This is a genomic window from Streptomyces albus subsp. albus (genome assembly GCF_000725885.1).
GTDB classification, from domain to species: domain Bacteria; phylum Actinomycetota; class Actinomycetes; order Streptomycetales; family Streptomycetaceae; genus Streptomyces; species Streptomyces albus.
The window spans coordinates 1-115,343 of record NZ_JODR01000010.1; the positions used below are offsets into that span (position 1 = coordinate 1).

General features: G+C 73.1%; 89 protein-coding genes and 2 pseudogenes (1 of these 91 running past the window's edge). 50 read left to right on the forward strand and 41 right to left on the reverse strand.

From position 1 onward, the window contains the following. The 4 genes from IO40_RS0112700 to IO40_RS0112715 all read right to left on the reverse strand — a co-directional run. Positions 1–2,882, reverse strand: a 2,882-nt coding sequence (locus tag IO40_RS0112700) for a type I polyketide synthase (protein ID WP_157846439.1), incomplete at its 3' end; no start/stop codon positions are given. Continuing rightward, entirely contained in the window at positions 2,879–15,166 is a 12,288-nt protein-coding gene (locus tag IO40_RS38245) for a type I polyketide synthase (protein WP_051894404.1), read from the reverse strand. The genes IO40_RS0112700 and IO40_RS38245, both read right to left, overlap by 4 nt. Before the next feature lie 18 nt (positions 15,167–15,184). Beyond that, entirely contained in the window at positions 15,185–15,436 is a 252-nt protein-coding gene (locus IO40_RS0112710) for a DUF5988 family protein (RefSeq protein WP_016467334.1), read from the reverse strand. Between the two features lie 127 nt (positions 15,437–15,563). Continuing rightward, positions 15,564–16,955: an NDP-hexose 2,3-dehydratase family protein gene (locus IO40_RS0112715; RefSeq protein ID WP_016467335.1), complete on the reverse strand. Its 1,392-nt coding sequence runs from the start codon at positions 16,953–16,955 to the stop codon at positions 15,564–15,566. A gap of 270 nt (positions 16,956–17,225) precedes the next feature. Here IO40_RS0112715 and IO40_RS0112720 point away from each other — a divergent pair, with 270 nt between their 5' ends. The 8 genes from IO40_RS0112720 to IO40_RS0112755 all read left to right on the forward strand — a co-directional run bounded on the left by IO40_RS0112720 (position 17,226) and on the right by IO40_RS0112755 (position 25,567). Further along, on the forward strand, positions 17,226–17,975 hold the full coding sequence (locus IO40_RS0112720; RefSeq protein WP_031175439.1) for a thioesterase II family protein: 750 nt from the start codon (positions 17,226–17,228) through the stop codon (positions 17,973–17,975). A gap of 14 nt (positions 17,976–17,989) precedes the next feature. Next, on the forward strand, positions 17,990–19,237 hold the full coding sequence (locus IO40_RS0112725; protein ID WP_016467337.1) for a macrolide family glycosyltransferase: 1,248 nt from the start codon (positions 17,990–17,992) through the stop codon (positions 19,235–19,237). Beyond that, on the forward strand, positions 19,234–20,253 hold the full coding sequence (locus tag IO40_RS0112730) for a daunorubicin resistance protein DrrA family ABC transporter ATP-binding protein (RefSeq protein ID WP_031175440.1): 1,020 nt from the start codon (positions 19,234–19,236) through the stop codon (positions 20,251–20,253). Before IO40_RS0112725 ends, IO40_RS0112730 begins: the two co-directional genes overlap by 4 nt. Continuing rightward, complete coding sequence (locus tag IO40_RS0112735; protein ID WP_016467339.1) at positions 20,250–21,056, forward strand: ABC transporter permease; 807 nt, start codon at positions 20,250–20,252, stop codon at positions 21,054–21,056. The genes IO40_RS0112730 and IO40_RS0112735 overlap by 4 nt, the downstream gene beginning before the upstream one ends. 39 nt (positions 21,057–21,095) lie before the next feature. Beyond that, on the forward strand, positions 21,096–22,358 hold the full coding sequence (locus IO40_RS0112740) for an aminotransferase class I/II-fold pyridoxal phosphate-dependent enzyme (protein ID WP_106963586.1): 1,263 nt from the start codon (positions 21,096–21,098) through the stop codon (positions 22,356–22,358). A gap of 61 nt (positions 22,359–22,419) precedes the next feature. Next, positions 22,420–22,863: a sugar 3,4-ketoisomerase gene (locus tag IO40_RS0112745; RefSeq protein ID WP_016467341.1), complete on the forward strand. Its 444-nt coding sequence runs from the start codon at positions 22,420–22,422 to the stop codon at positions 22,861–22,863. Continuing rightward, complete coding sequence (locus IO40_RS0112750; protein ID WP_016467342.1) at positions 22,860–23,987, forward strand: DegT/DnrJ/EryC1/StrS family aminotransferase; 1,128 nt, start codon at positions 22,860–22,862, stop codon at positions 23,985–23,987. The genes IO40_RS0112745 and IO40_RS0112750 overlap by 4 nt, the downstream gene beginning before the upstream one ends. A 248-nt stretch (positions 23,988–24,235) precedes the next feature. Further along, positions 24,236–25,567, forward strand: coding sequence for an MFS transporter (locus IO40_RS0112755; RefSeq protein ID WP_016467343.1), 1,332 nt, complete (start codon positions 24,236–24,238; stop codon positions 25,565–25,567). A gap of 326 nt (positions 25,568–25,893) precedes the next feature. Here the strand turns inward: IO40_RS0112755 and IO40_RS0112760 are convergent, their stop codons facing one another. Together IO40_RS0112760 and IO40_RS0112765 are read right to left on the reverse strand one after the other, a co-directional pair. Continuing rightward, on the reverse strand, positions 25,894–26,580 hold the full coding sequence (locus tag IO40_RS0112760) for a phosphatase PAP2 family protein (protein WP_016467344.1): 687 nt from the start codon (positions 26,578–26,580) through the stop codon (positions 25,894–25,896). Positions 26,581–26,810: 230 nt separating this feature from the next. Next, the gene (locus IO40_RS0112765; protein WP_016467345.1) at positions 26,811–27,545 is read right to left on the reverse strand and encodes a FadR/GntR family transcriptional regulator; all 735 of its coding nucleotides are present in this window, start codon (positions 27,543–27,545) and stop codon (positions 26,811–26,813) included. Between the two features lie 309 nt (positions 27,546–27,854). Here IO40_RS0112765 and IO40_RS0112770 point away from each other — a divergent pair, with 309 nt between their 5' ends. Both IO40_RS0112770 and nhaC read left to right on the forward strand, forming a co-directional pair. Then, positions 27,855–29,009, forward strand: a complete 1,155-nt coding sequence (locus IO40_RS0112770; RefSeq protein ID WP_016467346.1) for a trans-sulfuration enzyme family protein — start codon at positions 27,855–27,857, stop codon at positions 29,007–29,009. 42 nt (positions 29,010–29,051) lie between these two features. Next, positions 29,052–30,527, forward strand: a complete 1,476-nt coding sequence (gene nhaC, locus IO40_RS0112775; protein ID WP_016467347.1) for a Na+/H+ antiporter NhaC — start codon at positions 29,052–29,054, stop codon at positions 30,525–30,527. 337 nt (positions 30,528–30,864) lie between these two features. Here nhaC and IO40_RS0112780 read toward each other — a convergent pair whose 3' ends face one another. Beyond that, complete coding sequence (locus IO40_RS0112780; RefSeq protein WP_157846440.1) at positions 30,865–33,012, reverse strand: serine/threonine-protein kinase; 2,148 nt, start codon at positions 33,010–33,012, stop codon at positions 30,865–30,867. A 228-nt stretch (positions 33,013–33,240) separates the two neighbouring features. Further along, a complete protein-coding gene (locus IO40_RS0112785; protein ID WP_016467349.1) occupies positions 33,241–33,717 on the reverse strand; it encodes a hypothetical protein in 477 nt (158 codons plus the stop codon). A 403-nt stretch (positions 33,718–34,120) separates the two neighbouring features. Here IO40_RS0112785 and dhaK point away from each other — a divergent pair, with 403 nt between their 5' ends. The 3 genes from dhaK (at position 34,121) to dhaM (ending at position 36,456) form a co-directional block, all read left to right on the forward strand. After that, entirely contained in the window at positions 34,121–35,107 is a 987-nt protein-coding gene (gene dhaK / locus IO40_RS0112790; RefSeq protein WP_174500693.1) for a dihydroxyacetone kinase subunit DhaK, read from the forward strand. A 306-nt stretch (positions 35,108–35,413) separates the two neighbouring features. Further along, positions 35,414–36,037 carry a dihydroxyacetone kinase subunit DhaL gene (dhaL, locus tag IO40_RS0112800; RefSeq protein ID WP_031175442.1) on the forward strand — a complete coding sequence of 208 codons (624 nt, stop codon included), beginning with the start codon at positions 35,414–35,416 and terminating at the stop codon, positions 36,035–36,037. Positions 36,038–36,039: 2 nt separating this feature from the next. Continuing rightward, entirely contained in the window at positions 36,040–36,456 is a 417-nt protein-coding gene (dhaM, locus tag IO40_RS0112805) for a dihydroxyacetone kinase phosphoryl donor subunit DhaM (protein ID WP_016467352.1), read from the forward strand. Between the two features lie 494 nt (positions 36,457–36,950). Here dhaM and IO40_RS35830 read toward each other — a convergent pair whose 3' ends face one another. Further along, entirely contained in the window at positions 36,951–37,343 is a 393-nt protein-coding gene (locus IO40_RS35830) for a helix-turn-helix domain-containing protein (protein ID WP_158706065.1), read from the reverse strand. A gap of 553 nt (positions 37,344–37,896) precedes the next feature. Between IO40_RS35830 and IO40_RS0112815 the strand changes: the two genes are divergently transcribed. Next, on the forward strand, positions 37,897–39,117 hold the full coding sequence (locus IO40_RS0112815) for a cytochrome P450 (protein WP_016467354.1): 1,221 nt from the start codon (positions 37,897–37,899) through the stop codon (positions 39,115–39,117). Between the two features lie 271 nt (positions 39,118–39,388). After that, complete coding sequence (locus IO40_RS0112820; protein ID WP_016467355.1) at positions 39,389–40,897, forward strand: M28 family peptidase; 1,509 nt, start codon at positions 39,389–39,391, stop codon at positions 40,895–40,897. Positions 40,898–41,061: 164 nt separating this feature from the next. Here the strand turns inward: IO40_RS0112820 and IO40_RS0112825 are convergent, their stop codons facing one another. Further along, positions 41,062–41,562, reverse strand: a complete 501-nt coding sequence (locus IO40_RS0112825; RefSeq protein ID WP_030408725.1) for an NUDIX hydrolase — start codon at positions 41,560–41,562, stop codon at positions 41,062–41,064. 336 nt (positions 41,563–41,898) lie between these two features. On the opposite strand from IO40_RS0112825, the gene IO40_RS0112830 reads away from it, so the two are divergent. Continuing rightward, the gene (locus tag IO40_RS0112830; RefSeq protein WP_041968798.1) at positions 41,899–43,092 is read left to right on the forward strand and encodes a sensor histidine kinase; all 1,194 of its coding nucleotides are present in this window, start codon (positions 41,899–41,901) and stop codon (positions 43,090–43,092) included. Next, a pseudogene (locus IO40_RS0112835) lies at positions 43,080–43,725 on the forward strand (LuxR C-terminal-related transcriptional regulator). The gene IO40_RS0112830 and the pseudogene IO40_RS0112835 overlap by 13 nt, the downstream one beginning before the upstream one ends. Before the next feature lie 225 nt (positions 43,726–43,950). Here IO40_RS0112835 and IO40_RS0112840 read toward each other — a convergent pair. Both IO40_RS0112840 and IO40_RS0112845 read right to left on the reverse strand, forming a co-directional pair. Continuing rightward, the gene (locus IO40_RS0112840; RefSeq protein WP_016467360.1) at positions 43,951–44,562 is read right to left on the reverse strand and encodes a hypothetical protein; all 612 of its coding nucleotides are present in this window, start codon (positions 44,560–44,562) and stop codon (positions 43,951–43,953) included. 170 nt (positions 44,563–44,732) lie between these two features. Further along, positions 44,733–45,533, reverse strand: coding sequence for a glutamate racemase (locus IO40_RS0112845; RefSeq protein ID WP_030408728.1), 801 nt, complete (start codon positions 45,531–45,533; stop codon positions 44,733–44,735). 85 nt (positions 45,534–45,618) lie between these two features. Between IO40_RS0112845 and IO40_RS0112850 the strand changes: the two genes are divergently transcribed. Continuing rightward, on the forward strand, positions 45,619–46,770 hold the full coding sequence (locus IO40_RS0112850; protein WP_016467362.1) for a glycosyltransferase: 1,152 nt from the start codon (positions 45,619–45,621) through the stop codon (positions 46,768–46,770). A gap of 37 nt (positions 46,771–46,807) precedes the next feature. On the opposite strand, the gene IO40_RS0112855 is transcribed toward IO40_RS0112850, so the two are convergent. Then, entirely contained in the window at positions 46,808–48,190 is a 1,383-nt protein-coding gene (locus tag IO40_RS0112855) for a TerD family protein (protein WP_031175443.1), read from the reverse strand. Between the two features lie 418 nt (positions 48,191–48,608). Between IO40_RS0112855 and IO40_RS0112860 the strand changes: the two genes are divergently transcribed. Continuing rightward, positions 48,609–49,286: a DUF6643 family protein gene (locus IO40_RS0112860; RefSeq protein WP_031175444.1), complete on the forward strand. Its 678-nt coding sequence runs from the start codon at positions 48,609–48,611 to the stop codon at positions 49,284–49,286. A 92-nt stretch (positions 49,287–49,378) separates the two neighbouring features. On the opposite strand, the gene IO40_RS0112865 is transcribed toward IO40_RS0112860, so the two are convergent. The 3 genes from IO40_RS0112865 to IO40_RS0112875 all read right to left on the reverse strand — a co-directional run bounded on the left by IO40_RS0112865 (position 49,379) and on the right by IO40_RS0112875 (position 52,744). Further along, positions 49,379–49,780, reverse strand: a complete 402-nt coding sequence (locus IO40_RS0112865; RefSeq protein ID WP_016467365.1) for a DUF779 domain-containing protein — start codon at positions 49,778–49,780, stop codon at positions 49,379–49,381. Then, positions 49,780–51,303: an acetaldehyde dehydrogenase ExaC gene (exaC, locus tag IO40_RS0112870; protein WP_016467366.1), complete on the reverse strand. Its 1,524-nt coding sequence runs from the start codon at positions 51,301–51,303 to the stop codon at positions 49,780–49,782. The genes IO40_RS0112865 and exaC overlap by 1 nt, the downstream gene beginning before the upstream one ends. Before the next feature lie 157 nt (positions 51,304–51,460). Continuing rightward, the gene (locus tag IO40_RS0112875; protein ID WP_033229703.1) at positions 51,461–52,744 is read right to left on the reverse strand and encodes a GAF domain-containing protein; all 1,284 of its coding nucleotides are present in this window, start codon (positions 52,742–52,744) and stop codon (positions 51,461–51,463) included. A gap of 92 nt (positions 52,745–52,836) precedes the next feature. On the opposite strand from IO40_RS0112875, the gene IO40_RS0112880 reads away from it, so the two are divergent. Further along, on the forward strand, positions 52,837–55,224 hold the full coding sequence (locus tag IO40_RS0112880) for a phosphoketolase family protein (protein WP_031175445.1): 2,388 nt from the start codon (positions 52,837–52,839) through the stop codon (positions 55,222–55,224). Between the two features lie 90 nt (positions 55,225–55,314). On the opposite strand, the gene IO40_RS0112885 is transcribed toward IO40_RS0112880, so the two are convergent. Then, a complete protein-coding gene (locus IO40_RS0112885) occupies positions 55,315–56,703 on the reverse strand; it encodes a family 2B encapsulin nanocompartment shell protein (RefSeq protein WP_031175446.1) in 1,389 nt (462 codons plus the stop codon). A 72-nt stretch (positions 56,704–56,775) separates the two neighbouring features. Continuing rightward, complete coding sequence (locus IO40_RS0112890; RefSeq protein WP_031026722.1) at positions 56,776–58,206, reverse strand: family 2B encapsulin nanocompartment shell protein; 1,431 nt, start codon at positions 58,204–58,206, stop codon at positions 56,776–56,778. 567 nt (positions 58,207–58,773) lie between these two features. On the opposite strand from IO40_RS0112890, the gene IO40_RS0112895 reads away from it, so the two are divergent. Both IO40_RS0112895 and IO40_RS0112900 read left to right on the forward strand, forming a co-directional pair. After that, the gene (locus IO40_RS0112895) at positions 58,774–59,379 is read left to right on the forward strand and encodes an Rv1733c family protein (RefSeq protein ID WP_016467371.1); all 606 of its coding nucleotides are present in this window, start codon (positions 58,774–58,776) and stop codon (positions 59,377–59,379) included. Positions 59,380–59,537: 158 nt separating this feature from the next. Beyond that, the gene (locus IO40_RS0112900) at positions 59,538–62,003 is read left to right on the forward strand and encodes a right-handed parallel beta-helix repeat-containing protein (RefSeq protein ID WP_030408736.1); all 2,466 of its coding nucleotides are present in this window, start codon (positions 59,538–59,540) and stop codon (positions 62,001–62,003) included. On the opposite strand, the gene IO40_RS0112905 is transcribed toward IO40_RS0112900, so the two are convergent. After that, positions 61,970–64,489, reverse strand: a complete 2,520-nt coding sequence (locus tag IO40_RS0112905; RefSeq protein WP_031175447.1) for a membrane protein — start codon at positions 64,487–64,489, stop codon at positions 61,970–61,972. The two genes, IO40_RS0112900 and IO40_RS0112905, sit on opposite strands and share 34 nt — an antisense overlap. Before the next feature lie 217 nt (positions 64,490–64,706). Here IO40_RS0112905 and IO40_RS0112910 point away from each other — a divergent pair, with 217 nt between their 5' ends. Then, a complete protein-coding gene (locus tag IO40_RS0112910; RefSeq protein ID WP_016467374.1) occupies positions 64,707–65,567 on the forward strand; it encodes a DeoR/GlpR family DNA-binding transcription regulator in 861 nt (286 codons plus the stop codon). Positions 65,568–65,734: 167 nt separating this feature from the next. Next, complete coding sequence (locus tag IO40_RS0112915) at positions 65,735–66,208, forward strand: SRPBCC family protein (protein ID WP_016467375.1); 474 nt, start codon at positions 65,735–65,737, stop codon at positions 66,206–66,208. Positions 66,209–66,227: 19 nt separating this feature from the next. On the opposite strand, the gene IO40_RS0112920 is transcribed toward IO40_RS0112915, so the two are convergent. Next, a complete protein-coding gene (locus IO40_RS0112920) occupies positions 66,228–67,370 on the reverse strand; it encodes a PLP-dependent cysteine synthase family protein (RefSeq protein ID WP_016467376.1) in 1,143 nt (380 codons plus the stop codon). A 136-nt stretch (positions 67,371–67,506) separates the two neighbouring features. On the opposite strand from IO40_RS0112920, the gene IO40_RS0112925 reads away from it, so the two are divergent. Then, entirely contained in the window at positions 67,507–67,818 is a 312-nt protein-coding gene (locus IO40_RS0112925; protein WP_016467377.1) for a hypothetical protein, read from the forward strand. A 134-nt stretch (positions 67,819–67,952) separates the two neighbouring features. Further along, entirely contained in the window at positions 67,953–68,618 is a 666-nt protein-coding gene (locus IO40_RS0112930) for an ATP-binding protein (RefSeq protein ID WP_016467378.1), read from the forward strand. 92 nt (positions 68,619–68,710) lie between these two features. Here the strand turns inward: IO40_RS0112930 and IO40_RS0112935 are convergent, their stop codons facing one another. After that, entirely contained in the window at positions 68,711–69,229 is a 519-nt protein-coding gene (locus IO40_RS0112935) for a GNAT family N-acetyltransferase (RefSeq protein ID WP_016467379.1), read from the reverse strand. 5 nt (positions 69,230–69,234) lie between these two features. After that, complete coding sequence (locus tag IO40_RS0112940) at positions 69,235–70,470, reverse strand: ROK family protein (RefSeq protein WP_016467380.1); 1,236 nt, start codon at positions 70,468–70,470, stop codon at positions 69,235–69,237. A gap of 17 nt (positions 70,471–70,487) precedes the next feature. On the opposite strand from IO40_RS0112940, the gene IO40_RS0112945 reads away from it, so the two are divergent. Both IO40_RS0112945 and IO40_RS0112950 read left to right on the forward strand, forming a co-directional pair. Then, a complete protein-coding gene (locus IO40_RS0112945; RefSeq protein WP_031175448.1) occupies positions 70,488–71,813 on the forward strand; it encodes an MFS transporter in 1,326 nt (441 codons plus the stop codon). A 462-nt stretch (positions 71,814–72,275) separates the two neighbouring features. After that, positions 72,276–73,193 carry an alpha/beta fold hydrolase gene (locus IO40_RS0112950; protein WP_016467382.1) on the forward strand — a complete coding sequence of 306 codons (918 nt, stop codon included), beginning with the start codon at positions 72,276–72,278 and terminating at the stop codon, positions 73,191–73,193. A gap of 12 nt (positions 73,194–73,205) precedes the next feature. On the opposite strand, the gene IO40_RS0112955 is transcribed toward IO40_RS0112950, so the two are convergent. Then, positions 73,206–73,985 carry a TetR/AcrR family transcriptional regulator gene (locus IO40_RS0112955; RefSeq protein WP_016467383.1) on the reverse strand — a complete coding sequence of 260 codons (780 nt, stop codon included), beginning with the start codon at positions 73,983–73,985 and terminating at the stop codon, positions 73,206–73,208. A 375-nt stretch (positions 73,986–74,360) separates the two neighbouring features. On the opposite strand from IO40_RS0112955, the gene IO40_RS0112960 reads away from it, so the two are divergent. After that, the gene (locus IO40_RS0112960; protein WP_016467384.1) at positions 74,361–74,825 is read left to right on the forward strand and encodes a nitroreductase family deazaflavin-dependent oxidoreductase; all 465 of its coding nucleotides are present in this window, start codon (positions 74,361–74,363) and stop codon (positions 74,823–74,825) included. Between the two features lie 335 nt (positions 74,826–75,160). On the opposite strand, the gene IO40_RS0112965 is transcribed toward IO40_RS0112960, so the two are convergent. Next, a complete protein-coding gene (locus IO40_RS0112965) occupies positions 75,161–76,630 on the reverse strand; it encodes a geranylgeranyl reductase family protein (RefSeq protein ID WP_031175449.1) in 1,470 nt (489 codons plus the stop codon). Positions 76,631–76,757: 127 nt separating this feature from the next. Here IO40_RS0112965 and IO40_RS0112970 point away from each other — a divergent pair, with 127 nt between their 5' ends. Next, positions 76,758–78,281, forward strand: a complete 1,524-nt coding sequence (locus IO40_RS0112970) for a dipeptidase (RefSeq protein ID WP_016467386.1) — start codon at positions 76,758–76,760, stop codon at positions 78,279–78,281. Positions 78,282–78,577: 296 nt separating this feature from the next. Here IO40_RS0112970 and IO40_RS0112975 read toward each other — a convergent pair whose 3' ends face one another. Together IO40_RS0112975 and IO40_RS0112980 are read right to left on the reverse strand one after the other, a co-directional pair. Further along, positions 78,578–79,615, reverse strand: coding sequence for an NUDIX hydrolase (locus IO40_RS0112975; RefSeq protein WP_016467387.1), 1,038 nt, complete (start codon positions 79,613–79,615; stop codon positions 78,578–78,580). Between the two features lie 225 nt (positions 79,616–79,840). Continuing rightward, on the reverse strand, positions 79,841–80,410 hold the full coding sequence (locus tag IO40_RS0112980; protein ID WP_030408742.1) for a TIGR03086 family metal-binding protein: 570 nt from the start codon (positions 80,408–80,410) through the stop codon (positions 79,841–79,843). 486 nt (positions 80,411–80,896) lie between these two features. Here IO40_RS0112980 and IO40_RS35290 point away from each other — a divergent pair, with 486 nt between their 5' ends. Together IO40_RS35290 and IO40_RS0112990 are read left to right on the forward strand one after the other, a co-directional pair. Beyond that, positions 80,897–81,835: a helix-turn-helix domain-containing protein gene (locus IO40_RS35290; protein ID WP_164440277.1), complete on the forward strand. Its 939-nt coding sequence runs from the start codon at positions 80,897–80,899 to the stop codon at positions 81,833–81,835. 212 nt (positions 81,836–82,047) lie between these two features. After that, positions 82,048–82,374 carry a DUF8129 domain-containing protein gene (locus IO40_RS0112990; protein ID WP_016467390.1) on the forward strand — a complete coding sequence of 109 codons (327 nt, stop codon included), beginning with the start codon at positions 82,048–82,050 and terminating at the stop codon, positions 82,372–82,374. Positions 82,375–82,564: 190 nt separating this feature from the next. On the opposite strand, the gene IO40_RS0112995 is transcribed toward IO40_RS0112990, so the two are convergent. Next, positions 82,565–83,509: an ROK family protein gene (locus IO40_RS0112995; protein ID WP_016467391.1), complete on the reverse strand. Its 945-nt coding sequence runs from the start codon at positions 83,507–83,509 to the stop codon at positions 82,565–82,567. A 337-nt stretch (positions 83,510–83,846) separates the two neighbouring features. On the opposite strand from IO40_RS0112995, the gene IO40_RS0113000 reads away from it, so the two are divergent. Continuing rightward, positions 83,847–84,851: a LacI family DNA-binding transcriptional regulator gene (locus IO40_RS0113000; protein WP_041968803.1), complete on the forward strand. Its 1,005-nt coding sequence runs from the start codon at positions 83,847–83,849 to the stop codon at positions 84,849–84,851. A 270-nt stretch (positions 84,852–85,121) separates the two neighbouring features. On the opposite strand, the gene IO40_RS0113005 is transcribed toward IO40_RS0113000, so the two are convergent. After that, a complete protein-coding gene (locus tag IO40_RS0113005; protein WP_016467393.1) occupies positions 85,122–85,976 on the reverse strand; it encodes an MBL fold metallo-hydrolase in 855 nt (284 codons plus the stop codon). Positions 85,977–86,422: 446 nt separating this feature from the next. Here IO40_RS0113005 and IO40_RS0113010 point away from each other — a divergent pair, with 446 nt between their 5' ends. The 12 genes from IO40_RS0113010 to IO40_RS0113065 all read left to right on the forward strand — a co-directional run bounded on the left by IO40_RS0113010 (position 86,423) and on the right by IO40_RS0113065 (position 98,325). Beyond that, positions 86,423–87,454, forward strand: a complete 1,032-nt coding sequence (locus IO40_RS0113010; RefSeq protein WP_016467394.1) for a 2,5-dihydroxypyridine 5,6-dioxygenase NicX family protein — start codon at positions 86,423–86,425, stop codon at positions 87,452–87,454. A 71-nt stretch (positions 87,455–87,525) separates the two neighbouring features. Further along, positions 87,526–88,809 carry an FAD-dependent monooxygenase gene (locus IO40_RS0113015; RefSeq protein WP_016467395.1) on the forward strand — a complete coding sequence of 428 codons (1,284 nt, stop codon included), beginning with the start codon at positions 87,526–87,528 and terminating at the stop codon, positions 88,807–88,809. 19 nt (positions 88,810–88,828) lie between these two features. After that, positions 88,829–90,247 (forward strand): MFS transporter, encoded by a 1,419-nt coding sequence (locus IO40_RS0113020; RefSeq protein WP_016467396.1) that lies wholly within the window; start codon positions 88,829–88,831, stop codon positions 90,245–90,247. A gap of 64 nt (positions 90,248–90,311) precedes the next feature. Continuing rightward, positions 90,312–91,178, forward strand: a complete 867-nt coding sequence (locus IO40_RS0113025) for an FAD binding domain-containing protein (RefSeq protein WP_016467397.1) — start codon at positions 90,312–90,314, stop codon at positions 91,176–91,178. Next, complete coding sequence (locus IO40_RS0113030) at positions 91,175–93,535, forward strand: xanthine dehydrogenase family protein molybdopterin-binding subunit (RefSeq protein ID WP_016467398.1); 2,361 nt, start codon at positions 91,175–91,177, stop codon at positions 93,533–93,535. The genes IO40_RS0113025 and IO40_RS0113030 overlap by 4 nt, the downstream gene beginning before the upstream one ends. Next, positions 93,532–94,074: a (2Fe-2S)-binding protein gene (locus tag IO40_RS0113035; RefSeq protein ID WP_031175450.1), complete on the forward strand. Its 543-nt coding sequence runs from the start codon at positions 93,532–93,534 to the stop codon at positions 94,072–94,074. Before IO40_RS0113030 ends, IO40_RS0113035 begins: the two co-directional genes overlap by 4 nt. Beyond that, positions 94,065–94,808, forward strand: coding sequence for an SRPBCC family protein (locus IO40_RS0113040; protein ID WP_031175451.1), 744 nt, complete (start codon positions 94,065–94,067; stop codon positions 94,806–94,808). Before IO40_RS0113035 ends, IO40_RS0113040 begins: the two co-directional genes overlap by 10 nt. Next, on the forward strand, positions 94,805–95,545 hold the full coding sequence (locus IO40_RS0113045; protein ID WP_016467401.1) for an isochorismatase family protein: 741 nt from the start codon (positions 94,805–94,807) through the stop codon (positions 95,543–95,545). The genes IO40_RS0113040 and IO40_RS0113045 overlap by 4 nt, the downstream gene beginning before the upstream one ends. After that, positions 95,512–96,387 (forward strand): alpha/beta fold hydrolase, encoded by an 876-nt coding sequence (locus tag IO40_RS0113050; RefSeq protein WP_016467402.1) that lies wholly within the window; start codon positions 95,512–95,514, stop codon positions 96,385–96,387. Before IO40_RS0113045 ends, IO40_RS0113050 begins: the two co-directional genes overlap by 34 nt. A 61-nt stretch (positions 96,388–96,448) precedes the next feature. After that, positions 96,449–96,943, forward strand: coding sequence for a MarR family winged helix-turn-helix transcriptional regulator (locus IO40_RS0113055; RefSeq protein WP_016467403.1), 495 nt, complete (start codon positions 96,449–96,451; stop codon positions 96,941–96,943). Between the two features lie 49 nt (positions 96,944–96,992). After that, positions 96,993–97,748, forward strand: coding sequence for a maleate cis-trans isomerase family protein (locus tag IO40_RS0113060; RefSeq protein WP_016467404.1), 756 nt, complete (start codon positions 96,993–96,995; stop codon positions 97,746–97,748). Positions 97,749–97,797: 49 nt separating this feature from the next. Next, positions 97,798–98,325, forward strand: coding sequence for a DinB family protein (locus tag IO40_RS0113065; protein ID WP_016467405.1), 528 nt, complete (start codon positions 97,798–97,800; stop codon positions 98,323–98,325). Positions 98,326–98,411: 86 nt separating this feature from the next. Here IO40_RS0113065 and IO40_RS0113070 read toward each other — a convergent pair whose 3' ends face one another. Both IO40_RS0113070 and IO40_RS0113075 read right to left on the reverse strand, forming a co-directional pair. After that, on the reverse strand, positions 98,412–99,689 hold the full coding sequence (locus IO40_RS0113070; RefSeq protein ID WP_016467406.1) for a DUF6986 family protein: 1,278 nt from the start codon (positions 99,687–99,689) through the stop codon (positions 98,412–98,414). 254 nt (positions 99,690–99,943) lie between these two features. Then, positions 99,944–100,195 (reverse strand): hypothetical protein, encoded by a 252-nt coding sequence (locus IO40_RS0113075; RefSeq protein WP_016467407.1) that lies wholly within the window; start codon positions 100,193–100,195, stop codon positions 99,944–99,946. A 503-nt stretch (positions 100,196–100,698) separates the two neighbouring features. Between IO40_RS0113075 and IO40_RS0113080 the strand changes: the two genes are divergently transcribed. Beyond that, positions 100,699–101,142: a subtilase-type protease inhibitor gene (locus tag IO40_RS0113080; RefSeq protein WP_016467408.1), complete on the forward strand. Its 444-nt coding sequence runs from the start codon at positions 100,699–100,701 to the stop codon at positions 101,140–101,142. Between the two features lie 76 nt (positions 101,143–101,218). On the opposite strand, the gene IO40_RS0113085 is transcribed toward IO40_RS0113080, so the two are convergent. From IO40_RS0113085 to IO40_RS0113095, 3 genes are all read right to left on the reverse strand, one after another. After that, positions 101,219–102,181: an electron transfer flavoprotein subunit alpha/FixB family protein gene (locus IO40_RS0113085; protein WP_016467409.1), complete on the reverse strand. Its 963-nt coding sequence runs from the start codon at positions 102,179–102,181 to the stop codon at positions 101,219–101,221. 52 nt (positions 102,182–102,233) lie between these two features. After that, on the reverse strand, positions 102,234–103,019 hold the full coding sequence (locus tag IO40_RS0113090) for an electron transfer flavoprotein subunit beta/FixA family protein (protein WP_016467410.1): 786 nt from the start codon (positions 103,017–103,019) through the stop codon (positions 102,234–102,236). A 241-nt stretch (positions 103,020–103,260) separates the two neighbouring features. Then, positions 103,261–103,626, reverse strand: a complete 366-nt coding sequence (locus IO40_RS0113095; protein WP_031175452.1) for a TlpA family protein disulfide reductase — start codon at positions 103,624–103,626, stop codon at positions 103,261–103,263. 171 nt (positions 103,627–103,797) lie between these two features. Between IO40_RS0113095 and IO40_RS0113100 the strand changes: the two genes are divergently transcribed. Further along, a complete protein-coding gene (locus IO40_RS0113100) occupies positions 103,798–104,517 on the forward strand; it encodes a lysophospholipid acyltransferase family protein (protein ID WP_016467412.1) in 720 nt (239 codons plus the stop codon). A 112-nt stretch (positions 104,518–104,629) separates the two neighbouring features. On the opposite strand, the gene IO40_RS0113105 is transcribed toward IO40_RS0113100, so the two are convergent. From IO40_RS0113105 to IO40_RS0113130, 6 genes and pseudogenes are all read right to left on the reverse strand, one after another. After that, entirely contained in the window at positions 104,630–105,058 is a 429-nt protein-coding gene (locus tag IO40_RS0113105) for a MarR family winged helix-turn-helix transcriptional regulator (protein WP_016467413.1), read from the reverse strand. Positions 105,059–105,087: 29 nt separating this feature from the next. Then, entirely contained in the window at positions 105,088–106,932 is a 1,845-nt protein-coding gene (asnB, locus tag IO40_RS0113110; protein ID WP_016467414.1) for an asparagine synthase (glutamine-hydrolyzing), read from the reverse strand. 215 nt (positions 106,933–107,147) lie between these two features. Next, positions 107,148–107,730, reverse strand: a pseudogene (locus IO40_RS33525) (transglutaminase-like domain-containing protein). A 72-nt stretch (positions 107,731–107,802) separates the two neighbouring features. Further along, a complete protein-coding gene (locus tag IO40_RS0113120) occupies positions 107,803–108,912 on the reverse strand; it encodes a threonine aldolase family protein (protein ID WP_016467415.1) in 1,110 nt (369 codons plus the stop codon). Beyond that, positions 108,891–109,673 (reverse strand): SDR family NAD(P)-dependent oxidoreductase, encoded by a 783-nt coding sequence (locus tag IO40_RS0113125; protein ID WP_030408754.1) that lies wholly within the window; start codon positions 109,671–109,673, stop codon positions 108,891–108,893. Before IO40_RS0113125 ends, IO40_RS0113120 begins: the two co-directional genes overlap by 22 nt. Before the next feature lie 53 nt (positions 109,674–109,726). Then, positions 109,727–111,124, reverse strand: a complete 1,398-nt coding sequence (locus IO40_RS0113130) for a DUF6421 family protein (protein ID WP_016467417.1) — start codon at positions 111,122–111,124, stop codon at positions 109,727–109,729. 246 nt (positions 111,125–111,370) lie between these two features. On the opposite strand from IO40_RS0113130, the gene IO40_RS0113135 reads away from it, so the two are divergent. Further along, positions 111,371–112,054: a glycerophosphodiester phosphodiesterase gene (locus IO40_RS0113135; protein ID WP_016467418.1), complete on the forward strand. Its 684-nt coding sequence runs from the start codon at positions 111,371–111,373 to the stop codon at positions 112,052–112,054. A 24-nt stretch (positions 112,055–112,078) separates the two neighbouring features. Here IO40_RS0113135 and IO40_RS0113140 read toward each other — a convergent pair whose 3' ends face one another. Continuing rightward, on the reverse strand, positions 112,079–112,630 hold the full coding sequence (locus tag IO40_RS0113140) for a GNAT family N-acetyltransferase (protein WP_016467419.1): 552 nt from the start codon (positions 112,628–112,630) through the stop codon (positions 112,079–112,081). 110 nt (positions 112,631–112,740) lie between these two features. After that, positions 112,741–113,868 carry a PP2C family protein-serine/threonine phosphatase gene (locus tag IO40_RS0113145; RefSeq protein WP_016467420.1) on the reverse strand — a complete coding sequence of 376 codons (1,128 nt, stop codon included), beginning with the start codon at positions 113,866–113,868 and terminating at the stop codon, positions 112,741–112,743. Positions 113,869–114,072: 204 nt separating this feature from the next. On the opposite strand from IO40_RS0113145, the gene IO40_RS0113150 reads away from it, so the two are divergent. Then, a complete protein-coding gene (locus IO40_RS0113150; RefSeq protein ID WP_016467421.1) occupies positions 114,073–114,465 on the forward strand; it encodes a VOC family protein in 393 nt (130 codons plus the stop codon). A 120-nt stretch (positions 114,466–114,585) separates the two neighbouring features. Then, a protein-coding gene (locus IO40_RS0113155; RefSeq protein ID WP_031175454.1) for a glycosyltransferase family 2 protein crosses the window boundary here: on the forward strand, positions 114,586–115,343 show its start. 1,174 nt of this gene lie beyond the right edge of the window; 758 of the gene's 1,932 nt are visible here — the first part of the coding sequence; its start codon is at positions 114,586–114,588; the stop codon falls past the right edge of the window.

A 115,343-nucleotide genomic window follows, 5' to 3' on the forward strand; every position in this document is an offset into this window, starting at 1 on the left:
AGCGGCGCGTCCTCGGCGAGGCCCAGCTCACCGGCGAAAGCACTCGTGTCACCGCCACGCACGGCGGACCAGAACTCGGCATCGACCGGGTCCTGACCGACCTCGCTGTCAACGGCCTCGTCCGCCAGCCAGTAGCGCCGGCGCTGGAAGGCGTACGTGGGCAGATCGACGGGGTGTGCGCCGGTTCGGGCGTAGAAGCCGTGCCAGTCGACCTCGACACCGTCCGTCCACAGCCGGGCCAGGGCCGTGACGGCGGTCGTGGCTTCGGGGCGTTTGCGGTGCAGGACGGGTACGGCGAGCGCGTCGTCGGTGGTCTCGCCGATCGCGCCGATCAGGCTCGCGTCCGGACCCAGTTCCACGAAACGGGTGACGCCGAGGGAGGTGAGGTGCGTGACGGCGTCCGCGAAGCGCACGGTGCCGCGGGCCTGGTCAGCCCAGTAGGCCCCGGTGAACTCCGTCACCGGCTCGCCCGAGAGGGTGGACACGACCGGTATCCACGGCCGGGCGTATTCCAGTTCGTCCGCCACCTCGCGGAATGCGTCCAGCATCGGGTCCATCAGCGCCGAGTGGAAGGCATGGCTGACCTGGAGCCACCGGCCCTTGCGCTCCGGCAACCGCGCGGCCACCGCCTCCACAGCCGCCCGCTCACCCGACAGCACCACCTGACCCGGCGCATTCACCGCCGCCACCGACACACCCTCCACCAACAGCGGAGCGACCTCCTCCACAGTGGCCCGCACCGCCCACATCGCCCCACCCCCGGGCAACGCCTGCATCAACCCCGCACGCGCCGCCACCAACCGACAGGCATCCACCAGCGACAACACACCCGACACATGCGCAGCCGCCAACTCACCCACCGAGTGACCGACGAGGTAATCAGGCCTGACACCCCACGACTCCACCAGCCGGAACAACGCCACCTCAACCGCGAACAACGCAGGCTGCGCCCAACCCGTCCGACCCAACACCTCCCCGTCCGCGAACATCACCTCCCGCAACGGACGGTCCAACAACCCGTCGAAGCCCGCACACACCTCATCCAACGCAGCCGCGAACACCGGGAAGGCCGCAGCCAACTCCCGGCCCATACCGAGCCGCTGACCACCCTGACCGGAAAAGACGAACGCGGTCAGTCCGTCACCGGCCACTCCGGACACCACGTCCGACGCCGACCGGCCGGCTGCGAGGACGCCCAGGCCCTGACGCAGCTCGTCCGCGTCCGTGCCGAGCACCACAGCCCGGTGCTCCAGGGCGGCGCGCGTCGTCGCCAGTGACAGGGCCACGTTCGTCGCGTCCAGGCCGTCGACCGCAGTGGCCAGCCGCCGCGCCTGTGCCGGCAGGGCTTCCCGGGACCGAGCCGAGACGACCCAGGGCAGCACCGGCAGTTGGACCGTGCCCACGACGGCAGCCGCCCTGGACGCGCCCTCTTCGGAGATTTCGCCGGCCGGCTCCTGCGGGGTCATCGCCCGCGGGGTCGGCTCCTGCGGGGCCTCTTCGACGATGACGTGTGCGTTCGTGCCGCTGGCGCCGAAGGCGGAGACGCCCGCGCGGCGCGGGCGGTCCTCGGCGCCCGGCCACTCGTGGGCCTCGGTCAGCAGCTCGACCGCGCCCGCCGACCAGTCCACGTGCGACGACGGCGTCTTCGCGTGCAGTGTCCTGGGCAGCAGCCCGTGCCGCATGGCCAGCACCATCTTGATCACGCCCGCGACACCCGCCGCCGCCTGCGTGTGTCCGATGTTCGACTTCACCGACGCCAGTCGCAGCGGCCGGTCGTCGGCGCGGCCCTGCCCGTAGGTCGCGAGCAGCGCCTGCGCCTCGATGGGGTCGCCGAGCGCGGTGCCGGTGCCGTGCGCCTCCACCGCGTCCACGTCGGCCGTCGAGAGGTCGGCGTCGGCCAGCGCCTGCCGGATGACGCGCTGCTGCGACGGACCGTTGGGGGCCGTCAGGCCGTTGCTCGCACCGTCCTGGTTCACGGCGCTGCCGCGGAGCACCGCCAGGACCTGGTGTCCGTTGCGGCGCGCGTCGGACAGCCGCTCCAGGAGCAGGACGCCGACGCCCTCGCCCCAGCCGGTGCCGTCCGCGTCGTCGGAGAACGCCTTGACGCGGCCGTCCACGGCGAGACCGGACTGACGGCTGAACGCGATGAAGTTGCGCGGCGTGCTCATCACCGTCGCGCCGCCCACGAGCGCGAGCGAGCACTCCTCGTCGCGCAGCGCCCGCATCGCCAGGTGCAGGGCCACCAGGGAGGACGAGCACATGGTGTCGACGGTGACGGCGGGGCCCTCCAGGCCGAAGGTGTAGGCGATCCGCCCGGACAGCACGGCCCCGGAGCCACCGGTCAGCAGGTGTCCCTCGACGCCCTCGGGCGCCGTGCGCACCTGTGTCCCGTACCCCTGGTCACTGGCGCCGACGAAGACACCCGCCCGCTCGCCGCGCAGGCTCTCCGGGTCGATACCGGCCCGCTCGAAGACCTCCCAGGAGGTCTCCAGCAGCAGTCGTTGCTGCGGGTCCATCGCCAGCGCCTCGCGCGGCGAGACGCTGAAGAGTCCGGCGTCGAACTCGGTGGCGCCGTCCAGGAACGCGCCGTACCTGGTGTAGCTCGTGCCGGGGTGCGCGGGATCGGGATGGTGCAGCCGGGCCAGGTCCCAGCCGCGGTCGTCGGGCATCTCGCCGACGAGGTCGGCACCGGCCGAGATCAGGTCCCAGAACTGCTCCGGAGTCTCCACACCGCCCGGGAAGCGGCAGCTCATGGAGACGATAGCGACCGGCTCCCGCCGCCTGTCCTCCAGCTCCCGGACCTTCTTGCGGGTGGTCCGCAGCTCGGCTGTGAGCCGGTTCAGGTACTCCCGCAGCCGCTGTTCGGTCGCGCCACCGCTCATCCGATACCCAACTCCCGGTCGATCAGGTCGAAGATCTCGTCGTTCGAAGCCGCCGTCAGGTCGTCCTGCGGGTCGGCTGTGTCTTCCGCCGCCGGTTCGAGGCGGCGCAGCAGGGCGCGCAGCCGGTCGGCGAGGCCGAGGCGGGTGCGCTCCTCGTCCGGCAGGGCCGCCAGCCGGGCCTCCAGCCGGTCCAGGTCGGCGGACACGTCGTTCCCGCCGTCGGCCGTCCCGCCGCTCAGGTGGCGGACGAGCGCGGCCGGGGTGGGGTGGTCGAAGACCAGGGTCGCGGGCAGTCTGCGTCCGGTCGCGGCGGCCAGCCGGTTGCGGAACTCCAGCGCTGTCAGCGAGTCGAAGCCCAGTTCCTTGAAGGGCCGGCGCGGGCGGATCTCGTCCGGTCCGCCGGCCTTGAGCACGGCGGCGGCCTCCCGCCGGACGATGTCCGTCAGCGCGGTCTCGCGCTCCTCGGCGGACAGGCCGGCGAGCCGGTCCGCGGTGGCCGCGGCCTGCTCCGGGGCGGGCGCGTGGTCACCGTCCGTACCGGGCGCCGACTGAGGGGCGAGGGCCGCGACCAGCCGGCGGTCGCGGTCCGTCGTGTACAGCGGCACCCAGCGGGCGAGGTCGAAGGAGGCGAGGGCGACAGTGGTGTCGCCGTTGCCGACCGCCAGTGCCAGGGCCCGTACCGCCCGCTCCGGCCGCATCAGCCGCACGCCGCGCCGGGTGAGCAGGTCGGCGACGTCGCCGTCCACCATGCCGGCGTCCCAGGCGCCCCAGGCGACGGACGTGGCGACCGCGCCGCGTGCGCGGCGCTCGGCCGCGAAGGCGTCCAGGTAGGCGTTGGCGGCGGCGTACCCGGCCTTGCCGGCGTCCCCCCATGTGCCGGCTCCGGAGGAGAACAGTACGAACGCGTCCAGGTCCGCGTGCCGGGTCAGGGCGTCCAGGTTGCGGGCGCCCTCGACCTTGGCCCGGAGCACGCCGGCGAGGTCGGCGGTGGACAGCTCGCCGACCGGGGCGGCCGGCTGGGTGACCCCGGCGGCGTGTACGACGGCGCTCAGCGGCGCGGTGTCGTCTGCCGTCGCGAGCAGGGCGGCGAGCTGGTCCCGGTCGGCGACGTCGCAGGCGGCGACGGTCACCCGGGCGGCGCCGAGTGCGGTCAGTTCGGTTCGCAGTTCGTCCGCGCCCGGCGCGTCGGGGCCCCGGCGGCTGGTCAGGATCAGGTGTGCGGCACCGTTGCGGGCCGCCCAGCGGGCGACGTGGCTGCCGAGTCCCCCGGTGCCGCCGGTGATCAGGACGGTGCCGCGCGGTCGCCACGGCTCGGCCTCCGGCGCCGGGGCCGGGACGAGCCGCCGGGCGAGGGAGGTGCCGGCGCGTACGGCCACCTCGTGTTCGCCGGTGGTGCCGGACAGGCTCTCGGCGAGCCGTGCCACATCGTCCTCGGTCAGCTCGTCCGGCAGGTCCACCAGGCCGCAGACCCGGCCCGGCTCGTCGAGCCCGAGCACCACGCCGAGGCCCCACACCTGCGCCTGTGCGGGGTGCCGGACGGGGTCGTCCGCGGTGGTGCCGACCGCGCCGCTCGTCGCCGTCCACAGCGGGACGTGCGGGGCGCGGGCGGCCAGTTCGTGTACGCACGTGACGGTGTCCGCGAGGCCGACGGTGACCACCGGATCGTCGTCGCAGGGCCGCTCGTCCAGGGCGGCCAGCGACAGGATGCCGGCGATGCCCTCCGGCAGCGGGGCGCAGCCCCGGGCCAGTTCGCGTGCGGTGACGGGGTGCACCGTGGCGCCGTGCCGGGCGAGGCCCTTGAGCACCGCCCGGACGAGATCCGGCCGCACCGGTTCGTTCGGGGTCAGCACGATCCAGTCACCGGCCAGGGGCGGGGTGCCGGTGCCGGGCACCGGGGTCCAGTCGATGCGGTAGCGCCAGCCGTCGATGAGGGCCGCCTCCTTGCGGGCGGTCGCCTCGGCGGGCGCTTCGAGCCAGTGCCGGCGGCGGCGGAACGGATACGTGGGCAGCTCCACCAGGCGGTCGGGGCCGCCCGGGACGGCGGGGCCGAAGTCGACGGGGACACCACGCACCCACGCCTCGGCGAGGGAGAGCATGAATCGGTCGGCGCCGCCGTCGTCGCGGCGCAGCGAGCCGACGGCGAAGGCGTCGTCGCGGTCCGCCAGGGTGTCCTCGACGGCGGCGAGCAGCACCGGGTGGGGGCTGCTCTCGACGAAGCATCCGTAGCCCTGTTCGGCCAGCGTCCGCACTGCTTCGGCGAAGCGCACGGGCCGGCGCAGGTTGGCGCGCCAGTAGGCGGCGTCGAGCGCCGGGGTGTCGATCCACTCGCCGGTGACGGTGGAGAGGAACGGCACCTCGGGGCTGCGCGGCCGGACGGGGGCGAGCAGCCCGGCCAGTTCGTCGAGGATCTTTTCGACGTGCACGGAGTGCGAGGCGTAGTCCACGGGGATCATCCGCATCCGTACGCCCCGCTGCCTGCAGGTCCGGCTCACTGCCTCCAGTGCGGCGCGGTCGCCGGAGAGCACGACTGTGCCGGGCCCGTTGACCGCGGCGACGGACACCTGGTCCGCGTGGTCGGACAGCAGATCGCCCGCCTGGTGCTCGGGGAGCGCGACGATGGCCATGGCACCGTGCCCGGTGACCGCGGTCAGTGCGCGGCTGCGCAGGCACACCACTCGTGCGGCGTCCTCCAGCGACAGCGCCCCGGCCACACATGCCGCGGCGATCTCGCCCTGCGAGTGCCCCACCACGGCGTCAGGTTCCACCCCGTAGGACCGCCACAGCGCGGCCAGCGACACCATCACCGCGAACGAAGCGGGCTGCACCACATCCACCCGCTCCAGCGACGGAGCATCCGCATCACCCCGCAACACCGCGAGCAGCGACCAGTCCACGAACGCGGACAACGCCGCCTCACATTCACGCATGCGTTCCGCGAACACCGGCGAAGCCTCCATCAGCTCCACCGCCATACCGGCCCACTGCGCGCCCTGGCCCGGGAAGACGAACACCGTCCGCCCCACCGGACCCGCGACGCCCGACACGACATTCCCGGCAGGCTCACCCGCAACCAACGCCGACAGACCGGACTCGTACCCGCCGACAACCACCGCACGGTGTTCGAACCGTGCCCGCGTGGTGGCCAGCGACCAGGCCACGTCCGCCGGATCGGCCTGCCCGGCCAACGGGGCCAGGGCAGCCGCCTGTTCGCGCAGCGCCTCCGGATCGTGGGCCGACAGGATCCAGGGCACGACGGGCCGGGCGCCGGCCGGGCTCTCCTCGGTGCCGGACGTTTCCGGCCGGTGGGGGTGCCCGTCCCCCTCCCCTTCTTCAGGCAGTGGAGGAGCCTGTTCTTCAGGCAGTGGAGGAGCCTGTTCGAGGATGACGTGCGCGTTGGTGCCGCTGATGCCGAACGCGGAGACACCGGCCCGTCGTGGCCGGCCGTTCTCCGGCCACGGCTGTGACTCGGCCAGCAGCCGGACGGCGCCCGACTCCCAGTCGACGCGCGAGGTGGGCTCGGTCGCGTGCAGGGTGGCCGGGAGGAGGCCGTGCCGCAGCGCCTGCACCATCTTGATCACGCCCACCACGCCGGCCGCCGACTGGGTGTGCCCCAGGTTGGACTTGGCCGAGCCCAGCCACAGCGGCCGGTCCGCAGGCCGGCCGGTGCCGTATGTCGCGATGAGCGCCTGGGCCTCGATCGGGTCGCCCAGGCGGGTGCCGGTGCCGTGTGCCTCGACGGCGTCCACCTCGTCCGGGCCGAGGCCGGCCCGGTTGAGCGCCTGGCGGATCACACGCTGCTGGGCCGGGCCGTTCGGCGCGGTCAGGCCGTTGGACGCACCGTCCTGGTTGACCGCGCTGCCCCGCACCACCGCCAGCACCCGGTGTCCGGCGCGCCGGGCCGCGGACAGGGGCTCCACCAGCAGCACGCCGACGCCTTCCGCCATGCCGAAGCCGTCCGCGTCCTCGGCGAACGACCGGCAACGGCCGTCGGCGGACAGTGCGCGCTGCCGGCTGAAGCTGATCAGCGGCGTGGGTGTCGACATCACCGCGACCCCGGCGACCAGCGCGAGCCGGCACTCCCCGGCCGCCAGTGCCTGAGCGGCCATGTGCAGGGCCACCAGCGAGGAGGAGCAGGCCGTGTCGATGCTGACGGCCGGGCCGGTGAAGCCGAACTGGTAGGCGAGCCGCCCGGAGACCACGCTCGGCGCCCCGCCCGTGACGTGGTAGCCCTCCAACTCGCCCGGCATGCCGTGCGGCAGGCCGTAGTCCGGTGGCAGCACCCCGGCGAACACGCCCGTGTCGCTGCCCTTGAGGTCGGCCGGCACGATGCCCGCGTGCTCGAACGCCGCCCAGGACGTCTGGAGCAGCAGCCGCTGCTGCGGGTCCATGGCCAGCGCCTCGCGGGCGGAGATGCCGAAGAACTCGTGGTCGAAGTCCGCGGCTCCGTCGAGGAACCCGCCGGCCCGCGCGTAGCTGGTGCCGTGCCGGTCGGGGTCGGGGTCGTACAGCGCCTCGACGTCCCAGCCCCGGTCCCCGGGCAGCGGGCCGACGACATCGCCGCCGTCCACGAGGAGCCGCCACAGCGCGTCCGGTCCGTCGATGCCGCCGGGCAGCCGGCAGGCCATGCCGACGATGGCGAGCGGTTCGTCGCACGCCGCACCGGCCGGCGGCGGCGCGGCCTCCACGGGCTGCCTGCCCCGCACCTGGTGCAGCAGGTGTTCGGCGAGCAGGGCGGGGCTCGGGTGGTCGAAGACGAGTGTGGTGGGCAGCTGTGTGCCGGTGGCCGTGGCGAGCCGGTTGCGCAGTTCGACGGCGGTCAGCGAATCGAAGCCCAGGTCCCTGAAGGCGCGGTCGGCTGCGAGGGCTTGCGGTTCACCATGGCCGAGCACCTTCGCGGTGTGTTCCCGCACCAGGTCCAGGGCCAGGTCCCGCCGTGCGTCATCGGGAAGTTCGGCGAGCCGGGCGTGGAACGCGGAGGCGGGCAGGTCGGCCGCCTCGGGTCCGGCCGCGTCCTTCGGCGCGGTGACGAGGCCGCTCAGCAGCGGGCTCGGCCGGGCGGAGGTGAAGACGGGGCCGAACCTGTCCCAGTCGACATCCGCGACGGCGACGGCCGTCTCGTCGTGGTCGAGGACGAGCTGGAGCGCCTCCAGTGCCTGCTCCGGGTCGAGGACGGGCAGCCCGGTGGCGGCCAGGGAGGCGAAGCGGCTCTCCTCGATCATGCCGCCGCCGCCCCACGGGCCCCACGCGACGGAGGTGGCGGTGCCGCCGCGCGAGCGACGGGCCTCGGCCAGCGCGTCCAGGTAGGCGTTCGCGGCACCGTACGTGCCGTGCTCCGCGACGCCCCAGGTGCCCGAGACCGACGAGAACAGCACGAAGGCGTCCAGCGGGGTGTCCGCGAGGAGTTCGTCGAGGTGACGGGCGCCCTCGACCTTGGCCGCCAGCAGGGCCGGCAGGTCCTCCGGGCGTACGTCCTTCAGCGCGGCCAGCTCGCAGGCACCGGCGGCGTGGAAGACGGCGGTGAGCGGCCGGTGGTCCTGGCCGGTCCGGGCCAGCACGGCGGCCAGCGCCGTACGGTCGGTGACGTCGCAGGCCACCGCGGTCACCTCGCAGCCGCTGCCGCTCAGTTCGTCCGCGAGCGCGGCAGTCGCGGCACTGCCCCCGCCGCTGCGGCTGAGCAGGACGACGTGGTCGGCCCCGCCGTCGGCCAGCCGGCGGGCGAGGCGGCGGCCCAGCGCGCCGGTGCCGCCGGTCACGAGGACGGTGCCGTGCGGCCGGTACGGGCGAGGTCCGGTCGCGGGGCGCCGCGCCGGCACCAGCCTGCGGGCGAACAGCCCGGCCGGCCGGATCGCGGCCTGGTCCTCGTCCTGCCGGCCGGCCAGCAGCGCGGCGAGCCGGTCGCCGGACCTGGCGTCCCAGCGGGCGGGCAGGTCCACCAGGCCGCCCCAGGCCCGGGGCTGTTCGACGGCCACGGCCCGTCCCGCGCCCCAGAGGGCCGCCAGTGCCGCGTCGGGGGCCGGGTCCGAGGGGCCGACGGCCACCGCGCCGCGAGTGGCGCACCACAACGGCGCGTCGACACCGGCCCGGTCGAGGGCGTCCAGCAGAGCGGCCAGTCCGGCCACCCGGGCGGCGGGTTCCTTGCTGCCGGACAGGGCCAGGAGGGAGAGCACCCCGGTCACCTGCTGCCCGTCCACGGCCCGGGTGATCGCCTCGGGCCCGGGCAGCTCGCCCGGCAGCAGGCAGAGCACAGCTCGGGCGCCGGCGCCGCGCAGCGCTTCGACCACCTCGCGGTGACCGGCCGCACCGGCCGCGTCGGTGGCCGCGGCCACGTCCTCGTCCCGTGCCACGACCAGCCACCTGCCGGTCAGTTCGGCGGCCGGAGTGTCCGGCACCGGATGCCAGGCGATGTCGTAGCGCCAGGCCGCGGCGGAGTGCTCGTCCGCCGCAGGCCCGGCCGGTGCCGTGGCGGGCGGCGTCCACCAGTACCGCTGCCGCTCGAACGGGTAGGTGGGCAGCTCGACGCGGCGGACGTCGCGTCCCGCGAACACCTGCTCCCAGTCCGGCTCCACGCCGTGCACCTGCGCCTGTGCCAGTGACTCGCGGAACCGGCTGAGGCCCCCGTCGCCGCGGCGCAGGGAGCCGATCGCCACGCCGTCGGCGGCCCCCGCGCTCTCCAGCGTCTGCTGGACGGCGATGGTCAGCGTCGGGTGCGGACTGGCCTCCAGGAAGATCCGGTGCCCGGACCCGGCCAGATCGCGGACGGTCTCCTCGAACCGCACCGTGCCGCGCAGATTGCGGTACCAGTAGTCGCCCGTCAGCTCGGTGCCCTCCAGCACGGTCCCGGTGAGGGTGGAGTGGAACGGCACCTGGGCGCGGCGCGGCTCGATCGGCGCCAGCAGCTGCGCGAGATCCGCCTCGATGGCCTCGACCTGCGCGGAGTGGGAGGCGTAGTCGACGGGGACGGCGCGGCCGTCGATGCCCGACCCGGCACATTCGGCGAGGAGTTCGGCAACCGCGTCGGTCTCGCCGGAGACCACCACGGACCGCGGCCCGTTCGTGGCGGCGACGGAGACCCGGCCCTCGTACCGCGCCACGATCTCGCCGACCCGCTCCACGGACTGGAAGACGGACGCCATCGTGCCGCGCCCGGCCAGCGCCAGCAGCGCCCGGCTGCGCAGCGCCACGACCCGCGCGCCGTCCCGCAGACTGAGCGCGCCCGCCACGCAGGCCGCCGCGATCTCGCCCTGGGAGTGCCCGACCACCGCGGCCGGACGGACGCCCTGGGACTGCCACAGCTCCGCGAGACAGACCATGGTCGCCCACAGCGCGGGCTGCACCACGTCGACCCGGTCGAGCGAGGGTGCACCGTCGGCGCCCCTGAGCACATCGATGAGGGAGAAGTCCACGAACTCCGCCAGCGCCCGGTCGCACTCGGCGGCCCGTGCGGCGAAGACGGGCGAGGAGTCGAGCAGGCCCGCTGCCATGCCGGGCCACTGACCGCCCTGCCCGGGGAAGACGAACACCACCCGGTCGTCCCCGGCGGGCCTGCCGCGCACCAGCCCGGCGGGCTCGCCGCCCGCGGCGAACGCCGCCAGCCCCTCGTCCAGCGCCGCCGGCCCGTCGGCGAGCAGCACGGCGCGCTCCGCGAACCTGGCGCGGCTGGTGGCCAGCGTGTGGGCGATGTCGGCGGTGCGCCCCGCCGGCCCGGCGCGCAGCGCACCGCGGAGCCGACGCGCCTGCTCGCGCAGCGCCTGGGGCGTCCGCGCGGACAGGACGAACGGCAGGGCGGCGCAGCCGTCGGCGGCACCGGGAAGGGCTTGGGTCCGTGCGTCGCCGGCCTGCTCCGCCGATCCGGTCGGCTGCGTCAATGGGCGGCCGGTGGGCCCGTGCTGGAGGGCGGGCTCGGCCTGCGCGGTCGGCACGGTGAGCCCGGCTGGCTCGCTCGGCTCGGCCAGGTGGGTGGGTCCGGCCTGCCCGGTCGGATCGCTCGCCCCGGCCGGTTCGGCCGATGCGAGGGGCGGCTCCGCGAGGATGACGTGGGCGTTGGTGCCGCTGATCCCGAAGGACGACACACCGGCTCGGCGCCGCCGGTCCCCGGCGGCCCACGGCACGGGCTCGTTCAGCAGTCTGACCTCGCCGGACGACCAGTCGATGTGCGAGGACGGGGTCTCGGCGTGCAGGGTCCGCGGCAGCAGTCCGTGCCGCATCGCGAGCACCATCTTCATCACACCGCCCAGCCCGGCGGCGGCCTGGGCATGCCCGATGTTGGACTTCAGCGAGCCCAGCCAGAGCGGTCGCTCCGGCGACCGGCCACGGCCGTAGACGTCGATCAGCGCCTGCGCCTCGATCGGGTCGCCGAGCACCGTGCCGGTGCCGTGCGCCTCGACCGCGTCCACGTCGTCCGGCCGCAGTCCGGCGCTCGTCAGGGCCTGCTGGATCACCCGCCGCTGGGAGGGTCCGTGCGGAGCGGTCAGGCCGTTCGACGCGCCGTCCTGGTTCACCGCGGTTCCCTCCACCACGGCCAGGATGCGGTGGCCGTGGCGGCGTGCGTCGGACAGCCGTTCCAGGACGAGGGTGCCCACGCCCTCCGCCCAGCCGGTGCCGTCCGCGTCGTCCGAGAACGCCTTGCACCGCCCGTCCGGCGCGAGCCCGCACTGTCTGCTGAATTCGACGAAGATGCCCGGCGTCGACATCACGGTCGCCGCCCCGGCCAGCGCCAGCGAGCACTCGCCGGCACGCAGCGACCGCACCGCCAGATGCAGCGCCACCAGGGACGCCGAGCAGGCCGTGTCCACGGTCATCGCGGGACCTTCCAGGCCCAGCACATAACTGATCCGGCCGGACGCGGTGGAGGCGGTGGTACCGGTCAGCGCGTAGCCCTCCAGGCCGTCCGACGCCTCGTGCAGCCGCGGCCCGTACTCCTGGTGCATCGCGCCGACGAACACGCCGGTGCCGGTGCCGCCCAGCCGGGAGGGGTCGATCCCGGCCCGCTCCAGCGCCTCCCAGGACGTCTCCAGCAGCAGCCGCTGCTGCGGGTCCATCGCCAGCGCCTCACGCGGACTGATGCCGAAGAAGTCCGCGTCGAAGTCGCCCGCGTCGTGGAGGAATCCGCCCTCCCGCACCGCGGAGCCACCGGGCGCGTCCGGGTCGGCCAGCAGCCGCCGCAGGTCCCAGCCCCGGTCCACGGGGAAGGGCGAGACGGCGTCCGTGCCGGACCGCACCAGCTCCCACAGGTCCTCGGGCGAGCGGACCCCGCCGGGAAAGCGGCAGCCCATGCCGACGATCGCGATCGGCTCGTCGTACGACGGCCGGCCGACAGGCGCCTTCGCGTCGGGCCCGGTCGCACCGCCGATCCGAGCCTGCACATGCTCGACCAGCCGTTCGGGCGTGGGGTGGTCGTACAGCACGGTGGTCGACAGGTCGACCCCCAGCGCCTCGCAGATCCGGTTGCGCAGCCGCAGCGAGGACTGCGAGTCGAATCCGGCGTCCTTGAACTGCGTACGGGCGGGGATCGTCGTGGCATCGGTGTGGCCGAGCACCGCGGCGGCGTGCGCCCGCACCAACTCCAGCAGGACCCGCCGCCGCTCGGCCTCGTCACGGGCCTCCGCCAGCCGCGCCGCCGCCACGCCGACCTCGCCCTCGACGGGCTCCGGCGCAACGGTGTCGAACCAGTGGCGCCGGCGTTGGAAGGGGTAGGTGGGCAGGTCGACGGTGCGGGGGCGGGCCCCCTGGAAGGTGGCCGTCCAGTCGACGTCGACGCCGCGTACCCACAACTCGGCCGCGCTCGCCAGGAACCGGTCCAGCCCACCGTCGTCACGGCGCAGCGAACCGGTGACGATGCCCGGCTCCGTTCCGGCCGCCTCCACGATCTCCTGGACGGCGGTCGTCGTCACCGGATGGGAGGAGACCTCCACGAACGTGCCGAAGCCCTCCGCGGCCAGCTTCTCCACCGCCTCGGCGAACCGCACCCGGGAGCGCAGATTCGTGAACCAATAACCGCCATCCATCTGTGAACCGTCGGTGAACTCCCCCGTCACCGTGGACAGCACCGGCACCCGACCCGCACGCGGCCTGACGCCCTCCAAAGCAGCAGCCAGATCGTCCTTCAACGCATCCATGGCCGGGGAGTGGGAGGCATAGTCCACCGCGATCCGGCGAGCCCGTTTCCCCGAGCGTTCGCACTCGGCCACCACCTCGCCGACCGCGTCCGCCTCACCGGAGACCACCACCTGCGAGGCGCTGTTGACCGCAGCCACCCACACCCGACCAGGCCACCCCGCCAGCAACTCCTCGACCCGCTCCACCGGAGCGGCGACCGACGCCATGCCTCCCGAGCCGGACAACCGGGCAATCGCCCGGCTGCGCAGGCACACCACCCGTGCGGCGTCCTCCAGCGACAGCGCCCCGGCCACACACGCCGCAGCGATCTCACCCTGCGAATGCCCCACCACAGCAGCCGGCTCCACCCCGTAGGACCGCCACAGCGCTGCCAGCGACACCATCACCGCGAACGAAGCGGGCTGCACCACATCCACCCGCTCCAACGACGGCGCACCCGCATCACCCCGCAACACCCCCAGCAGCGACCAGTCCACAAACGCGGACAACGCCACCTCATGCGCGCCCTGACCAGGAAAGACGAACACCGTTCGCCCCACCGGCCCAGCCACCCCCGACACCACACCACCAGCAGGCTCACCCGCAGCCAACGCCGACAGACCCGACCCATACCCGCCAAGCACCACCGCACGGTGCTCGAACCGCGCCCGCGTCGTCACCAACGACCAGCCCACATCGCCCGGATCAGCCGCATCCACCGAACTCAGCAGCCCCGTCGCCTGACCACGCAAACCCGCGCCACTCCGCGCCGACAGCACCCACGGCACCACCGACGGCTCGATCGACGACACGGCCGACGGCTCGACCGACGACACAACGTCGTCGCCCCCGACCGGCGCGGGCTCCTCGGGTGCCTCCTCCACGACCACGTGCGCGTTCGTACCGCCCATGCCGAAAGCGCTGACGCCCGCGATGCGGGGGCGGTCCCCGACGGGCCACTCGACCGGGTCGGCGGCGACGCGGAGGTTCAGTTCGGTGAGCGGGATCTCGGGGTTCGGCCGCTCGAAGTGGAGGCTGGCGGGTATCCGTCCGTGGTGCAGGGCCAGAACTGTTTTGAGCAGACCGACGCCTCCGGCGGCGGCCTCCAGGTGCCCGACGTTGGTCTTGGCGGAGCCCACCAGCAGCGGGTCCGCGGTGTCGCGGGCGCTGCCCAGCACGGTGCCGAGTGCGGCGGCCTCGACGGGGTCGCCCACCGGGGTGCCGGTGCCGTGCAGTTCGACGTACTGCACGGCGTCCGGGCGGACTCCGGCCGACGCGTAGGCCTGCCGGAGCACTTGGGCCTGGGCCCGGCTGCTGGGAGTGGTCAGGTTCTCGGCGGCGCCGTCGTTGTTGACGGCGCCGCCACGCAGCACACCGTAGATGCGGTCGCCGGCTGCGAGGGCGTCCGGCAGCGGTCGCAGGACGAGGGCGACGCCGCCCTCGCCGCGTACGAAGCCGTTGGCCCGGTGGTCGAAGGTGTGGCTGCGGCCGTCCGGGGACAGGCCGCCGAACTCCTCGGCGACGAGACCGGTCTCGGCGGCGAGGTTGAGGTTCACGCCCCCGGCGAGGGCGAGGCTGCTCTCGCCGCGGCGCAGGCTCTCCATGGCGGTGTGCACCGCGACAAGGGAGGATGCCTGGCCGGCGTCGATGACCAGGCTCGGCCCGCCCAGTCCGAGGAAGTGCGAGACCCGGTTGGCGATGACGCCGCGGCTCACGCCGGGCATGGCGTGGTGGTTGACCGCGCTGCGCCCCGCGCGGCCGAGCAGCAGGGCGTAGTCGTCGCGCATGGCGCCGATGAACACCCCTGTCGCGCTGCCGCGGATGCGGTCGGCGGCGATCCTGGCGTCCTCGAAGGCCTCCCAGGCGAGTTCGAGCATCAGCCGCTGCTGGGGGTCGAGCACGGCGGCTTCCCGGGGGGTGATCCCGAAGAACTCCGCGTCGAACCGGTCGGCTCCGTCGATGAATCCGCCCCAGTGCCCGCCGGCCGTCTCGCGCCCGGCGGGGACCCGGCCGACCGCGCACTCCCCGTCGCAAAGCAGCCGCCAGAAGGCGGCCGGATCGGCCGCGCCGGGCAGTCGGCAGGAGAGCCCGACGATCGCCACCGGCTGGTGGCCGGTGGCGGTTGCCGGGCGGACGGCGGGCGCGGGGTCCCCGGTGCGGGCGGTGCCCGGTGAGCGTGAGGTGTCCATGTGGCGTACTGCTCCCGGCTACTCAGCGATCTTGGTGGAGCCCGTCCAGCGGAAGACCCGCGGTTCCCGGCCGGTGCTCGTGCCCGAGGTGTCGGACGTGTCGGAGGGCTCGAAGTGCTGGTATCCGCCCAGGTGTTCGATCTTGATCTTCTGCTGCGCCCTGGCCGCCTCGATGCGCATCCTCCGTCCGGATTCCGGGAAGTCGGCCGGGCCGCCCACCAGCATCACGTCCACCATGCGCTCGTCGGCCTTCCGGTCATGTCCGCTCATGGCATGTCCTCCCTTTCAGGCGTGGGGTTCTGATCCGGTCGTTCGTGGGTTTCCGGGGCCCTGGGGGCCGCGGGGCACGGCTGTCATGCGGGTGCCGTCGGCGGGGCCCGGCGCCGCACCTCGCGACTTACGCGTCGGAGGTGTCCACGCAGGCGCGCAGGCAGGCGATGAGGGTGCGGGCCTGCACATTGAGGTAGTGACGGTGCTGGAGCAGGGAGGTGATCTGGGGCAGGGTGATCCAGCGGCAGCCGGGCAGTTCCGCGGCAGGGTGGCCGTCGTCCACCTCGATGATCATGTAGCGGCTGCGGGAGTGGTAGAACCGGCCGCCCTCCTCCGACATCTCGGTGTCGAACAGCACCCGGTCCCGCCGGCGGCGCTCTTCGATGTCGCTGAGTTGCCGTCGTACGGGCCCCGGCAGGTCGGCGTGGTTCTCGGGGGTGCCCTGCACGGTGGGGGCGAGCTCGATGGCGTCGAGGTAGCCGGGCTCGATGCGGGTGCGCAGGAGTGCGTGCAGCACTCCGTCGAACCGCGCCACCAGCAGGGCGACCACGCCCACGCCGTGCGGTTCGATCAACGGCTGGGTCCAGCCGGCCACCTCGCGGCTGTTGGCGACGACATCGACCGCGGTGACGCTGAAGAAGATGCCGCGCTCGTGGGAGACCGACCAGTCCGTCTGCCGCCATCCGGGCAGGTTCCGCAGGCCCACGACGGTGGTCTCCACGTCGTGCGCCGCCTGGTTGGCGGTGATCCAGCTGACGATCTCGGTGCTGGTGTGCAGCCCCCTGTCCTCGCTGCCGAGGCCGGGGAGGCAGGAGAGCACCGTGCGGGCGTCCATGTTCACCCGGTGGTCGATGCGCAGCTGCTCGTACACCTGGCCGAGGGTCAGCCAGCAGAAGTCCTCACCGGCCTCGACCTCGGGGCCCACCTCGACGATCACGTTGCGGTTGCGCTTGCGGTAGAACCAGGCGCCGTGCTCGGACTGCAGCACGTCGGCGATCACCCGGCGCGGGTCGGGCTGCGCGAAGTGCTCCACGTAGGGGACGTGCCGGCCGCGGTGGACCCCGGTGTAGTTGCTCTTGGTGGCCTGCACGGTGGGTGACAGCTGCACCCCGTTCGGATTGCCCGGTTCCGCCTTCGCCTGCATCAGCAGATGCAGCACGCCGTCGATCTCGCGCACCGCGATGCCGAGCAGGCCGATCTCCGGCTGCATGATGATGGGCTGGCACCACTGCCGTACGGGGCCGTCGTCGACCTGGACCCGGAGGCCCGCCACCGAGAAGAACCGTCCGCTGTCGTGCCCGAGGTTTCCGGTGTCCTCGGCGAAGGACCAGTTCCGCAGCTTCGAGAACGGGATGCGGGTGACCTCGTGGAGCTGGGCGGCGCGCCGTTCGGCGAGCCACTTCTCGAACTGTTCGGGGGTCGTGGCCACTCCGCCGGTGGCCCGCGCCGACTCCTCGAGCCGCGCGCGCACCGCCGTGTCCTCGGCGCGCAACACCCCGGTCCCGGTGGTCAGCGACATGGTGTCTCCCCTCAGTGGCATCGTGCCCAGGTCACCACGGCTCGGCGTGCCGGCCTAGGCGGCCAGGGGCTTACTAGGTGTTCACTCAGATCCCGCCGCCGGGGCTCCCCGCGCGGACGGTCCGCGAATTTCCCTAGACTTCCGCCGCCGGGGAGGGGGCTTGCCCCGGCGCTCACACATGCTGGCCGTGCTTGCGACGCACTGCGTATCCCCGGGGGTGGCCCGGGACCCCTGCCGGACACGGAGGCCCGAGTGGCCAGAGAGGCCAGCATGAACGAAACCGATTTGTGGATTCGGCGCTACTTTCCGAGCGCGGAGGCCGAGGTCCAGCTGATCTGCCTGCCGCACGCGGGAGGCTCGGCTTCCTACTACCGTCCGGTGGCTCAGGCGCTGAGCCCCCGCATCGAGGTGCTCGCCGTGCAGTACCCGGGCCGTCAGGACCGGCGTCACGAGCCGGTGATCGACGACCTGGGCACGTTGGCGGCTCGGGTGTCCGAGATCCTGGCACCGGCCCTGGACCGCCCCTTCGCGTTCTTCGGGCACAGCATGGGCGCGACCCTGGCCTACGAGGTGGCCCGGCGGCTGGAGCAGCGGGGCAGGTACGCGGAACGGCTGTTCGTCTCCGCCCGGCGGGCGCCCTCCCGGGTGCGGGACGAGCGGGTGCATCTGCGGGACGACCACGGGCTGATCGCCGACGTGCGTGCCCTCAGCGGCACGAACCAGCAGGTGTTCGGCAACGAGGAGATGCTGCGCATGGTGCTGCCGGCCCTCCGGGGCGACTACCGCGCCGCCGAGACGTACCGTCACGCCCCCGGGCCCCGGCTGCGCTGTCCGGTCACCGCGCTGGTCGGCGACAGCGATCCCAAGGCGAGCCAGGAGGAGGTCGCGGACTGGGGCACGCACACCGCGGGCGATTTCGAGCTGAGGACGTATCCCGGCGGCCACTTCTATCTTCTCGACCACACCGCGGACGTCCTGTCGCTGATCGAAGAGCGGCTGAGCGAGCCGGCCCTGCGGTGAAGCCAGGAGGACGTATGACGACGAAACACGTCGCGGTCTTCGTGTTCCCGGGGTACGGACACGTCAATCCGACGCTGGAGATCAGCCGCTGTCTCATCGCGCTCGGCCACCGGGTCAGCTACGTGCTCGACGAGAAGCTGGCCGCCCCGGTGACGGCTCTCGGCGCCGAGGTGGTCCCCTACAGCTCACGGCGCGGCCGGCTCGGTGCCGGCGCCGTGACCGGCGAGGACATCGGAGCCCTGGGTCTGGGCTTCCTGCGCGAGTCGATGGAGGTGATCCTGCCGCTGGCCCTGGAGTCCTTCGACGACGACGTCCCGGACCTGATCCTGTACGACCTGGAGAGCTTCTTCACCGCGCGTACGGCGGCGCAGCGCTGGGGCCGCCCCACCGTGCAGCTCTTCCCGTACGTCGCCACCAACGAGCACTATTCGCTGGCCCTCGAGGTCTTCGACGAGGCGAGCGAGAGCATGCACAAGTGCGTCGAGCTGGTGACGGAGCACCTGGCCCGCGAGGGCAAGGGCCAGGACGCCGTGTGGTCGCTGATGGCCGGTATCGACGACCGCAATCTGGTCCTGCTGCCGAGGGAGTTCCAGCCGCGGGGCGAGACGTTCGACAGCCGGTTCGCCTTCACCGGGCACAGTCTGCCCGCCGACCGCCCCGGGACCGGCTCGTGGGACCGGCCCGCGGGGGACGGGCCGGTGGCGCTGGTCACGCTGGGCACCGAGGTGAACGACCGTCCGGAGTTCTTCAGGACCTGTGCCGAGGGGTTCGCCGACAGCGACTGGCATCTGGTGATGACGACCGGCCCGGGCAATCTGCCGGCCTGCCGGCAGGCGGTCGCGGAAGCGGGGGCGGCAGCGCGTCCCGCCGGGATCGAGCTGCACGAGTGGCTGGCGTACAACACCGTACTGCCGCATGTGTCGGCCGTGGTCTGCAACTCCGGCATCAGCACCATGCTGGAAGCGCTCTCGTTCGGCAAGCCGCTGGTGGTCATCACCTACACGCCGGAGGACCGGGTCAACGGCAGACGCACGGCCGAACTCGGCCTGGGTGTGGAGCTGCCGGGCGAAGAGGTCACCGCCGGGCGGCTGCGCGAAGCCGTCGAGACCGTCACGCACTCTCCCGACATCCGCCGAGGGGTCGCTCGCATGCGCATGAACATGATGGCGGCGGGCGGCCCCGCCCGTGCCGCGCAGCTCGTCGAGGGCTGGCTGAGCGAACCGGCCACGGCACCCGAGCCCGAAAGAGCGGCGGTCCGATGACCTACACGATCGAGACCCGGGGACTGGTCAAACGGTTCGGCGAGGTCACGGCGCTGGACGGGCTCGCCCTGACCGCGCGGCAGGGCACCGTGCTCGGTGTGCTCGGCCCCAACGGCGCGGGCAAGACGACGGCGGTGCGCATTCTGGCCTCGCTGCTGCGGCCCGACGAGGGCTCGGCGCGGGTCTGCGGCTGGGACGTGGCGCGCCACCCGCACGAGGTCCGCCGGCTGATCGGCCTCACGGGACAGTACGCGTCCGTCGACCAGGACCTGACAGGGCAGCAGAACATCGTCCTGGTGGCCCGGCTGCTGGGCTTCTCCCGGTCCGCCGCACGGCGCCGGGCGGCGGAGCTGCTGGGGCGGTTCGGGCTCACCGACGCCGCGGGCCGCAAGGCGAGGACGTACTCGGGTGGTATGCGCCGCCGTCTCGACCTGGCGGTATGCCTCGTCGGCGACCCCTCGGTGCTCTACCTCGACGAGCCGACCACCGGTCTCGACCCGGAGAGCCGCTCCCAGCTGTGGGACATCGTGCGCGGTCTGGTCACGGGCGGCACGACGGTCCTGCTGACCACCCAGTACATGGACGAGGCAGACCAGCTCTCCGACGACATCGTGGTGATCGACGCGGGCAAGAGCATCGCGACCGGTACCCCCGAGGAGCTGAAGGCGAAGACGGACCGGCAGACGCTGGAGATCCAGCCGGCCGACCCGGCCCAGTTGGAGACCGCCGGAAAACTGGTCGCCGAGCTGAGCGGGACCCGGCCCCATGTGGCGGGCACCCAGCTGCGTCTCCACGTCAACGATTTGGCGCTGCCGGGGGCTGTGCTGCGCCGGCTGGACGAGGCCGGCATCGAGGTGATGGAACTCGCCCTGCGCAAGCCGAGCCTCAACGAGGTGTTCCTGTCGCTGACCGGCCACCAGAACAGGCACGAGGACCCGGCCACCGCAACCACCGAGGCGGCCGGGCCCGCCGAGACGGCCGAGCCCGCCGAGGCGGCAGAACGGAGCAGAACATGAGCGCGAGCGCGACAGCACCCGTCCGGCACAGGCTGGGCCTCGTGACGACCGCCCGGCACTGCTTCTCCCTGACGGGCCGCAACCTGCTGCATCTGAAAGCGAACCCCGGAGAGATCGTCGGTTTCGTCTTCGTCCAGCCCCTCCTGGTCATCGCACTGCTGGTGTACGTGTTCGGCGGTGCGATCTCCGGGGACACCGCGACGTACCTCCAGTACGCCCTGCCGGGTCTGATCGTGCAGAACTCGGTGATGTCGGTGCTCACCACCGGCGCCGGAATCAACCAGGACATGTCCAACGGTGTCTTCGACCGGCTGCGCAGTCTGCCGATCGCCCGCATCGCACCCCTGATCGGCCACATGCTCGGCCATATGACCCGGGTGACGGCCGGGCTCCTCATGCTGCTGGTGGCGGGCCTGCTGCAAGGCTTCGAGATACGCACCGGGTTGCTGTCCGCGCTGTCCGCGCTGCTGCTGGCTCTGGTGTTCGGCATAGGCCTGGCCTGGGTGTCGATAGCGATCGGCGTGAGCGCCCGGTCCGCCACCACGGTGCACATGTTCAGCGGCGTGCTGTCGCTGCCGCTCACGTTCGTCAGCAATGTGTTCGTCGAGACGGACACCATGCCCGGCTGGCTGCAGGCCTGGGCCAAGATCAACCCGATCTCGCACGAGGCGACCGCACTGCGCGCGCTGATGTCGGGCGGTCCCCTCGGCACCTCGGTGTGGTGGACGCTCGGCTGGGCCGCGACGCTCACGGCCGTCTTCGCCCCGCTGGCCCTCCGCGCCTACCGGCAACGAGTCGTCTGAGGGGCCTGGCGGGAGGTGAAGAGCTGCGAGGGAGACGTGGTGACAAAACGCGGCACCGAAGACCTGGCGCTGTTCGGCGGTCCGCCGGCGTTCCTGCGCAACCGCCGGGTCGGCCGGCCGAACCAGGGCGACCGCGAACGATTCTGGGAACGGATGAACCGCGCCCTGGACAACGAGTGGCTGTCCAACATGGGGCCCCTGCACGACGAGTTCGAGGAGCGGGTGGCGCAGCTCGCGGGCGTACGGCACTGCGTCTCCCTCTGCAACGCCACCGTGGGGCTGCAACTGCTGGTCGCCGACCTGGTCCCCGGCGCGGAACCGGGCGACGAGGTGATCGTCCCGGCGCTCACCTTCCCCGCCACGGCGCACGCCGTGCGCTGGCTGGGCCTGCGGCCGGTGGTCTGCGACGTCGACCCGGTGACCGGGCTGATCGACCCCGACCAGGTGGAGGCGCGGATCGGCCCGCGGGTCCGGGCGATCCTCGGCGTCCATCTGTGGGGGCAGCCCTGCGACGTACGGCGGCTGGAGAAGATCGCCGAGAGCCACGGGCTGCGGCTGTACTTCGATGCGGCACCGGCGCTGGGCTGCACCCACGAATCCACCCCCATCGGAGGCTTCGGCGACGCGGAGGTGTTCAGCTTCCACGCGACGAAGGTCGTCAACAGCTTCGAGGGCGGCGCGATCGTGACCGACGACGACGCGCTGGCCGAACGGGCGCGGAAGGCGAGGAACTTCGGTATCGGGGCCGGCGGCCGGGTCGAACAGCTCGGCACCAACGGCAAGCTGAACGAGGCGTGCGCCGCGATGGGCCTCACCTCGCTGGACGCGCTCGCGGACACCGTCGCCCACAACCGGGCCAACTACGAGGCGTACCTGTCCGCACTCGACGGCATCCCCGGGGTACGGGCGGTCAGATACGACCCGCGGCACCGCAACAACCACCACTACATGATGGTCACCGTCGACGAGCGGGCAGCGGGGCTGCACCGGGACGCGCTGCTCGATCTGCTGCGCGCGGAGAACATCTTGGCCCAGCCCTACTTCTCCCAGGCCATCCACCGCATGTGGCAGTACGGCGAGGAGTCGGCCGCGTCGGTGCCGGGCGGCTTCCCGCACGCCGAGACGCTGTGCGAGCAGCTGCTCGCCCTGCCCACGGGGCCCGGGGTCAGCACCGCCGACATCGAGGTGATCAGCGAGGTGGTACGGGCCGCCGTCGCTCACGGGCCCGAGGTGACCGCGCGCCGCGCCGGCCTCGCCGGCACCACGGGCGACGCCCACCCCGCCGGTGCCGCCGGGGAGTAGGGGCACGACGCGGCACGGCTCGTGCCCAGGACACGACGGACGAGAGCGAGGAATGGCCGCAATGGCAGCGAGCACCACCGGTACGCCCGTCGGCAGGGTCAAGCCCAGCCGGCTCATCCAGCTTGAGCAGCACAGGAACGAGCACGGCTGCATATCGGTCGTCGAGTCCGAATGGGCCGCCGGATTCCCGATCCAGCGTGTCTACTTCCTGCACGACCTGGCCCCCGGCACGTCCCGGGGCGGCCACGCGCACCGCGCTTTGGAACAGCTCTTCGTCGCCGCCCACGGCGGCTTCACCATCCGGATCGACGACGGCTTCCGGCAGGCCGAGTACCGGCTGGACGATCCGTCCACCGGGCTGTACGTCGGCCCGATGGTGTGGCGGGACCTCAGCGACTTCACACCGGACGCCGTCTGTCTGGTGCTGGCCTCGCAGCACTACCAGGAGGCGGACTACTACCGCGACCACGCGCACTTCCTGCGAGACTGCCGGAGGCCGGAATGACCGAGGTCCCCTTCTTCGATCTGCGGGACATGCACGCGGCCACGGGAGTCCAGGCGGAGATCGACGCCGCCGTGCTGCGGGTCTCCCGCTCCGGCCGCTACCTCCTGGGGCCGGAACTGGAGGCGTTCGAGGCGGCCTTCGCGGCGTACTGCGACAACACGTACTGCGTGGCCACCGGCAGCGGCTTCGCCGCTCTGGAGCTGGGCCTGCGAGCCATGGGGATCGGCCCCGGCGACGAGGTGATCGTGCCCGCGCACACCTTCGTCGCCTGCTGGCTCGCCGTCTCCGCGACGGGTGCGCGGCCGGTTCCCGTGGAGCCCGCCGAAGGCTCCTTCCTGCTCGATCCCGAACTGCTGGAGGCGGCCGTCACCTCGCGCACCCGCGCGGTGATGCCGGTGCACCTGTACGGTCATCCGGCCGACCTGGACCCGATCGCCGAGGTGGCCGAACGGCACGGTCTCGCGGTCCTGGAGGACGCGGCACAGGCGCACGGCGCCGCCTACCGGGGGCGCCGGGTGGGCTCCGGGCACGCCGTGGCGTTCAGCTTCTACCCGGGCAAGAACCTGGGCGCGCTGGGCGACGGCGGCGCCCTCGTCACCGACGACCCCGGACTCGCCGACCGGCTGCGCCTGCTGCGCAACTACGGCTCCCGGCGGAAGTACGAGCACGAGCGGCGCGGCACCAACTCCCGCCTGCCCGAGATCCAGTCCGCCGTCCTTGCCGTGAAGCTGCCCCATCTGGACGGCTGGAACGACCGTCGCCGCGCCGTCGCACAGCGCTACACCGAGGCGTTCGCCCCACTGCCCGGCCTCACCGTCCCCGAGGTGGCCCCCTGGGCGACACCCGTCTGGCACCAGTACGTGCTGCGCACCCCGCACCGCGAGGCACTGCGCGAGCGGCTGGCCGAGGCGGGCGTGGGCACCCTGATCCACTATCCCGTGGCCTGCCACCGGACCCCCGCCTACGCGGCGGACCGTCTCACGCCGAGCACCGGCCTGCCCAGGACCGAACGGCTGGCCGACGAGGTACTGAGCCTCCCCATCGGCCCGCACCTGACCGACGCGGCGGTCGAACTGGTCATATCCGCGGTCCGCACCGCCGCACTGCACCTCCACGACGGGTGACAACCAGCACAATTGCCGCCGCTGGGCCTGCGCATGAAGGCAGCCGCCCTGCACCGTCGACGGGAGTCAGGCAGATCCGCCGTGGAGTTGGCGCGGGTACGCCGGATCCCTCCGAGCGCCGGTCGGCCGGGGCCTGCGGGAGCGGGGCTGTCCGCATGCCGGGACGGTCCCGGTGTCAGGAATGGCGCTGCGGGGACGCCGGGTTACCCCGTGCGCAGAGCAAGCGTGCGGGGAGAGGAAACGCATCGATGACGCAGTCGACGGAGCAGTCGCGGAAGGCGGCCGGAGGGCCAAAGCCGGGGCGGCCGGGCCCGGAGGGGGAACGGCCCAGGCGGACGGGCCGGCAGTTGCTGGCGGCCTCCGTCGGCAACGGCGTCGAGTGGTACGACTGGTTCGCGTACTCGTTCCTCGCCACCTACATCGCGGACGAGATCTTCCCCAAGGGGACAGGGAATTCGCTGGTCCCGCTGCTGTCCACCTTCGCCGTCTTCGCGGTCGGCTTCTTCATGCGCCCGGTGGGCGGGCTGCTGCTGGGGGCGGTCGCCGACCGGGCCGGACGGCGGGCCGCGCTGACACTGACCATTCTGCTCATGGGCGGCAGCAGCCTGCTGGTCGCACTCACTCCGACCTATGCGCTCGCCGGGGTGTTCGGCCCGGTGGTGCTGGTGGTCGCACGGCTCGTGCAGGGGCTGTCCGTGGGCGGGGAGTTCGCCGCCTCCACGACCTTCCTGGTGGAATCGGCGGGCCCCGGCCGGCGCGGGCTGTTCTCCAGCTTCCAGTACGTGTCCACGACGGCGGGCCAGCTGGTCGCCTCCGGGGTCGCCGCCACGTTCGTCTCCACGCTGGACGACGGGCAGATGCACCAGTGGGGCTGGCGGGCTCCGTTCGTTATCGGGGCGCTGCTGAGCCTGGCCGGTTTCTGGGTACGGCGCGGAGCGGAGGAGACCCGCAGCGAGAAACACACCGACGGGCCGCGTCCCGGGCTGTTCGACGCGCTGCGCAGCCACCCGCGCGAGTCCCTGCTCATCGTCGGGATCACGGCGGGCGGGACGATCGCCTACTACGTGTGGACCTCGTACCTGCCGACCTACGCGCAGGTCAACGCCGGTTTCGACAAGGGCGACGCGCTCGTGGTCGGCACGATCTCGCTGGTGTTCTTCATGCTGCTCCAGCCGCTGGGCGGGATGCTGTCCGACCGGGTGGGCCGCAAACCGCTGCTGCTGGGCTTCGCGGTCGGGTTCGCCGTGCTGTGCGTGCCGCTGCTGCGCGCGGTCAGCGACTCGTTCGTCTCGCTCTTGCTGGTGCAGTGCGCCGGCATGGTGCTGCTCACCGGCTACACGGCGATCGCGGCGGCGGTGAACGCCGAGATCTTCCCGGCCCGCGTCCGCGCCGCGGGCATCGGCTTCCCGTACTCGCTGGCCGTGGCCCTCTTCGGCGGGACCGCGCCCTACGTCGGCACGCTCTTCGAGGAACTGAGGATGCCGGACGCCTTCCCCTGGTACGTGGCCGTGCTGTGCCTGCTGTCCGCCCTGGTCTACCTGCGGCTGCCGGAGCGCGCCAAGGAGGAGCTGGAGCGGTGAGCGTCGGGCGGAGGGCCCATCGGCGGGCCGTCCGGGCCTGACCGGCGTGAAGGGGCTGGCGTGGAGGGGCCGGCGTGGAGGGGATCCGCCTGTCGCCGCGTGACCCGTGACGTGTGCGCACAGCGTCGTGCACCGGTGCCGACCCGGTCATCCGTACCCGGCGTACGTCACCGGCGCCCCGGCGCACCCCCCGCCTGCCGCGCCGGTCACAGCGGGAGCACGGCCGGTGACAGCGGGAGCACGGCCGGTGACAGCCGCAGTCATCAGCGCGACCGGACGGCGCTGCGGCGGTCAGTGGGCCCGGGGGTGCGGCGGACGGGCGGGCGTCACGTGCCGGTGCGGGTGCGGGAAGCTCCGGTGCGGGTGCGGCGGTGCCGGCCGGGCCGCTGGAGCGCGTCCAGGCGGGTGCGGACGGGCGGCAGGCTCAGCAGCCCGGCGGTCATCAGGCCGGCGCTGGCGGCGGCGAGCGCCCCGGCGATGACGTCGGGCAGGTAGTGCACGCCCAGATAGATGCGGGCGAAGCCGGTACCCGCCGCGAAGACCGCCCCCAAGACCAGGACGAGCGGTCGCCATCGGCGCCCGGCCAGGAAGAACGCGGTCATGGCCACAGCGGTGGCGATGGCGGTGTGGCCGCTGGGGAAGCTGTGGGGATTGTCCGGGGGAATCAGCCACAGCCGCTTCGGGGGCCGGTGCTCGTGAATGCTGAGCTTGGCGGCGAAGGTGACGGCCATGGCCCCGCCGAGCAGGAGCAGTGTGCGCACGGCCTGCTGATAGCGGCGTACCAGCCACAGCAGGACGGGGATCAGCAGGGCCAGGGCCACACCGACCGTCGAGGAGGCTGCTGCCGTCGCCGCCTTGGCCAGAACGGTCAGGCCACCGTTGCGGATACCTGCCACGTCCTCGTTCAGCGCCACGTCCGCCCGGGTGACCTGCGGGGTCTTGGCGGCGAGCCCGACAGCGGCCAGCACTGCCATCAGCAGCAGGGACCCCAAGATTTTCCGGTAGCCAGACACGCTCCGTCCTTCCACCAGCCGCGGAGAGTTCACCACGCGGCAATGACGGCACACGATATCGACTACCGGACCGGATGCGTTCTCCGGCCCTGGGGGTGCCGGCGGGCAGCGGTGGACTCAGCTCCCCACCGAGCCCGGGACCGGCCCGTACGGGCCCCGAACCCCGGGCCGACGCGCCGCCCTCGGCCGGTCCCCGCGTGCTCCCTCACCCGGCGGGCGGGCAGCGTCCCCTACGCGTCCCCGTCCGTCTCGGGGCGGCTCTCGATCTCCTGCAACGTGATGTGCAGGTGGTGCTCCATCGCCGCGACCGCTTGCGCCGGATCACCGGTCAACACGGCGTCGAGCAATTCCTCGTGCTCCGTTGCGGAGTGGGCGGGATCGGCCCCGGTCGCCAGGTACCGCCGGTGGCTCTCCTCCCGGCTTTCGGCGAGTGAGCGCTCCAGGGCGTCCAGGATCTGCGACAGGCTGGTGTTGCCCGCGGCGGCCACCAGCGCCTGGTGGAAGGCGACGTCCGTGCGTATTCGGGTGGGCATGTCGAGCGGGTCGGCGCGCTGCTCGGCGATCGCCTCGCGGGCTCGGGCGATGTGCGGCCGGGTCTGCGGTTCCTCCGGGCCCGCGATGCGCTGCGCGGCGAGCCGGGCTGCGTGCACCTCGAGCGCCTTGCGGATCTCGGTGAACTCCATGAGGGCACGCTTGTCACGCAGGACCGCGAACGCGACGAACTTCTCCACCGGCAAGGCGTTCGGTGAGGCGACGACGGCCGGCTTGCCCTGGCGCCGCTGCACCAGGCCGCGCGCCTCAAGGGTCTTCATCGCCTCCCTGAGCACCACCCGGCTCACCCCGAACCGTGCCGCGAGCTCACCCTCGGGAGGAAGTTGACTCCCCGGCTCGACGTCCGGGCCCACGCACAGTTCCTCGATGAACTCCGCGACCTGTGTGGTCAGCGACCGTGGCTGGGCGCGCATCGCACTGCGTCCTGCCGGCTGCCGTGCGGACTCCCCCTCCGCCGTGTCCCTCAATGCGCTCGCCCCTCGATCGAATTCGGCCTGCGCATCTGATCCTACTGAGCAGCGGCCTGCCGAGCCGCCGGCCCTGCCGGGCGGCCTGCGCGGCCCGGTGCGGTGCCGGACCGGTACCGGTCGTATGCGCTCGGCCGCACACGTTCGCCGGAAAGTGTTGACCACGTAGCAGCTTATATTACAAGCTACGTCCGTTCGGCGGCTCACTCGACGACCCGCCGACGTCCGCACGCAAGGCCGCGACGAGGGGCGCAAGTGAACAGCACCGACCAGCAGATATGTATGAGCGCCTGGGACGGCCCGGGCGCCGGACCCGGTGCCGTGGCGCCGCCCGTCTACCAGACGAGCCTTTTCGCCAAGCCGTCCTTCGAGGAGTTCGTACGGCAGCAGGCCGCCGAACACGAGAACTTCGTCTACAGCCGGGGCACCAACCCGACGGTCGCCTTCCTGGAGGAGCGTCTCGCGCTGCTCGAGGGCGGCGAGGCCGCGAAGTGCTTCGCCTCCGGCATGGGTGCCATCGGCGCGGTCCTCGCCGGGCTGCTGCGCGGCGGCGACCACGTGCTCTTCGTCAACACCGTCTACGGCCCGACGATCGAGCTCGCGCAGCACCTGGAGCGCTTCGGGGTCGAGCACACCGTCCTCGCCGACCCCACCACCGGCATCGAGGAGCACATCCGCCACAACACGGCACTCATCTATGTCGAGAGCCCGGGCACCATGCTGATGAAGGTCGTGGACGTACCGGCGCTGACCGCGGTCGCCCGGCGTCACGGCATCCGCACGGTGATGGACAACACCTGGTCCACACCGCTCTTCCAGAAGCCTCTCGCGGCGGGCGTGGACCTCGTCGTCCATTCCCTGACCAAGTACATCGGCGGGCACAGCGATGTCATCGGCGGCGCGGTGATCGGCTCCCGGGACACGATCCGCGAGCTCTTCTACCAGGGCCACCAGCTGTTCGGCGCCGTCATGTCCGCCATGGAGGCGTCCCTCGTACTGCGCGGGCTGCGGACCCTCCCGGTGCGCATGGAGCAGCACCAGCGCAACGCGCTCACCGTCATCGACCATCTGCGCGCGCATCCCGAGGTCACCGCCGTCCACCACCCGTACGCCGACCACGGCCCGGACGAGGTTGTGATCACCTCCCAGTTCAGCGGCTTCTCCGGGCTCCTCAGCTTCGAGCTGCGGGAGGGCACCTTCGCGCGGGTGTCCCGGTTCATCGACGCCCTGCGCCTCTTCCGGATCGGCCCGAGCTGGGGCGGCTACGAGAGCCTCGTGACCTCGCCCATGCGCTCCACCGACGACCCCGCCCGGGGGCTCGGCGGCCTGATCCGGCTCTCCGTGGGGCTGGAGGGCGCGCAGAGCCAGATCGAGGACCTCGACCGGGCTTTCGCGTCACTCGCCCGCTGAGGGCTGTCCCACGCCACCACTGCTCTTGCCCGAGAGGAAACAATGGAGTTTCAGCAGGACACGGCGTCCGCCGAGCAGGCCGAGAAACGTGTACGCCCCCAGCCGCGGCTCGCCGTGGCGCTCATCCCGGTGGTCATCACCCTGGCGGTCTTCGTCGTCGGTATCGGGATCCTGGAGTTCCCCGCGGAGCTGATGCTCATCTTCGCGGCCATCGTCTTCACCGTCTTCGCCGCTCTCCACGGCGTCGGCCTCGACCAGGTCCTCACCGACATGGGCGAGAAGATCAAGCGAGCCCTGCCGGGCATCCTCATCCTGCTGAGCATCGGGATGCTGATCGGCACGTGGATGATCGCGGGCACCGTCCCGCTCATGGTCAACTACGGGCTCGACCTGATCAACCCGTCGTACCTCTACGTCCTGTCCTTCGTCGTCACCGCCATCGTCGCCACGTTCACAGGCACGTCCTGGGGCGCGGCCGGCACGATCGGCGTCGCACTGATCAGCGTCGCCGCCACGATGGACATCTCACTGGCGATCACCGCCGGTGCCGTGGTCTCGGGCGCGTACTTCGGCGACAAGCTCTCGCCGCTCTCCGACACCACGAACATCAGCTCCCTGGCGGCCGGCGCCAACATCTACGAGCACATCCGCCACATGCTCTACACGGCGGTGCCGTCCTCTCTGGTCGCGATCGCGGTCTTCCTGCTCGCCGGACTGTCGATCGACGCGGGATCGGTCGACCTCGACGTCATCGACCGCACCGTCGCCGAGCTGCACGACCATTTCGTCCTCAACCCCGTGCTGCTCCTGCCGCCCGCGGTGGTCCTCATCGGCTCGGTCATGCGCAAGCCGCCGCTGATCGTGCTCTTCCTGTCCTCGATGACCGCCGTCGTACTCGCCGTGCTCGTCCAGGGCTTCAGCATCGCCGACACATTCGACGCCGCCGTCTCCGGCTTCACCACCGAGATGCTGCCCGGCCATGTCTCCGCGCCGGTCACCGAACTGCTCAACCGCGGCGGCCTGACCTCGATGTACAGCTCGGCGTTCTTCGTCTTCTGCGCGTTCTTCTTCGCCGCGGCGCTGGAGAACTCCGGTGTACTCCGCCTTCTGCTGAGCAAGCTGATCGACAAGCTGCGCTCCACCGGCAGCCTGGTGACGGCCACGCTGCTCTCCGGCTTCACCGTCATCAACGGCACCTCGAACGCCCTTGTCACCTTCTTCCTCATCAACGATCTCTACGGCGAGGCGTACAAGAAGCGGAACCTGCACCCGACCAACCTCTCGCGGAGCATGGAGGATTCGGTCACCATCACCGAGGTGCTGATGCCCTGGACCGTCTCCGGCGCCTTCTTCGCGACGACGCTGGGCGTGGCCAACTTCGACTTCCTGCCGTGGGCCGTCTTCTGCTGGAGCGGCATCGTCTTCTCCGCACTGCTGGCCTGGCTCTCGCCCCTCACCCGCGACTTCGGCATCCGCCGGCTCACGCCGCAGGCCGAAAGGGAGCCGGCGAAAGCCTGACAGACACCAAGTTCGTGCCCCAATGGCCGACTTGGCGGCTCGACACCATTGAAAGCATCACCACCGGCCGCAGCGGGGCATCTTGTCCCGCACCCCATCGGGAGCGCGCCCGTCAGCACGGCAGGAGGCCCAGGGGCGAGCGATTGTCAGCCCTCATCGACGATGTGAACCCCGAGCTACCCGAAGAGCACCGAAGGCCCGCTTCCCCCGGCCCAGATCCGGGGGAAGCGGGCCGCTTCTCGTACATCGGCACCTCCGGCCTGGCAAAGTCCGCCCTCCAAGGCGAAGAGGAAGCCGCGCCCGCCGTTCGTCGGCGGCAGAGCGGGCTACTCGGGTCTCAGAGCCGGCTGGCGCGCAGCTTGCGGTCGCCGGAGTAGAGCACGCCGTTCTTCAGGGCCGCCGGTGCGGTCTTCCATTCCGCCACCCGGCCGTACCGGCGCGGTGCGCACTTCCAACGGCAGGCACCGGTACGGGCGTCGAGGGTGTAGAGGTGGCCCCCGCGCCCCTGCAAATGGAGCGCGCCTCGCTCGACGCCCAGCGGTTGCAAGCTACCCTCCGCACCGCTCTCGTCCACACCCACCGAGCCGGGGATCCTCCGCTGCCAGACCTCATCGCCGGTGTCAGCCGTGAAGGAGTGCACACGGTCGTGTCCGCTCCAGTGGACCAGGCCACCGGCGACCAGCGGCCGGGCAGGCGGCGACCATGTGCCGCGCTTCTGCGGGAAGGACGCGCTCCAGACCTTCTTGCCGGTGCCGGAGTCCCGGGCTTCCACCGCGAATTCGGCTTTGCCGCTGTCCCGGCCGTCGCCGCCCAGGTGCATGAGCCCACCGTTCACCACGAGCGTGTCCACCGAGGCCATATCGGTCTTGGCCTCCCAGAGGGTCGAGCCGTCCTTGCCGCGCAGGGCGGTCACTCTGTCGTCGAGGCTGTAGTAGAGCCTTCCCCCTGCGGCGACCAGGTTGCCGGCCGACCGCTCCTCGCTCCACAGTTTGCGGCCCGTACGGGCATCCCGCGCGTGCAGAACGGAATAGTCCGTCGCCTCGTCACTCACGTCGATCGCGTCGTACACGCGCCCGTCGGCAATCGTGAGGGAGGAGACCGACGACTTGTACTCGGTCTCCCACCGGGTTCGGCCGCTTCGCGTGTCCAGGGCGTACAGGCGATGGTTGTCGCCGGCGAAGTAGACGATGCCGTCGACGACGAAGGGTCCCGCCGTGACCTTGTTTCCCGTCTGCCGGAACTTCCACAGTTCCGTCCCGGTGCCGGCCTTGACCGCGTACAAGGTGCCGTTGCCGTCCGTGGTGTAGATCCGTCCGTCCGCGTAGACGGGCGTGGCCGTGACGTCCTTGTCCGGATGGAACGACCAGACAGGTGACAGTGCGGGCCCGTGAGGGCCGGGTGACGCGGACTTTGCCGGGCCGTCGGAGCCGTGGGAGTCGTCGGGGAACGGCAGAAACAGTACCGAGAGCAGGATCGCCAGAGCTGCGGCACCTGCTACGCCCAGTACGACGCCTCTGCTTCGGCGGGAGGGGGTCGGCGGCCGGGGGCGCGGCCCGTCGGCCCGGTCGGCTCGATCGGCCCGCTCGGGGCGGTCGGGCGCGGTCGGCTGTCGGGTTTCGGGCGGCGCCTGTGTCGCCGCGCCTTCCCGGCCGATGGCCGCCGAAACGGCCGGGGGCAGCCACTCGATCTCGGTCAGCGGACCGCGGTCCGCACCTTCGGCCATGTGACCCAGCTCGGCGATCAGTTGGGAGGCCGTGGGCCGCCGGGAGGGGTCCTTGTCCAGGCATCGCGCCACCACCCGGGCCAAGTCGCCCGGCAGCGCCGACAGATCCGGCTCCTCATGGGCCACCCGGTAGTTCACGGCGTGCGCGGAACCCTGCCCGTACGGCCCCGAGCCGGTCGCGGTCCAGGCCAGAACGGCGCCGAGCGCGAAGATGTCACTGGCTGCGGTGGTGGGATCGCCCACCAGCTGTTCGGGGGAGATGAAGCCGGGGGTGCCGATGAGCATCCCGGTCTGCGTGAGCTGGGTGTCGTCGGCCGCCAGCGAGATCCCGAAGTCGATCACCCGCGGGCCGTCCGCGGCCAGCAGCACATTCGACGGCTTCAGGTCCCGATGGACCAGACCTGCGTGGTGGATCCCCTCCAGCGCCTCCGCCAGCGCGGCCCCCAACGTGCGCACAGCCCGCTCGGACCAGGCCCCGTGCTCCGCGACCGCCGTGCTCAACGGCACCCCGGGCACGTACGCGGTGGCCAGCCACGGGGGATCGCCCTCCGGGTCGGCGTCCACCACCGCCGCGGTGAAGAACCCGGTCACACGACGCGCCGCCGCCACCTCACGCACGAAGCGGCGCCGCAGTCCGGGGTCGTGGCCCAGCTCCGCCCGCACCACCTTCACCGCGACCAGCCGGCCGCTCGCGGACCGTCCCAGGTACACCTGGCCCATCCCGCCCCGCCCCAGCCGCCCGACGAGCCGGTACTGTCCCACCTGCTCCGGGTCCTCTGCCGCCAGCGGCGTGCACGACGGTGCCACAGCGCCCTCTCCCCCCGACGTGCCCGGCCGGCGCCTCGGTACGCCGTCGCCGAGCTCCCTCCGCAGCGGCGGCCCGCGCACAGGGCGGTGCGCGATGCTCCAACTGGCGCAGATCCTAACGCGGTTGTCCGACCACGGGACCCCGATGCCGCCGAGCGGACCCGTGAAAGACCTCCGGGTTCGCTATCCCATGACCGCGCGAGCCGCGTCCAGGAACGCCAGCCGGTTGTCCTCCAGGTAGTCCCGCACGCTCTCGCCGTCGGGCAGGCCCTCCCACACCGTCCTGTTGAGGTCGAGGAAGTGCGCGTGTGCGGCATCGTGCACGGAGAGCGGGAACTGGATCCGGATGAGCCGGTCCGCGACCCAGAACCTGGCCATGACCTCCCGGGTCGTGAGGTACCAGGCATCGGTGTCGTCCCACTCCGACGGCCGGGTGTAGGCGCAGCGTTCGGCCTCTGCCGACACCTCGATGAACCGTTCCAACAGCGCCAGCCGTTCCCCGCGCCGTGTCTCCGACAAGGCGATCTGCTGCCGTTGGCGTTCAGCGCGTTCTGCCGAGAGTTGAGTCCTGTGCTGGACGAGGTAGGACAACGAGCCGCCCAGGACAACGCCGCCCAGCGATATGAGGGACACCCAGACCTGACCTGACATGGCGGTCATCGTGCCATGCGACCGATCTTCGAATCGGCCGGATTGTGGTTGACGTGATCACGGCCGCCGGCGACGACAACAGTTCTCGCCCAAGCCCTCCACCTCGCCCGCCCACCGCATCGGCGTCCTGTTCGCCATGCTCCGCGACGGAACCTTCGGCAGGCCCATGACGCACGGCTCGGAGCCCCCGCGAGAGACTGCCAGGGGCGCCGGCTCACCAGTGCGCCCCGCCGATGGCACCCCGTCGGGAAAGTCAGCAAGAGGTCGGCGTCAGCACCGTCGGGCGCTGTCGCGCAGCGCCGTGCAACACCGCGGTCCACTTGCCGTCTCATGCTCCAATTTCCGGCCTGACCTGCGGATACTCGGGTCAGCCGGATAGCTGTTACTCTCGCCAGGAGGTACTCAGATGAAGATGCTCATCAACGTCCCCGAGACCGTGGTCCCCGACGCCTTGCGGGGAATCGCGGCGGCGCATCCGGAGCTGACGGTGGACGTCGACAAGCAGGTGGTGGTCCGGCGGGACGCGCCGGTGGCCGGGAAGGTCGCTCTCGTGTCGGGCGGCGGATCGGGGCATGAGCCGCTGCACAGTGGTTTCGTCGGGCCCGGGATGCTGGACGCGGCTTGCGCCGGTCCCGTATTCACCTCGCCTGTTCCGGATCAGATGGTGGCCGCCGCGGCGGCCGTGGACAGCGGCGAGGGCGTGCTGTTCGTCGTCAAGAACTACACCGGGGACGTCCTCAACTTCGACATGGCCGCCGAGCTGGCCGAGGACGAGGGAATCCGGATCGCCAAGGTGCTGGTGGAGGACGACGTCGCGGTCACCGACAGCACCCACACGGCGGGCCGCCGGGGCACCGGGGCGACACTGTTCGTGGAGAAGATCGCCGGCGCGCTCGCCGACGAGGGGGCACCGCTGGAGCGGGTGGAGGCCGTGGCCCGCCGGGTGGCGGACAGCTGCCGGAGCTTCGGCGTCGCACTGAGCCCGTGCAGCACACCGGCGACTGGCGGACCTATGTTCGACCTTCCGTCGGGTGAGCTGGAGCTGGGGGTGGGCATCCACGGCGAGCCGGGCCGCGAGCGGCGGTCGATGATGACGTCCCGGGAGATCGCGGACTTCGCCGTGGACGCCGTGCTGGCCGAGCTGGAGCCGGAGGAGCCGGTGCTGGCCCTGGTCAACGGGATGGGCGGGACGCCGCTGCTGGAGCTGTACGGCTTCTGTGCGGAGGTGCACCGGGTCCTGGGCGAGCGGCGGATCCCGGTCGCCCGTACCCTCGTCGGCAACTACGTGACCTCGCTCGACATGGCCGGCGCCTCCGTGACGCTGTGCCGGGCCGACGAGGAGCTGCTGCGGCTGTGGGACGCCCCCGTGCGTACCCCCGGGCTGCGGTGGGGCGCCTGACGCGACGTACCGTCCCGGCGGTACGGCGCCGCCGGGACGCCACGTGGCACCCCGCGCGGGGCGGTGCGGTCCGCTCCGGTGCCGCGGTCCCGTGCCGGCGACGGCGCGGCGGCGGCACCGGTGGCGGTCCGGGCCGGGCCCGCGCGGGTACACCGGCATCTACTCGGACCAGTACGAGCGGCGCCCGTACCGGGGCAACGGCAAGGAGCAAGGGTGAGCGGCAAGGTGACGAACGACAGCGGGGCGGGCGCAGGCGGCGAGGGCGACGGGGGCCGGGAGCTGGACGCCGCCTTCTTCGCACGCTGGATGACCGAGGCGGCCGACGCGATCGGGCGCGAGGCCGACCGGCTGACGAAGCTGGACTCGGCGATCGGCGACGCCGACCACGGCGGCAACATGCGCCGGGGTTTCGACGCGGTGCGCCAGGAACTGGCCGAGGACGTGCCGGCCACACCCGGCGCGGTGCTGATGTCCTCCGGCCGGAAGCTGGTCTCCACCGTCGGCGGCGCCTCCGGCCCGCTCTACGGCACGCTGCTGCGCCGTACGGGCAAGGCGCTGGGTGACGCCGAGCGGGTGAGTGGCGCCGAACTGGCGTCCGCCCTGCGTACGGGTATCGAGGCGGTGGCGCAGCTGAGCGGGGCCGCCGCCGGGGACAAGACGATGCTGGACGCGCTGCTGCCCGCCGTCGACGCGCTGGAGGACAGCGGCGGTACGAACTTCGCGAAGGCCCGTGCGGCGGCGGAGCGCGGAGCGGAGGAGACGACCCCTCTCCAGGCGCGCAAGGGCCGGGCCAGCTATCTGGGCGAGCGCAGCGTCGGCCATCAGGACCCGGGTGCCACCTCCGCCGCGCTGCTCGTGGCCGCGCTGGCCGCCGCCCACGGGGACAGCGCCGGCGAAGACGCCGGCTTTGGTGCGGACGAGGGAGAGTGACCATGACGCAGCAGCAGGACAGCCGACGGGTGGGGATCGTCCTCGTCTCCCACAGCCGGCAGGTCGCCGACGGGGTCGCGGCGATGGCCGCCGGGCTCGCCGGGGTGGCCGACGCACCGGTGGCCGGCGCGGGCGGACTCCCCGACGGCAGCCTCGGCACCAGCGAGGAGCGGATCACCGAGGCCGCGCGCCGCGTCGACTCGGGGGCCGGGGTGGCGCTCCTCGCGGACCTGGGCAGCGCGGTCCTGACGGTCAAGACTCTCCTCGCGGAGGGTGACGTCCTGCCCGAGCCCACCCGTCTGGTGGACGCCCCCCTCGTGGAGGGCGCGGTGGCCGCCGTGGTCACCTCCGTGGGCGGGGGCGATCTGGACGCGGTCGCCGCGGCGGCCGAGGAGGCGTACACCTACCGGAAGGTATGACCCCGGCGGGGACCCTGGTGGGGCCCGTGACTGGTACCGGCCCCCTGGCAGGGGCGCGTCCTGCGGCAAGGGCACGTCCTCTGGCAGGGGCCGACCGTTGGCAAGGAGCGCGCCGGCCGTTGGCGGGGCCAGTAGGGAAACCCCGGCCGCCCTCCACCGGCGTCGGCCCCTGACGCACCGCCACTCATGATGTGGGAGCCCTGATAGCGACGCCAGGCACGGCCGTGGCGCCCCGGCACGGCATCACCGGCGCTCGGCCGGCACGCCCCTTCCTGTCCTCCGAAAAGGGATACGCCGGCTGCGCGGGCCCGTCCCACGCCGCGGAGCAGCAGCCCTGACCTTGCGGAGGGATACGCCGGCGGTGCGGGCCCGTCCCGGTGCGCACCGTACACAGTGCCGGGGTCGGCACCGGACGCGGCCGACTGCATCAGGTGCCCGGCGGGTGCCACCGCCGGGCACCCGGCGCCGCTCCCCTACTGGACGGGGCGCACCGTTCACGGTGCCGGTGACGCCGTGACCCGCGCCCCGGCGGGCGGGACCGGCGGTGCCGGGGGCCGGCGGGCAACTGCGGGCGCGGGAACCCGCGCCGCTCGCGGGGGCGTTCCGCGCGGCGAGGCGGAGGGCGGCAGGGGCGGCGCCGGCTTCCCGCTCACCGTCGCCGGGGCTGTCAGGGTGTAGCGGCCGTACCCCGTACGGCCTACCAGCCCGTGTTCCTCGGCCTGTGCCAGCAGCTTGTTGGCCTGGGAGGGGCTGAGCCCGGCGCGGCCGGCGATCACGCCGAGGCGGTGGGCGCCGGGCTGCTCCCGTTCGAGGGCCGCCAGTGCGGCCAGTAACGCGAACCCTCTCGCCGCACTCACGAGGCCCGCCCCGTCCTGCGCTCCGTCCATCTCGCCATAGGTCCACACCTTTAACGTCGAATGGTTCCGAGCGTCTTGCCCACCGGTTCTGCCCGATTCTCGCCCAGGCATTCTCCATTCCGGGCACTCCAGGGGCACCTCTTAGCGGAATATGACGCTCACTTTTCCGCCCGTGGAAAAGTGAGCATTTCCGGGCCGCTGCCCTCTTGCGCGGGCGGCATCCCCTGTCGGAGGGTGACCACGGCCGACCCCCCGGGTGCCAGCAAGCCCAACAGGGAAGGCAGCGAGTGCTTTTTCCTTGGCATTCCATGACGCGGCTTGCCCGTCGCCATGGATTTTCAGGGGTACTCCTGTCCGTCCCGGTGCCCGGCTGCATCCGGAATTCCCCGGCCCCGGGCTCGTCCCGGCTGGAAAGCCCGCTGTGGGCGTCACGTCCACGGCGGCCTGTGGAGCCCACCGAAAGGAGAACGCCATGCGTTACGTCCACTGATGCATTCACGTCGTCGCGGCCACGCGCTCCGGCGCGTGGCCGCGAACGCGATCTTCCCCCCTCTTCTCCCCACCCCACCGAGAAAGGCCGACCATGACGGGAGCGGCGGCGCAGCCGCGACGGGACCCCTTCTACGATCCCCTGGCCCCCGAGGTCATCGCCGCCCCGCACGTCGCCTACCGGCGGCTGCGCGAGCACCAGCGGGTCTACTGGCACGAACAGCTCGACTCCTGGGTCCTCACCGGATACGCCGAGTGCCGCGAGGTCCTCGGGGACACCTCCTCCTTCGGTTCCGACTTCCGCCGGGTGGGCGAGGACATCCCCGACGCCCAGCTGAGCGTCCAGACGCTGGACCCGCCCGCGCACGGCGCGATCAGGCATCTGCTGGTCTCGGCGCTGCACGCCAGGTCCCACACCGAGGTGACCGGCACGGCGGCCCGGCTCGCCGCCACCCGGATGGCGGGGCTGCGCAACGCCGGGCGTCCGGTGGATCTGGTCGGGGAGTTCGCCCGTCCGCTCGCCCTCCGGACGATGTGCGACTTCCTGGGCGTCACGGCGCCGGACGGTCCCTGGTTCGAGGAGATGTCCAACGCGATCGTCCGCAGCATGGACGCCGGGCTGGATCCCTCGCGGGCCGCGCCCGGGAACAAGGCGCGGGCCGAGCTGAGCAGGATGGTGGCCGAGTGGCTGGAGACGGCCGGCCCCGGCGGCTTCCTCGGAGCCACCCGTTCCGCCCGTGAGCGCAACCCCGGCGTCCCGATGGCGGTGCTGGCCAATTCGCTGCGGGCCGTCCTGCACGCCGGCTACGAGTCGGTGAGCCGGTTGCTGGGCAACGCCCTGGCCCGGCTGGTGGCCGAGCCTGGACTGCCCGCGCGGGCCGCCGCCGAGGAGCGGCTGGACGCGCTGGTGGACGAACTGCTGCGGCTGGAGGGCCCGGTGCAGGCGGACGCCCGCGTGTGCGTGGCCGAGCGGGAGCTGGCAGGCCGGCGGATCCGGCGCGGCGAGGTGCTGGTGCTCATGCTGGGTGCCGCGGACCGGGACCCGGAGGTCTTCCCGGAGCCGGACTCCATCGACCTGACCCGCCGCAGGGGCGTCCATCTGGCCTTCGGCCGGGGAGCCCACGCCTGTCTGGGCAAGGGACTGGCCACCATGCAACTGCGGGCGGTGCTGGAGCAGTTGATCGAGGCGGAGTTGGAGTTCGCCCCTGCGGGGCCCGCCGAGTACGAGCGGACGGCGACGCTGCGCGGGCTGCGGACGCTGCCCGTCCTCGTCCGGCGCCCGGGCTCCGACGCCACCGCACCGTCCGGCACCTGACCCGCGACGCCCGCCGCCCGGGGGCTCCTCCCGGGGGCCCGCCCGAGGAACCTGCCGCGGGCGGGCCCGGCCGGGAGGCACCTCCCGCGTGGCGGCGCCACCGTGCGACGCTCCCCGTCACCGGAGCGGTGGCTCTCACGGGCCCGGCCGGCGAACGGCCGGCCGACGGGCAGGCGGGCTGTCCGTCCCGCGCCGTCGTGCGCTTGCTTCGCGTCGCCCTCACCACCCGGCAGCCGACGATCCGGCCGCCGCTGTTCGAAAGGGAAACTCCGTGCGCCGCTCCTCCAGACCCTTCGCCGGCCGCGCATTGCGGCTCGTCGCGGTCACCACGTTGACGCTCACCTGTCTTGCCGCGCAGCAGGCGACCGCCGCCCCGCCGTCCGCCGGCGGCGAAGGCGCCACCGCGGCCACCGGCCGGAGCGCGGGCGCCGTCACAGCCGACGAGCTGGCCCAGCAGGTCCGGGGCCGTGACGTGCTGCCCCATCTGGAGGCGTTCCAGCGGATCGCGGACGCCAGCGGGGGTGACCGGGGCTACAACCGGCCGGGGTTCACACGCTCGGTGCGGTATGTGACGGCCCAGCTCACGAAGGCCGGCTACCAGGTGCGGCAGCAGAAGGTGCCGTACACCGACTTCGACGTCACCGAGGAGAAGCTGACGGCCCGGTCGGGTGACGGGCAGGAGCGGGACGTGCCGATCCTGATGACCCGCTTCACGCCCTCGACGGACGCCGACGGCATCGAGGCACCGCTGGTGGCGCTGCCCGACGGCAGAAACGGCTGCTCCGACGCGGACTACGAGGGGGTGGCCGCACGCGGTGCGGTCGTCGTCCTGGGCCGCAACGCCTGCGGGTTCGGCCTCCAGCAGCAGGTGGCGGCACGGGCGGGGGCGCGGGCCGTGGTGATGTACTACCCGACCCCGTCGCCGGACAACAACTACCGTCTGATGGGCATCCCGCGGGAGAACTTCGTCATCCCGATGGGCATGGTCTCCCAGACGGACGGGGAGCGGCTGGCCCGGCAGGCGGCGTCCGGCGACGCGGCCCGGGTGCGGCTGACGCTGCGGGCCCAGGACGTGCGGCGCACGACGGTCAACCTCATCGCCGAGACGCGCGGCGGCGATCCGGACGACGTGGTGGTGATGGGCGGTCACCTCGACAGCGTGCCGGAGTCCCCCGGGATCAACGACAACGCCTCGACGGCCGGCACCGTCCTCCGGACCGCGCTGGCGATGGCGCCGCACCAGGACCAACTGCGCAACAAGGTGCGGTTCATGTGGTGGGGTGCCGAGGAACTGATCGACGTGGGCTCGTACTACTACGTCGAGAACCTCTCCCCCGCGGAGCGCGGGCGCATCGCCGCGGTGATCAACGGTGAGCTGCTGGCTCCCTCCAACCACGCGCGGTTCGTGTGGGATCCGGGCACGGGCGGCAGCCACGAGCTGGCCGAGATGTTCGCCGGCTACTTCGACCGGAAGGGTCTGCCGTACGAGCGGCAGGATCCGGGGGCGATCGGTTCGGACCATCTGCCGTTCCAGGAGGCGGGGATCCCGGCCGGCGGCATCGACGGCGGGAACCTCAAGGTGAAGTCGGCGGAGCAGCAGGCCCGTTACGGCGGTACCGCCGGGCAGATGTTCGATCCGTGTTATCACCAGAAGTGCGACCGCCTGGAGGCGATCGACCGTACGGTTCTCGACCAGAACGCTCCGGCGCTGGCCTGGGTGGTGGCGCGGCTGGCCACGGATGACGAGGCGGTGCGGACCGTCCGACAGGCAGGGCGCTGACGGAAGGTCCCGGGCACCGCACACCGGGCGGTCTCCCGGGGCTTCCCGTACACCGGTTTCCCCTGCACGCGGCACACTCGGCATCCGGCATCCGGTATCCGGCATCCGGCGTTCGGCGTTCGGCGTTCGGCGGGCATCCGGGGGCTCCTGGGTGTCCGCCGGGCTCAGCTGTGGGCGTGCGCGGAGGAGAGGAACCAGGCGGGCCCCTCCTCGGCCGCCGCCTGCTCGATGCGCAGGAGCGCGAACGGTTTCATCTCCGGCAGCGCGTCCGTCCGGAACCAGCCCACCTCCAGGGATTCGTCGTCGTTGACACGGGCCCGGCCCGCGGACTCGGCGGTGGCCCGGCAACGGAAGGTGATGTCCATGAATTGGCACACATCGCCGTTCGGGTAGGTGACGGGCTTCTCCACGCCGTGCACCAGCGCCACCCGCTCGGGCACGCACCGCACATTGGTCTCCTCGAACACTTCGCGCACCGCGCAGTCCGCGGGCTGCTCGCCCGGCTCGGGGATGCCGCCGATCACCGACCACAGGCCGGTGTCGGCGCGCCGTCCGAGCAGTACCCGGCCCTCGTCGTCGAAGACGACCGCGCTGACGCCGGGCAGATACAGCAGTTGGTGTCCCGCGGACAGCCGCAGGTCACGAATGAATTCGGGAGTTGCCATGCCCCGACGATACGTCGCGGCCCCGCGGTCCGCGCGGCTGCGGCGCAGCACCCACAGGGCGGTCGCGGCGGCCAGGACGCCCAGGCCGGTCAGCGCGCTCAGCAGGAGCTGCGTCCCGCCGTCGGGAACCACCAGGCTCAGGAGGACGTTGGCGACGAGGCCGACGGCGAGCACGGTCCACAGCAGTGATGTCACGGGGTTCCTCCGCTACGGGTCGGACGGTCTGCGGCCCACCCTGCCCGTCCGCCGGGGCCGTGCCCACGGTGTCCGCTCCCCCGCCGAAGGTGTAGCCCGCTACACCGCGCACCGGGCGGTCCGCCCCGTACGCTGATCGCCATGCGCGGGGGCGAGGGACGTCGGGTGCTGCGGGACGCGGGTCGTGCCTCGGTACATCTGCTGGTGGGGGCCGGGCTCGCCGTGGTCTGCTACGTGATGATCCGTCTGGTGCTGCTCGCCGCCGCGGCCACCCTGTCCGTGATCGGCGCGGGCATGCTGCCGGAGACCGTGCGGCTGCTGCGCGGGCTGGCCGGACTCGAGCGGCGCCGGACCGCCGCCCGGCTCGGCTCCCCCGTCCCCGAGAGGTATCTTCCGCTGGACCGCGGCTCGCTGCTGGAGCGGATCCGTGCCGCGGGCAGCGACCCGGGTACCTACCGGGACGTCCGCTGGCTCGTGGCCCACCTGCTGTACGGGCTGTTGTTCCTGTACGCCGCGATGGTGCTGTGGCCGCTGGGGCTGCTGGTGGACGGTGTCGGTTGCGGACTGGCCGGGCGCCGCCCCGTGCTGCTGCCGCGCATCGGGGACCTGGCGACGCTCCAGGCACGGCTGTCCCGCACCCTGCTGCTGCCCTCACCCAGCGCCCGGCTCGCGGAGCGGATCGACGAACTGGCCGCCACCCGGGCCGGCGCCGTCGCCGCGCACGGTGCCGAACTGCGCCGTATCGAACGGGACCTGCACGACGGAGCCCAGGCACATCTGGTGGCGCTCTCCATGCGGCGGGGGCTGGCCCGCCGCGCCTACGACCACGACCCGGCGTCCGGCCGCGCCCTGCTGGACGCCGCCCAGGACCAGGCCGAGGAGGCACTGGCACAGCTGCGGCACGTGGTGCGGGGCATCCATCCGCCGGTGCTGACCGACCGCGGACTGGTGGGCGCGGTACGGGCGTTGGCCGCCGGGAGCGGGCTGGAGGTGTCGGTCACCGTGCACGGTACGGCCGGCGGCCCGGGGGATAGTGCCGACGGCGCCCGGCCCCCCGCGGCGGTCGAGGCAGCCGCGTACTTCGCCGTCGCCGAGGGCCTCACCAACGCCGCCAGGCACAGCGGCGCCCGGCGGGCGTCCGTGGCACTAGAGCGCGCGGACGGGCTGTTGCTGGTCCGGATACGGGACGAGGGACGCGGCGGCGCCGACGAGAACGAGGGCACGGGTCTGCTGGGCATCCGCCGCAGAGTGGCGGCGCTGGACGGCACCGTGCGGCTGACCAGCCCCGTGGGAGGGCCGACCGTGGTGGAAGTGGAGCTGCCGTGCGTGTGGTGATCGCGGAGGACAACGCCCTGCTGCGGGAGGGGCTGGTGCTGCTGCTGGGCTCGGCCGGGCACGAGGTGGGCGGGTGTCGCCACGACGGGGCCCGAGGTGTTGCCGCTGCTGGTGGAGCAACGGCCGGACGTGGCCGTCCTCGACGTACGGCTGCCGCCCGACTTCCGCGACGAGGGCCTGCGGGCCGCGCTCGACGCCCGCCGCCTGCTGCCCCGGCTGCCGGTGCTGGTGCTGTCGCAGTATGTGGAGGAGACGTACGCGACGGAGCTGCTGGGCGGCGGGGCGCACGGGGTGGGCTATCTCCTCAAGGACCGGGTCGGGCGGGTGGAGGAGTTCCTGGAGGCACTGGAGCGGGTCGCCGCCGGGGGCACGGCGCTGGATCCCGAGGTCGTCACCGAGCTGATGTCGCGGGGCCGAGGCGGCGGGCCGCTGGCGGCGCTGACGCCCCGCGAGGAGGAGGTGCTGCGGCTGATGGCGGAGGGCCATGACAACGCGACCATCGCCAAGGTCCTGGTCATCACGGAGCGTTCGGTGCACAAGCACATCGGAAACGTCTTCGCGAAGCTGGGGCTGCCGCCCGCCGACAGCGGCCACCGCAGGGTCCTGGCGGTGCTGGCCTACCTCGGCCGCTGACCGCCCCGGCCCCCGCGCGGAGACCGGCCGCGCCCGGCCCGTAGCGGCGGGTCCGGCACACCGGCCGGGGCATGCGCGGACGATCCCGGGGGCCGGCCCTGGGGGCTGGCCCGGCCGGCGCCCGCGGCGGCCGGCGAGCCCGCTGTGGCGGGAGGGAGCGGCCCGGTGTCCCGGTGGGGCTCCACCATGCGGGCCGCGGGGCGGCGCCTGGCCGGGGGCGCTCGTTCAGGTGCGGAGGGCCGCGAGGCGGGTGCGGATGTGGTGGACGGCGGTCTCGGCGTCGTCCACGGTGACGGTGAAGACCCGGCCGTCGCCCAGGCGGAGGACGAGGCCCTCGCCCCGGCGGATGATCACCGCGGTGCCCTTCTCGGGCCGCGAGCGGTAGCCCCATCCGCCCCAGTGGCAGGGGGTGAGGCGGGGCGCGTGGTCGGCGGCGACCACGTCCCGCAGATGGATGCGGCGGCGGGGCACACCGGCGTGGCCGCAGCGCACCTCCAGGGCCTCGTCCTCGACGCGGACCTCGACGTGGACGAAGGCCAGGGTGCCGCAGAGGATGAGCAGTCCGGTGGCGACGCAGCCGACGACGGACATGACCAGCGGCACGAGCCCCGACGACCAGCCGGGGTCCACCGCCAGTTCGATGCCGAGGGCCAGGCAGCCCGCGCCCAGGGCGGCGAGCGCCCACTGGAGCCGGCTGGTGGCCCGCCCGGTCCACACCGCCGCTCTCGCCGAGGCGACGGCGAGGGAGGTGGCGGGGGCGACGGTCTGTTCGCTGTGGTGGCGAGGTCCGGCGCCGCCCTCGGGGGGCAGCGCGCCCTCGCGGGGCTGGTCCCTCATGTTCGGCAGCGTACTCCCGACAACGGGCGCGGGCAGCCCGAAGCGGCGACGCGGTCGTGACTCTCCGATCGTTCCCTCCGCCGCCCGGACACGCAGCGTCACCGGCGCAGACGAGCCGCAGGCGGCGGCGCGGGCGGAGACGCAGGCCGAGGGGCGGAAAGAAGCGCAGGTCAGCCGCGTACGGCGCCGGCGGAGGCGAGGAGGCGGCCCTCGGCGTAGGTGAGGGCGGCCTCGGGGAGGGCGGCGGGCCTGCCGCTGTGCAGCACGGTGAGTCCGCCGGTGGGTGCGGCGCCGGCGTCCGGGCCGCTGCCGGCGCGGCGCAGCGCCTGGGCGCAGACGGCGACGGCGGAGCCCTGGAGGGCGGGGCCGACGGCGCCGGAGGCGCCCAGGGCCTCACGGATGCGCTCCCCGACGAGTTCGTAGTGGGTGCAGCCCAGGACGACGGTCTCCACGTCGTCCGGGGTGCGTTCGGCCGCGGCGTGGACCGCGGTGGTGATGAGCTGTTCGTCCCCGCTCTCGATCGCTTCGGCGAGGCCGTGGCAGGGCACGCCGGTCACGTCGGTGCCGGCTGCGTACTCCTCGATGAGCCGCTGCTGGTAGGGGCTGCCGGTGGTGGCCGGGGTGGCCCAGACGGCGACCCGGCCGCCGGTGCCGGCGGCTGCGGCGGCGGCCGGTTTGACGGCCGGTACGGTACCGATCACCGGGAGTGCGGGCTCCAGTTCGGCGCGGAGGGTGGGCAGCGCGTGCACGGACGCGGTGTTGCAGGCCACGATCAGCGCGTCCGGTTCGTACGCGGCGGCGGCGCGGGCGCACAGCAGGGCGCGCTCGGTGATCCCGTCCGCGTCGCGCGGCCCCCAGGGCATGCCGTCCGGGTCGAGGGAGAGCACCAGGTCGGCGTCGGGGCGTGCGCGGCGTACCGCCGCAGCCGCGGCGAGCAGGCCGATACCGGAGTCCATGAGCGCGATCTTCACGTGGAGCAACTGTAATCGATCGACCGTCCGGGCCCGGCCCGGTCAGGGTGCCGCGCGGGCCGGGCTTGGGGCAGACTGCGGCACGATGAACGCGCCGACCTGGATCACCGCCGTCCCGCTCGTCTCGCTGGCCGCATGGGTGTGGCTGCTGCTGGGGCAGGGGTTCTTCTGGCGGACCGATGTGCGCCTGCCGACCGTGCGCGGACAGCCGGAGCCGGCCCGGTGGCCGTCGGTGGCCGTGGTCGTACCGGCCCGCGACGAGGCCCAGGTGCTGCCCGAATCGCTGCCGTCGCTGCTGGCGCAGGACTATCCGGGGGACGCGTGGGTGCTGCTGGTGGACGACGGCTCCACCGACGGGACGGCGGCACTGGCCCGTTCGCTCGCCGAACGGACACCGGACGGGCTGCCGTTGACGGTGCTCGACGCCGGTGAACGGGAACCGGGGTGGACGGGGAAGCTGTGGGCCGTGCGCCGCGGCGTGGCGCACGCCCGCGCGAGCGCGGAGCCGCCCGCGTTCCTGCTGCTGACGGACGCGGACATCGCGCACGCGCCCGACTCGCTGCGCCGGCTGGTGCACGGCGCGCTGGCCGGGCGGCTCGATCTGGTCTCGCAGATGGCGCGGCTGCGGGTGCGCACCGGCTGGGAGCGGATGATCGTACCCGCGTTCGTCTACTTCTTCGCGCAGCTGTATCCGTTCCGCTGGGTCAACAAGCCCTCGGCGCGGACCGCGGCGGCGGCCGGCGGCTGCGCGCTGCTGCGCACTCAGGCGGCGGAGCGGGCGCGGATCCCCGAGAGCATCAAGGACGCCGTCATCGACGACGTGACGCTGGGCCGCGCGGTCAAGCGCGCGGGCGGACGGATCTGGCTGGGGCTCGCGGACGGGGTGCACAGCGTGCGCCCGTACGTGGGACTGCGTCCGCTGTGGCGGATGGTCTCGCGCAGCGCCTACGCGCAGCTGCTCAACAATCCGCTGCTGCTGGCGGCCACGGTGCTCGGGCTCGCCCTGGTGTATCTGGTGCCCCCGGTGTGGGCCTGCGCCGGTTCACCGGTGGGCGGGGCGGCCTGGCTGGTGATGACGCTGACGTACGTGCCGATGCTGCGCTACTACGGCCGGCCGCTGTGGACGGCGCCGCTGCTGCCCGTGACGGCCGCGCTGTACCTGGCGATGACCATCGACTCGGCGGTGCAGCACTACCGGGGCAGGGGCGCAGCGTGGAAGGGCCGCACCTACTCGTGAGCCTCCCGCACCTCGCGCCGCCGCCCCGTCACGCCGCTCACTTGCGGCCCGGGGTCCACTGCATGCCCCAGCCGTACTCCTGGTCGACGGTGCGCTGCGGGCTCACCCCGCGCCGGGGCACCAGATAGCGGGCCTCCCGGCGGACGATGAGCTCGCCGTTCTCGTTGGTGATCAGCGCGAGGGCGCACACGGTGGAGGGCACGGTGCACTCGTCGAGGGAGAAGTCGACGGGCGCGCCGTACTGGGGCCGGAGTGTGACGGTGGCGTGCAGCCCGGCGAAGCTGCGGGCGCCCTCGTAGATGGTGACGAAGATGAGGACCCGGCGCAGTTCGGCGGTGTGGTCGAGGTTGATGGTGAGGTTCTCACCGGTCTCCACGGCGCCGCTGCGGTCGTCGCCGTCGAGGTGGATGAAGGGCGCGCGGTGCAGGGAGCCGAAGGAGTTGCCGAGGGCCTGGACGACGCCCTTGCGCCCGTCGGTCAGTTCGTAGAGGGCGCACAGGTCCAGGTCGGGGCCGGTCAGGACGCCCATGGCGCGGGACAGCCGTCCGGCCAGGCCCTTGGGCTGCTGGGCCTGGGCGGTCCAGTTGAGGTTGACGCGCATGGTGCCGGAGGTGCCGCCCTGTTTGGTGAGGGAGACCGACGGCGCTTCCTTGGTGAGCGTCACCTTGCTGAGCCGTACGGGCGCGGCCGGCCGCTGCGCGGCGGAGGGCTGAGGGGTTGAGGGCTGGGCGACCGAGGGAGCGGGTACGTGGGGGACGCCTGGCGAGGCGGGGCCCTGCGGCAAGGGGGGCGCCTGCACCCCGGGCGCGTCGGGGACGTGCGGGGTCGGCGGGCTGTGCGGGTGGACCGGGACGCTGCTGCCGGGCGGCGGGGTGGCGGGCTCGTCCACGGTGATGCCGAAGTCGGTGGCCAGACCCGCCAGTCCGCTGGCGTAGCCCTGGCCGACGGCGCGGAACTTCCACGCGCCCTGTCTGCGGTACAGCTCCCCCAGCAGGTACGCGGTCTCCCCCGAGGCGTCTGCCGGGTCGAAGCGGGCGATCTCCCGGCCGCCCCCGCCGCCCGCCGCGCCCGTCTCCGTGAGGCGCACGTACAGGCCGGGAACCTGGCCGAAGGTGCCGCCGTCGGCGGAGGCGGCGATGACGACGCGGTCGATCTCCGGTTCCAGCTGGGCGAGTTCGACGGTGAGCGTGTCGGTGCCTGCGGCCCCGGCCGTGCTCTTGCCCTCGTGCCGGACGGCGCCGGAGGGGTGCCGCGGCTGGTTGTAGAAGACGAAGTCGTCGTCCGAGCGGACCTTGCCGCGGGCGTCGAGGAGCAGGGCGGAGGCGTCGAGGTCCGGCACTCCGGAGCCGGCCGACCAGCCCAGTTCGACCCGTACCGCCTGGGCGGGTACGGGGACGTTGGCCCCCTTGCCCATCGTCATGACCACTCCCCCTCCGGCTCGGTCGTCCCGCGTGCGCTCCCCTCCCAACCTATTGCACACCGCCACCCCTTCCTAAGCCCCCCACACGCCCCTGGGACGGCGGGGGCGCGAACGCGAACATCTGGTGCGGGTAGGGGCGTTCTCCGTCATTGCCGGTGGGCTTATGCTTCTGTCAGCTTCTCCTCCCGCGCGCCCGGAAAGGGACAGGCGGGAACAAGCCGTCCCGCCATGTCTGACCGGGCGTCATCACGGTCGCCATGAGGGGCGTTCGCCCTGACCGTGCTCCCCCGCGCACCTTCCGGCGCGGTGACCCGGACGGGGTGGAAAACCGGCCTTGGCCAGCGGTGATGCGGGTGGGGCGGGCGTTCCTTGTGTACCTCTCTAGTGCCGATGCTGATTGTGGGCTTAACTTATGAGCATGACCTCCCCCCGCAGCTCTTACAGCGGCGGCTACTACGCTGCATCGTCCTACCCCGAGACGCCGATCTACGACATGCTCGTCGCCGAGCGGGGCACACCTCAGATCGCGCCCATCCGGGTGCCGTCGGCCTATGACACGGGGAGCACGGGCGGCGCGCTCGCGGCACTGCCCCCCGCGCTGCCTTCGGGTCACGAACCGCAGCCGCCGCAGCCGGCGCCGCTGCACCACACTCCGGCGCCGTCGTACGGGTATCAGGGGGCTGCGGCGCCCCAGCCGCAGATGCCGCAGCCGGCCCCGCAGCAGGCCGCTCCGGCGCCGATGCGCCAGCAGCCGGTGCGGCAGGCTCCCGCGGCGCTGCCGCCCGGCGGTGGCGGCGGCCAGAGCGGCCCGGTGCCGCTCCAGCACACGCCCGCGCCGCACATTCCGCAGCAGGCGCCGCCGCGCGGCTACGGCTACCCGGGGCCGGGGGGCCCGGCACAGCCGCAGGCGCCGATGCAGCAGCAGCCGCAGCAGGCGCAGGTGCAGGTCCAGGTGCAGCAGTACCAGCAGCAGTCGGTGCACAACCAGGCCACGCAGTACATGCGGCCGGTGGCACCCCGTCCGGCGGCGCCCCGCCCGATGCCGGGTCAGCACGAGGACCCCTACGGCGGCCACCAGTACGGCCGCGGCTACTGAGGCACACTCCGGGGCACCTTCGGGAACGTTCGTGCGGGCACCGTCGTTGGGAGGACGACGGTGCCCGCACGGGTGTCCGGGGCCCGGCGCGCTCAGCGCTCCATCAGCCGTGACCTGATCAGGAAGCGCACGCCCTCGGGGGCCTCCAGGGAGAAGCCGCTGCCCCTGCCCCGTACGACGTCCACGGTCAGATGGGTGTGGCTCCAGCGGGCGAACTGGCTGGCGGACATCCAGAACGGCACGGGCTCGGCGAGGCCGTCCACCTCCAGTTCGGCCAGCAGCACATCACTGGCGCCGGTACGGAACTCGCCGCACCCGTAGCACATGGGGCTGCTCCCGTCGCAGCAGCCGCCGGACTGGTGGAACATCAGCGGGCCGTGCTTGGCCGTCAGCGTCCGCAGCAGCTCGGCGGCGGCCGGGGTGAGGGCCACCCGCTCGGGCCCGTCCCGGACCGCCCCTTCGTCACCAGCCGGGCGCTGCCCCTGAGCACCCATCAGAACAGTCCCGCCTTCTTCGGGTCGTAGCTGACGAGCAGGTTCTTGGTCTGCTGGTAGTGCTCCAGCATCATACGGTGGTTCTCCCGGCCGATGCCTGACTGCTTGTAACCGCCGAATGCGGCGTGGGCCGGATACTGGTGGTAACAGTTCGTCCACACCCGGCCGGCCTGGATGGCACGGCCCGCCCGGTAGGCGCGGGAGCCGTCGCGGGTCCACACGCCCGCGCCCAGCCCGTAGAGGGTGTCGTTGGCGATGCGGATGGCGTCGTCGAAGTCGTCGAAGCCCGTCACCGAGACGACCGGCCCGAAGATCTCCTCCTGGAAGACCCGCATGTCGTTGCTGCCCTCCAGCACGGTGGGCCGCACGTAGTAGCCGCCCTCCAGCTCGCCGCCCAGCTCGGCGCGGGTGCCGCCGGTGAGCACCCGCGCACCCTCCTGACGGCCGATGTCCAGGTAGGAGAGGATCTTCTCCAGCTGGTCGTTGGACGCCTGCGCGCCGACCATGGTGTCGGTGTCCAGCGGGTTGCCCTGCACGATGGCCTCGGTCCGTGCGACACCCGCCTCCAGGAAGGCCCGGTAGTGGCTGCGCTGGATGAGGGCGCGCGACGGACAGGTGCACACCTCGCCCTGGTTGAGGGCGAACATGGTGAACCCTTCGAGCGCCTTGTCGTAGAAGTCGTCGGCGTCGTCGGAGACGTCCTCGAAGAAGATGTTGGGGCTCTTGCCGCCCAGCTCCAGCGTGACGGGCTTGAGGTTCTCCGAGGCGTACTGCATGATCAGCCGCCCCGTGGTGGTCTCACCCGTGAAGGCGATCTTGGCGACGCGGGGGTGGCTCGCCAGCGGCTTGCCCGCCTCGGCGCCGAACCCGTTGACGATGTTGACGACGCCGGGCGGCAGCAGATCGGCCACCAGGCTCATCCAGTAGTGCAGGGAGGCAGGGGTCTGCTCGGCCGGTTTGAGGACCACGGCGTTCCCCGCGGCCAGCGCCGGCGCCAGCTTCCAGGCCGCCATCAGGATCGGGAAGTTCCACGGGATGATCTGCGCGACCACGCCCAGCGGCTCGTGGAAGTGGTAGGCGACGGTGTCCTCGTCCAGCTGGGAGAGCGAACCCTCCTGAGCGCGGATCGCACCGGCGAAGTAGCGGAAGTGGTCGATGGCCAGCGGGATGTCGGCGGCCAGCGTCTCCCGGACGGGCTTGCCGTTCTCCCACGTCTCGGCGACGGCCAGCTCCTCCAGATGGGCTTCCATGCGCTGCGCGATCTGGTTGAGGATCTGCGCACGCTCGGCCGGCGAGGTGCGCCCCCAGGCTGGTGCCGCCTCATGGGCCGCCTCGACGGCCCGTTCGACGTCCTCGGCCGTGCCGCGGGCCACCTCGGTGAAGGGCTGCCCCGTCACCGGGGTGGGGTTCTCGAAATAGCCGCCCTGCTTGGGCGCGACGTAGGTCCCGCCGATCCAGTGGTCGTACCGCGACTGGTAGCTCATCAGCGCGCTGTCGGTTCCGGGTGCGGCGTAGCGGCTCATGCTGTGCCTCCCTGTGTGACGTCCGGTACGGGCCGCGCACCGCCCTTTTCGGCGAGCGCGGTCCCGGGAGGCTAGTACCGGGAACGTTGCGGATACGTTGCCGCGCCCACGTCCGGTGCCGCCCGGCCCGTCACCGCGCCGCTCTCCCCCGCCGCCGTCACCGCCCGGGGCGCCCGCCGTGCGGCAGCCCGTAGGCGGCGCGCAGTTCACGGACGCGGGCCGCCGTGCGCGGGCCGGGCCGGAGCGCGTGCAGCGCCTCCCACACCTCCAGGTCGTCCTGGGCCCCGGCGACGCCGAGCCAGCTCTCCAGCAGCAGCGGATCCGGCCGGGTGAGCAGATGGCGGCGGAGCCGCATCTCCAGCAGCGTGCGCAGCCGCACCACGCCGGGGGCCTCGGAGAAGGGCAGCAGCGGCCCCGGGTAGGCGTCGAGGGCAGCGGTGAGGTCACCGGCGGCCAGCGCGTCGCTGACGGCGTCGTAGTCGCTGTACGGCCGCTGCCGCAGCCGGTAGGGGCGGGAGGACAGCAGCGGGCCGAGCAGCCGCCGCAGCCGGGAGAGCGCCGCCCGCAGCGTGACGGGGTGGACGTCGCGCTCGCCGTACAGTTCGCGGGCCAGGGCCTCGCCGGACAGCCCGTCCGGGTGGGCCGCGAGCAGCAGCAGGATCTCGCTGTGCCGCCGCCCCAGCCGCAGCGGCCCGCCCACGCCGAGACCCGGGGCGTGCAGCAGTGCCTCGTCCCGGCCCAGGACCGTCAGCGTGCAGCCGCCGGGCGGCCCCTCCCCGCCGTCGTCCGGCGCGGCCAGCCGGGCCTCGGCGGCCCGTGCCGTGGCCTCCACCAGGGCCAGACTGTGCGGGGAGGCCAGGTGGTCCCCGCCGGTCAGGTCCACCGCGCCCAGCACCCGGCCGGTCAGCGGATCGCGTACGGGCGCGGCGGCGCAGGTCCACGACTGCACCGGCCGGCAGTAGTGCTCGGCGGCGAAGATCTGGACGGCGTGCCCGACCGCCAGGGCCGTGCCCGGCGCGTTGGTGCCGCTGGCGTGCTCCGCCCACTGGGCGCCCGGCACGAAGTTCATCCGCTCGGCCCGGCGCAGCACCTGCGGATGCCCCTCGACCCACAGCATGGTGCCCCGCGCGTCGCAGACGGACAGCAGATGGGCGCCGTCGTGGGCGATGGTGCCCAGCAGTTCCCGGAAGAGCGGCATCACCCGGGCCAGGGGGTGCCGGTGGCGTCGGGCGGCGAGCTGGGCGTCGTCCACCTCGATCCCGGCCATGCGCTCGGGCGGCAGCCGCGCTCCGGCGCAGCGGCGCCAGGAGTCGGCCACCACGGCGCGGACGGGAGCGGCGACCGTGCCGCCGGTCACGAACCTCTCATGGGCGCGGCGCAGCTGCCCGGCCCGTTCGGCCGGGTCCGCCCCCGCTTCGAGCGCCAGCCATGGATTGCGCACCCCGTCATCGTGCAGCGCCCCGGGGCGGGGCACAACGCCCCGGACGCGGGACACGGGGTGTCGGACCGGGCCACGCCTGGTACCCATCCGGCATGCCGGAACAGCAGCCCCTCACCGACCGCGAGGCCGCGGCGCTGGACGCCCAGTGGCGTGCCCTGAACTACCTGTCCGCCTGCCAGCTGTATCTGCGGGACAACCCGCTGCTGCGCGAACCGCTGCGCCCCGAGCACATCAAGCACAGGCTGCTCGGTCACTGGGGCACCTGCCCGGGTCTCACCCTCGTCTACGCCCACCTCAACCGGATCGTCCGCACCAGGGGACAGCGCACCATGGCGGTATGGGGGCCGGGGCACGGGGCGGCGGCCGTGCTGGCGGGTGCCTGGCTGGAGGGCAGCTATCCGGAGCTGCGGCCGGACGTGCCCCGCGACGAGGAAGGGCTGCGCCGCCTGTGTGCGGAGTTCTCCCAGCCGGGCGGGGTGCCCAGCCATACGGCGCCGAGCGTGCCGGGGTCGATCCAGGAGGGCGGCGAGCTGGGTTACGCGCTCTCGCACGCCTACGGCGCCGCCTTCGACAAGCCGGACCTGCTGGTGTGCGCGGTGGTGGGCGACGGCGAGGCGGAGACGGGCCCGCTGGCCGCGTCCTGGCACGCCAACAAGTTCCTCGACCCGGTGCACGACGGGGCCGTGCTGCCGGTACTGCATCTGAACGGGTACAAGATCGCCAACCCGACGGTGCCGGCCCGGCTGCCCGAGGACGAGTTGGCGTCGCTGCTGCGCGGCTACGGCCACGAGCCGCTGTTCGTCACCGCGCACGAGGACACCCCGCCCCAGGAGGCGCACCGGGCGCTGGCCGCTGCTTTCGACACGGCGCTGGACCGGATCGCCGAGATCCAGCATGCGGCCCGCGCGGACGGCGGCCCGCAGCAGGACCGGCCACGCTGGCCGATGCTGGTGCTGCGCACCCCGAAGGGCTGGTCGGGGCCGCGGGAGCTGGACGGGGAACCGGTGGAGGGCACCTGGCGGGCGCACCAGGTGCCGCTGCCCGGCGTCCGGGACCATCCCGAGCGGCTGCGGGAGCTGGAACGGTGGCTGCGCTCCTACCGTCCCGAGGAGCTGTTCGACGAAGGGGGCGTGCCGCGCTCCGAGGTGCTGGCCTGGATGCCCGAGGGTGACCTGCGGCTGGGCGCCGTCCCGGAGGCGAACGGCGGACGGCTGCTGCGCCGGCTGCCGCTCCCGCGGCTGGAGACGTACGCGGTACCGGTGGAGCGCCCGGGAGCCGACGCGCACGAGCCGACACGCGTGCTGGGCGGCTTCCTGGAAGGGCTGATGGCGGCCACCGCCGAGCGGCGGGACTTCCGGCTGTTCGGCCCGGACGAGACGGACTCCAACCATCTGAGTGCTGTCTGGGGTGCCACGGACCGCGGCTGGCAGGCCGGTCTGCTGCCGACCGACGAGCATCTGGGCAGGCACGGCCGCGTTCTGGAAGTCCTCTCCGAGCACCTGTGCCAGGGCTGGCTGGAGGGGTACGTCCTGACCGGCCGCTCCGGGATGTTCGCCTCCTACGAGGCGTTCACCAATCTGGTCGCCAGCATGGCGTCCCAGTACGTGAAATGGGTGCACAGCGCCCGCGAGGTCTCCTGGCGCCGCCCCGTGGCCTCCCTCAACTATCTGCTGACCTCGCACGCCTGGCGGCAGGACCACAACGGTTTCTCCCACCAGGACCCCGGCTTCATCGACCACATCCTCAACAAGAGCCCCGAGGTGGTCCGCGTCTATCTGCCGCCGGACACCAACACGCTGCTGTGCGTGGCCGATCACGCCCTGCGGACGCGGGACACGGTGAACGTGGTGGTGGCCGGGAAACACGCGTGCTTCGACTGGCTGGGCCTCGACGAGGCGCGGGCTCACTGCGCGCGCGGGCTCGGGGTGTGGGAGTGGGCCGGGACCGAGAGCGACGGCGAGGAGCCGGACGTGGTGCTGGCCTGTGCGGGGGACGTGCCCACGCACGAGACGCTGGCCGCTGCGGCGCTGCTGCGCGACTGGCTGCCGGAGCTGTCGGTGCGGGTGGTGAACGTGGTGGACGTGGCGCGGCTGATGCGGCGGCGGGACCATCCGCACGGGCTGGGCGACGCCGAGTTCGACACCGTCTTCACCCGCGACCGCCCGGTGATCTTCGCCTACCACGGCTATCCGTGGCTGGTGCACCGCCTCACCTACGGGCGGACCGTGCACCCGAAGCTGACCGTGCGCGGCTACCGCGAGTCGGGGTCCACCACCACCCCGTTCGACATGGTGGTGCGCAACGGGATGGACCGCTATCACCTGGTCATGGACGTCATCGACCGCACGGAGGGGCTGGGCAGCCGCGCGGCGGGCGTGCGGCAGGCCGCGGCGGACATGCGCCACCGCCATCACCGGTACGTGGCCGAGCACGGCACCGACATGCCGGAGGTCACCGACTGGCGCTGGCCCGGTCGGTGACCGCACCGGCCCGGCACCGGGGCTCCTGCACCGGTGCCGGACCTCGGTGGTCCCGGCCGCGGCGGTGCGGCCGGGAGCCCCTGGCGGGTCTCAGAGCTGCACGTCCTCCAGGATGCCGAGCGCGTCCGGCACCAGCACGGCCGCGGAGAAGTAGACGCTGACCAGGTAGGAGATCAGCGCCCGGTCGTCGATGCCCATGAACCGCACATTCATGGAGGGCTCGATCTCGTCCGGGATGCCCGTCTGGTGCAGACCGATGACGCCCTGATCGTCCGCTCCGGTGCGCATGGCCAGCACGGAGGTGGTGCCGTCCGGCCGCACCGGGATCTTGTCGCAGGGCAGCAGCGGGACGCCGCGCCAGGCGTGCGCCCTGCTGCCCTCGACCTGCACCTGCTCCGGGTAGACGCCGCGCTTGCTGCACTCACGGCCGAAGGCGGCGATGGCGCGGGGATGCGCCAGCAGATAGCGGGTCTTGCGGCGACGGGAGAGCAGCTCGTCCATGTCGTCCGGGGTGGGCGGCCCGCTGCGGGCGTGCAGCCGCTGGCTCAGATCGGCGTTGTGCAGCAACCCGAACTCGCGGTTGTTGACCAGTTCGTGCTCCTGCCGCTCGCGCAGCGCCTCGACGGTCAGCCGCAGCTGCTCCTGCACCTGGTTCATCGGGTGGTTGTAGACGTCGGCCACCCGGCTGTGCACCTTGAGCACGGTCTGGGCGACGGACAACTCGTACTCGCGGGGGCTCAGCTCGTAGTCGACGAACGTGCCGGGCAGCATGTGTTCGCCCGTGTGCCCGGAGGCGAGCGCGATGTCGGCCTCCCCGCGCCGGTTCTGCGGCGGCACGGGACGGGACAGCACCCTCGTCAGATGGTCGCGCAGCGCGGGCGCGGCGTCCGCTGTCCGCTGGAAGGTGCCGCGCGGCAGTGCGAGCACGGTGCAGCGGGTACGGGCGCGCAGGGTGTGCTCCCATGTGCCCGGCTCGGGGGTGAGGACCTGTTCCCCGGCGTGGTCGCCGTCGGCCAGCACGCCGAGGTCCACCTCGTCGTCGTACTGCCCGGCGGCGTGCCGGGTGACCCGGCCGTGGGCGATCAGCAGCAGTTCCTCGACGGGCCGGCCGCGCACGGTCAGCTCCTGGCCCGGCTCGTACTCGCGCTGGACGAAGCCGTCGGCCAGCGCCCGCAGCGCCGCCTCGTCCTCCAGCCCGCGCAGCAGGGCGATCTCCCGCAGTTCGGCGGGGATGACGCTGATGTCGGCGCCGGTGGAGACGAACTCGATCCTGCCGTCGCCCAGGGTGTGGGTGAGGCGCCGGTTGACGCGGTAGGTGCCGCCGGTGGTCTCGGTCCACGGCAGGACGTGCAGCAGCCAGCGCGGGGAGATCCCCTGCATCTGCGGGGGCGTCTTGGTGGTGGTGGCGAGATTGCGTGCCGCCGCCGTGGTGAGGCTGGAGGACACGGCCTGCTGGGTCTCTTCGGGGTGCGTCGTCATCGGTTCCCGGTTCCTGGTGTTTCCGACTTCCTGCTCCGGGGTTCTCCCCGGCGTTCTTTCGGGCGTTCCGCGTCAGTACCCGATTTCGACGTCCTCCAGAATTCCGAGCGCGTCCGGAACGAGCACCGCGGCCGAATAGTAGGCACTCACCAGATAGGACATGACGGCCTTTTCGTTGATCCCCATGAAACGGACGGAAAGGCTGGGGCTGTATTCGTCGGGGATTCCCGTCTGGTGCAGCCCTACGACGCCCTGGGCCTTCTCACCCGTACGCATCGCCAGCACCGAACTGGTGCCCTGCCGGGTGACCGGGATCTTGTTGCAGGGCAGGATCGGCACACCCCGCCAGGCGGGCACCGAGTGGCCCTCGTAGTCGATGGACTGCGGGTAGACGCCGCGCTTGCTGCACTCACGCCCGATGGCGGCGATCGCCTTGGGGTGGGCCAGGATGACGCTGGGGTCCTTCCATACGGTGGCCAGCAGCTCGTCGAGGTCGTCGGGGGTGGGCGGCCCGGACCGGGTGTGGACGCGCTGCTTCATGTCGGCGTTGTGCAGCAGGCCGATGGCCCGGTTGTTGACCAGTTCGTGTTCCTGCCGCTCGCGCAGCGCCTCGACGGTCAGCCGCAGCTGCTCCTCCAGCTGATTCATCGGGTGGTTGTACAGATCGGCGACGCGGGTGTGGATCCGCAGCACCGTCTGCGCCACTTCGAGCTCGTACTCGCGCGGCTTGAGGTCGTAGTCCACGAAGGTCCCGGGCAGGGCCGGCTCCCCGACGTGGCCGGAGGCCAGTTCGATGGCGGACTCGCCGTCCTCCGTGCGCTGGGCGGGGATCCGGGAGCGGGTGGCGGCCAGGTGGGTGCGCAGGGAGTCGGATTCGGCCAGGACGGCGTCGAAGGCGCTGCGTTCCAGGGTGAGCACCGTGCCGCTGGTGAGCGAGGTGAGGGTGTGCTCCCAGGTGCCGCTCTCGCCCGTCAGCCGGTCGTCGCCGAGGAAGTCGCCGTCCGCCAGGACACCGTGGGTGGTCTCCTCGTCGTACCGGCCGCGCGCGGTCCTGCGCAGCTTGCCGTGGGCGATGAGCACCAGCCGGTCGGCGGGCTGCCCCTCCCGCACGATGACCTCGCCCGGTCCGAAATCGCGCTGCTCGCACCGGGACGCGAGGGCCTCGAGCACCTCCCGGTCCTCGTAGCCGCGCAGGGCCGGCAGTTCGGAGAGTTCCAGTGGGATGACGCGGACCTCGGAGCCGGTGGAGACGAATTCCACCCTGCCGTCCCCCAGGGTGTGGCTGAGGCGCCGGTTGACCCGGAAAGTGCCGCCGGTCACCTGGACCCAGGGCAGCACCTTGAGCAGCCACCGGGAGGTGATGCCCTGCATCTGCGGAGGGGTTTTGGTGGTGGTCGCGAGATTCCGGGCCGCCGCTGTCGCGAGGCTCTGCTGCGCCTGCGCCGGGCCGTCGTTCTCCGCGCTCCCGGAGTTCCCGGGATTCCGCTCCGCCGCAGTCGTCATCCGACACCGCCCATCTCAGTGATCATCTGGTTTTTCACGCGCTGCTGCGCCACGAAGCTAGGCGAGCGCGACAAGCGGTTGCAATCACTCAAAAGATGACCTGAATGTGCGAATGACCGTGCGGCGACTCGGGTAAGAGACGGCATTTTCAGCCGAGTTGAGCGACTCAGCGTGACGGACGAGCCCGCGTTCTTCACCCTCCGCAGCCGAGTACGGCCCCGGACGCTCCGGCGCTTCCCGGCAGCAGGCACTTTCGTACAGCAGAGCGGGGCGCATGACGTGCGCCGAGGGCGCACACCACCTCGGCCCGCGCCCGCTGTCCGGTGCCGCGCGTCCACTCAGTACACTCGCGGCTCACGAGGGGAAACGAACGAGCCCACCGGGGACCTTGAAGGGAGTGCGCCGCACACCGACTCACCCGGCCGTCTCGACCGGACGACCGCCCGGCCACCACATCGGTCACGAATCGGTCACGAACCGATGTTTCGGGGCTCTTCGGGCCTTTCTCGTGCATGTACCTCGTCCGATGAGGTACGTAACGGACGGCGAGAAGGGGGTGAAGCGGCGGTGCGTACGATCGTCGGCCTGTGGCGCTGGCGGGGGAATCCGCTGTGCCGCCGCACCGACCGCCGCGAGGCGTGGCTGTCCCTGTGGGCGGCCGTCCTGATGGTCCTGGGCGCCCCGCTGGTGGGCCTGTGGACGGAGGAGGCGACCCAGAGCGCCCTGCTGCGCACCGCCGCCGAGCAGCAGCGCGACCGACAGCGGACCTGGGCCACCGTCCTCCACGTCACGGTCCGCCCGCCACTGGACTCCGAGACGGAGACGGCCGCCGGGCGCCAGCAGAACCGCAACGAGGTCACGGCACGCTGGGCGGGCCCCGACGGCGCCCCGCACACCGGCACCGTCGTACTGCGCCGCCCCATCCGTCCCGGTGACCGCTTCTCCGTGTGGACCGACGGCAGGGGCCGGCTGACGTCCCGGCCCATGAGCGCACGCGGCGCCGCCTCGCACTCGCTGCTGGCGGGACTGGCCGCCGGAGCGGCCAGTGTCGCCGTGCTGGAGGCGGCACGGCGCGTCGCGGTGCGGCTGGTGCTGCGCCGCCGGTACGCGCTCTGGGACGAGGAGTGGGGCCGTATCGGGCCCGACTGGGGCCGGGCCGGCAGCAGCAGCTGACCGAGGAGCGCGTCCCGGCGGACCGTCACTCGACCGGACCCGTGAGCCTGAACGCGCAGCGCACGCTACGGTGGTGCGACCACCACGGACGGCGTGCGCGCCGTTCCGTGCGAGGGGCAACGCATCTTGGCACGCACGAGGTTGGGGCAGCGCACTCCATGGCACACGGCTCGGTCCAGGTGACGCACAGCGGCACGTCTCGGTGGCGGCGGCGTACGGGCGAATACGCGTCGTTGTCCGCCGCGCTGGAAGCGGCCGGGGACGGGGACGTCCTCACCATCGCGCCGGGCACCTACCGGGAGAACCTCGTCATCGAGCACATGGTGACACTGCGCGGCCCGGAGCGCTCCGGCAGCGGCCCGGTCCGTATCGCCCCCGCCGACGGGGTGGCGCTGACGCTGCGTTCGGCGGCGCTCGTCCAGGACCTCCAGATCGAGGGCCAGGACTCGGCGGTGCCCGCGGTACTCGTCGAGGACGCGGCACCGGAGCTGGTGGGGCTGCGGGTGATGACGCGCTCGGCGGCCGGCATCGAGGTGCGCGGCGGTGCCCGGCCGACCGTACGGCGCTGCACCGTCGACAATCCGGCCGGGCTGGGCATCAGCGTCACCGGCGGGGCCGGCGGGGTCTACGAGGAGTGCGAGGTCGTGGCCGCCGGGCAGTCCGGGATCATGGTGCGGGACGGCGCCCGTCCCCGGCTGACCGCCTGCCGGGTGCATCTGGCCTCCGGCGCGGGCATCTCCCTGCAGGGCGAGGGCAGCACGCTGGAGGCCGTCGGCTGCGAGGTCTACGAGATCAAGGGCAGCGGGGTGCGGGTCGGCGCCCGCGCCAGCGGCCACTTCACCGACTGCCAGGTGCACCGCACCTCCGCCGACGGGGTCACGCTGGAGAACGACGCGGTGCTCACCCTCGCCGACTGCGACATCCACGACATCCCCGAGAACGCCATCGACCTGCGGTCCCGCTCGGTGCTGACGCTGACCCGCTCCACGGTGCGCCGCTTCGGGCGCAACGGACTGTCGGTGTGGGACCCGGGCACCCGCGCGGACGCCAACAACTGCGAGATACACGACAGTACGGGCGACTACCCGGCGGTGTGGATCAGCGACGGTGCCACCGCCGTCCTGGACAGCTGCCGGGTGCACACGGTGCCCGACGCGCTGTTCGTCCTCGACCGGGGCTCCCGCGCGGACGTGCTCGACAGCGACCTGTCGCAGGTGCGCGGCACCGCGGTGTCGGTGAGCGACGGCGCGGTCGTCCAACTGGACGACACCCGCATCAGCAAGGCCGCGACGGGCGCCTGGTTCCGCGACCACGGCAGCGGCGGCGTGCTCAACGGCTGCACCATCGACGAGGCCGCGACCGGCGTCATCGTCACCAAGGGCGCCGACCCCACGGTCGAGAGGTGCACGGTCAGCGGCGCCGCGGAGGCGGGCTTCTACGTGTCGGCCGAGGGGCGGGGCACCTTCCACAACTGCCGGGTGACCGGGTCGCGCGGCTACGGCTTCCACATCATCGACGGCTGCCGCACCACGCTGCGCCGCTGCCGCACCGACCGGTGCACGCGCGGGGGTTACGAGTTCGCCGAAGAAGGGCCGACCGTCGAGGACTGCACCAGCGACGAGAGCGCGGCGGCCGTCTCCGCCCTGTCGGCACCGGCCCCCGCCGCCCCCTCCCCCGCCCCTGACGCCACGACCGGGCTGCTGACCGCCAAGGCCGTCGTACCGCGCCAGCGCACCGACAGCCCGCGCGCGCAGACGGCTCCCGCACCCGGTACGGCACCCGCCGGGGAGGAGGCCGGCGGGGACGCGGCGCGGCCCGCCCAGGAGGTGCTCGGCGAACTCGACGCGCTGGTCGGGCTGGACAGCGTCAAGCGTGAGGTGCGGGCGCTGACCGACATGATCGAGGTCGGCCGCAGGCGGCAGGCCGCGGGCCTCAAGGCGGCCTCGGTGCGGCGGCATCTGGTGTTCACGGGCGCACCCGGCACCGGCAAGACGACCGTCGCCCGGCTGTACGGCGAGATCCTGCGGTCCCTCGGGGTGCTGCGGCGCGGTCATCTGGTGGAGGTGTCCCGCGTCGATCTGGTGGGCGAGCACATCGGCTCGACGGCGATCCGCACCCAGGAGGCGTTCGAGCGGGCCAAGGGCGGCGTGCTGTTCATCGACGAGGCGTACGCGCTCGCCCCGCAGGACGGGGGCCGTGACTTCGGCCGGGAGGCCATCGACACGCTCGTGAAGCTGATGGAGGACCACCGTGACGACGTGGTGGTGATCGTCGCGGGCTACACGGCCGAGATGGAGCACTTCCTGGCGGCCAACCCGGGTGTGGCCTCCCGGTTCTCGCGCACCATCGCCTTCGGCGACTACACGCCCGAGGAGCTGCTGCTGATCGTGGAGCGGCAGGCGGAGGAGCAGCAGTACCACCTGGCGGAGGGTGCCCGGCAGGCGCTGCTCGGCTATTTCGCACGGCTGCCCAAGGGGCCCTCGTTCGGCAACGGGCGCACCGCCCGGCAGACGTTCGAGACGATGGTCGAACGGCATGCGGGCCGGGTCGCGCAGCTGCCCGACCCGGACACCGACGATCTGACTCTCCTCTATCCCGGTGATCTGCCCGGACCGGCGGCGTGAGCCGACCGGCCGCCGCCGGTCCGCCGCTCCGCTCCCGGCCCCGGCTCCGGTCGCGTTCCGGCCGCCGTCTGCCGCTCCGGTTCCGGCTGGCGGGGTATCCCGCTGTGCCGCGCCGGTGACCGCTTGCGCAGCCGGGCGAGCAGTCCGGCGCGCTCCTCGGCGAAGGCGGGGTCGGCCTGGTAGTCGCCGTGGCCCAGGATCGGCTCCGGGAGGGGCTGTTCGCGGGTACGGCCGTAGGCGAGCGGGTCGAGCAGCGGGCCCCGGTCCACGCCCCGGCACTCCTCGGGCGGGCCGGGTTCGGGGGTGCCGGCCTTCTCCGGCCGTACCGGGCCGCCGATCGGGTCGGTCAGCCGCCACAGGTTGCGCCAGCACTCCAGGCCGCCGTGCAGCGCCGCGAGCTGCCGCGGCCCGAAGTAGGCGGGGAACCAGCGACCGTAGAGGCGTTCCAGGGGCGAGCCGTAGGTGAGCAGCGCGATCTGGCGCCGGGTGGCGGGGTCGAGCTGCCAGACGGCGGCGGCCGACAGGACGCTGCCCTGCGAGTGCCCGGAGATCACCAGGCGCCGTTCCGGGTGCCGGTCGGTCCACAGGGCCATGCGCCAGGCCAGGTCGGGCACGGCGCGCTCCGCGTAGCACGGCGGCGCGAAGGGGTGGGCGCTGCGGGGCCAGAAGGTGCCCACGTCCCACAGGATGCCCACGGTGCGGCGGGCGGAGGCGTCCTTGTAGGCGCGGCGGCTCCAGGTCAGCAGCAGGACGAAGCCGAGGCCGATGAGCCAGGAGCCGAGCGCCTGGACGGTGTCGGCGAAGCCCGCGACGACGGCGGGGGCGCCGTTGGTCGCCTCGCCGGGCACCTGCCCGGTCCACAGGGTGCCGAGCACGGCGACACCGCCCAGTACGAGGGTGGTGGCGGCGACGGTGGCCACCAGCCAGGGGGCCTCGTCGGTGATCCCGGCGCGGGCGACGGCGGAGGCGATCGTGCGGGAGCGGGTCGCGTCGGGGACGCAGTCGGGGTAGCCGGCCGTGACCTCGTCGGTGAGCCGGCGCGTGTCGCGCCAGACGCGGACGGCGAACCAGCAGGCGAGCAGCGCCACGAACAGGAGCAGGACGGGGATGATGGACGCCTGCCAGGTGAGGATGGTGGGCGGTCCGGTCAGGCCGCCGCCCTCACCGGGTGTGCCGGGCCCGTCGAGCCAGTCGGCGACGCGTTGGGAGACGCCGCCGGACAGCAGGCCGCCCAGCGCGCAGGCGAGCATGGCGACGGCCGCGGAGGCCAGCCCGGCCAGCGCGGTGCGCGGCACCCGTGTCCGGCGGTGCAGTCGCAGTCCCAGCAGTCCGAGGGCGACGACGAGGGCGCCCTGGAGGACGGCCAGGACACCGAAGGTCTCGTCGCCCGGCAGCGAGCCGCCGGACCGCCAGCCGGGCCGGTTCCATCCGCTGTGCACGACGGCGAGCAGCAGCACCACGAGGGAGGCTCCCGGCAGGGCCCGTACGGCGAGGTGGTCGACGTGGTCGTCGGGCTCGCTCTCCTTTCGGCCCCGGCGGCTGACGACGTACAGCACACAGCCGGCGCCCGCGAGCAGCAGGCCCTCCAGCAGCCAGCCGCACACGTCCAGTGCGGTGCTGCCGCCGGGCTTGCGGTCGTGGCGGGTGGCCGCCGCGGTGAGGGCCGCGGCGACGGTGAGGAACCCGGCGGCGGTGTGGGCGGCGCGCAGCCGCAGGACGAGGCGCCTGCCGTACCAGAATCCGGGCAGTGACAGCGGCGGGCGGCCGTCGGCGGCGGGGTGGTCCTCCGGGACGGTGCGCCGCAGCGGCTGCTGGGACTCGTACGCGCTCCAGGTGCGGTGGGAGAGCCACCACAGCAGGCCGGTGACGGCGGCGGGCAGGACGGCGGCGAGCGCCAGCCTGCGCCCCGGCTGGCTCCACCAGCCGTCCGGGCCGCCGGCGTCGCCGGACGGTGCCATGAAGGCCAGCCATCCGCGGTCGCCGGCGCAGGCGGTGCTGCCCGCGCACTGCCAGGCCACCAGGTCGAGCGCCACCTCGCAGGCGGCGGCGACCATCAGCACCGTCAAGGAGAGCGCCAGCAGCCGCACCAGCAGTCCGTGCAGCCGGACGGTGGTGCGGTGGCCGTCGGCGGCGGGCCGCGTCCAGTGGGCGAGATTGGCCACCATGAAGGGCAGCAGGATCAGCCACAGGGCGCGGGCTCCGTTGCCGGAGGTGAGGTTGGACCAGCAGTACGCCTCCTGCACGGGTTCGGCCGCATGGTCGCGCGGGTGGAGTTCGGCGTCCTTGTCCTCGGCGCGGCGGTGCACGGCCGCGGTGGAGTCGCCGGTGACGCGGACGGTACGCGGATCGCCGAGCATCTCGGCCGGTGTCGTCCCGCCGACGCCGTGGACGAGCAGTTCCAGCGCGAGGCCGGGGCCGCCGTCGTCGGTGCGGTCCTCCTCGGCCGGCGTGTGGTGCGGGGCCGTGGCTGGGTGGTCTGACGGCACTGTGCTTCCCCCGAGTCCCCCGAGACGGTGTGTCAGCTACACGGACCAGCATCCCTGCCCGACGGAGCGCCGTGCCAGCCCCTCACGGGTGAAGGAGGTGTACCGGGGCGCCGAGTCCCGCCCCGGGCGCGCGGTTTGCGCCCGTGCGAGGATGGCACCACCAGCGGCCTTCCCCACGAGCCTGGTAGGCGGTCACGGAAGAGACGGAGAGCGACCAGTGAGCGACAACCAGAACCTCCTCGCCGAGCAGCGGCGTGCGCTGATTCTGGAGGAGGTGCGGCGCAGGGGCGGGGCGCGGGTCAACGAGCTGACCCGGAAGCTGTCCGTTTCGGACATGACGGTGCGGCGGGACCTGGACGCGCTGGCCCGGCAGGGGGCGCTGGAGAAGGTCCACGGCGGAGCGGTGCCGGTCGCCGAGGCGAGCACCCACGAGCCGGGTTTCGAGGCGAAGTCCTCGCTGGAGCTGAGCGCGAAGGAGGACATCGCGCGGGCGGCGGCGACGATGGCGCAGCCCGGCAGTGCGATCGCCCTGTCGGGCGGTACGACGACGTTCGCGCTGGCGCGGCACCTTCTGGACGTGCCGCATCTGACGGTGGTCACCAATTCGGTGCGGGTCGCTGACGTCTTCCACGCGGCGCAGCGTGCGCAGGGGCAGGGGCCGGGCGGCCGTCCGGGAGCGGCCACGGTGGTACTCACGGGCGGGGTGCGCACCCCGTCGGACTCGCTGGTGGGGTCGGTGGCGGACGCGGCGATCCGTTCGCTGCACTTCGACGCGCTGTTCCTGGGTGTGCACGGGATATCGGTGGAGGCGGGGCTCTCGACGCCGAACCTGGCCGAGGCGGAGACGAATCGTCACTTCGTGGGCTCGGCGCGGCGGGTGATCGTCGTGGCGGACCACACCAAGTGGGGCACTGTGGGCTTGAGTTCCTTCGCGTCGCTGGACCAGGTGGACACGCTGGTGACGGACAGCGGGATGCCGCCGCAGGCCCGCGCGGAGATCCGGGAGCGGCTCCCGGAACTGGTGGTGGCCGGTGAGCAGGAGGAGCCCGGCGAGGAGACGCCGCTCCGCGAGCTGTGACGGGGCGCCGCCGGCGGGAGAGCGCCACCGGCAGGGTCCTCGCGCCGGCGGGAGCGCCGCCGACGGGGGCACGGGACGGCCGGGAACTGGGGGCGCGGGACGGCCGGGGGGCGGCTACTGTAGGGGCTTCCGTACATCCGTTCGCACTGTGCTGGGGGTTCGTCCGTATGGCACGCCGACTGCGCCTGGTGGAACTGGACTTCGCCGACACCGCACCGCTGCGGCTCTCCTTCACCGCGGACGTGGGGGCGTCCGCGGAGACGGTGTACGCCGCGCTGGCGGACGAGGTGGAGACCTGGCCGAGCTGGTTCTCGTCCGTCGCCGAGGTGACACCGGCCCAGGGCGGCAAGGGCCGCGATGTACGGCTCAAGGGCGGCGGCTTCTTCAGCGAGACGATCATGGCCGCGCTGCCCGCGGAGCGGTACACCTACCGGATCGACCGCACCAACGTGCCCGGCGTGCGCGCGATGATGGAGGATTGGAACCTGGCCGTCTCCCCCGCCGGCGGCACCCGGGTCCGCTGGACCATGGCGGTGGACGCCCCACCGCTGCTGCGCGCCGCGATGCGGCTGGGCCGGCCCGGGATCGGGGCGTCGTTCCGTCAGGCGATGCGCGCCCTGGAGCGCCGGCTCGCCGCGTGAACCGCATGGCGGCGGCGGTTCACCGCCACTCCCCCGTGGCCAGGAAGTGCTCCAGGGTGTGCGCGTAGGGGGTGATGTCCAGCCCCTGTTCGGCGAGCCAGGCGTCCGAGTAGTACTTGTCCAGGTAGCGGTCGCCCGGATCGCACAGCAGGGTGACGACGCTGCCCCGCTCGCCCCGGGACAGCATCTCGGCGACGATCTTCAGACTGCTCCACAGCCCGGTGCCGGTGGAACCGCCCGCCTTGCGCCCCAGCACCCGGTCCAGTGCCCGCACGGCGGCGACGCTGGCGGCGTCCGGGACCTTCATCATGCGGTCGATGGCCCCCGGCACGAAGCTGGGCTCCATCCGGGGCCTGCCGATGCCCTCGATGCGGGAGCCGGCCGTACTGGTGGCGCCCGGGTCACCCCGCGTCCAGCCGTCGAAGAAGCAGGAGTTCTCCGGATCGGGCACGCACACACGGGTGTCGTACTGCATGTAGCGGATGTACCGGGCGAAGGTCGCCGAGGTGCCTCCGGTGCCCGCCGTGACGACGATCCAGGCCGGTACCGGATACCGCTCCCTGCACAGCTGTTCGTACACGGACATGGCGATGTTGTTGTTGCCGCGCCAGTCGGTGGCCCGTTCGGCGTAGGTGAACTGGTCCATGAAATGGCCGCCGCTGTCGGCGGCGAGACGGGCGGAGACCTCGTAGACCGTGCGCGGATCGTCCACCAGATGACAGGTGCCGCCCTGGAACTCGATCAGCCGCGTCTTCTCCCGGCTGGTCGTGCGCGGCATCACCGCGATGAACGGCACCCCGATCAGCTTCGCGAAGTACGCCTCGCTCACCGCCGTGGAGCCGCTGGACGCCTCGATCACGGGCCTGCCCGGGCGGATCCAGCCGTTGCACAGCGCGTAGAGGAACAGCGAGCGCGCCAGACGGTGTTTGAGGCTGCCGGTCGGGTGCGTCGACTCGTCCTTGAGGTAGAGGTCGATGCCCCACTCCTCCGGCAGCGGGAAGGAGAGCAGATGCGTGTCGGCGCTCCGCCCGTTCTCGGCCCGCACCTTGCGGACCGCCTCCTTCAGCCAGTCGCGGTAGGCGGTGTCGCTGCGGTCCACGTCCTGGGTGCTCGGTCCCGGGGCGGCCGGTGCGGGTTCGGTGGCGCTCACGGAGCCGATCATAGGCGGGGCAGATAGACGGGCGCGCAGACGGGCATGCTCCTGCCAGGGATGTCACCGTCCGGGGGTGTGCGGTCGCTGCTCGGGGGTACTCCTGCGGGACGGATCCGGTTGGGGAAACCGGTGGGAGGGGTGTGTTGTGGTGGAGCCGGAGTACGACGCGGCGGGCGTGGGGATAGGCCGGATGCTGCGCTCCCTCACCCGGGCCGGCCACGTACTGGTACGGAACGGCGAACTGGTCCTGATGACCAGCTACGGCAGCGAGATCGACAGCGCGCCGGTCGAGGACGTACGGATCAGCGGCTACGGTCTGCGCGACCGGACGGTGGCGACACTGCGGGGACGCAGTTACTGGCTGCGGATCGGACTGGGACACCGGGAAGGGCTGCTCTCCGCGCTGCGCACGGCCCGGGCCAAATCCGCCGCCGAGCGGGGCGTGCTCGGCACCTGACGCGCTGCGTGACCGCTTCGTCGCTCCACGTTTTGCGCACCTGCTCATCGACTCCCATGCTGGCTCTGTAGCGCACGTCACATGTGATCCGCCCCCCGCCCTCGCCCGGGCGGGCTTCCCGAGGGAGTCACGTCGTGATCAGTCCACCGAGCAGTACGACGAGCGAACACACCACCCAGGGGCGGCACTGCGCCGTGGAGTTCCAGGCTCTGCCGTCGCGGATCGGACAGGTCCGCAGAATCGTCTCCGCACAGCTGCACCACTGGCGGCTCGAAGCCCTCATCGACGCCACCGCCCTCGGCCTGACGGAGCTGCTGACGAACGTGCACCAGCACGCGGAGGCCGAGGACGGCACCGGCGACGGCCGCGGCGGCCGTACCGCCAAGCACTGTACGGTCGAGCTGACGTTCGCCTGGGGACGGCTGACGGTCTCCGTCCACGACCACGACCCGCGGCTGCCACGGGTGCGGGGCTCCGCCGGACGGGAGCGGCTGTCCACCCACGGCCGGGGGCTGGCGCTCGTGGCGGCGATCAGCGAGAGCTGGGGCGTACGTGCCCAGCGGGACGGTTCGGGCAAGACCGTGTGGTTCTCCCTCCCCGTCCCCTCGCCCGCCCCCGCACGCGAGGGCCGCACCCGGCCCGGCGCCGCGGCACGGGAGGGGGCGGCACGAGAAGGGGCGGCGCGGGACGGAAGAGCCGGCGAACCGGGTGCGGACACCGCGCCGGCCGACCGGCGCCCCGCCGTCACCCCGGCCCCCGTTCTGCCGCCCGCCGGGATCGAGGCGGCCACCGCGGGCTGAAGCACTGCCGGCCGCTCTGCCGTACTGGGCGGCGGAGCTTGGCCCCCGTGAGGCCCCCGGACGGCGCCGGCCCGCCGTGAGCGGCAGCCGCGTCAGCCCGCGGCGGTCTCGCGGCGCATGCACACGCGCGGCCAGCGGTCGAGACCGGCCGCCGCCTCCCGCTCGCGGATCCGCCGCAGACCGGGGGTGAGCGCGTCCTCCTCCAGGGTGCGGAAGCCCAGGCGCGCGTAGTAGGGCGCGTTCCAGGGCACGTCCGTGAAGGTGGTCAGCGTGAGCGCGGGCAGTCCGTCGGCAGCCGCCCGGTCCGCGAGTTCCGCGAGAAGGGCGCGTCCGATGCCGCGCCGGGCGTGGCCGGGGTGCACGGAGATCTGCTCGACGTGCAGGCAGCCGTCCACCGGCTCGGTCAGCGCGTAGGCGACGGGCGCATCCTCCGCCCCGTCGGTGACCACCCACAGGCCGCCCGCCTCCGCGTACTCCCGCAAGGACGCGGTGCTCGGCGGCTCGTCGTCGGCTATCTCGTCCATACCGAGGTCACGGAACCAGCACCCCGCGGCCCGCTCGATCTCCTGAAGTCTGCCGAGGTCGCCGGGGACTCCTGCTCTGATGCGCATGGGCGTCATCCTCCCAGTACGCCGATCGGGTCATCGAGGACGGGCTGCCAGGCCAGTTCGGCGGCGCCGACCAGGGAGCTGTGCTCCAGGGAACTGGGCAGCACCGGAACGCTGCCGCTGCGGCCCCACAGACTGCGGTCGGCGACGACGCCGCGCAGCCGCTCCCCGTCGGCCTCCACCAGATGACGGTGCAGACCGGCCAGCACGATGCGGTCGGGGTTGAGGATGTTGACGAGCCCGGCCAGGCCCAGGCCCAGCCGGTCGATGAGCCGTTCGACCGCCTCGCGCACCCGCGCGTCCCGCGGATAACGGTCGCGGATCAGTTCACCCGCCTGGCTCAGCAGGGAGCCGCCGCCGGAGACGGGCGCGCGTCCCGCCGCGGCGAACAACGCGGCCGGGTCGGTCTCCACGTCCAGACAGCCACGGCTGCCGCAGTGGCACGGCCGGCCGTCGGGGTCCACCGTCAGATGCCCGACCTCCAGGGCCAGCCCCGAACTGCCCGTGTGCAGACGGCCGTCGAGCACCAGCGCACCGCCGACCCCGTGGTGCCCCGTGCCGACGACGAGCAGATGACGGGCGCCGCGGCCGGCACCGTGCCGGTACTCGGCGAGCGCCGCCACGTTCAGGTCGTTGGCGGCGAACCCCGTGACCGGCGCGCCGTCGGCCGGGCCGGTGACCCGAGCCTCGGCCAGGCAGGCACGGAAGGTGTCACGGACCGGGGCGCCCGCCTCCCACGCCAGGTGCAGCGGGTTGAGCGCGGTGCCGTCGGGCTCCGCGACGGCGGACGGCACGGCGAGTCCCGCACCGACACAGCGGCGGCCCGACGCGTGCAGCAACTCGGCTCCCGCGCGCACCACTTCGCTGATGATCTGCGCCGGGTCGGCGTCCACGATGCCGCAGCCGGGCGCGGTCGCCACGAGTCTCCCGCCCAGCCCGACGAGGGCCGCGCGGTAGCCGTCCGCGTGGATCTGGGCGGCCAGCGCCACGGGCCCGTCCGGATCGACGGCCAGCCGGTGGGAGGGCCGGCCCTGGCTGCCGACGGGCGCGGTGGGGTGGGCGTCGACGGTGATGAGTCCGAGGGCCTCCAGCTCGCCGGCGACGGCTCCCGCCGTCGCGCGGGTCACCCCCAGTTCGGCGGTGAGCACCGCGCGGGTGGGCGCCTGCCCGGTGTGGACCAGCTCCAGTGCGGGTCCGAGCGCCGAACGCCCTCTCTCCAGCCTTGTTGTACGCGTCTGGGTCACGCCTCTATTCTCTCTTTGTGCCGACACTGAACAAAATACGGTCGGCGCTCGCCGGTGCAACGGGGCACCGCTGCCGGCCATCCGGCGTCCCCCCGCACCCGGACCTGCGCCGTTTCCGCATCGCCCTGACCGTCTTCTTCGCCCTCGACGGATTCGTCTTCGCCGGCTGGGTCGTCCGCATCCCGGCTGTCAAAGCCCAGACAGGCGCCTCGCCCAGCGCGCTCGGCCTCGCCCTCCTCGGCGTCTCCGCGGGCGCCGTCGCCACCATGATGCTCACCGGACGGCTCTGCTCCCGATGGGGCAGCCAACCCGTCGTACTCGGCTGCGGTTTCCTGCTGCCGCTGAGCGTGGCACTCCCGCCCCTCACCCATTCGGCCCTCGCCCTCGGCCTGGTGCTGCTCGTCTTCGGCGCCGCGTACGGAGGGATGAGCGTCGCCCTCAACAGCGCCGCCGTCGATCTGATCGCCCGGCTGCGGCGCCCCGTGATGCCCGGCTTCCACGCCGCCTTCAGCCTCGGCGGCATGCTCGGCGCCGCACTGGGCGGCCTCGTCGCCGACCGGCTGACCGCGACCCGGCACCTCGTACTGCTGGCCGCCTTCGGGGTGCTGGTCGCCGCCGTCTTCACCCGGCCGCTGCTGCGCTTCCCCTCCCGCACCGACCGACCCGCACCACAGGAGCGGGAAGAGAACACGACAGCACCGGAACACGAGGCGACAGCCGGCGAACCGTCCCCCGACCCCGCGTCCGACGGCAACCCGGCGGCTCGGACCCGGCGGATGTCCCGGCAGGTCCGGTGGCCGGTCCTCGTCCTGGGGCTCATCGCCCTGTGCACCGCGTACGCCGAAGGCGCCCTCGCCGACTGGAGCGCCCTGCACCTGACGGACGATCTGGGCGCCGTCCCCGGCCTGGCCGCCGCCGGATACTCCGTGTTCGCCGGCGCCATGACCGCCGGGCGGCTCAGCGGCACCGTACTGGTCGAACGACTGGGCCCCGCCCGTGTCCTGACCGCGGGCGGCGCGCTGGGCTGCGGCGGCATGCTGCTGGGAGCACTGGCCCCCACCGTGTGGCTCGCCCTGGCCGGTTTCGTCCTGACCGGTCTCGGACTCGCCAACGTCTTCCCCATCGCCATCGGCCGCGCCGGCGACCTCGGAGGCCCCGGCGGCGTCGCCGCCGCCTCCACCCTGGGCTACGGCGGCGTTCTGCTCGGGCCCGTCGCCATCGGCTTCCTTGCGGACTGGTTCTCGCTGCGGACCGCCCTGCTGACGGTCGCGGCACTGGCCGCCGTCGCCGCGCTCACCGCGTGGGCGACCCGGCACCGAGCGCTGCCGCCCACCGCACGCTGACCGGCTCCTCCGGGCCCTTCGGCCCTGCTGGCCCTGCTCCGTCTAGCCCTTCCGGCCCCTCTGCTTCTGGCCCATTCAGCCCGACCGGTCCGTTCGCCCATCCGGTCCGACCGGCTGTCGCGCGTCGGGGCTCGCCGGGGGACGCAGCGGGGCCGGGTCGTCCGGGGAGGGGCGCCGGGAGAACGTAGCGGGATCGGGGCACCGGGGACACGCCGGGCGACGCAGCGGGGCCGGATCGTCCGTGGACACGCCGGGCGACGCAGCGGGGCCGGATCGTCCGTGGACACGCTGGGCCGCGCAGCCGGGTCAGGGCATCCGGGGACGCGCGGGCGGACACCGCGCCCCTGATCCCCCGGATGCACCCAGCCGGGGAACGCCCCCGGCCCCCGGTGGCCACAACCTTGCGGTTGCCGTCGTTCCGGCCGGTGTCCCACGCGCCGCGCAGACGACAGGGTGGTTCCCATGAACGACACCTGGACACTGGACCGCAGCTACGAGAGCGCTGAGGGAACCGTCCGCTGGGCCGCCCTCGGCGACCCCGCCGCCCCGCCCGTCGTACTCCTCCACGGCACCCCCTGGTCCTCCTACACCTGGCGCGGAATCGCCCGCGCACTGGCCGCCGACCACCGGGTGTATGTATGGGACATGCCCGGTTACGGCACCTCCGCCCGCCACGAGGGCCAGGACGTCTCGCTGCGCGCCCAGGGGCGGCTCTTCGCGGAGCTGCTGGAGCACTGGCAGCCGGCACAGCCCGCCGTGGTGGCCCACGACTTCGGCGGCGCCGTGGCCCTGCGCGCCCACCTGCTGCACGGGGCGCGCTACTCACGGCTCGCGCTCGTGGACGCGGTCGCCTCGGCCCCCTGGGGCTCGGACACCTACCGGCTGCTGGGCGGGCACGCCGAGGTCTTCACAAGGCTGCCCTCACTCCTGCACGGCGCGCTGGTACGGGAGTACATCTCCTCCGTCGGCGGCCCCGGACTGCGGGCCGACGTCCTGGAACGGCTGGCCGAACCCTGGCTGGACGAGGCGGGCCAGGCCGCGTTCTACTGGCAGATCGCCCAGAACGACCAGCGCTGGACCGACGAGATCGAGGACCGCTACAGCAGCCTCGACCTGCCCGTCCTCGTCTGCTGGGGCACCGAGGACGCCTGGCTCCCCGTCGGCCACGCCCGGCGGCTCGCCGCCACCATCCCCGGCGCCCGGCTGCAACTGCTGGCCGGCGCCGGACACCTCGTCCAGGAGGACGCGCCCGCCGAACTCACCGCCACACTCCGCCGGTTCCTCCGCGGGGAACCGCCGGCGGCCGTCACCGGACCGGCACAGGCGCAGGCACATGCGCAGGCGCAGGCACAGACACCGGTGCCGGCACCGGCAAGCTGAACGTCTCCCGGCTCAGCGACGCAGACCCGCCTGGTCGGCGAGGCGTGCAGCCGCATGGTCGAAGAACAGGTCCCGGGCCCCGACGACCTTGACGAACTGCCCGAAGGATTCGAAACTCACCAGCCCGAACAGCTGGGACCACACCGCGACGGCTTCCACCACCACCGCCGGCGGCAGCCGCAACCCCAGCTCCCCCGCCAGTCCCCGCGCTTCCTCCAGCAACTCGTCCGGAGCCGCCACGTCCCGGTCCGGCTCCCGCAGAGCGCCCGCCTCGTAGGCGTCCCGCAACACCGTCAGCAGTACGCGGGCCGCCCGCGACGCGGGCTCGACGGTGGAGGACGGCGCGGCATACCCCGGCACCGGCGAACCGTAGATCAGCGCGTACTCGTGCGGATGCGCCAGCGCCCAGCCCCGCACCGCGCGGCAGACCGCCAGCCAGCGCGCCAGATGGGAGTCGCCCACCGCTTCCGCCTCGGCGAGCGCCGCCTCGGCCGCAGCACCGAGAGCGTCGTAGGCGTCAATGATCAGGGCGGTCAGGAGGTCGTCGCGACTGGGGAAATAGCGGTAGAGCGCGGAGGAGACCATCCCGAGCTCGCGCGCGACGGCGCGGAGCGAGAGGCGGGCGGCGCCCACCTCCGCAAGCTGGCGGCGCGCCTCGTCCTTGATGGCGCCGGTGATCTCCCCACGTGCCCGCTGGCGGACTCCCTGGATGGGGGCGCTGCGGGCTTTCCGGGTGCCGGTGCTGCGGGCCCCCCCGGGGGTGGTGCTCGTGGTCTTGGCGGTGCCGGTCATGGGCGCAGTGTGCCAGGAGGGAGAGCGGCGCTCAAGTTTGTGAGCACTGCACAGTTCCGAGAGCACTGCTCTTGTTTCGGTGCACCGCTTCTGCAAGACTGCGGGCGACCGGTAGGGATCAGCGCTCTTCGAGGAGAGCCCCGCTCTCGCTTGAGGCCGTCGCTCTTGCCTTGGAGCTCTGCTTCGGAGGGGTGGTAACCCTGCTTCCACTTGGGTCGCGGCGTTTTCCATTCATGAAGCACCGCCCTCGGAATCATGCAGCTCGCGAAATGGAGCACTGCTCTCGAAATGGAGCGCCGCTCTCGAACCGGAGCCCCCAGTGCTCACCCGGCAGACACACCCGGCACACCCGTCCCGCATCCATCAGGAGCTTCCATGGCCATCCTCACTCCCCCGGCTCACGTCAAGCGCCCCGGCTGGTTCACCCGGAGCGTGATGAACCGCGTCGTCACCTGGCTGTCGCGCCGGGGGGTGAGCCTCGCGGGGGCGGCTGTCCTCGCGGTCGAGGGACGGAAGACCGGGGAGATACGGCGCGCCCCGGTCAATCCCCTCCGCCATGAGGGCGAGGTCTATCTGGTGGCGCCGCGCGGCCATGTGCAGTGGACGCACAATCTGCGGGCGGCAGGTGGGGCCGAGCTGTGCCACGGGAGGCGGGGCCGCCGCTTCACGGCTGTGGAAGTCCCCGACGCGGAGAAGCCGGAGATTCTGCGGGAGTATCTGCGCAAGTGGAAGTGGGAGATCGGGGCGTTCTTCCCCGGCCTGGGCCCGGACGCTCCCCGGGAAGCCCTGTTGGAGGCCGCCCCGCGCTACCCGGTCTTCCGGTTGACCTACACCGACTGACCCGCCGACCGGCTCGCCCGGAGATTTCGCTCGCCCACAAACCTCGCTCGGCCAGAGCCGCACTCTTCCGGACTGCGCCCGCCCCGAGCCCTCACTCGACCAGAACCCTGCTCCTCCCGGACTGCGCCGCTCAGGGGGGCTCACTCGGCCAGAGCCGCACTCGGCCACTACCGAACCCACCGAGAACTCGGTCGGTGCCCCGGCGACTGGTCCGGCCACCGCCGGGCGGGCCAGCGGTCACGCCGCGGGCCCGCAACCGGTCTGCAAACCGGAGTCACTCCACCAGTCCGCAACCCGGCGGCGGGCCCGCGATCAGGCTGGAGGCCGCGTCACCGTCACGCTGAACGGCGTGTGGCCGTACCACCGTCACTCTCGCCGTTGTCGCCGCTCTCGCCGCCGGTCCGGCCACCGCTCTCGCCCTCGGAGCGACGGTCGGCACGGGCGCCCTTCTGCGGCGCCGCGCCGGCTGCCGCCCCGACCGCCCCGTCACGGGAACCGTTCTCAGTGTCGGCGCCGCGCTCGGCGTTCCCCGTCTCGCGACCCTCGCACCCCTCGCGTTCCGCCTCGCGGCGGTCGAAGGCGTCGAGGGCGCGGCGGGCGACGGGATGGACGCGGACGACCTCGGCGAGCGAGGTGGCGCCGCGGGTGAAGCGGGCGAAGACGTTCCAGGCGGGACGGAAGCCGGTGAGAGCGGCGTGGAAGAGTCCGGGGCGACGGGCGTAGATCCGCAGCAGCCGCCGTCCGACGCCCATTTCGACACCGAGCCCGGCCTTGACGGCGAAGGCGTAGTTGAGGGCCTGGCGGCGGGCGTCCACCGCGTCGTGCGCCTCGGCGATGCGTACGGCCCACTCGCCCGCGAGCCGTCCCGAGCGCAGGGCGAAGGAGATGCCCTCGCGGGTCCAGGGCTCCAGCAGGCCGGCCGCGTCGCCGCACACCAGGACCCGGCCGCGGGAGAGCGGGGAGTCGTCGGCGCGGCAGCGGGTCAGATGGCCCGAGGAGATGCGGGGTTCGAAGCCGGCCAGTCCGAGGCGGCCGATGAAGTCGTCCAGGTAGCGTTTGGTGGCCGCGCCGTCGCCGCGGGCGGCGATGACGCCGACGGTGAGGGTGTCGCCCTTGGGGAAGACCCATCCGTAACTGCCCGGCAGCGGGCCCCAGTCGACGAGGACGCGGCCGGCCCAGTCCTCGGCGACGCTGTCGGGGACGGGGATCTCGGCCTCCAGCCCGAGGTCCACCTGTTCCGCCTTGACTCCGACGTGCGCCCCTATCCGGCTGGCGCTGCCGTCGGCGCCGACGACGGCGCGGGCGAGGACCGGCTCGTCCTCGCCGGACAGTACGACGGCGACGGTGCGGCGGTCGGGGACGGCGGGGCCGTGCTGTTCGACGCGGGAGACGGTGACGCCGGTGCGCACCTCGGCGCCGGCCTTGACGGCGGACTCGACCAGCGCGTTGTCGAACTCGGGCCGGTTGACGAGCCCGAACAGCATGGTGCGGGAGCGCCGGGTGCGGGAGAGCTTGCCGTTGAGGGTGAAGGTGACGGCGTGCACGCGGTCGCGGAGCGGCAGGTCGAAGCCGGGGGGCAGCGCGTCACGGGAGGGGCCGATGATGCCGCCGCCGCAGGTCTTGTAGCGGGGCAGTTCGGCCTTCTCCAGGAGCAGCACCTTGCGGCCGGCGACGGCGGCGGCGTACGCGGCCGAGGCGCCGGCGGGGCCGGCACCGACCACGACGACGTCCCAGACAGGGCGGTCCTGTGCCCGGTCCACCGTGGGCTCGGCGTCCTCGTTCCCGGCTGCGTTCTCGCTGCTCACGATGTGCTGTGCTCCCGCTTGACCTCGGATGACGGAATGGCCCACCGCATCCTACGGGGCGGCAGTGGTGCGATACACATGTGTCCGTACACGTGTGCCAACGTCGCGCCCACAAGGAGCGTTCCCCATGCAGCAGCCTCCGTCCGACCCGACGGCCGTGCCCGCAGCCACCGGCTCCTCGCCCACCGGTTCCGCGCCCGCCGGTTCCGGCACCGGCCCGTCCCACGAGTCCCCCGGCGGGTCCGCCGCCGGCCGGGAGGCCTCCGGCTCCTTCGGCGGGTCCGCCGCCGCGGCGGGCGTCGCGAACACCGTCGCCGCGCTGATGCCGCGGGCGAAGTCCGAGCTCGCCGAGCTGGTGGCGTTCCGGTCGGTGGCGGACCCGGAACAGTTCCCCCGCAGCGAGTGCGAGGGCGCCGCCGAGTGGATCGCCCGAGCGCTGCGCGCCGAGGGCTTCCAGGACGTGGCGACGCTGGACACGCCGGACGGCACCCAGTCGGTCTACGGTTTCCTGCCGGGGCCCGAGGGGGCGCCGACGGTGCTGCTGTACGCGCACTACGACGTGCAGCCGCCGCTGGACGAGGCCGCCTGGCGCACCCCGCCGTTCGAACTGACCGACGGGGCCGACGGCCGCTGGTACGGGCGGGGCGCGGCCGACTGCAAGGGCGGCTTCATCATGCACCTGCTGGCGCTGCGGGCCGTCAGGGAGAACGGCGGGCTCCCGGTGTCCGTCAAGATGATCGTGGAGGGTTCCGAGGAGCAGGGCACCGGCGGGCTGGAGGAGTACGCGCGGTCCCGTCCGGAACTGCTGGCGGCGGACGCCATCGTCATCGGGGACGCGGGCAACTTCCGCTGCGGGCTGCCGACCGTCACCGCCACGCTGCGGGGCATGGCGCTGCTTCGCGTCCAGGTCGACACCCTGGAGGGGAACCTGCACTCGGGGCTGTTCGGGGGTGCGGCGCCCGACGCGCTGGCGGCTCTGCTGCGCACGCTGGACTCCCTGCGGGACGCGGACGGCAACACCGTCATCGACGGGCTGGAGGCCGGCGCTCCCTGGGAGGGCATGCCCTACCCGGAGGAGGACTTCCGGCAGGACGCGAAGGTGCTGGACGGGGTCGGTCTGCTGGGCAGCGGCGCGGTCGCCGACCGGCTGTGGGCGCGCCCGGCGGTGACGGTGCTGGGCATCGACTGCCCGCCGGTGGTGGGTGCCACGCCGTCGGTGCACGCCTCGGCGCGCGCTCTGGTCTCGCTGCGGATCCCGCCGGGCACCGATGTCGAGAAGGCCGTCGAACTGCTGGTGGCGCACGTGGAATCGCACGTGCCGTGGCAGGCCCGGGTGACCACGGAACTGGTGGGCAAGGGCCAGCCGTTCAGCGCGGACACCACCAGCCCGGCATATTCGGCGATGGCCGATGCCCTGCGCGCGGCGTACGACGGGCAGGAGATGCAGATCTCGGGTATGGGCGGTTCGATCCCGCTGTGCAACGCGCTGGACGCGCTCTACCCCGAGGCGGAGATCCTGCTGATCGGGCTGAGCGAGCCGGAGGCGCAGATCCACGCGGTCAACGAGAGCGTGGACCCGCGCGAACTGGAGCGCATGGCGGTGGCCGAGGCCCTGTTCCTGCGCGGTTACGCCGCCCAGGCCGCCGGCTGACCCACGGCGCGCGGGGCGGGCGGGTTGGGGCCCCTAGCCGCCCTCGGACCTCGCCCTCGGGGCCGGTCCTCGGGGCCGGTCCTCGGCGATGGCCCGTCCGGGTGTACGGCCTGGCCCCGGCCGGTCCGGGACGTGCGGCCCGGCCCCGGCCCCGCACCGAGCCTGGCCCGGCCCGGCGCCGGCTCCGGGCCGCACGGGGCCGGCGCCCCACGGTGCCGTACGGCCCCCGGCTCGCACACACGTGGGGCGGCGCGCGGGCACGGCGCCCGCACCCCGCCCCACATCGCGCGGGCGCGTCAGCGCAGCAGGTGGCGGCAGCCGGTGGGGACGCCCGCCTCCAGGTAGAGGGGGTGGCCCGACCGGCGGGCCCGCAGGGCGCAGCGGAGCCTCTCCAGGCGGTTGGGCGGCAGGAGCTGGGCGGCCTCGTCCTCGGTGACGAAGCGCCAGCCGCGCAGTTCGGCGCTGGGCAGCAGCAGGGCGGCGGCGTCGTCCTCGTCGAGCCGTCCGCCGTCGAACAGCAGCCGCATGCCGCCGAACGCGGGCGGGTGCGGGGGTTCCCAGTCGACCACCAGCAGTGCCGGTTCGCCGGTCAGCCGCAGCCCGAGTTCCTCGAAGACCTCGCGGACGCCGGCGACGCTCGGGGCCTCGCCGCGCTCCACGACGCCGCCGGGGAACTCCCATCCGGGTTTGTAGGTGGGATCGACGAGCAGCACCCGGTCGCGGTCGTCGAAGAGCAGTACACCGGCGGCGACGGTCTCCCCCGTGGGCTCGGGGGTCTGCACGATGTCCACGGCGCCCTCGCCCGCCCGGATCGCGTCGGCGAGGCGTTCGGCGGTGCGACGCGGGGTGAGGTGGGTGGTGTTGACGGTGTGCGCCTCGGCGGTGATCCAGGGCAACGCGGCCTGGTAGGGGTGCAGATGGCCGAGGCACCAGGCGCGGGTGGTGCCGCCGTCGGCGGCGGCGCGGGCGTCGATGCGGGCGCGCAGGGCTGGTTCCTCGGCGTGCAGCAGCAGGTGCCGTACGGGTATACGGCGTGCGGCGAAGGCGCCGAACATCTCGTCCCGGTACTCGCGCCGGAGCAGCGTCATCGGGGTGATCAGCGGGCCCGGTACCTCGGTGAGCAGGGCGGCGGCCGTCTCCACGACGAGCCGCCGCCACGAGCGCAGGTCCTGGAAGTCGGCTATCTGGCCGAGGCGTTCCTTCGGCAGCATCCATCGCAGCCCGGCGCCGATGACCTCCGGGTCGTACAGCGTGCTGCCGGGGAGCAGGTCCAGGAGTTCGTACGCCGCAGTGGTCTTGCCCGCGCCGAACGCGCCGTTGAGCCAGACGATCACGGTGGTCCCCCCTCATCCGTTGTCCCCCGTTCAGTTGCCCGCATCACCCGGTAGGGGAAACGCGCCGGGGCGGCTCTGACCCGGCCCGAGGAGGCACGGCGCCTGCGCCCCGGCGCGTTCGACGGGCGCTCACGACCCCCTGACGGTACGACACCGGGCGAACCGGCGCGCCCCACGAGACGTGCTGACGGAGGGATGGACGGGGAAGCGCTCAGGCAGGCGCGGTCAGCAGGGCGACCAGTGGGGGTCGCGGCCCGTGCCCGCCAGCAGCTTCTCGAAGGGGGTGGCGTCCGGCGGCACGGGGACCTCCTCGCCGAACACCCCGGCCTTGCGCGCCATGGGACCGATCTCCTCGAAGGCGGGGCGGATCTCCCCGAGGGCCGCCATGTCGGGCCGGTACTCCTGGCCGGTGGCCCGGGCCAGGTCCCAGCCGTGGACAACCACGTCGCCGATCACCATGTGGGCCACGGTGCGCTGCGGCAGCCCCATGCCGGGCGAGACGCCGTCCAGCGCGTCGGGGGCCGACCACGCCTCGACCAGCTTCACGGTCTCCTCGCCGAAGCGGGACCGCCAGTCGCCGGTCACGTAGTCGGGTGTGGTGGAGAAGTCGGCGGGTTCCTTGGCGGCGAGCCCCTGGAAGCTGACGACGACGTGGAAGAGGTGGTTGAGCAGCGCGTGGACGTCGTACTCCGCACAGGGGGTCGGGGCGGAGAGCTGATCGTCCGCAATGCCGCGGATCACCGGTTCGGTGGCCCGCGCCGCGCTGTCCATGAGAGGGGAGAGTGCGTTCGCCATGCGGCCAAGGTATGCCCGGCCACCACCCGGCGGCTTGAAGAAACGCGACACTCGCCCCCGCAATAGGATCACCCCATGACGGGTCCGGGCGGGGCGAACTGCCGCACACACGGCGCGGGACGGGACAGCTTCACCGGCGTCCCCGCGACTTCCGGACCTCCCGGCCGTTCCGGCGTCTCCGCTGTCTCCGGGCCGCCCGGCCGTTCCCGCGTCCCCGCTGCTTCCGGCGCTCCCGGCGGTTTCGGTGATGCCGAAGGTTCCGGCGTCCCCGGCGATCTCAGCAGCCCCACCGATCTCACCGCCCGCACCGACCTGGCCGACCCCACCGGCTCCGTCGTCCCCGCCCACCTCGCCGACCGCGCCGCTTCCGCCGACCTCGCCGATTCGACCGGTCTCGCCGATTCGACGGGTCTCGGTTCCACCGACCTCGCCGATACAACCGGTCTCGCCCATATCAAAGGCTTCGGCGCCCCCACCGGGCCGCCCGTGCCGCGGCGGGCCGGGGGCCGGCCCCTCCCGGCAGCCGCCGAGGGGACGCGCCGGGACACGCGGGGCATCGTCGAGGCGCCCGAACTGCTGGCGCGGGTACGTTTCCGCCGCAGACCGGCCGCCCCCGCACTGCGGCGCTGGGTCGAGCACTACTGGCTGATCGACTGGGACCTCACTCAGCCGTACGTCGCGCAGGTGGTGCCGCATCCGTGTGTCAACGTCGTCTTCGAACGGCGCGGCCCGGCGGGGCTCGCCCCCGGGGCGGGGGTGGTGGCCGGCCCGGCGTCCGAGCTGTTCACCACCAAGCTGGAGGGGGTGGGCCGGGTGTGCGGCATCCAGTTCCGGCCGGGGGGCTTCCGCCCCTTCCTGACGCCGCCCCGCCCCCTGACCACGCTCACGGGCGGGCAGCTGCCCCTGCCCGCGGTGTTCGGCGACGGCGAAGCGGTGACGGCGGCACCGTCCCGGGTGCTCGACCCCACGTCGGAGGACGCGCGCGTGGCCGCGCTCGACGGGTTCCTGCTGTCCCTCTCCCCCGTCGCCGACCCGCAGGCGGACCGGGCCATGGCGCTGGCCGGACGGATCCGGCACGACCGTTCCGTACGGCGGGTGGAGGAGCTGGCGGCGGACGAGGGGCTGTCGGTGCGCGCGCTCCAGCGCCTGTTCGCCGCCTACGTCGGTATCGGCCCCAAACAGGCGATCCTCCGCTACCGGGTGCACGAGGCGCTGGAGCACGCCACCGAACACCGCACGACCGACTGGGCGGCCCTGGCGTCGGAGCTGGGCTACAGCGACCAGGCGCACCTCGTCCGCGACTTCACCGCGGCGGTCGGCCTCACCCCGGCCGCGTACGCCGCCCGCTGCGGCGGCGGTGCCACGAGCCGTCACTACGGTCACGAGGGGGAGCCCGCGGCCGGCAGGCAGGTTCCGCACAGCTGACCGGTCCGCACATCCGTGCCGCGCCCCCGGTCGGCGGCCCTCGCCGGGCGAGGTGGGGCCGGGCGTCCACGTGTGCCGGGCGCACGGGTGGTTACCCGCTGGCTGCGGCGTTCCACCGGGGCGCCGCGCCTGGAGGAGACGGCGCCCGCTCCCGCGACGGTCGGGCGGGCCCGGACGAACCGGAATCCGTCGCACCGAGGAGGCCGGAGACCATGTCAGGACATCATTCCGACGCCCTGCCGCTGCCCGATTACGACCAGTTGCCCGCCGGGAGCGTGGAGCACCGGATCAGGTCGCTGGAGAGCAACGAGGTGCGGCAGCTCCTGGAGCACGAGCGGGGCCACGCCGACCGGCCGCAGGTCAAGGAGGTCCTCACCGCACGCCTCGAACAGCTCGCGTCGGGCGCACAGCCGTCCGGGGGTGACGCGCGTGCCGAGGGCCCGGATGTCCCGACCGGTGCCCGGGGCGGCTCCTCGGTCTCGCCTGCGAGCGCCGCGGAGCCGGACGAGCCGCTGCGGCACGGCAAGTACGAACCCTGAGAACGGCAAGCGGGAGACGTGAGCGGGGCGGGTGCCGGACCACTTGCGCCGGCCCCGTACTCCCGGAAGCCGGCCACCCTCACCGGCCGGTCGGCCGGCTGCCCCGCCACCGGGCGCCCCGGCCCCCTCTCAGACCGCGCCCCGCCTCACGGGGCGCGCCCGCGCACCGGCCGGGCGAGTCCGTGCCGACTCAGGCCACCTCCGCGCCGAGTGCCCGCCACCCGGCGGCAGCCGCGCCCACGAGTCCGGCGTCGGTGCCGGTGGTCGCCGGGGCGATCTCCAGTCCCTGGACGTAGGGCAGCGTGGCGTACCGGGTGAGTTCGGCGCGCAGCGGCGTGAAGAGAACATCGCCCGCGCGGGCGACCCCGCCTCCGATGACGGCGATCTCGATCTCGACGAGGGCGGCCGTGGCGGCGATGCCCGCGGCGAGGGCGCGTGCGGCTCGGGCAAAGGCCGCCCGTGCGAGCAGGTCGCCCGCACGGGCGGCGGCGGCGACTCCGGCGGCGGTGGCGTCCCCGTCGGGGCCGGGCTGCCAGCCGGCCGCCAGGGCGTGCCGGGCGATGTTGGTGCCGCTCGCGATGGTCTCGACGCAGCCATGCCCGCCGCAGGGGCACAGTTCGCCGTCCATGTCGACGCTGATGTGTCCGATGTGCCCGGCGTTTCCGGTGGGTCCGGAGTGAAGGACACCGCCGAGGACGAGTCCGCCGCCGACTCCGGTGGAGACGACCATGCACAGCGCGTCGGCGCGTCCGCGGGCCGCGCCCTGCCAGTGTTCGGCCGCGGCGATGGCGGGGCCGTCGCCGATGAGCGAGACGGGAAGCGCGCCGACGCGGTCGCGGACGCCGGCGACCAGGGGGTGATCGCGCCAGACGGGGATGTTGACGGGGCTGACGGTGCCGGCCTTGGCGTCCACCGGTCCGGCGCTGCCGATGCCGACTGCGCGGACCCGGTCCCAGTCGGGTGCGGTGGTCAGTTCGCGCAGGACGTCGTCCACGGCGTCGCTCATCCTGGCGGCGCTCTCCCGTGCGGGAGTGGGCCGCTGTGTGCGGACGAGCAGTCTGCCGTCGCCGTCCACCAGGGCACCCGCGATCTTGGTACCGCCGATGTCGAGCGCGGCGACGAGGTCGTTGGGCATGGGCAGTTGACTCCTGCGCGTACGTGGGACCCGCGCCGGGCGCGGGTGGGGCCGGACAAGTCTTCCGCCAACTGACAACGTTGTCCAGCCCCGACCCGCCACCGGGGCTATGCTGCACCTGCCGCGCTCGCAGCCGGCCTCCCCGCACGTATCCGACAAGGCACCCGACAAGGACACCAGCGCTGTGGCCCACGCCTCCGACGCCTCCGGCAGCACCGGCTCCGCGCAGCCGCAGGCCGCCCCCGCCACCGGCTCCCCCACCGGCTCGGCCGAAGCGGCCGGGGCCGCGGCGACGCCGCCGGGCCGCGCCGGGCGCCGGCACGCGGGCCGTCCCACGATGAAGGACGTGGCGGCACGGGCCGGGGTCGGCCTCAAGACGGTCTCCCGCGTCGTCAACGGCGAGGCGGGCGTCTCCAGCGACACCGAGCGGCGGGTGCGGGAGGCCATCACCTCGCTCGGTTTCCGCCGCAACGACAGCGCCCGGGTGCTGCGCAAGGGCACGACGGCGAGCATCGGACTGGTCGTGGAGGATCTGGCCGATCCGTTCTACTCCCCGCTCAGCCGGGCGGTCGAGGAGGTGGCGCGGGCCCACGGCGCGCTGCTGATCAACGGTTCGAGCGCCGAGGACCCGGAGCGGGAACGCGAGCTGGCGCTGGCCCTGTGCGCGCGGCGGGTGGACGGACTGGTGATCGTCCCGGCCAGTGACGACCACCGCTATCTTGCCCCCGAGATCGCCGCCGGGGTCGCGACGGTCTTCCTGGACCGGCCGCCGGGGCGGATAGAGGCCGACATGGTGCTCTCCGACAGCTTCGAGGGGGCGCGGGCCGGGGTCGCCCACTTGATCGCGCACGGTCACCGGCGGATCGGTTTCATCGGCGACAAGCCCGGCATCCACACGGCCAAGGAGCGGCTGCGGGGCTACCGGACGGCGATGGCCGAGGCAGGGCTGCCGGTGGCGGCACCGTGGGTGGCGCTGGGGCCGACGGACGCGGAACGGGTGCGGGCGGACGCGGCCCGCATGCTGGACGGCAGTGGGGGCGCGGAGCCGGTCACCGCGTTCTTCTCCGGCAACAACCGGGTGACGGTGACGCTGGTGCGGGTGCTGGCCGCGCCGGACCGGCGGGAGCGTCCGGTGGCACTGGTCGGCTTCGACGACTTCGAGCTGGCCGATCTGCTCTCGCCGCCGGTGACGGTGATCGCGCAGGACCCGGCGGATCTGGGCCGCAGCGCCGCCGAGCTGCTGTTCCGGCGGCTGGACGGGGCGGACGACGCGCCGCGTACCGTCTCCCGTCCCACGACGCTGATCGCCCGGGGTTCGGGCGAGATCCCGCCGGCCGACTGAGCCGGCACCGTCCGCGCGGGCGGTGGGCAGGTCGCCCGCAGGGATGGTCCCGGTGCCTTCCACCTCGACAACTCCTGACACCAGTGCTCCCGGCGCCTGCGGGGATGGTCCCCGCGGCCGGTCCGGGCAACCGCTTTCCGGGGTGTACCCCCCGCACCTGCGGGGATGGTCCCCCGCAGGACTGAACGAACAGGCCATGGCCCGTGCTCCCCGCGGGGATGGGTCCCCCCAACCGGCAACGGCGGCCCGGTCCCTCGCCGGACGGCGCCGTCAGGGCACGGGGACGCGGACCGGTCCGACGGTGCTGACCTCGGCAGCCGCGCTCACGGTGACGCGGGCGCCGCGCGGACAGTCGACGAGCCGGTCGGCCATGCCGCACGTCCGCATCTCGGTGAGGAAGTCCTCGAGCGGGGAGGCGAAGACGGTGTAGTCGTCGTAGTGCACCGGGAGCACCAGGCGGGGCCGCAGGAGCTGTGCCAGTGCGGCGCCCTGCCGTCCGTCCATGGTGACGACCTTGCCGCCGGGCAGGGTGGTGCCGCCCAGGTGGAGGACTGCCAGACCGAGGTCGGGGCAGCGGGCGCCGATCTCGCGCAGCCCCTCGAAGACGAGGGTGTCGCCGCTGAGGTAGATCCGCAGCCGTACCGGCCCGCCGGCGGGCCCGCACTCCAGCAGGCTGCCCATCACCGGGGGCAGCAGCCTCTCCAGCGGGCCGAAGGCGTGCCGTGCGGGCAGGGCTGTGACCTTCACCCGGCTGTCTCCGCGCACCAGTGTGTGGCTCTCCCAGGTGCGCAGTCCCATCGCCCGGCGGAAGCCCTGGACGCCTTGGAGGAAGCGGGCGGCGTGTGGGGTGGTCAGGACGGGGAGGGACCGGTCGAGTCCGCGGCGGGCGACCCGGTCCCAGTGGTCGCCGTGCAGGTGGGAGAGGAGCACGGCGTCCAGGTCGGGCGGCAGGTCCTCGATGCCGACGGCGGGTTCGGTCAGCCGCCGGGACACCAGCCCGTAGCCGAGGTGGGCGTGTTGGCCCTGGTGCAGGAAGTTGGGGTCGGTCAGCAGGGTGAGCTCGCCGTAGCGGATGAGCAGGGTGGCGTTGCCGATGAAGAGGATCTCGGCGCGGTCGTCGTCCATGGTCCACCTCCGCCCTGCCCGGTACCCAGCTGTCGCGGGCGTGTGCACACCTCTTGCCAAGGCGAGTTAGTACGTGTTCGGATTATCTCTGTCGGCAGCGCTCCCGACCGGAAGAGGCGCTGGTCATCGCCGCGTGCGGACGTGATGACCGGCTGCACACCCCGCTCGTCGTCCGCCTGTGCACGCTTCGTCCCCACACCCCGGCACCCGAGTCGACCCACTCCCACCCCCTCCGTTCGTCTTCCCGGACTGTTCCGTACGCGTTTGCCCGCTTTCCGTACGCCTCTTCTGTACGCCTCGGCCGTTGTCCAGGGCTCTCCCAGCCCTGCCCGGGCCCGGCCCCGCTTCCCCTCCTCCGCCCTTCCGGCCGGCCCGTCGCCGTCGCCCGGGCCCCCGCGCGCTGTCCGCACCCACACCTGCCCGAAGACACCCCAGGGAGGTACCCCATGTTCGATTTCTCCTCCGTCGATCTGCTGGACGCCTTCACCCGCGAGCTGCGGCTGTGCAAGGTCACCGAAGGCGAGCACGTCGTCGTGCTGTCCGAGCCGGCCAGCCGCGGCGACTACGTGGCCGCCGCGTTCGGCGCCGCCAAGGCGCTGGGCGCGCACGTCATCGCCGCCACCGTGCCCGGCGGCAGTCCGGCGCCGCTGCCCAGCACCCACACCGGCGCCGGCCCGGGGCTGCGCTCGGTGCTGGCCGACACCACGGCCCAGGACCTGCTCAAATCCGCTGACCTCGTGGTGGACCTCACCCAGGAGGGCTTCATCCACGCGCCCGTACAGCAGGAGATCCTGCGCGCCGGGACCCGGATCCTCTTCGTCTGCGACGCGCCGGACGTGCTCGTCCGCAACCTGCCGGACGAGGGCGACAAGCAACGGGTGCTGCGCGGCGTGGAGTTGCTCAAGTCGTCACGGACCATGCGCGTCACCTCCGCGGTGGGCACGGACCTGACCGTCCAACTGGCCGGCTCCCGGCCCGAGTTCCAGACGGGCTTCGCCGACGACCCCGGGCGCTGGGACCACTGGCCCAGCACGATGGTGCTGTGCTGGCCCGAACTGTCCGACGGGCGGATCGTGCTGGCGGAGGGCGACATCCTGCTGCCGTTCAAGGAGTACGTGCAATCGCCCGTCACCCTGCACATCGCGGGCGGCCGGATCGAGAAGGCGGAGGGCGGCGCCGAAGCGCGGCTGCTGGAGACCTTCTTCGCGGACGCGGACGACGAGTGGGGCCGCCATCTGTCCCACATGGGCTGGGGGCTGATGCGCTCGGCCGACTGGTTCGCCACCGCCATGTACGGCAAGGGCGATCTGATGGGCATGGACGCGCGGGCCTTCGCCGGCAACTTCCTGTGGTCCACCGGCCCCCACCCGGTGCTCGGCCGGGAGTCCTACGCCCACCTCGACATCGCGATGCGCGGCTGCACCGTCTCGGTGGACGGCACCGAGGTCGTCACCGGCGGAGAGCTGGTCGAACGCTGAGCGGACGACCGCAGGCCGACGGCCGTCGGCCATCCCCTCGATCCCGCGAACCCGTCCGGAGGTGGAGCACCGTGGCGCCCAGTCAGTCGTTCCGAGCCGTCATCGTCGGCGGAGGTCTCGGCGGCCTCACCGCAGCGCTGGCCCTGCGACAACGCGGCATCCGGGTCACCGTGCTGGAACAGGCCGCCCGGCTCGGCGAGGTGGGCGCCGGCATCCAGACCGCGCCCAACGCCAGCCGGCTGCTGCTGGGCCTGGGGCTGCGCAGCCGGCTGGAGGCCATCCACACCGAACCGCTCGACCAGGTGCGGCGCCGCTGGAAGGACGGCAGCGTCATCGGGCTGACCCCGCTGGGAGAGCGCTGCAAGGCCGAGTACAACGCGCCCTACTGGCACTACCACCGCGCCGATCTGCACCGCGTCCTGCTGGACGCCTGCACCGATCCGGCCGGCCCCGGCCCCCTGGTGGAGGTGCGCACCAGCAGCCGCGTCGTGGCGCTGGAGACGGACGATCCCGCGCGGCCCGTCGCCGTCACCGACGACGGCCGCCGTCACCCCGGTGACGTGGTGGTCGGCGCCGACGGCATCCGCTCCCGGGTGCGCGAACTGATCGGCGCCGAGGACACCTTGGAGTTCTCCGGCGAGATGTGCTACCGGGCGCTGATCCCCGGAGCGTCCATCGCCGCCGATCCGGCCACCCGCTGGCTGGTGGACCGCTTCCAGTCCACGATCTGGTACGGCCCCGACCGGCACCTGGTGCACTACATGATCAGGGGCGGGGAGTTCCTCAACGTGGTGGCCATCGTCCCGTGCACCGACGAGGTCGCCGAGAAGTGGACGGTGCCCGCCTCCGCCGGGGAACTGGCCGACGCCTACCCCGGGTGGGACGACCGGGTCCCGGCGATGCTGTCGAAGGCCAAGGACGCCGGGGACGACGCCGTCTCGTGCTTCGCCCTCTACTACCGGCGCCGGGACCCGGTGTGGCAGCACGGCCGCATCGTCCTGCTCGGGGACGCCTGCCACGCGATGCTGCCCTACCAGGCGCAGGGCGCCTCGCAGGCCATGGAGGACGCGGCCGTGCTCGCCGAGGAGCTGGGCACCGTCACCGTGGACCGTATCGAGGAGGGGCTGCGCCGCTACGTCGACCGGCGGGCCACCCACGCCGGGATGGTGCAGGACGCCTCGCTGCGCAACAAGACCTTCTACCACCACCCCGACGGCCCCGAGCAGGAGGAACGCGACCGGAAACTGCGGCGCGGCTTCACCGGGGAGTCCGACCTCTCCTACGACTGGCTGTGGTCCGGCACCCCGCTGCGGGACGCGGACGCCACCGCCTTCTCGTACCAGTTCCCCCACTGAGCCGACCCTTGGAGCGGGCGTGCAGACAGGCGACCGGATAGTGCAGGACCTCCCCTTCAGATGGGGCGTGCAGGGCAGGATCTTCGTCATCGGCGGCCTCGGCTACCTCTTCGACGCGTGGGACATCGCGCTCAACGGCTTCCTGATGCCGCTGCTGGGCGCCCACTTCTCCCTCGGTATGGGCGCCCGCGGCCTGGTGGCCACGGCCAATCTCGTCGGCATGGCCGTGGGAGCGGTCGTATGGGGTGCCGTCGCGGACCGCGTGGGCCGCAAGAAGGCGTTCAGCGCGACCCTGCTCGTCTTCGCGGCCTTCTCCGTGCTCGGCGCCCTCTCCCCCACCTACGGGGTCTTCCTGGTCTTCCGCTTCCTGGCCGGTGTCGGGCTGGGCGGCTGCATCCCGGTGGACTACGCGCTGGTCAGCGAGTTCTCGCCGAAGAAGCACCGGGGCCGCATCCTGACCGCGCTCGATCTGTGGTGGCCGATCGGGGTCACCCTGTGCGGGCTGGTCTCCACGGCGCTGATCCCGCTGGCCGGCAACTGGCGCTGGATGCTGGCCACCATGGTGCTGCCGGCGCTGCTGCTGTTCTGGGTACGGCGCGGCGTGCCCGAGTCCCCCGTCTATCTGACGCGGCGGGGCCGGGAGGCCGAGGCCCGCGCGGTCATCGACGATCTGGTGGCCCGCACCGGCGCCACACCCCGGCCGTACGTCATCCCCGCGCCGGAGCCCGACCCGGGCCCGGGCGGAATGCGCGCGGGCGTCGACCAGTTCCGGCGGCTGTGGGGGCACAGCGCGCGCATCACCTCCGTCGCCTGGCTGCTGTTCGTGACGATCATGCTCGTCTACTACGCGGCGCTGACGTGGATGCCCTCCATCCTCAAGGAGGAGGGCTACGGGGAGACCGCCTCGTTCACCGGTACGACGCTGATGAGCGCCGTGGGCATCGCCGGTGTGGTGGCCTCCACCTGGCTGGTCGACGTGGTGGGCCGCAAACGCCTCATCGGCTTCTCCGCCCCGGTGGCCACGGCCGCCCTGGTGGTCTTCGCGCTGGTGCTCCAGGTGCGGACGGCCGCACTGGTGGGCATCGCGGTCTTCGGCTTCCTCATCCAGCTGGCCATCCCCGCGCTGTACGCGTACGTCTCCGAGCTGTACCCGACCACTCTGCGGGCCAGCGGTTTCGGCTGGGCGTCGTCGGTCAGCCGGGTCAGCACCGGGTTCGCGCCGATGCTGTTCGGTTCGCTGATGTGGCCGCTGCTGGGGCTGCCGTTGACCTTCGCCGTGCTCGGCGTGGTCGTCCTCGCGGCAGTGCTGTGGATGGCCCTCGCCGCTCCCGAGACCCGGGGCCGCGAACTGGACACGGTCACCGGGTCCCCGCCGCCCCGGTCCGAGGGTTCCCGCGCCGCGGCGGACGGTGCGCCCGTACCCCCCGTACCGCGCTGACATCCGGTCACCGCTCCCGGCCCGATCACCCCACCCCGGCCCGCCCGGAAGGAGGCCCGGTCCCTTGAAGCCCGCGCCCTTCACCTACCACCGCGCACGCGACATCGACGACGCCACCCGGCTGCTGTCCCGGCTCACGGACGACGGCGGCGACCCCCGTGTCCTGGCCGGCGGCCAGAGCCTGGTCGCGATGATGAACTACCGGCTCGCCCGTCCCGGCCACCTCATCGACATCGGCCGCCTCACCACGCTGCGCGGGCTGCGCACCGGCGAGGACGGCGCCCTGCACATCGGGGCACTCACCACGCACCACGCGGTGGAGACGGCACCCGACGCGGTGCTCGCGCCCGGTTTCACCGTGCTCCGCGACGCGATGCGCTGGGTCGGGCATCTGCCGATCCGCACTCGCGGCACCGTCGGCGGCAGCCTGGCACACGCCGACGCCACGGCGGAATGGTGCCTGCTCGCGGTGCTCCTCGACGCCGTGATCGTCGCCCAGGGGCCCGCCGGCGTACGGCACATCGAGGCCGGCGACTTCTTCCACGGCCACTACACGACCGCGCTCGGACCCGACGAACTGCTCACCGAAGTGGTCTTCCCCCGCCCGGCGCCCCGCGCGGCCCTCACCGAATTCGCCCCGCGCCACGGCGACTTCGCCACCGTCTCCGCCGCAGTGGACCTGGACGTGGCCGGGGACGGCCACACCGTGCGCGGCGGCCGGGTGGCGCTGGGCGGTGTGGCCGCGACTCCGGTGCGCGTCCCCGCGGCCGAGGCGGTGCTGGCGCGGGGCGGCACCGCCGGGCCCGAGCTGGCCTCCGCGGTGGCCCGGGCCGCGGCCGGAGCGGTCGATCCGCCGGCCGACGCGGAGTACCGGCGCGGCCTGGCCCGCACGCTGGTGGAGCGGGCCGTCCGCCAGGCGGTGGCCCGGTGAGCGGGCGGCCCGGCGGGACCGGGCGGCTGGTGGGCACCTCGGTGCGGCGCCAGGAGGACCCGCGGCTGCTTACCGGGCGGGGCCGGTTCACCGACGACGTGCACCTCCCCGGGATGCTGTACGCCCACTTCGTACGCTCCACGGTCGCCTCCGGCTCGGTCGTCTCGCTCGACCTGTCGGCGGTCCGCGAGGTGCCCGGTGTGGTGGCCGCCTTCGACGCCGCCGATCTGGGACTGGGCGACATCACGGCCCGCCTCGACCGGCCCGCCGGGGAGTTCGTGCCCACCGCCATGCCCGTGCTGGCCCGCGACCGGGTGCGGTTCGCCGGTGAGCCGCTGGCCGTGGTCGTGGCCCGCGACCCGTACGCGGCGGAGGACGGGACGGAGGCCGCGAAAGTCGTCCACGACACACGGCCCGCCGTCACCCGCGACACCCAGGCGCTGGCCCCGGGCGCTCCCCTCGTGCACGACGCGGCGGCGGCCAACACCCTGCTGGACGTCACCATGTTCGCCACCGAGGGCATCGACTCGGTCTTCGACCGGGCGCACTGCGTGGTCGACGTCGAGACGCGCACCGGGCGGCAGAACGCCCTGCCGCTGGAGACCCGGGGCGCCGTCGCCGCCTGGGACGACCGCGACCGGCAGTTGGTGCTGCACACCTCCACCCAGGTGCCGCACCAGGTGCGTACCGTCGCCGCCCGCTGTCTGGGCCTGGACGAGCGGGCGGTGCGGGTGCTGGTGCCCGACATGGGCGGCGGCTTCGGCCTCAAGTGCGTGGTGGGCCGCGAGGAGATCGCGGTGGCCGCCGCCGCACTGCGGCTGGGCCGTCCCGTGAAGTGGACGGAGGACCGCAAGGAGGCGCTGACCGCGTCCTTCCTGGCCCGCGAGCAGCACTACCGGGTGCGGGCCGCCTTCGACGCGGAGGGGCGGATGCTGGGGCTGGACGCCGACATCGTCTGCGACATGGGCGCCTACTCCTGCTACCCGTTCACCGCCGGCATCGAGCCGCTGATGGCGGCGGCCGAGATGCCCGGCGTCTACCGGCTGCCCGCCTACCGGGCCAGGGCGCGGGCCGTGACCACCAACAAGGCGCCCAGCGCGCCCTACCGGGGAGTGAGCAGGCCGCAGTTCGTGCTCGTGGTGGAGCGGCTGTTCGAGCGGGCGGCGCGGGAACTGGGCCTGGACCCGGTCGAGATCCGCCGCCGCAATCTGATCACCGAGTTCCCGTACACGGGCGTCAACAACATCACCTACGATCCCGGCTCCTACCGCGAGTCGCTGGACCTGTGCGAGCGGACGCTGCGCGAGGAGGGCTGGTACGCCGCGCGGGACACGGCCGCGGCCGAAGGACGCCACCTGGGCATCGGCTACGCCTGCTTCAGCGAACGCACCGGATACGGCTCGGCCGCCTTCGCACAGCGGAAGATGGAGGTCGTCCCCGGCTTCGACCTGGCCGAGGTCCGGATGGACACCAGCGGGGCGCTGACCGTGACGAGCGGCACCATGAGCCACGGGCAGAGCCACGAGACGACGATGGCCCAGATCGCCGCCGACGAACTGGGGCTGCCACTGGAGAAGGTGCGCCTCCACCAGGGCGACACCGAACGCGTCGCCTACGGCTGGGGCACCTTCGCCAGCCGCTCGATCGCGGTGGGCGGCAGCGCGGTACGGCGGGCCGCGGCCGAACTGGGCCGCAAACTGCGGCACCTGGCGGCGGCCCGCTGGGGCGTCCCGCCCGACGAGGTGGTGCTCGGACCGGGCGCGGTGCGCCGCGCCGACGGCACCGCCGAGCTGAGCCACACCGAGCTGGCCCGTATCGCGTATCTCGCCACGCATCTGCTGCCGGAGGGGATGGAGCCGGGGCTGACGGCCACGGCGTCGTTCGACGGAGTGGGCGACGGCACCTTCTCCAACGCCACCCACGGCGTCGTCGTGGAGCTCCACGAGGGCACCGGGCAGGTGGAGATCCTGCGGTACGTGTGCGTGGAGGACTGCGGGGTGGCCGTCAACCCGCAGGTGGTGGAGGGACAGTGCCGGGGCGGGATCGCCCAGGGCATCGCCGGGGCCCTCTTCGAGGAGATCACCTACGACGCGCAGGGCGAACCGTCCGCCACCGGCTTCATGGACTACAAGGTGCCCACCGCGCTGGAGATCCCCGACGTCACCGTCCGGCATCTGGAGACACCCTGCGCCTTCACCGAGACGGGCGCCAAGGGCGCCGGCGAGGGCGGCACCATCGGTGCTCCCGCCGCCGTGCTGAACGCCGTCAACGACGCCCTGCGCCCCACAGGTGTGGAGCTGAACGACATCCCCGTCACCCCGCAGACGATCGCACACGCCCTGGAGCAGCACTCATGACAGAGACCACCCACCGTCCGGCCGGGCAGCAGCTGCTGGGTCTGACGGTCAACGGCGAGCGGCGCGAGGTGCTGGCCGAGTCCCGGCGCACCCTCGTGGACGTGCTCCGGCACGATCTGGGCCTCACCGGCACCCATGTGGGCTGCGAACACGGCATCTGCGGCGCCTGCACGGTGCTGGTGGACGGGGCGCCGGCCCGCGCGTGCCTGATGTTCGCCGCGCAGGCCGAGGGCTGCGAGATCCGCACGGTCGAAGCGCTGGGCGAGGGCCCGGACGGACGCGAGCTGGGCGACCTCCAGCAGGCGTTCACCGAGCACCACGCCCTCCAGTGCGGGTTCTGCACCCCCGGCTTCCTGATGCTGGCGGAGGGTTTGCTGAGCGAGCGCCCGGACGCCACCAAGGAGGAGATCCGCGAGGTGGTCGCGGCCAATCTGTGCCGGTGCACCGGCTACCAGACGATCGTCGAGGCGGTCGACGCCTGTGCCGCCCGCCGCCGGGCGGCCACCCCCACACCGAGCGAGGAGGATTCGTGCAGCTGAGCAACACCGTCCTGGTGAAGGCCCCGCCCGAGGAGGTCTTCTCGCTGGTCAACGATGTCGAACGGGTCGTCTCCTGCATGCCGGGCGCCGCGCTGGAGGGGCGCGACGGCGATGCCTGGCTGGGCGGGGTCACGGTGAAGGTCGGCCCGGTCAGCGCCTCCTACCGGGGCACGGTGCGGTTCGTCCGGGTCGATCCCGAGGCGCTGACGCTGCGCGTGCAGGCCCGGGGCGCGGACACACACGGCAGCGGGGACGCGGAGGCGGAGGTCGCGCTGGCCGTGGTGCCGGCGGACGGCGGCGCCGAGCTGCGACTGGAGACGGACCTGCTGATCCGCGGCAAGATCGCCCAGTTCGGCAAAGGGGCGGTCGCCGCGGTCTCGGACCGGCTGCTGGCCCAGTTCGCCCGCAATCTCGGTGCGCTGCTCGACCAGGACCGTACCGGGCAGGGACCGCCGGACGCCGGGACGGCGACCGCGCAGGCAGCGGCGACCGCGCTCCGGGCAGCCGCGGCGGCCGTACGACCGGCACCGCCGGCTGCCGCCGCCGTGCGGGCGCCGGCCGCGCACCCGGCGGGGGCCGCGCCGGCCCCGCTGGACGGTCTGTCGCTGCTGGCCGGCCCGGCGGTGGCCAAGTACGCGCCCCTGGTCGGCGCCTTCGCCTTCGGCCTGTTCGAGGGCTGGCTGCTCGGCCGGACCCTGACCCGTGAGCGGCGGGCGGCGAGGTGCTGCCGGTGACCGCCCACGACTCCCCCACCGATGTCACCGCCGCCACCACCGACGCGACGACCGATGCGACCTACGCGCGCGCCGGGTTCGGCGCCCCGGTGCGCCGGGGCGTCCGGCCCGCGCTGGTCGTCGTCGATCTGACCCGCGGCTTCACCGAACCGGCGTTCCCGACCGGAGCGGACCTGACGGCGGTCGTGACGGCGACCGGCGCGCTGGTCGAGGCGGCACACCGGGCCCGGGTTCCGGTGATCTGGACGGCCATCGTCTACACCCCGGCGGAGGCTCAGGGCCATACGGTCACCTGGCTGGAGAAGGCGCCGGGCATGCGGGCTCTGACCGAGGGGAGCGAGGCGGTACGGCTCGACCCCCGGCTGCCGTCCCGCCCGGAGGACCCGCTGATCGTCAAGAAGGGCGCCTCCGCCTTCTTCGGCACCTCCCTCGCCGCCTCGCTGACCGCGCTGGGCGCCGACACCGTGCTGGTGTGCGGCGCCACCACCAGCGGCTGTGTGCGGGCCACGGCCGTGGACGCCGTCCAGTCCGGCTATCCCGTGCTCGTGCCCCGCGCCTGCGTCGGCGACCGGGCGAGGGGCCCGCACGACGCGGCGCTGTTCGACATCCAGGCCAAGTACGGCGATGTCATCGGCCAGGACGACGCCCTCGCGTATCTGCGCCACCCCGACCGTCCCCGCACCGACCGACCGCAGGAGGAGCCGTGCCCCACGCGCCCGCACCACCGCGTTTCCTGACCCCGGCCGCGCTCGCCGATCTCGCCGCACTGCCCGCCACCAGCCGCTGGGTCCGCTCCGCTCCCGCCGACGGTGCCGGCGGCGGGGTGCCCCTGCACGTCCTCGACTACGGCGGCACCGGCCGGCCGCTGCTGGTCCTGCCCGGCATCACCTCCCCCGCGGTCACCATGGACTTCGTGGCCCGCGAGCTGACGGACCTGGTGCGCCCCCTGGTGCTGGACGTGCGGGGCCGCGGCCTGTCCGGTGACGGCCCCTGCACGCTGGAGGCGTACGCCCGGGACACCGACGCCGTCATCCGGGACCTCGGCCTGGAACGGCCCCTGCTGCTGGGGCACTCCATGGGGGCGCGTATCGCCGCGGTGACCGCCCTGCGCGGTAGGGCGGAGGTGGCCGGCACCGTCTTGGTGGACCCCCCGATGAGCGGGCCGGGGCGCGGGCCGTACCCGACCCCGCTGGCCGTCTTCCTCGACCAGCTCGCCGAGGCGCGGCAGGGCACCGACGCCGCCCGGGTCGCCCACTGGTGGCCGCGCTGGCCGCACCGCGAACAGGACCTGCGGGCCCGCTGGCTGGCCAGTTGCGGGGAGGCCGCGATCCGGGAGACCCACGAGGGCTTCGCCTCGGACGACTTCTTCGACGTGTGGCCGAAGCTGACCGTCCCGACGGTACTGCTGTACGGCGCCGAGAGTCCCGTGGTGACGCGGGCGGGCGCCGCGGAGGCCGCCCGGACGCTGCCTGCGGCGCGGCTCGAAGCGGTGCCCGGGGCGGGGCACATGGTCTTCTGGGACGCCCCGCGCACCGCCCTCGGGCTGTTGCGCGAGGTGCTGCGCAGGCTGCCGGGCTGAGGCGGCGCAAGTGCCACCCCGCCTCGCCGGGAGCCCTCAACTGCCGTGCTTAAGTGGCCCTATGGCTGACAAGACCCCTGTGGACGATTCCCCTGCGACCGCCTCCTCGCCCGCCGCGCCGACCGTGCTCACGGCCGCTCCCGGCTATCAGGTGCGGCGGCTCTACCAGGCGTATCTGGCGGCGTGGGTGCGCGCCGTCGACCAGACACTGACCGGCCCGCAGTTCGCCGTGCTGACGACCGTGCACGCGAACCCGGGCAGCGACCAGAGTTCGATGGCCTCCGCCGTCGCGCTGGACACCTCCACCATGGCGGACCTGGCGCGACGGCTGGAGCAGCGCGGGCTGCTGGAGCGCAGAACGGCGGCGGCGGACGGCCGCCGCAAGCTGCTGTACCTCACGCCGGAGGGCGAACGTGCCCTGAGTGAGGCCAACGGCCGGGCGCGGGAGCTGGACGAGCGGCTGCTCGCCCAGTACGACCCCGCCGGCCGGGAGCGGCTCCTGCGGGAGCTGACCGCCCTCGCCGACTCCTGGGAGCGGCTGAGCGGCGACGACTAGCCATCCGACCGGGCCCGCCCCGCGCGCCGGCCCCCTGCCGGGAGGAACCATGACGGACCACCACATCGGTTTGATCGTGCCCAGTTCCAATCTGACGATGGAGACGGAGCTGCCGCGGATGATGCGCGCCCGCCAGGAGGCGGTGCCCGGAGAGGGGTTCTGCTTCCACAGCAGCCGCACCCGGATGCGGCAGGTCACGCCCGAGGAACTGCGCGGTATGAACGCGCAGACGGAGCGGGCGTGCCTGGAGCTGGCCGACGCCCGGCCGGACGTGGTGGTCTCCGCCTGTCTGGTGGCGATCATGGCGCAGGGCCCGGGGCACCACCGCACCGCCGAGGAGGAGATGCGCACGGGGCTGGCGGCCGGCGGCTGCCGGGCCCCGGTGGTCTCCAGCGCGGGCGCGCTGCTGAGCGGGATCGCGGCGCTCGGCGTCGAACGGGTCGCGCTGATCACGCCGTACACCAGGCCGTTGACGGCGACGGTGGTGCGCTATCTGGAGGAGGCGGGCGTCACGGTGGTGGACGCGCTGAGCCTGGAGGTGCCGGACAATCTGGCCGTCGCCCGGCTGGACCCCGACGACCTGCGGCGGCACTGGCGGCGCCTGGCGCTGCGCGACGCGCAGGCCATCGTGCTCTCGGCGTGCGTGCAGATGCCGTCGCTGCCGGCCGTCCAGGACGTGGAGGACGCCTCCGGGCTGCCCGTCCTGACGGCGGCGACGGCGACCGCGCACCGGATGCTGACCGAGCTGGGACTGGCCCCCGTGGTGCCGGACGCCGGGGCGCTGCTGAGCGGCGCGGCGGCATGAGCCGGATATCCGGTGGCCACCGGCCCGGCAGGACCGGCAGGCTGCGGCGATGCACACCTTGCGACATGATCTGCTGCGCACGCAGTTCGACCTGACCTGGTCGCTGTTCGAGCACCATCTGGAGCGGCTGGCGCCCGGGGACCTGCTGTGGGAGCCGGGCCCGTACTGCTGGACGGTGCGGCCCGGCCCCGACGGCACCTGGGTGCCCGACTTCGCCGAGACCGAGCCCGATCCGGTGCCCGTGCCCACGATGGGCTGGGTGAGCTGGCACCTGGGCTGGTGGTGGAGCGTCACCCTCGACCATCTGCGGGGCCGGCCGCCCCGGGACCGCTCCGAGGTCGTCTTCCCCGGGGACGAGACGGCCACGGCCGCGTGGCTGCGGGGGCTGCGCACCGAGTGGCTGTCCGCGCTGGAGGGCCTGTCGGAGGCGGAGTGGGAGGCGACCGCGCCGTTCCCGTGGGACAACGATCCCGAGCACACCGTCGCCCACATGGTGGCGTGGGCGAACGCCGAACTGATGAAGAACGTCGCCGAGTTCGGCCAGCTCCGTCTGCTGCGGGCGGCGGCGGGGAACTGACCCGAGACGGTACGGCCGGGCGGACCGGGCCAGGAGAAGGCCGGGCGACCGCGCGAGACCAGGGCGGTCGCCCGGGGACCGGTGCCTCAGCGGCCGGCGAGCCGCTCCAGCTCGCCGCGGTCGAGGCCGGAGACCTCCTTGGCCTCGGCGGCATCGACGGCGCCGCAGTCCAGACCGCGCAGCAGATAGCCGCTGAGCGCGCGGGCGGTCGCGGGCTCGTCCATCACGTCGCCGCCGGTCTGCGAGACGTAGGCGGCGAGCCGCTCGCCGGCCCGCTTCATGCCCTCGCGGTAGAAGGCGAAGACGGCGGCGTAGCGGGTGGGCAGGTGGCCCGGGTGCATGTCCCAGCCCTGGTAGTAGGCGCGGGCCAGGGAGCGGCGGACCAGCCCGTGGTGGGTGCGCCAGGCGTCGTGGACCTGCGCCCGGTCGCCGACGGGCAGGATGTTGGTGGAGCCGTCCGAGAGCCGGACGCCGGTGCCGGCGGCGGCGACCTGCATGACGGCCTTGGCGTGGTCGGCGGCCGGGTGGTCCATCGCCTGGTAGGCGGCCGACACCCCGCAGGAGGCGCTGTAGTCGAAGGTGCCGTAGTGCAGCGAGGTGGCCCGGCCCTCGGCGGCGTCGATCATCCGGGCGACGGTGGCCCGGCCGTCGGCGCCCAGGATCGACTGCGTCGTCTCGATCTGCAACTCGAAGCCGATCCGGCCCTCGGGCAGGCCGCGTGCCTTCTCGAACTCCGCGCACAGCCGGGCCATCGCGGTGACCTGCTCGGGGTAGGTCACCTTGGGCAGCGTCAGCACCAGTCCGCCGGGGAGCCCGCCGGCCTCCATCAGTCCGGTGAGGAAGAGGTCGAGGGTGCGGATGCCGCGGTCGCGGACGGCCGCCTCCATGCACTTCATCCGGATGCCGGCGTAGGCGGGTACGGGCCCTTCGGTCCCCTCGGCGAAGGCGTCGGCGACCAGCTGGGCGGCGCGGACGGCCGCGGCGTCCTCCTCGGCGTCGGGCCGCGCCCCGTAGCCGTCCTCGAAGTCGATGCGCAGGTCCTCCACGGGTTCGCGGCGCAGCTTCTCGCGTATCCGGTCGTGGACGGGGCCGGCCAGCTCCTCGTCCAGGCCGAGGACGCCGGCGAGCGCGGCGGCGTCGGGGGCGTGCTCGTCCAGCAGTGCGAGGGCGGCCTCGCCCCACTCCCGTACGGTGTCGGCGGTGACGGCGTCGGCGGGCACATAGACGGTGTGCACCGGCTGCCGTGTCCCCGGGTCCCCCGGGTACCGGCGCGCGAGTTCGGCGTCCACCGGTGCCAGTGCCCCGGTCACCTCCGCGACCACGCCGGCGTCCAAGCTGGTCCGCACCGTGCCACCCTGCGACATCTACGCTCCCTCTCCACGCGACGAGCCGGCCTCAACAAAACGTTGAAGCCGGTGCCGCGACGCTAATGGCGCGCGGAAGCGGGGGTCAAGAGGTCACAGGCCTGAGCACCGCCGCCCGGAGGGCACACGCGGGGGCGCGCCGCACGACGGGGAGGGCACTGCCGGCCGGCCCGCACCGGCCCCCGGGGGAGGAGGACGGCGCCGGATACCGCACCCGCCGCGCCGTCGCGGGGCCGGCCGGAGCAGGCGGCGGCTCACCAGCGTGTCGGGGCCCCGTCGCCGGTATCCCACCCGTCGGTCGCCGCGCTCGCGGAGACGGCCGCCCGCGTCCCGGCCGGCCGGCTGTGCGGCTCCCCCTGGGGAGCCCGGCGGGATCCGGCCGGCGGGTACGGCGGGGCGGGCGGGCGGACGCCGTGCATGACGGCGTGCATGGTGTGGACACCATGGGCCAGCTCCCGCAGCAGGCGGCCGGCACGCTTCAGTGCGACCGTCAGGATCGGCGACATCGATGCTCCTTTCGGGAACCGGAGCCCGGAAGACCGTCCGGAACCGGAACCGGATGACGCTGCGGCGGGCTCCGGGAAGACACCTGCGGCAGCACCTGCCCGCCGGGTCCCCGGACGCCCGTACCGGCCGCACGGCGGATCCCGCACCCGGTGCGCGCGGCGCCGGATGCCCGGCCCTCCGTCCGGCCACGACACCATCTGTAAGCGCCCCGCGGTCCGGCCGCCACTCGGAAGCGGGAGCCGGGCGACGGCCGGGCGGGTGCGGACGCGGGTGCGAGTTTTGGTCGTCGTGGGTGGGCGAGATCCGGCCAGCCGAGCTGAACAGACGGCGAACGGCGGGGTGTTGCCGCAGGACACTCCCTGCCTCAGCCGTCACTTTGCGCCACTGATTCAACGCGAAACGTTACCGAAACACGCGCCGCCGATGTGCTTTTCACCCTGCGTTGTCGGCAGACTCCGGGACGTCGATCCGACACTTACCTCGAAGCGGAAGGAAGCACACAATGCGGAAGACCGCGCCCTGGAGCGCCGCCCTCACCCTGGTGGCCGCTGTGACAGGGTCCGCAGCACTTCTCGCCCTCACCGCGGCGCCCGCCCAGGCCGCACCCGCCCGGGCCGAGTCCCTGTACGCCCCCTCGGCCCTGGTGCTCACCGTCACCGACGGGGAGGACGCCACCGCCGCACCGCGGCGCGCCGTCACACTCAGCTGTACACCCACCGCGTCCGGCACGCACCCGGCGGCCCGCGAGGCCTGCGCCCAACTGCGCGCCGCGAACGGGGACTTCGACGCCCTGGCAGGCGAGCAGGGGCGGATCTGCACACGGGAGTGGCGGCCGGTGACGGTCACCGCGCAGGGCGTGTGGCAGGGCGAGCGCGTGGACCACACGCGGACCTTCGCCAACGCCTGCGCGAAGGACACGGAGGGCAGCGCCGTCTTCTCCTTCTGACCGAGGGAGCCGCGCGGCACGCACGGGGGCCCCGCACCGCGATCCGGTGCGGGGCCCCAGGCGTGCGGGAGAGCCGTCAGCCCTTGCGGGCCTTGATCTCCTCGGTCAGCTGCGGGACGACCTCGAAGAGGTCGCCGACGATGCCGTAGTCCACCAGCTCGAAGATCGGGGCCTCGGCGTCCTTGTTGATGGCCACGATCGTCTTGGAGGTCTGCATGCCGGCCCGGTGCTGGATGGCGCCGGAGATGCCGGTGGCGATGTAGAGCTGGGGCGAGACGGTCTTGCCCGTCTGGCCCACCTGGTGGGAGTGCGGGTACCAGCCGGCGTCCACGGCGGCGCGCGAGGCACCCACCGCGGCGCCCAGCGAGTCCGCCAGCCCCTCGATCAGGTGGAAGTTCTCCGCCCCGTTGACGCCGCGGCCACCGGAGACCACGATCGCGGCCTCGGTCAGCTCCGGGCGGCCGGTGGACTCGCGCGGGGTGCGCGAGGTGACCTTGGTGCCGGTGGCGGCCTCGCCGAAGCTCACCGACAGCTCCTCGACCGTACCGGCGGCGGCAGCGGCCTCCGGCGTCGCCGAGTTGGGCTTGACGGTGATGACGGGGGTGCCCTTGGTGACGCGGGACTTGGTGGTGAACGCGGCGGCGAAGACCGACTGCGTGGTCACCGGGCCCTCGTCACCGGACTCCAGGTCCACCGCGTCGGTGATGATGCCGGAGCCGATGCGCACCGCGAGGCGGGCCGCGATCTCCTTGCCCTCCGCGGAGGAGGGCACCAGTACGGCGGCGGGCGAGACGGCCTCGTACGCGGCCTGGAGGGCGTCCACCTTGGGCACGACGAGGTAGTCGGCGAACTCGGGGGCGTCGGCGGCCAGGACGCGGACGGCGCCGTACTCGCCGAGCGTCTTGGCGGCCTCCTCCGCGTTCGGGCCCAGGTGCACGGCGACCGGGTCGCCGAGGCGGCGGGCGAGGGTCAGCAGTTCGAGGGTGGGCTTGCGGACGGCGCCGTCGACGTGGTCGACGTAGACAAGGACTTCAGCCATGGGAATGCTCCTGCGCGAGTTCGAGGGGAAGGTGAGGGAAGGGAGCCGCCGCTCAGATGAACTTCTGGCTCGCGAGGTACTCGGCGAGCTGCTTGCCGCCCTCGCCCTCGTCCTTGACGACGGTGCCGGCGGTGCGGGCCGGGCGCTCGGCCACGTCGGCGACCCGGGTCCAGGCACCTTCCAGGCCGACCTCGTCGGCGTCGATGTCGAGGTCGTCGAGGTCCAGCGACTCGACGGGCTTCTTCTTGGCCGCCATGATCCCCTTGAAGGAGGGGTAGCGGGCCTCGCCCGACTGGTCGGTGACGGAGACGACGGCCGGGAGCTGGGCCTGAAGCTGCTCGGTGGCGGCGTCGCCGTCCCGGCGGCCGGTCACCTGGCCGTCCGCGACCGAGACCTCGGACAGCAGCGTCACCTGCGGCACGCCCAGCCGCTCGGCGAGCATGGCCGGCAGCACGCCCATGGTGCCGTCGGTGGAGGCCATACCGCAGACGACCAGGTCGTAGCCGGTCTTCTCGATGGCCTTGGCCAGGACGTAGGAGGTACCCAGCGCGTCGGTGCCGTGCAGGTCGTCGTCCTCCACGTGCACGGCCTTGTCGGCGCCCATGGACAGCGCCTTGCGCAGGGCGTCCTTGGCGTCCTCGGGGCCGACGGTCAGCACGGTGATCTCCGCGTCGTCGGCTTCGTCCGCGATCTGGAGCGCCTGTTCGACCGCGTACTCGTCCAGCTCGGAGAGCAGGCCGTCGACCGACTCGCGATCGGTGGTCAGGTCCTCCGCGAAGTGCCGGTCACCGGTGGCGTCGGGCACGTACTTCACACAGACAACGATCCTCAAGCTCACGCCGGCTCTCCTACTGCTTCGACTCACGGTTCCGGCCCCTGTGGGGACCGGCGGTCCGTCCACAATATTACTCGTCAGTACATCCAGCACGTTCCCCGTTCTCAAGACCGGCGAACTGTGACGTTGCCAACGGGGAGAGTGATGCCCCAACTCCATCACGCCACACGGCCCGAAGCGAGCCTCGTGGAGCGGGATCTGGATCACGCCCGCAGGGCGAACGACGCCCTGGCGCCAGGGGCGTTCAGCCGATCGCGGCGCCCAGCGCGGCGATGACGTCGGCCTTGCGCGGCTGCCCCGTGGCCCGCTTGACGATGCGCCCGTCCCGGTCCAGGACCAGTACCGTGGGGGTTCCGGTGATCCTCAGCTCCCGCACCAGTTCCAGGTGCTCCTCGGCGTCGATCTCCAGGTGTGCCACTCCCCCGACCATCGCGGCCACCTGGGCGAGCGTGCGGCGGGTCGCACGGCAGGGCTGGCAGAACGCGCTGGAGAACTGCACCAGCGTGGCCCGCTCCCCCAGCCGCCGGACACCGAGCGCCGCGGCGCTCACCCGCTCCGCGCCCCGCACCGTCCGCCCGTCTTCCGCACCCTCTGTCACGAATGCCTCCATTCCCACGTACTCAGGGACAAGTGTGCCGTGAGGGTAGCCAGGAGCGAGGCTTTGGGGAACGATCTGCCGCAGCCGGAAGTTACGCACCCGTAAGTACGGAGCCGTAGGTTCCATCCCGCCAGGCCTGCTGGAGACCGCTTGCAGGCATCCCGAGACGAAGGGTCCCCCGACATGGCCGATCTCCTCTACCCCCCGGTGATCGCAGCGGCCCGCACCTGGTTCAAGGCTCTCGACCTGCGCTTCGACGTGCGCGGCACCGAACACGTGCCGGCTCGCGGCGGCGCGGTGCTGGTGAGCAACCACATCAGCTACCTGGACTTCATCTTCACCGGCCTGGCCGCCCGTCCCGCCAAGCGGCTGGTGCGCTTCATGGCCAAGGACTCCGTCTTCCGGCACAAGGTCTCCGGCCCGCTGATGCGCGCCATGAAGCACATCCCGGTGGACCGCGCGCGGGGCGAGGGGGCCTACGCGCACGCCCTGGACGCCCTGCGCGCCGGCGAGGTCATCGGCGTCTTCCCCGAGGCGACCATCTCGCCGTCCTTCACCCTCAAGGAGTTCAAGTCGGGCGCCGCCCGGCTGGCCCAGGAGGCCCGCGTCCCGCTGGTGCCCATGGCCCTGTGGGGGACCCAGCGGCTGTGGACCAAGGGCCACAAGCGCGACTTCGGCCGCAACCACCTGCCCATCACCATCCGGGTGGGCGCCCCGGTGAGCGCCGGACCCGACGAATCCGCGCCGAGCATCACCGACCGGCTGCGCGAGCGGGTGCACGAACTGCTGGAGGCCGCCCAGCGGGCCTACCCCGCCGTCCCGAAGAACCCCGCCGACGCCTGGTGGCAGCCCGCCCACCTGGGCGGCACGGCCCCCAGCCCGGCGCAGGCCCAGGCGCTGTAGCGGCGGGGCGGGGCGGGCCTCGGTCTCTGCCGTCGCCCCACCCCCACCCTCCGCCGAAGAGCCGGGCGACCGGAAGTGCGGGGCCGCTGTCCCCACCAGGACAGCGGCCCCGTCAGCGTCCGGAATCCGCCAGCCGCCGGAGCAGGGCCGCGGAGCCCAGCACCTGGTCGGCCTCCTCCTCGGTGAGCCGGCCGAGGCGGTCGAGGAGCGCCTCCGTCTCCCCGTAGGCCACGCCGCGCAGCGCGCGCTCCCCCGCCTCCGTCACCGCCACATGGGTGGCGCGGGCGTCGGTGGGATCGGCTTCACGGCGTACGAGGCCCAGCTTCTCCAGCCCGGCGACGGCCGTGGTGGCCGTCGGCTGGGAACAGGGGACCCGCTCGGCGATGACGCCGACACGGCTGGGCCCGGCCTCCGTCAGCAGGGACAGGACGATCAGCTGGGTGGGCTGCAGCCCTCCCGTGGGGCTCGCCCTGCGCAGTGAGCGCAGCAGCCGGTGCAGCGCCAGCACCATCTCGAACGCCGACTCCTGACGGGTCCCCATCCATCCCCCACGGGCTCGTCTTGATCAGGTCAAGAGAGTGTAATGCTGGGGGAGTACATGTCCATCCACAGCGCCAGGTCCAGAGCGCGTTCGAGCCCGCGCCGCCCCGCCTGAGCGATCTGCGGGGTGTCGACCTTGACCGCGCGCTCCAGCCAGTCCCTGTTCACCAGGTCGAAGACCTGGTGCGAGGGCTTGGCCAGCAGGTCCCTGACGTTCTCCTGGAGTTTCGTGTGGTACTTCGGGTCCTGGGTGGAGGGGTAGGGGCTCTTGACGCGTTCGTAGACGGAGCGGGGCAGCACGTCGGCGGTCGCCTCCCGCAGCAGGCTCTTCTCACGCCCGTCGAACGACTTGAGCGACCAGGGCGTGTTGTAGACGTACTCGACCAGCCGGTGGTCGCAGAACGGCACCCGCACCTCCAGACCGACGGCCATGGAGGCGCGGTCCTTGCGGTCCAGCAGGACGCGGACGAACCGGGTCAGGTGCAGGTGGCAGATGACCCGCATCCGGTACTCGAAGTCGCTCTCGCCCTCCAGGCGCTGCACCTGGGAGACGGCCGAGGCGTAGTTGTCCCGTATGTAACCGGGCAGGTCGAGGGCCCGGGTGACGGAGTTGGAGAGGATGCTGTCGTCCTCCCCGAAGGTGTTGGAGAACTGGACGAGCCAGGGGAAGGTGCCGCCCTTGCGCGCCTCCTCGTCGAAGAACTGCTTGTAGCCGCCGAAGACCTCGTCGGCCGACTCGCCGGACAGCGCGACCGTCGAGTGCTGCCGGATGGCTTTGAAGAGCAGGTAGAGGGAGGCGTCCATGTCGCCGAGTCCCATGGGGATGTCCCTGGCCCGGATGACGCGGGAGCGCACCTCGGGGTCGGCCAGTTCGTCGGAGCTGAGGACGATGTCCTGGTGCTCGGTGGCCGATTCGCGGGCCACGTCGTGCACGAACGGGGTGTCCGGGGTGCCGCGCAGCTCGTCGGGCACGAAGTTCTCCGTCTGTCCGACGAAGTCGACGGCGAAGCTGCGGACGGTCTCGCCGGTGGACTCGCGCAGCTGACGCGCCGCGAGGGCCGTCATGGCGGAGGAGTCGAGACCGCCGGAGAGCAGGGTGCAGCGCGGTACGTCGGAGACGAGCTGGCGGCGCACGATGTCGTCCATCAGCTCGCGCACGTGGGCGATCGTCTCGTCCTTGCCGTCGGTGTGCGGCCGGGTCTCCAGCTCCCAGTAGACGTGGGTGCGCAGACCGTTGCGGCCGACCGTCACCACGGTGCCGGGCTCGACCTCGCGCATGCCTTCCCACACGGCGTGGCCGGGCGTCTTGATGAGGGCGAACAGCTCACGCAGCCCGTCGAGGGTCACCTCGCGGCGGGCCAGCGGGTTGGCGAGGATGGCCTTCGGCTCGGAGCCGAACAGAACGCCGTCGGAGGTCTCGGCGTAGTAGAACGGCTTGATGCCCATCCGGTCGCGGATCATGACCAGTTGCTGCGAGCGGCCGTCCCAGATGGCGAAGGCGTACATGCCGTTGAGCCGTTCGGCGAGCGCGGGGCCCCATTCGAGATAGGCGCGGAGCACCACCTCGGTGTCCGAGTCGGTGGTGAACCGGTGCCCGCGGCCGGTCAGTTCGCGGCGCAGTTCGGTGTAGTTGTAGGTCTCCCCCGAGTAGACCATGGCGACGGTTCCGTCGGGTGTCTCGACGGACATCGGCTGCCTTCCACCGGGCAGGTCGATGATGGCGAGCCTGCGGTGCCCGAGTGCGGCGGGCCCGTCGATCCAGGTGCCCGCGTCGTCCGGGCCGCGGCAGGACATGGTCTCCGTCATGGCCTCGACGGCCGTCCGTTCGGACACCAGATTCCTGTCGTAGGAGACCCACCCGGTGATTCCGCACATGTTGGTTCCTCCGGCTCCAGACCTTCGGTGTGCGTGGCCGACGGACAACAACCCCCCGTAGTAAAAACTTCACCAAAGGTCACGTGTATCGGCCACCTATATAACGGGACTGTTTCACACACGTGTCCACTTCAAACACCGGACCGCCGGCGGACCGTACGAATCACGCCACGGCCGAGGGGCACCGCGCAGCCGGCGCCCCCCCGGCGGGCACGTCACAACGCCGTGTCCAGCGATTGCCACAGCCGTACGCGGTCGGTCGCACCGCGCAGCGCACGCAGCACCACCGGGTGCGGTGCCGCGTAGAGCACGGGGTAGTCGCACTCCCCCTTCTCCGGCCACGCGGTGTAGGCGAGTTGCTCCCGGTCCAGACTGAACGCCGCGTCGACCCCGGGACTTGTTGCCCCGCGCGTCCTGCCGCACCCAGCGCCGGGAGCCGGGCAGACGCAGGGCGATCAGCCCGTGGAGGACGTCGAGTTTCTGGTAGCAGAACCCGGCCGGCACCCCCTCGGCCCGCAACAGGGCGACCAGGGCGTGGGATTTGGTGTGGCAGATGCCGATCCCCTGCGCGAGTACATCGGAGGCCCGCCAGGGCAGCCGCCAGTCGTCCACGTCGGCGGAGTGCGGAATGGTGTCACGGACGTACTCGTAAGCGGCGCGCGCGAAGGCGGCCAGATCGCCGCCAGCACCGGCCAGCAGCCGGGAGGCCGTCTCGCGGACGAGCGGATGGGTGTGGTCGACGGCGTCGTCCGACGCCAGGAACGCGGACTCGTCAGCGGTGACCGGTGTGAGCATCATGCCGCGTCAGCGTACGAAGCAGTCCGCCGTATTTCAATGGACTTACGGCGAACTGCATACTTATTCAGTACCTCAGCGGGCCATCTCCTCCCGCAGCGCCGCGAGGAAACCGTCGACATCCTGCTCGGTGGTGTCGAAGGAGCACATCCACCGCACGTCCCCCGCCGCCTCGTCCCAGAAGTAGAAGCGGTACCGCTTCTGGAGACGCTCGCTCACGTCGTGCGGGAGACGGGCGAAGACGGCGTTGGCCTGGACCGGGTGGAGGATCTCCACCCCCGGCACCTCGCGGACGCCCTCGGCCAGCCGCTGCGCCATCGCATTGGAGTGCCGGGCGTTGCGCAGCCACAGATCACCGGCCAGCAGCGCCTCCAACTGCACCGAGATGAAGCGCATCTTCGAGGCCAGCTGCATCGACAGCTTCCGCAGGTGCTTCATATGGCGGACCGCGCCGGGGTTCAGGACGATCACGGCCTCGCCGAAGAGCATGCCGTTCTTCGTGCCGCCGAACGAGAGGATGTCCACCCCCGCGGCGTTGGTGAAGGCACGCATCGGCACGTCCAGCGCCGCGGCGGCGTTGGCGATCCGCGCCCCGTCGAGATGGACGAGCATGCCGCGCTCGTGCGCGTGGTCGCACAGGGCGCGTATCTCCTCCACCGTGTAGAGCGTGCCCAGTTCGGTGTTCTGGGCTATGGATACCACCTGCGGCATGGCCCGGTGCTCGTCGTCCCAGCCGTACGCCTCCCGGTCGATCAGCTCCGGGGTGAGCTTCCCGTCCTCGGTGGGCACCGTCAGCAGCTTGAGGCCGCCGACCCGCTCGGGGGCGCCGCACTCGTCCACGTGGATGTGCGCGGAGTCGGCGCAGATCACCGCGCCCCACCGGTCCGTCACCGCCTGGAGGGCGACGACGTTGGCGCCGGTGCCGTTGAAGACCGGGAACGCCTCGGCACGGCGTCCGAAATGGCTGCGGACGACCTGCTGGAGGTGCTCGGTGTAGACATCGGCGCCGTAGGCGGACTGGTGACCGCCGTTCGCCAGCGCCAGCGCCGCCAGGATCTCCGGGTGCACGCCCGCGTAGTTGTCGCTGGCGAAACCGCGCACCTCGGGATCGTGCCGGCGCCTGGCGTCGGTGGCCTGGTCCGGTGCCGAGCGGGCGGGCTGGTTCAGTGGTCGGGCGTCAGCCACAGGCGGGTTCCGTTCAGCTCATCGGCGGGCTTGTTCCAGGTGCCGGCGATGTCCTTGGCGAGGTCCGCCACGTCCGTGAAGCCCGCGAACTTCGCATTCGGCCGGTCGGCCCGCATCTGGTCATGCACCAGCGCCTTCACCACCAGGATGACAGCGGCGGCCGGCGGCGGGCCCTCGCCCCCCGCCTTGCGGAAGGCGTCGGCGAGCGCCAGCGTCCAGGCCTCGGCCGCCGCCTTGGACGCGGAGTAGGCCGCGTTGCCCGCCGTCGGCTTGCTGGCGCCCACCGCGCTGACCAGGAGGAACCGTCCGTCACCGGCCCGCTTGAGCGGCCCCTCGAAGGCGAGGGAGGTGTGCTGGAGGGTACGGATGAGGAGGTTGTGCAGGGTGTCCCAGTCCGCCAGATCGGTCTCGGCGAAGGAGGCGGAACCGCGCCAGCCGCCCACCAGGTGCACCAGGCCGTCGACCCGGCCGTACTCCTTCTCCGTCTTCGCGGCCCAGGCGCGGGTCTCCTCCAGGTCGAGCAGATCGACGGTGTCGCCCGTGACGGTGGCCCCGCCGTGCGCGAAACGCGCGGCGTCCACCGCCTGCGCCAGGCGCCCGGCGTCCGCGTCGCAGGCCACGACCGTGGCGCCCTCCTCGGCGAGCCGCAGCAGCGTGGCCTGACCGGCGGGTCCGGCCGCGCCGGCGACGGCGACCACCTTCCCGTGGAGGCTTCCACCGCCGTTGCCCTCGTAGCCGCGCCGTGTCGTCGTGTCTGTCATCTTCTCCGTCGCCTCCTCGCTGCCGACCCGCTCTCCGACCCGCTCCGGACCGCTCACGCCGCTGCGGCGACCGGGCTGTCGGCGGTGATGCCCCGGGTCGATGCGATCACACTCCGCAGCTTCTTCGCGAGTGCTTCGTAGAACATGCTGAGCGGAAACTCGTCGGGCAGCACCTCGTCCACCAGCTTGCGCGGCGGCAGGCTCAGGTCGAGGGCGTCCGGGCCCTTGGCCCACACCGAGCCCGGGTGCGGGGACAGATAGCGGGAGACCAGCTCGTACCCCTTGAACCAGTGGACCAGCTTGGGGCGGTCGATGCCCGCCCGGTAGAGGGTCTCGATCTCCTCGCGGAGGGCGACGGTGACCCGGCGGGCCCGCTCCCAGTCGATGAACAGCTTGTTGTCCGTCCAGCGCAGGGCGTCGTGCTGGTGCAGATAGGCGAAGAGCAGCTGGCCGCCCAGACCGTCGTAGTTGCGCTTGCGCTCACCGGTGACCGGGAAGCGGAAGAGCCGCTCCAGAAGCATCGCGTACTGCACGTCGCGGCCCTGCGGGAAGCCGTCGGCCTCCAGCTTGACGCCCTCGTGGAACGCGGTCAGGTCGCAGCGCAGCTCCTCCAGGCCGTACATCCAGAACGGCTGCCGCTGCTTGATCATGAAGGGGTCGAACGGCAGGTCGCCGTGGCTGTGGGTCCGGTCGTGGATCAGGTCCCACAGCACGAAGGTCTGCTGGCAGCGCTCCTGGTCGGCCAGCAGTTCCCGGGCGTCCTCGGGCAGTTCCAAAGAGGTGACCTCGCACGCCGCCCGGACGACGCGGCGGAAGCGGGCCGCCTCGCGGTCGCAGAAGATGCCGCCCCAGCTGAACCGCTCGGGCGCCTCGCGCACCGCGATGGTCTCCGGGAAGAGCACGGCGGAGTGGGTGTCGTAGCCGGAGGTGAAGTCCTCGAAGGTGATGCCGCAGAAGAGGGGGTTGTCGTAGCGGGTGCGCTCCAGCTCGGCGAGCCAGTCGGGCCACACCATGCGCAGGACGACCGCCTCCAGGTTGCGGTCCGGGTTGCCGTTCTGCGTATACATCGGGAAGACGACCAGGTGCTGGAGGCCGTCGGCGCGGTTGCCCGCGGGCTGGAAGGCGAGCAGCGAGTCGAGGAAGTCGGGCACGCCGAAACCCTCGTCGGCCCAGCGGCGCAGGTCGGCGACCAGGGCGCGGTGGTAGTCGGCGTCGTGCGGCAGCAGCGGGGACAGCTCCTCGACGGCGGCCACGACGCGCTCCAGTTCCGTGCGCACCGCCTCGGGGGCGGGGGCGCCCTCCGCGTCGAAGTCGATCGAGCCGTCCTTGGACTGCGCGGGGCGGATGGCCTCGACAGCCGCCTTCAACACGGGCCAGGCGGGGTGCGCCGCCACGCTGTCGGGCGACAGAACGCCGCCTTCCACGGGCACCGACGAAAGGATTTCCGGCATGTTGACCCCTCCACAGGAGAAACTCGCGTAAGGAAACCGTATACGTGAGCTCATCCCCCCTCAAGGGGAGGGGGCGAAAGATTATCCTGCGCCATCCTGGGTACGCCGACATTCTTCCGGCGGCAGGCGCTTCACAGCGTCCACTTTCCGTGATGCTCCCCGCTACGGGCGGCGCGCTGCCCGGCCCGGTGGCGGGCCGCTAGGCTGGCCGCCCACCTGTGTCACCGCACGAAAGCGAGACCGCACGTGCCACTGCTGACCGTCGGGCACCGGGGCGTGATGGGCGTCGAGCCCGAGAACACCCTGCGCTCCTTCGTCCGCGCCGAACGCGAGGGGCTCGACGTGATCGAGCTGGACCTCCATCTGAGCAAGGACGGCGCACTGGTGGTGATGCACGACGCCGACGTCGCCCGCACCACCGACGGATCCGGGCCCATCAGCGCGTTCACCCTCGCGGAACTGCGCGAACTCGATGCCGGCGAGGGCGAACGGGTGCCCGTCTTCGACGAGGTCGTGGACGCGGTGCGCAGCCCGCTCCAGGCGGAGATCAAGGACCGCGCGGCGGCACGGGTGCTCGCCGAGACCATCGAACGGCGCGGCCTCCACGACCGCGTCACGGTGATCTCCTTCCACGCCGAAGCGCTCCGCGAGACCCGCTCCCACCTGCCGGACATCCCCCTCGTCCTGGTGGCGGGCCGCTCCTCCCCCACCGCCCCCGAACGGGCCGCCGAACTGGGCGCGGGGATGATCTCGCTGGACCTGCGGCACGTGGACCAGGACACCGTGGACCGGGCCCACAGCGCGGGCATCCAGGTCATCAGCTGGACGGTCAACACCGACGAGGAACTGGCCCGCGCCCGCGCCCTCGGCCTGGACGGTGTCGTCACGGACATGCCCGGCATCCGGCGCGCGGTGACCGCACTCGCCTGAGCCGGGACCCGGCCCGCGCGGGGCTCACACCAGCGGTTTGACCAGCATCTCGAAGGCGAGATCGGGCCGCTGCGGGATGCCGAACCGCTCGTCGCCGTACGGGAACGGGGCCAGCTCGCCGGTACGCCGGTAGCCGCGCCGCTCGTACCAGGCGATCAGGTCCTCGCGCTGCCGGATCACCTGCATGCGCATCCGCTCGGCGCCCCACTCCGCACGCACCGTGCGCTCCGCCTCGGCCAGTACGGCGCGGCCGATGCCGGCGCCCTGGAGCAGCGGGCTGACCGCGAACATCCCGAAGTACGCCTCCGGGCCCCGGTGTTCGAGCTGGCAGCAGGCGACGAGGGCGCCGTCCCGCTCGACCACCAGCATGATGCTGCCCGGATCGCGGACCACGGCGCCCACCCCCTCGTGGTCGGTGCGCCGGCCCTCCAGCAGATCGGCCTCGGTCGTCCATCCGGCACGGCTGGACTCGCCCCGGTAGGCGGACTCCACCAGCACGGTGAGGGCGGGAATGTCGGCCTCCTCCGCGTGGCGGAAGGTGAGGGGCAGCTCGCCCCGCTCTGCGATGTCACTCATGACCGCCGACCCTATCCGCGCGGGCATCACGCCAGGCGCCCCGGTGAGGGCCCCGGCACCGCGACCGGCCCCCGCCGCTCCTCTCCGGGGCCGGCACCGTCGTGGCACCGCTAGCCGGCCGGGGGCGGCGGGCCGCCGCGGCGGAGCGCGACCGCTGCGGCGTCGTCGCCCAGGCTGCCGCGGACGTGGGCCAGCAGGTCCTCGCGCAGTCGGGCCACCAGCGGTTCGGGCTCCTCCCGGGCCCACGCGGTGAGCCGTTCCGGCAGCGGGTAGAAGGTGCCCGCCGTGTCCCGGGCCTCGACCACCCCGTCCGTGTAGAGCAGCAGCAGGTCGCCGTGCGCCAGCGGGGAAATGTCGGCACGGTATCCGGTGGCGGCGAGACCGCCCAGCCCCAGCGGGGTCTGAGGATGCCGGGCCGTGCACGGCGTCACCCGTCCGTCCCGTACCAGCAGCGGCGGCGGATGGCCGCAGTTCACGACGCGTACCACCGGCTCCTCGTCGGGGATCTCCAGGACCGCGGCGGTGATGAAGTCCTCGTCGCCGCGCGGGTCGGTCTCGGCGAGTTCCGCCAGCTCGCGGCTGACGCTGCGCTCCAGGTACCGGGTCAGCTCGGGCAGGGCCGTCTGCTGGTGGGCCGCTTCCCGGAACGCGCCCAGCAGCAGCGCGGCGTCGCTGACGGAGCCCAGGCCCTTGCCCCGCACATCGCCGATCAGGACGCGGGTGCACCCGTCGGTGCGGACGGCGGCGAACAGATCGCCTCCGATGTGGGCCTCCGCCTCGGCCGCCAGATAGACGGAGGCGACACGCAACGGGCCCAGCCGGGGCGGCAGCGGGCGCAGCACGACACGCTGGGCCGCCTCCGAGACGGAACGCACCTGGTGCATCCGCTGCTGCTGCCGCTCGCGCAGCGCGGCGAACACCGCGATCAGCACGGTGACGAGGACGAGGGCGAGGACCTGCACCTCGTGGTTCAGGGACAGCCAGCCCCGCCGGGTCACTCCGATCATCAGCTGGGCGAGCGTGGCGAGGGCCCCCACCGCCAACACGAGCCGGGGCCCGCCGAGGGCGGCGGTGACCGCAGGCGCGGCGACCAGCAGCGGGCCCAGGTGCACATGGGCCGGGGCGAGGAAGTCGACCAGGCTGACCGCGACGATCAGACCGAGCGGCAGCGCCAGCAGCGCGTGACGCGGCTGCCAGGAGGGGCGCCCCGGACCGGGACGACGCTGCGGGGTAGGCACAGTCCCTGTATAACCCGGTCCCCACGCGGGCACCCGGCGTGGACACCGGGACGGCACGCCGCCGCTCCGGCGGAACGGCGGAAACGACGGGACGGCGGGAAACGACGGGACGGCGGAAGCGGCGGAGACCCCGGACCGGCCGAACGGCGGGGCGGCCAGGCCGGCGCGGGCGACGCGACCGGCGGACGGGATTAGGGTGCGGACATGGTGCAGGTACTGAGCAGCCGGGTGCTGCTGCGGCCGGCGGACCCCGAACGGTCTCGGGTCTTCTACGGGGAGACGCTGGGGCTCCAGATCTCCCGCGAGTTCGGTACGGGACCGGAGCGCGGCACCGTCTACTTCCTCGGCGGCGGCTTCCTGGAGGTCTCCGGACGGGGCGAGGGGCCCGCCACCGACACCCTCCGGCTGTGGCTCCAGGTCCCCGACGTGACGGCGGCGCACGAAGAGCTGCGCGCGGCGGGGGTGGAGATCCTGCGGCCCCCGGTGCGGGAGCCGTGGGGACTGGTCGAGATGTGGATCGCGGACCCGGACGGCCACCGCATCGTGCTGGTGGAGGTCCCGGCCGACCATCCGCTGCGCTACCGGCCCGGCATCTGACCCCCGGCCGGTGACGGTACCGGCGGGTGCCGTCACCCGCCGGTACGTGTGCCGCGGCCGGTCACCCGGATGCCGCACACCCCTGGCGGGCGTACGCCCGGGCGGTCACCGTCGGGACTCATGACGGCCCCGCACCCCCTCGTCAGCGTGCTGACCCCGGCGTACGACGCGATGCCGTACGTCCGGCGCTGTGTGGGCTCGGTGCTGCACCAGTCCCTGGGGGCCGGAGCGGTCGAGATGATCGTGGTGGACGACGGCTCCACCGACGGCACCGGCGAGGAACTGGACCGGCTGGCGCGGCGCCACCCACAGCTGCTGCGGGTGCTCCACCAGGACAACTCGGGCGGCCCCTCCGGTCCGCGCAACACGGCGCTCGGGCTGGCCCGCGGACGGTACGTCTTCTTCCTCGACGCGGACGACTACCTGGGTGTGCGGGCGCTGGAGCGGCTGACCGCGGCGGCCGAGGAGTGGGACTCGGACGTCGTCCTGGGCAGGATGAAGGACGTCGGGCGCAGGGTGCCCCGCTCCATGTTCCGGACCAACCAGCCGGACGCGGACCTGTTCGCCTCCCGCGTCTACTGGTCGCTGTCGGCGCAGAAGCTCTTCCGCAGGGAGCTGGTGGAACGGCTGGGGCTGCGCTTCGACACCGCGCTGCGGGTCGGCGAGGACCAGCCGTTCACGGCGACCGCCTATCTGCGGGCCCGGCGCATCTCCGTGGTCGCCGACTACGACTGCTACTACCTGGTGCGGCGCCCCGACGGTCGGCATCTGACCCTCGTGAACAGGACCCGGCCCACCCTCGACGCCCTGGAGCGGGTGTGCTCCCTGCTGCGCGCGGAGCTGCCCCGTGGTGCCGGGCGCGATCTGCTGCTGTCGCG

Excerpts from the sequence above, each read along its gene's own strand:
- IO40_RS0113130 (WP_016467417.1), bottom strand. The coding sequence starts at position 111,124 with ATGCCGGAAATCCTTTCGTCGGTGCCCGTGGAAGGCGGCGTTCTGTCG.
- IO40_RS0112885 (WP_031175446.1), bottom strand. The coding sequence starts at position 56,703 with ATGACGACGCACCCCGAAGAGACCCAGCAGGCCGTGTCCTCCAGCCTC.
- IO40_RS0112855 (WP_031175443.1), bottom strand. The coding sequence starts at position 48,190 with ATGACGATGGGCAAGGGGGCCAACGTCCCCGTACCCGCCCAGGCGGTA.
- dhaL (WP_031175442.1), top strand. The coding sequence starts at position 35,414 with ATGACCGAGGCGGCCGACGCGATCGGGCGCGAGGCCGACCGGCTGACG.
- IO40_RS0113150 (WP_016467421.1), top strand. The coding sequence starts at position 114,073 with ATGGTGCAGGTACTGAGCAGCCGGGTGCTGCTGCGGCCGGCGGACCCC.
- nhaC (WP_016467347.1), top strand. The coding sequence starts at position 29,052 with ATGGAGTTTCAGCAGGACACGGCGTCCGCCGAGCAGGCCGAGAAACGT.
- IO40_RS0113075 (WP_016467407.1), bottom strand. The coding sequence starts at position 100,195 with ATGTCGCCGATCCTGACGGTCGCACTGAAGCGTGCCGGCCGCCTGCTG.
- IO40_RS0113055 (WP_016467403.1), top strand. The coding sequence starts at position 96,449 with ATGGCTGACAAGACCCCTGTGGACGATTCCCCTGCGACCGCCTCCTCG.
- IO40_RS0113010 (WP_016467394.1), top strand. The coding sequence starts at position 86,423 with ATGTTCGATTTCTCCTCCGTCGATCTGCTGGACGCCTTCACCCGCGAG.
- IO40_RS0112950 (WP_016467382.1), top strand. The coding sequence starts at position 72,276 with ATGAACGACACCTGGACACTGGACCGCAGCTACGAGAGCGCTGAGGGA.
- IO40_RS0113000 (WP_041968803.1), top strand. The coding sequence starts at position 83,847 with ATGAAGGACGTGGCGGCACGGGCCGGGGTCGGCCTCAAGACGGTCTCC.
- IO40_RS0112915 (WP_016467375.1), top strand. The coding sequence starts at position 65,735 with ATGGCACGCCGACTGCGCCTGGTGGAACTGGACTTCGCCGACACCGCA.
- dhaK (WP_174500693.1), top strand. The coding sequence starts at position 34,121 with ATGCTCATCAACGTCCCCGAGACCGTGGTCCCCGACGCCTTGCGGGGA.
- IO40_RS0112745 (WP_016467341.1), top strand. The coding sequence starts at position 22,420 with ATGGCAGCGAGCACCACCGGTACGCCCGTCGGCAGGGTCAAGCCCAGC.
- IO40_RS0112990 (WP_016467390.1), top strand. The coding sequence starts at position 82,048 with ATGTCAGGACATCATTCCGACGCCCTGCCGCTGCCCGATTACGACCAG.
- IO40_RS0113035 (WP_031175450.1), top strand. The coding sequence starts at position 93,532 with ATGACAGAGACCACCCACCGTCCGGCCGGGCAGCAGCTGCTGGGTCTG.
- IO40_RS0112755 (WP_016467343.1), top strand. The coding sequence starts at position 24,236 with ATGACGCAGTCGACGGAGCAGTCGCGGAAGGCGGCCGGAGGGCCAAAG.
- IO40_RS35830 (WP_158706065.1), bottom strand. The coding sequence starts at position 37,343 with ATGGACGGAGCGCAGGACGGGGCGGGCCTCGTGAGTGCGGCGAGAGGG.
- IO40_RS0112865 (WP_016467365.1), bottom strand. The coding sequence starts at position 49,780 with ATGGGTGCTCAGGGGCAGCGCCCGGCTGGTGACGAAGGGGCGGTCCGG.
- IO40_RS0112890 (WP_031026722.1), bottom strand. The coding sequence starts at position 58,206 with ATGACGACTGCGGCGGAGCGGAATCCCGGGAACTCCGGGAGCGCGGAG.
- IO40_RS0113080 (WP_016467408.1), top strand. The coding sequence starts at position 100,699 with ATGCGGAAGACCGCGCCCTGGAGCGCCGCCCTCACCCTGGTGGCCGCT.
- IO40_RS0112830 (WP_041968798.1), top strand. The coding sequence starts at position 41,899 with ATGCGCGGGGGCGAGGGACGTCGGGTGCTGCGGGACGCGGGTCGTGCC.
- IO40_RS0112955 (WP_016467383.1), bottom strand. The coding sequence starts at position 73,985 with ATGACCGGCACCGCCAAGACCACGAGCACCACCCCCGGGGGGGCCCGC.
- IO40_RS0112785 (WP_016467349.1), bottom strand. The coding sequence starts at position 33,717 with ATGACCGCCATGTCAGGTCAGGTCTGGGTGTCCCTCATATCGCTGGGC.
- IO40_RS0112980 (WP_030408742.1), bottom strand. The coding sequence starts at position 80,410 with ATGGCGAACGCACTCTCCCCTCTCATGGACAGCGCGGCGCGGGCCACC.
- IO40_RS0112960 (WP_016467384.1), top strand. The coding sequence starts at position 74,361 with ATGGCCATCCTCACTCCCCCGGCTCACGTCAAGCGCCCCGGCTGGTTC.
- IO40_RS0113100 (WP_016467412.1), top strand. The coding sequence starts at position 103,798 with ATGGCCGATCTCCTCTACCCCCCGGTGATCGCAGCGGCCCGCACCTGG.
- IO40_RS0112765 (WP_016467345.1), bottom strand. The coding sequence starts at position 27,545 with ATGCGCGCCCAGCCACGGTCGCTGACCACACAGGTCGCGGAGTTCATC.
- IO40_RS0112825 (WP_030408725.1), bottom strand. The coding sequence starts at position 41,562 with ATGGCAACTCCCGAATTCATTCGTGACCTGCGGCTGTCCGCGGGACAC.
- IO40_RS0113005 (WP_016467393.1), bottom strand. The coding sequence starts at position 85,976 with ATGGACGACGACCGCGCCGAGATCCTCTTCATCGGCAACGCCACCCTG.
- IO40_RS0112720 (WP_031175439.1), top strand. The coding sequence starts at position 17,226 with ATGAACGAAACCGATTTGTGGATTCGGCGCTACTTTCCGAGCGCGGAG.
- IO40_RS0113095 (WP_031175452.1), bottom strand. The coding sequence starts at position 103,626 with ATGGAGGCATTCGTGACAGAGGGTGCGGAAGACGGGCGGACGGTGCGG.
- IO40_RS0112840 (WP_016467360.1), bottom strand. The coding sequence starts at position 44,562 with ATGAGGGACCAGCCCCGCGAGGGCGCGCTGCCCCCCGAGGGCGGCGCC.
- IO40_RS0112900 (WP_030408736.1), top strand. The coding sequence starts at position 59,538 with ATGGCACACGGCTCGGTCCAGGTGACGCACAGCGGCACGTCTCGGTGG.
- IO40_RS0112935 (WP_016467379.1), bottom strand. The coding sequence starts at position 69,229 with ATGCGCATCAGAGCAGGAGTCCCCGGCGACCTCGGCAGACTTCAGGAG.
- asnB (WP_016467414.1), bottom strand. The coding sequence starts at position 106,932 with ATGTGCGGAATCACCGGGTGGGTCTCCTACGACAGGAATCTGGTGTCC.
- IO40_RS0112715 (WP_016467335.1), bottom strand. The coding sequence starts at position 16,955 with ATGTCGCTGACCACCGGGACCGGGGTGTTGCGCGCCGAGGACACGGCG.
- IO40_RS0112970 (WP_016467386.1), top strand. The coding sequence starts at position 76,758 with ATGCAGCAGCCTCCGTCCGACCCGACGGCCGTGCCCGCAGCCACCGGC.
- IO40_RS38245 (WP_051894404.1), bottom strand. The coding sequence starts at position 15,166 with ATGGACACCTCACGCTCACCGGGCACCGCCCGCACCGGGGACCCCGCG.
- IO40_RS0113140 (WP_016467419.1), bottom strand. The coding sequence starts at position 112,630 with ATGAGTGACATCGCAGAGCGGGGCGAGCTGCCCCTCACCTTCCGCCAC.
- IO40_RS0112750 (WP_016467342.1), top strand. The coding sequence starts at position 22,860 with ATGACCGAGGTCCCCTTCTTCGATCTGCGGGACATGCACGCGGCCACG.
- IO40_RS0112710 (WP_016467334.1), bottom strand. The coding sequence starts at position 15,436 with ATGAGCGGACATGACCGGAAGGCCGACGAGCGCATGGTGGACGTGATG.
- IO40_RS0112815 (WP_016467354.1), top strand. The coding sequence starts at position 37,897 with ATGACGGGAGCGGCGGCGCAGCCGCGACGGGACCCCTTCTACGATCCC.
- IO40_RS0113105 (WP_016467413.1), bottom strand. The coding sequence starts at position 105,058 with ATGGGGACCCGTCAGGAGTCGGCGTTCGAGATGGTGCTGGCGCTGCAC.
- IO40_RS0112725 (WP_016467337.1), top strand. The coding sequence starts at position 17,990 with ATGACGACGAAACACGTCGCGGTCTTCGTGTTCCCGGGGTACGGACAC.
- IO40_RS0113070 (WP_016467406.1), bottom strand. The coding sequence starts at position 99,689 with ATGTCGCAGGGTGGCACGGTGCGGACCAGCTTGGACGCCGGCGTGGTC.
- IO40_RS0113125 (WP_030408754.1), bottom strand. The coding sequence starts at position 109,673 with ATGACAGACACGACGACACGGCGCGGCTACGAGGGCAACGGCGGTGGA.
- exaC (WP_016467366.1), bottom strand. The coding sequence starts at position 51,303 with ATGAGCCGCTACGCCGCACCCGGAACCGACAGCGCGCTGATGAGCTAC.
- IO40_RS0112735 (WP_016467339.1), top strand. The coding sequence starts at position 20,250 with ATGAGCGCGAGCGCGACAGCACCCGTCCGGCACAGGCTGGGCCTCGTG.
- IO40_RS0112850 (WP_016467362.1), top strand. The coding sequence starts at position 45,619 with ATGAACGCGCCGACCTGGATCACCGCCGTCCCGCTCGTCTCGCTGGCC.
- IO40_RS0112995 (WP_016467391.1), bottom strand. The coding sequence starts at position 83,509 with ATGCCCAACGACCTCGTCGCCGCGCTCGACATCGGCGGTACCAAGATC.
- IO40_RS0112860 (WP_031175444.1), top strand. The coding sequence starts at position 48,609 with ATGACCTCCCCCCGCAGCTCTTACAGCGGCGGCTACTACGCTGCATCG.
- IO40_RS0112880 (WP_031175445.1), top strand. The coding sequence starts at position 52,837 with ATGCCGGAACAGCAGCCCCTCACCGACCGCGAGGCCGCGGCGCTGGAC.
- IO40_RS0112730 (WP_031175440.1), top strand. The coding sequence starts at position 19,234 with ATGACCTACACGATCGAGACCCGGGGACTGGTCAAACGGTTCGGCGAG.
- IO40_RS0113065 (WP_016467405.1), top strand. The coding sequence starts at position 97,798 with ATGCACACCTTGCGACATGATCTGCTGCGCACGCAGTTCGACCTGACC.
- IO40_RS0113060 (WP_016467404.1), top strand. The coding sequence starts at position 96,993 with ATGACGGACCACCACATCGGTTTGATCGTGCCCAGTTCCAATCTGACG.
- IO40_RS0112920 (WP_016467376.1), bottom strand. The coding sequence starts at position 67,370 with ATGATCGGCTCCGTGAGCGCCACCGAACCCGCACCGGCCGCCCCGGGA.
- IO40_RS0113085 (WP_016467409.1), bottom strand. The coding sequence starts at position 102,181 with ATGGCTGAAGTCCTTGTCTACGTCGACCACGTCGACGGCGCCGTCCGC.
- dhaM (WP_016467352.1), top strand. The coding sequence starts at position 36,040 with ATGACGCAGCAGCAGGACAGCCGACGGGTGGGGATCGTCCTCGTCTCC.